Source organism: Streptomyces pallidus (ex Mingjun et al. 2026) (genome assembly GCF_051550185.1).
Taxonomy (GTDB): Bacteria; Actinomycetota; Actinomycetes; order Streptomycetales; family Streptomycetaceae; genus Streptomyces.
This window is the reverse complement of record NZ_CP196181.1, coordinates 4,075,953-4,187,601: the sequence shown is the minus strand read 5'-3', so window position 1 is coordinate 4,187,601 and position 111,649 is coordinate 4,075,953. Positions and strand designations below refer to the sequence as shown.

The 111,649-nt window shown below is 72.9% G+C and carries 104 protein-coding genes, 14 tRNA genes, 1 other RNA gene and 2 pseudogenes (2 of these 121 only partly in view); 56 read left to right on the top strand and 65 right to left on the bottom strand.

Going from position 1 to position 111,649, the window contains the following annotated elements; translation table 11 throughout:
• The 4 genes from ACSHWO_RS18495 to ACSHWO_RS18480 all read left to right on the top strand — a co-directional run.
• Positions 1–542, top strand: the final stretch of a protein-coding gene (locus tag ACSHWO_RS18495; protein ID WP_438313187.1) for a sporulation protein. 1,117 nt of this gene lie to the left of the window's left edge; only the last 542 of its 1,659 coding nucleotides appear in the window; the start codon falls outside the window, past its left edge; its stop codon occupies positions 540–542.
• A 19-nt stretch (positions 543–561) separates the two neighbouring features.
• A complete protein-coding gene (gene lhgO / locus ACSHWO_RS18490) occupies positions 562–1,794 on the top strand; it encodes an L-2-hydroxyglutarate oxidase (RefSeq protein WP_438313185.1) in 1,233 nt (410 codons plus the stop codon).
• 400 nt (positions 1,795–2,194) lie between these two features.
• Positions 2,195–3,007 carry a tRNA (guanosine(46)-N7)-methyltransferase TrmB gene (gene trmB, locus ACSHWO_RS18485; RefSeq protein WP_385849793.1) on the top strand — a complete coding sequence of 271 codons (813 nt, stop codon included), beginning with the start codon at positions 2,195–2,197 and terminating at the stop codon, positions 3,005–3,007.
• A gap of 50 nt (positions 3,008–3,057) precedes the next feature.
• A complete protein-coding gene (locus ACSHWO_RS18480) occupies positions 3,058–4,371 on the top strand; it encodes a PrsW family intramembrane metalloprotease (protein ID WP_438313183.1) in 1,314 nt (437 codons plus the stop codon).
• Here ACSHWO_RS18480 and ACSHWO_RS18475 read toward each other — a convergent pair.
• The 8 genes from ACSHWO_RS18475 to ACSHWO_RS18440 all read right to left on the bottom strand — a co-directional run bounded on the left by ACSHWO_RS18475 (position 4,280) and on the right by ACSHWO_RS18440 (position 10,981).
• Positions 4,280–5,275, bottom strand: coding sequence for a M23 family metallopeptidase (locus tag ACSHWO_RS18475; protein WP_385849795.1), 996 nt, complete (start codon positions 5,273–5,275; stop codon positions 4,280–4,282). The genes ACSHWO_RS18480 and ACSHWO_RS18475 overlap by 92 nt on opposite strands.
• A gap of 401 nt (positions 5,276–5,676) precedes the next feature.
• Positions 5,677–5,750 (bottom strand) — tRNA-Met (locus ACSHWO_RS18470).
• A 411-nt stretch (positions 5,751–6,161) separates the two neighbouring features.
• Positions 6,162–6,234, bottom strand: a tRNA-Lys gene (locus ACSHWO_RS18465).
• Between the two features lie 191 nt (positions 6,235–6,425).
• Complete coding sequence (locus ACSHWO_RS18460; RefSeq protein WP_438313181.1) at positions 6,426–8,711, bottom strand: DEAD/DEAH box helicase; 2,286 nt, start codon at positions 8,709–8,711, stop codon at positions 6,426–6,428.
• 297 nt (positions 8,712–9,008) lie between these two features.
• Positions 9,009–9,512 carry a hypothetical protein gene (locus tag ACSHWO_RS18455; RefSeq protein ID WP_385849135.1) on the bottom strand — a complete coding sequence of 168 codons (504 nt, stop codon included), beginning with the start codon at positions 9,510–9,512 and terminating at the stop codon, positions 9,009–9,011.
• A 178-nt stretch (positions 9,513–9,690) separates the two neighbouring features.
• The gene (crcB, locus tag ACSHWO_RS18450; RefSeq protein WP_361100245.1) at positions 9,691–10,065 is read right to left on the bottom strand and encodes a fluoride efflux transporter CrcB; all 375 of its coding nucleotides are present in this window, start codon (positions 10,063–10,065) and stop codon (positions 9,691–9,693) included.
• Positions 10,062–10,634 (bottom strand): fluoride efflux transporter FluC, encoded by a 573-nt coding sequence (locus ACSHWO_RS18445; protein WP_438313178.1) that lies wholly within the window; start codon positions 10,632–10,634, stop codon positions 10,062–10,064. Before ACSHWO_RS18445 ends, crcB begins: the two co-directional genes overlap by 4 nt.
• Entirely contained in the window at positions 10,631–10,981 is a 351-nt protein-coding gene (locus ACSHWO_RS18440) for a metallopeptidase family protein (protein WP_179176895.1), read from the bottom strand. The genes ACSHWO_RS18445 and ACSHWO_RS18440 overlap by 4 nt, the downstream gene beginning before the upstream one ends.
• Positions 10,982–11,108: 127 nt before the next feature.
• Between ACSHWO_RS18440 and ACSHWO_RS18435 the strand changes: the two genes are divergently transcribed.
• The 3 genes from ACSHWO_RS18435 (at position 11,109) to ACSHWO_RS18425 (ending at position 11,390) form a co-directional block, all read left to right on the top strand.
• A tRNA-Glu gene (locus ACSHWO_RS18435) sits at positions 11,109–11,181 on the top strand.
• Positions 11,182–11,220: 39 nt separating this feature from the next.
• Positions 11,221–11,294, top strand: a tRNA-Asp gene (locus tag ACSHWO_RS18430).
• Positions 11,295–11,316: 22 nt separating this feature from the next.
• Positions 11,317–11,390, top strand: a tRNA-Phe gene (locus ACSHWO_RS18425).
• Positions 11,391–11,429: 39 nt separating this feature from the next.
• Here the strand turns inward: ACSHWO_RS18425 and ACSHWO_RS18420 are convergent.
• The 3 genes from ACSHWO_RS18420 to ACSHWO_RS18410 form a co-directional block, all read right to left on the bottom strand.
• Complete coding sequence (locus ACSHWO_RS18420) at positions 11,430–12,269, bottom strand: cytochrome c biogenesis CcdA family protein (protein ID WP_438313176.1); 840 nt, start codon at positions 12,267–12,269, stop codon at positions 11,430–11,432.
• Positions 12,266–13,054 carry a DsbA family protein gene (locus ACSHWO_RS18415; protein WP_438313174.1) on the bottom strand — a complete coding sequence of 263 codons (789 nt, stop codon included), beginning with the start codon at positions 13,052–13,054 and terminating at the stop codon, positions 12,266–12,268. Before ACSHWO_RS18415 ends, ACSHWO_RS18420 begins: the two co-directional genes overlap by 4 nt.
• Before the next feature lie 71 nt (positions 13,055–13,125).
• Complete coding sequence (locus ACSHWO_RS18410) at positions 13,126–13,629, bottom strand: hypothetical protein (protein WP_438313172.1); 504 nt, start codon at positions 13,627–13,629, stop codon at positions 13,126–13,128.
• A gap of 112 nt (positions 13,630–13,741) precedes the next feature.
• On the opposite strand from ACSHWO_RS18410, the gene hrpA reads away from it, so the two are divergent.
• Entirely contained in the window at positions 13,742–17,665 is a 3,924-nt protein-coding gene (gene hrpA, locus ACSHWO_RS18405; protein ID WP_438313170.1) for an ATP-dependent RNA helicase HrpA, read from the top strand.
• Positions 17,666–17,800: 135 nt separating this feature from the next.
• A tRNA-Asp gene (locus tag ACSHWO_RS18400) sits at positions 17,801–17,874 on the top strand.
• A 600-nt stretch (positions 17,875–18,474) separates the two neighbouring features.
• Here the strand turns inward: ACSHWO_RS18400 and bldC are convergent.
• Together bldC and ACSHWO_RS18390 are read right to left on the bottom strand one after the other, a co-directional pair.
• The gene (gene bldC / locus ACSHWO_RS18395; protein WP_003949541.1) at positions 18,475–18,681 is read right to left on the bottom strand and encodes a developmental transcriptional regulator BldC; all 207 of its coding nucleotides are present in this window, start codon (positions 18,679–18,681) and stop codon (positions 18,475–18,477) included.
• A 503-nt stretch (positions 18,682–19,184) separates the two neighbouring features.
• Positions 19,185–20,039 (bottom strand): hypothetical protein, encoded by an 855-nt coding sequence (locus ACSHWO_RS18390; RefSeq protein ID WP_385849141.1) that lies wholly within the window; start codon positions 20,037–20,039, stop codon positions 19,185–19,187.
• Between the two features lie 204 nt (positions 20,040–20,243).
• Between ACSHWO_RS18390 and ACSHWO_RS18385 the strand changes: the two genes are divergently transcribed.
• A complete protein-coding gene (locus tag ACSHWO_RS18385) occupies positions 20,244–21,359 on the top strand; it encodes a Leu/Phe/Val dehydrogenase (protein WP_438313168.1) in 1,116 nt (371 codons plus the stop codon).
• A 232-nt stretch (positions 21,360–21,591) separates the two neighbouring features.
• Positions 21,592–21,909: a DUF3073 domain-containing protein gene (locus ACSHWO_RS18380; protein WP_361100222.1), complete on the top strand. Its 318-nt coding sequence runs from the start codon at positions 21,592–21,594 to the stop codon at positions 21,907–21,909.
• A gap of 138 nt (positions 21,910–22,047) precedes the next feature.
• Here the strand turns inward: ACSHWO_RS18380 and purM are convergent, their stop codons facing one another.
• From purM to purS, 8 genes are all read right to left on the bottom strand, one after another.
• Positions 22,048–23,133, bottom strand: a complete 1,086-nt coding sequence (purM, locus tag ACSHWO_RS18375) for a phosphoribosylformylglycinamidine cyclo-ligase (RefSeq protein ID WP_361100219.1) — start codon at positions 23,131–23,133, stop codon at positions 22,048–22,050.
• 143 nt (positions 23,134–23,276) lie between these two features.
• Complete coding sequence (gene purF / locus ACSHWO_RS18370; RefSeq protein ID WP_361100216.1) at positions 23,277–24,794, bottom strand: amidophosphoribosyltransferase; 1,518 nt, start codon at positions 24,792–24,794, stop codon at positions 23,277–23,279.
• A 277-nt stretch (positions 24,795–25,071) separates the two neighbouring features.
• A complete protein-coding gene (locus ACSHWO_RS18365) occupies positions 25,072–25,908 on the bottom strand; it encodes an META domain-containing protein (protein WP_438313165.1) in 837 nt (278 codons plus the stop codon).
• A 50-nt stretch (positions 25,909–25,958) separates the two neighbouring features.
• Positions 25,959–26,750: a maleylpyruvate isomerase family mycothiol-dependent enzyme gene (locus ACSHWO_RS18360; protein WP_385849143.1), complete on the bottom strand. Its 792-nt coding sequence runs from the start codon at positions 26,748–26,750 to the stop codon at positions 25,959–25,961.
• Positions 26,751–26,937: 187 nt separating this feature from the next.
• Positions 26,938–27,462 (bottom strand): ArsR/SmtB family transcription factor, encoded by a 525-nt coding sequence (locus ACSHWO_RS18355; protein WP_385849144.1) that lies wholly within the window; start codon positions 27,460–27,462, stop codon positions 26,938–26,940.
• A 134-nt stretch (positions 27,463–27,596) separates the two neighbouring features.
• Positions 27,597–29,846 (bottom strand): phosphoribosylformylglycinamidine synthase subunit PurL, encoded by a 2,250-nt coding sequence (gene purL, locus ACSHWO_RS18350; RefSeq protein WP_361100203.1) that lies wholly within the window; start codon positions 29,844–29,846, stop codon positions 27,597–27,599.
• Positions 29,843–30,523 (bottom strand): phosphoribosylformylglycinamidine synthase subunit PurQ, encoded by a 681-nt coding sequence (purQ, locus tag ACSHWO_RS18345; protein ID WP_385849145.1) that lies wholly within the window; start codon positions 30,521–30,523, stop codon positions 29,843–29,845. The genes purL and purQ overlap by 4 nt, the downstream gene beginning before the upstream one ends.
• Positions 30,520–30,765 carry a phosphoribosylformylglycinamidine synthase subunit PurS gene (gene purS, locus ACSHWO_RS18340; protein ID WP_179174904.1) on the bottom strand — a complete coding sequence of 82 codons (246 nt, stop codon included), beginning with the start codon at positions 30,763–30,765 and terminating at the stop codon, positions 30,520–30,522. The genes purQ and purS overlap by 4 nt, the downstream gene beginning before the upstream one ends.
• A 372-nt stretch (positions 30,766–31,137) precedes the next feature.
• On the opposite strand from purS, the gene ACSHWO_RS18335 reads away from it, so the two are divergent.
• From ACSHWO_RS18335 to ACSHWO_RS18310, 6 genes are all read left to right on the top strand, one after another.
• The gene (locus ACSHWO_RS18335) at positions 31,138–31,455 is read left to right on the top strand and encodes a histone-like nucleoid-structuring protein Lsr2 (protein ID WP_361100196.1); all 318 of its coding nucleotides are present in this window, start codon (positions 31,138–31,140) and stop codon (positions 31,453–31,455) included.
• Between the two features lie 99 nt (positions 31,456–31,554).
• Positions 31,555–31,626, top strand: a tRNA-Gly gene (locus ACSHWO_RS18330).
• Between the two features lie 79 nt (positions 31,627–31,705).
• Positions 31,706–31,778: transfer RNA gene (locus tag ACSHWO_RS18325), tRNA-Gly, on the top strand.
• Positions 31,779–31,988: 210 nt separating this feature from the next.
• A complete protein-coding gene (locus tag ACSHWO_RS18320) occupies positions 31,989–33,227 on the top strand; it encodes a sensor histidine kinase (RefSeq protein ID WP_438313161.1) in 1,239 nt (412 codons plus the stop codon).
• Entirely contained in the window at positions 33,224–33,835 is a 612-nt protein-coding gene (locus ACSHWO_RS18315; RefSeq protein ID WP_438313159.1) for a response regulator, read from the top strand. The genes ACSHWO_RS18320 and ACSHWO_RS18315 overlap by 4 nt, the downstream gene beginning before the upstream one ends.
• A 22-nt stretch (positions 33,836–33,857) precedes the next feature.
• A tRNA-Gly gene (locus ACSHWO_RS18310) sits at positions 33,858–33,933 on the top strand.
• Positions 33,934–33,977: 44 nt separating this feature from the next.
• Here ACSHWO_RS18310 and ACSHWO_RS18305 read toward each other — a convergent pair.
• From ACSHWO_RS18305 to ffs, 6 genes are all read right to left on the bottom strand, one after another.
• Positions 33,978–34,880 (bottom strand): phosphoribosylaminoimidazolesuccinocarboxamide synthase, encoded by a 903-nt coding sequence (locus tag ACSHWO_RS18305; protein ID WP_438313157.1) that lies wholly within the window; start codon positions 34,878–34,880, stop codon positions 33,978–33,980.
• An 87-nt stretch (positions 34,881–34,967) separates the two neighbouring features.
• Entirely contained in the window at positions 34,968–36,446 is a 1,479-nt protein-coding gene (locus ACSHWO_RS18300) for a N,N-dimethylformamidase beta subunit family domain-containing protein (RefSeq protein WP_438313155.1), read from the bottom strand.
• A 231-nt stretch (positions 36,447–36,677) separates the two neighbouring features.
• Entirely contained in the window at positions 36,678–38,276 is a 1,599-nt protein-coding gene (locus ACSHWO_RS18295; protein WP_438313153.1) for a hypothetical protein, read from the bottom strand.
• Positions 38,277–38,573: 297 nt separating this feature from the next.
• Positions 38,574–39,827: a phosphoribosylamine--glycine ligase gene (gene purD / locus ACSHWO_RS18290; protein ID WP_361100178.1), complete on the bottom strand. Its 1,254-nt coding sequence runs from the start codon at positions 39,825–39,827 to the stop codon at positions 38,574–38,576.
• Positions 39,828–39,887: 60 nt separating this feature from the next.
• Positions 39,888–42,089: a DNA polymerase III subunit gamma and tau gene (locus ACSHWO_RS18285; protein WP_438313151.1), complete on the bottom strand. Its 2,202-nt coding sequence runs from the start codon at positions 42,087–42,089 to the stop codon at positions 39,888–39,890.
• A gap of 66 nt (positions 42,090–42,155) precedes the next feature.
• An RNA gene (ffs, locus tag ACSHWO_RS18280) (signal recognition particle sRNA small type) lies at positions 42,156–42,254 on the bottom strand.
• Between the two features lie 72 nt (positions 42,255–42,326).
• On the opposite strand from ffs, the gene ACSHWO_RS18275 reads away from it, so the two are divergent.
• Positions 42,327–42,414, top strand: a tRNA-Ser gene (locus ACSHWO_RS18275).
• 99 nt (positions 42,415–42,513) lie between these two features.
• On the top strand, positions 42,514–43,179 hold the full coding sequence (locus ACSHWO_RS18270; protein WP_438313149.1) for a hypothetical protein: 666 nt from the start codon (positions 42,514–42,516) through the stop codon (positions 43,177–43,179).
• On the opposite strand, the pseudogene ACSHWO_RS18265 reads toward ACSHWO_RS18270, so the two are convergent.
• A pseudogene (locus tag ACSHWO_RS18265) lies at positions 43,176–43,364 on the bottom strand (integrase core domain-containing protein); the annotation flags it as partial. The gene ACSHWO_RS18270 and the pseudogene ACSHWO_RS18265 sit on opposite strands and share 4 nt — an antisense overlap.
• Between ACSHWO_RS18265 and ACSHWO_RS18260 the strand changes: the two are divergent.
• From ACSHWO_RS18260 to ACSHWO_RS18250, 3 genes and pseudogenes are all read left to right on the top strand, one after another.
• Positions 43,348–43,473 (top strand): hypothetical protein, encoded by a 126-nt coding sequence (locus tag ACSHWO_RS18260; RefSeq protein WP_438319348.1) that lies wholly within the window; start codon positions 43,348–43,350, stop codon positions 43,471–43,473. The pseudogene ACSHWO_RS18265 and the gene ACSHWO_RS18260 overlap by 17 nt on opposite strands.
• A pseudogene (locus ACSHWO_RS18255) lies at positions 43,443–43,703 on the top strand (PIN domain nuclease); the annotation flags it as partial. The gene ACSHWO_RS18260 and the pseudogene ACSHWO_RS18255, both read left to right, overlap by 31 nt.
• 95 nt (positions 43,704–43,798) lie before the next feature.
• Complete coding sequence (locus ACSHWO_RS18250; RefSeq protein WP_438313147.1) at positions 43,799–44,695, top strand: phosphorothioated DNA-binding restriction endonuclease; 897 nt, start codon at positions 43,799–43,801, stop codon at positions 44,693–44,695.
• On the opposite strand, the gene ACSHWO_RS18245 is transcribed toward ACSHWO_RS18250, so the two are convergent.
• Both ACSHWO_RS18245 and ACSHWO_RS18240 read right to left on the bottom strand, forming a co-directional pair.
• The gene (locus ACSHWO_RS18245; RefSeq protein ID WP_438313145.1) at positions 44,696–45,565 is read right to left on the bottom strand and encodes a class I SAM-dependent methyltransferase; all 870 of its coding nucleotides are present in this window, start codon (positions 45,563–45,565) and stop codon (positions 44,696–44,698) included.
• 18 nt (positions 45,566–45,583) lie between these two features.
• Positions 45,584–45,760 carry a hypothetical protein gene (locus tag ACSHWO_RS18240; RefSeq protein WP_438313143.1) on the bottom strand — a complete coding sequence of 59 codons (177 nt, stop codon included), beginning with the start codon at positions 45,758–45,760 and terminating at the stop codon, positions 45,584–45,586.
• Positions 45,761–46,107: 347 nt separating this feature from the next.
• Here ACSHWO_RS18240 and ACSHWO_RS18235 point away from each other — a divergent pair, with 347 nt between their 5' ends.
• Positions 46,108–46,743: a TetR/AcrR family transcriptional regulator gene (locus tag ACSHWO_RS18235; protein WP_385847094.1), complete on the top strand. Its 636-nt coding sequence runs from the start codon at positions 46,108–46,110 to the stop codon at positions 46,741–46,743.
• 71 nt (positions 46,744–46,814) lie between these two features.
• Here the strand turns inward: ACSHWO_RS18235 and ACSHWO_RS18230 are convergent, their stop codons facing one another.
• Complete coding sequence (locus ACSHWO_RS18230) at positions 46,815–47,234, bottom strand: TOBE domain-containing protein (RefSeq protein WP_361098858.1); 420 nt, start codon at positions 47,232–47,234, stop codon at positions 46,815–46,817.
• Between the two features lie 123 nt (positions 47,235–47,357).
• A complete protein-coding gene (locus ACSHWO_RS18225; RefSeq protein ID WP_438313141.1) occupies positions 47,358–48,176 on the bottom strand; it encodes a VOC family protein in 819 nt (272 codons plus the stop codon).
• A gap of 121 nt (positions 48,177–48,297) precedes the next feature.
• Here ACSHWO_RS18225 and ACSHWO_RS18220 point away from each other — a divergent pair, with 121 nt between their 5' ends.
• Complete coding sequence (locus ACSHWO_RS18220; protein ID WP_438313139.1) at positions 48,298–48,894, top strand: HhH-GPD-type base excision DNA repair protein; 597 nt, start codon at positions 48,298–48,300, stop codon at positions 48,892–48,894.
• 81 nt (positions 48,895–48,975) lie between these two features.
• Positions 48,976–49,488 (top strand): cupin domain-containing protein, encoded by a 513-nt coding sequence (locus tag ACSHWO_RS18215; protein ID WP_361098849.1) that lies wholly within the window; start codon positions 48,976–48,978, stop codon positions 49,486–49,488.
• Here ACSHWO_RS18215 and opcA read toward each other — a convergent pair.
• Both opcA and ACSHWO_RS18205 read right to left on the bottom strand, forming a co-directional pair.
• Positions 49,437–50,369, bottom strand: a complete 933-nt coding sequence (gene opcA / locus ACSHWO_RS18210; protein ID WP_361098846.1) for a glucose-6-phosphate dehydrogenase assembly protein OpcA — start codon at positions 50,367–50,369, stop codon at positions 49,437–49,439. The genes ACSHWO_RS18215 and opcA overlap by 52 nt on opposite strands.
• 56 nt (positions 50,370–50,425) lie before the next feature.
• Positions 50,426–52,039: a helicase HerA-like domain-containing protein gene (locus ACSHWO_RS18205; RefSeq protein ID WP_438313136.1), complete on the bottom strand. Its 1,614-nt coding sequence runs from the start codon at positions 52,037–52,039 to the stop codon at positions 50,426–50,428.
• Between the two features lie 92 nt (positions 52,040–52,131).
• Here ACSHWO_RS18205 and ACSHWO_RS18200 point away from each other — a divergent pair, with 92 nt between their 5' ends.
• Positions 52,132–52,428 (top strand): type II toxin-antitoxin system VapB family antitoxin, encoded by a 297-nt coding sequence (locus tag ACSHWO_RS18200; RefSeq protein ID WP_114058229.1) that lies wholly within the window; start codon positions 52,132–52,134, stop codon positions 52,426–52,428.
• A 184-nt stretch (positions 52,429–52,612) separates the two neighbouring features.
• Positions 52,613–53,278 carry a LytR C-terminal domain-containing protein gene (locus tag ACSHWO_RS18195; protein ID WP_438313134.1) on the top strand — a complete coding sequence of 222 codons (666 nt, stop codon included), beginning with the start codon at positions 52,613–52,615 and terminating at the stop codon, positions 53,276–53,278.
• 141 nt (positions 53,279–53,419) lie between these two features.
• On the opposite strand, the gene upp is transcribed toward ACSHWO_RS18195, so the two are convergent.
• Positions 53,420–54,055 carry a uracil phosphoribosyltransferase gene (upp, locus tag ACSHWO_RS18190; protein ID WP_114058231.1) on the bottom strand — a complete coding sequence of 212 codons (636 nt, stop codon included), beginning with the start codon at positions 54,053–54,055 and terminating at the stop codon, positions 53,420–53,422.
• Between the two features lie 296 nt (positions 54,056–54,351).
• Between upp and ACSHWO_RS18185 the strand changes: the two genes are divergently transcribed.
• The 10 genes from ACSHWO_RS18185 to ACSHWO_RS18140 all read left to right on the top strand — a co-directional run bounded on the left by ACSHWO_RS18185 (position 54,352) and on the right by ACSHWO_RS18140 (position 61,417).
• The gene (locus ACSHWO_RS18185) at positions 54,352–55,293 is read left to right on the top strand and encodes a universal stress protein (RefSeq protein WP_438313132.1); all 942 of its coding nucleotides are present in this window, start codon (positions 54,352–54,354) and stop codon (positions 55,291–55,293) included.
• A gap of 144 nt (positions 55,294–55,437) precedes the next feature.
• Positions 55,438–55,644 carry a hypothetical protein gene (locus ACSHWO_RS18180; RefSeq protein WP_361098833.1) on the top strand — a complete coding sequence of 69 codons (207 nt, stop codon included), beginning with the start codon at positions 55,438–55,440 and terminating at the stop codon, positions 55,642–55,644.
• A gap of 488 nt (positions 55,645–56,132) precedes the next feature.
• Complete coding sequence (locus ACSHWO_RS18175) at positions 56,133–56,678, top strand: tRNA adenosine deaminase-associated protein (RefSeq protein ID WP_438313130.1); 546 nt, start codon at positions 56,133–56,135, stop codon at positions 56,676–56,678.
• A gap of 62 nt (positions 56,679–56,740) precedes the next feature.
• Positions 56,741–57,169 (top strand): tRNA adenosine(34) deaminase TadA, encoded by a 429-nt coding sequence (gene tadA / locus ACSHWO_RS18170; RefSeq protein ID WP_438319147.1) that lies wholly within the window; start codon positions 56,741–56,743, stop codon positions 57,167–57,169.
• 91 nt (positions 57,170–57,260) lie between these two features.
• A tRNA-Ser gene (locus ACSHWO_RS18165) sits at positions 57,261–57,345 on the top strand.
• Positions 57,346–57,530: 185 nt separating this feature from the next.
• A complete protein-coding gene (locus ACSHWO_RS18160; protein WP_361098827.1) occupies positions 57,531–57,818 on the top strand; it encodes a hypothetical protein in 288 nt (95 codons plus the stop codon).
• Between the two features lie 372 nt (positions 57,819–58,190).
• Entirely contained in the window at positions 58,191–58,352 is a 162-nt protein-coding gene (locus ACSHWO_RS18155) for a hypothetical protein (RefSeq protein WP_361098824.1), read from the top strand.
• Positions 58,353–58,564: 212 nt separating this feature from the next.
• Complete coding sequence (locus ACSHWO_RS18150) at positions 58,565–59,413, top strand: RNA polymerase sigma factor SigF (protein WP_438313127.1); 849 nt, start codon at positions 58,565–58,567, stop codon at positions 59,411–59,413.
• Between the two features lie 220 nt (positions 59,414–59,633).
• Positions 59,634–60,473: an RNA polymerase sigma factor SigF gene (locus ACSHWO_RS18145; protein ID WP_361098818.1), complete on the top strand. Its 840-nt coding sequence runs from the start codon at positions 59,634–59,636 to the stop codon at positions 60,471–60,473.
• A 146-nt stretch (positions 60,474–60,619) separates the two neighbouring features.
• The gene (locus tag ACSHWO_RS18140) at positions 60,620–61,417 is read left to right on the top strand and encodes a hypothetical protein (RefSeq protein WP_438313125.1); all 798 of its coding nucleotides are present in this window, start codon (positions 60,620–60,622) and stop codon (positions 61,415–61,417) included.
• 76 nt (positions 61,418–61,493) lie between these two features.
• On the opposite strand, the gene ACSHWO_RS18135 is transcribed toward ACSHWO_RS18140, so the two are convergent.
• Positions 61,494–61,733 carry a hypothetical protein gene (locus ACSHWO_RS18135; RefSeq protein ID WP_438313123.1) on the bottom strand — a complete coding sequence of 80 codons (240 nt, stop codon included), beginning with the start codon at positions 61,731–61,733 and terminating at the stop codon, positions 61,494–61,496.
• A 118-nt stretch (positions 61,734–61,851) separates the two neighbouring features.
• On the opposite strand from ACSHWO_RS18135, the gene ACSHWO_RS18130 reads away from it, so the two are divergent.
• The gene (locus ACSHWO_RS18130; protein ID WP_385847129.1) at positions 61,852–62,322 is read left to right on the top strand and encodes a MarR family winged helix-turn-helix transcriptional regulator; all 471 of its coding nucleotides are present in this window, start codon (positions 61,852–61,854) and stop codon (positions 62,320–62,322) included.
• Entirely contained in the window at positions 62,319–63,959 is a 1,641-nt protein-coding gene (locus tag ACSHWO_RS18125) for an MDR family MFS transporter (RefSeq protein WP_438313121.1), read from the top strand. Before ACSHWO_RS18130 ends, ACSHWO_RS18125 begins: the two co-directional genes overlap by 4 nt.
• Here ACSHWO_RS18125 and ACSHWO_RS18120 read toward each other — a convergent pair.
• The 9 genes from ACSHWO_RS18120 to ACSHWO_RS18080 form a co-directional block, all read right to left on the bottom strand.
• Positions 63,956–64,642 carry a TetR/AcrR family transcriptional regulator gene (locus ACSHWO_RS18120; RefSeq protein WP_385847054.1) on the bottom strand — a complete coding sequence of 229 codons (687 nt, stop codon included), beginning with the start codon at positions 64,640–64,642 and terminating at the stop codon, positions 63,956–63,958. The genes ACSHWO_RS18125 and ACSHWO_RS18120 overlap by 4 nt on opposite strands.
• Before the next feature lie 90 nt (positions 64,643–64,732).
• The gene (locus tag ACSHWO_RS18115; protein ID WP_438313119.1) at positions 64,733–66,976 is read right to left on the bottom strand and encodes a glycosyltransferase family 39 protein; all 2,244 of its coding nucleotides are present in this window, start codon (positions 66,974–66,976) and stop codon (positions 64,733–64,735) included.
• Positions 66,973–68,241: a glycosyltransferase gene (locus tag ACSHWO_RS18110; RefSeq protein WP_385847048.1), complete on the bottom strand. Its 1,269-nt coding sequence runs from the start codon at positions 68,239–68,241 to the stop codon at positions 66,973–66,975. Before ACSHWO_RS18110 ends, ACSHWO_RS18115 begins: the two co-directional genes overlap by 4 nt.
• 25 nt (positions 68,242–68,266) lie before the next feature.
• Entirely contained in the window at positions 68,267–69,838 is a 1,572-nt protein-coding gene (locus ACSHWO_RS18105) for a sensor histidine kinase (protein WP_438313117.1), read from the bottom strand.
• Between the two features lie 68 nt (positions 69,839–69,906).
• Entirely contained in the window at positions 69,907–70,674 is a 768-nt protein-coding gene (locus tag ACSHWO_RS18100) for a response regulator transcription factor (protein ID WP_385847044.1), read from the bottom strand.
• A gap of 70 nt (positions 70,675–70,744) precedes the next feature.
• Entirely contained in the window at positions 70,745–71,629 is an 885-nt protein-coding gene (locus tag ACSHWO_RS18095) for an amidohydrolase family protein (RefSeq protein ID WP_438313114.1), read from the bottom strand.
• On the bottom strand, positions 71,607–71,945 hold the full coding sequence (locus ACSHWO_RS18090; RefSeq protein ID WP_361098785.1) for an antibiotic biosynthesis monooxygenase family protein: 339 nt from the start codon (positions 71,943–71,945) through the stop codon (positions 71,607–71,609). Before ACSHWO_RS18090 ends, ACSHWO_RS18095 begins: the two co-directional genes overlap by 23 nt.
• A gap of 148 nt (positions 71,946–72,093) precedes the next feature.
• Positions 72,094–72,978, bottom strand: coding sequence for a DUF2797 domain-containing protein (locus tag ACSHWO_RS18085; protein WP_438313112.1), 885 nt, complete (start codon positions 72,976–72,978; stop codon positions 72,094–72,096).
• The gene (locus ACSHWO_RS18080; RefSeq protein ID WP_385847028.1) at positions 72,975–73,409 is read right to left on the bottom strand and encodes an Lrp/AsnC family transcriptional regulator; all 435 of its coding nucleotides are present in this window, start codon (positions 73,407–73,409) and stop codon (positions 72,975–72,977) included. The genes ACSHWO_RS18085 and ACSHWO_RS18080 overlap by 4 nt, the downstream gene beginning before the upstream one ends.
• A gap of 108 nt (positions 73,410–73,517) precedes the next feature.
• Between ACSHWO_RS18080 and ACSHWO_RS18075 the strand changes: the two genes are divergently transcribed.
• On the top strand, positions 73,518–74,429 hold the full coding sequence (locus tag ACSHWO_RS18075) for an SMP-30/gluconolactonase/LRE family protein (RefSeq protein ID WP_438319145.1): 912 nt from the start codon (positions 73,518–73,520) through the stop codon (positions 74,427–74,429).
• Positions 74,430–74,502: 73 nt separating this feature from the next.
• Here ACSHWO_RS18075 and ACSHWO_RS18070 read toward each other — a convergent pair.
• Together ACSHWO_RS18070 and ACSHWO_RS18065 are read right to left on the bottom strand one after the other, a co-directional pair.
• Positions 74,503–74,575 (bottom strand) — tRNA-Arg (locus ACSHWO_RS18070).
• A 378-nt stretch (positions 74,576–74,953) separates the two neighbouring features.
• Positions 74,954–75,044, bottom strand: a tRNA-Ser gene (locus tag ACSHWO_RS18065).
• Positions 75,045–75,249: 205 nt separating this feature from the next.
• Between ACSHWO_RS18065 and ACSHWO_RS18060 the strand changes: the two genes are divergently transcribed.
• The 3 genes from ACSHWO_RS18060 (at position 75,250) to ACSHWO_RS18050 (ending at position 79,926) form a co-directional block, all read left to right on the top strand.
• Positions 75,250–75,684: an SSI family serine proteinase inhibitor gene (locus tag ACSHWO_RS18060; RefSeq protein WP_361098777.1), complete on the top strand. Its 435-nt coding sequence runs from the start codon at positions 75,250–75,252 to the stop codon at positions 75,682–75,684.
• Between the two features lie 119 nt (positions 75,685–75,803).
• Positions 75,804–79,337 carry a PAS domain-containing protein gene (locus ACSHWO_RS18055; protein ID WP_438313109.1) on the top strand — a complete coding sequence of 1,178 codons (3,534 nt, stop codon included), beginning with the start codon at positions 75,804–75,806 and terminating at the stop codon, positions 79,335–79,337.
• A 13-nt stretch (positions 79,338–79,350) separates the two neighbouring features.
• The gene (locus ACSHWO_RS18050; RefSeq protein WP_438313107.1) at positions 79,351–79,926 is read left to right on the top strand and encodes an antibiotic biosynthesis monooxygenase; all 576 of its coding nucleotides are present in this window, start codon (positions 79,351–79,353) and stop codon (positions 79,924–79,926) included.
• 7 nt (positions 79,927–79,933) lie between these two features.
• Here the strand turns inward: ACSHWO_RS18050 and ACSHWO_RS18045 are convergent, their stop codons facing one another.
• From ACSHWO_RS18045 to ACSHWO_RS17975, 15 genes are all read right to left on the bottom strand, one after another.
• Entirely contained in the window at positions 79,934–81,583 is a 1,650-nt protein-coding gene (locus ACSHWO_RS18045) for a long-chain fatty acid--CoA ligase (RefSeq protein ID WP_438313105.1), read from the bottom strand.
• A 293-nt stretch (positions 81,584–81,876) separates the two neighbouring features.
• Positions 81,877–82,410 carry a SigE family RNA polymerase sigma factor gene (locus ACSHWO_RS18040; protein ID WP_361098765.1) on the bottom strand — a complete coding sequence of 178 codons (534 nt, stop codon included), beginning with the start codon at positions 82,408–82,410 and terminating at the stop codon, positions 81,877–81,879.
• 146 nt (positions 82,411–82,556) lie between these two features.
• Positions 82,557–83,723, bottom strand: a complete 1,167-nt coding sequence (locus ACSHWO_RS18035) for a lipid-transfer protein (RefSeq protein WP_361098762.1) — start codon at positions 83,721–83,723, stop codon at positions 82,557–82,559.
• Positions 83,720–84,139, bottom strand: a complete 420-nt coding sequence (locus ACSHWO_RS18030; RefSeq protein ID WP_438313103.1) for a MaoC family dehydratase — start codon at positions 84,137–84,139, stop codon at positions 83,720–83,722. The genes ACSHWO_RS18035 and ACSHWO_RS18030 overlap by 4 nt, the downstream gene beginning before the upstream one ends.
• On the bottom strand, positions 84,136–85,203 hold the full coding sequence (locus tag ACSHWO_RS18025; RefSeq protein WP_438313101.1) for an acyl-CoA dehydrogenase family protein: 1,068 nt from the start codon (positions 85,201–85,203) through the stop codon (positions 84,136–84,138). The genes ACSHWO_RS18030 and ACSHWO_RS18025 overlap by 4 nt, the downstream gene beginning before the upstream one ends.
• Positions 85,203–86,180 carry a bifunctional MaoC family dehydratase N-terminal/OB-fold nucleic acid binding domain-containing protein gene (locus ACSHWO_RS18020; protein WP_438313099.1) on the bottom strand — a complete coding sequence of 326 codons (978 nt, stop codon included), beginning with the start codon at positions 86,178–86,180 and terminating at the stop codon, positions 85,203–85,205. Before ACSHWO_RS18020 ends, ACSHWO_RS18025 begins: the two co-directional genes overlap by 1 nt.
• Positions 86,177–87,334: an acyl-CoA dehydrogenase family protein gene (locus tag ACSHWO_RS18015; protein WP_438313097.1), complete on the bottom strand. Its 1,158-nt coding sequence runs from the start codon at positions 87,332–87,334 to the stop codon at positions 86,177–86,179. Before ACSHWO_RS18015 ends, ACSHWO_RS18020 begins: the two co-directional genes overlap by 4 nt.
• 181 nt (positions 87,335–87,515) lie before the next feature.
• Positions 87,516–87,827 (bottom strand): hypothetical protein, encoded by a 312-nt coding sequence (locus tag ACSHWO_RS18010; RefSeq protein WP_438313095.1) that lies wholly within the window; start codon positions 87,825–87,827, stop codon positions 87,516–87,518.
• A gap of 449 nt (positions 87,828–88,276) precedes the next feature.
• Complete coding sequence (locus ACSHWO_RS18005; protein WP_438313093.1) at positions 88,277–88,717, bottom strand: DUF6344 domain-containing protein; 441 nt, start codon at positions 88,715–88,717, stop codon at positions 88,277–88,279.
• Between the two features lie 186 nt (positions 88,718–88,903).
• Positions 88,904–88,991: transfer RNA gene (locus tag ACSHWO_RS18000), tRNA-Ser, on the bottom strand.
• Between the two features lie 39 nt (positions 88,992–89,030).
• Positions 89,031–90,017, bottom strand: coding sequence for a trypsin-like serine peptidase (locus ACSHWO_RS17995; protein WP_361098741.1), 987 nt, complete (start codon positions 90,015–90,017; stop codon positions 89,031–89,033).
• Between the two features lie 207 nt (positions 90,018–90,224).
• Positions 90,225–91,328, bottom strand: a complete 1,104-nt coding sequence (locus ACSHWO_RS17990) for a YeiH family protein (protein WP_438313091.1) — start codon at positions 91,326–91,328, stop codon at positions 90,225–90,227.
• Positions 91,328–91,882: a cysteine dioxygenase gene (locus tag ACSHWO_RS17985; protein ID WP_438313089.1), complete on the bottom strand. Its 555-nt coding sequence runs from the start codon at positions 91,880–91,882 to the stop codon at positions 91,328–91,330. The genes ACSHWO_RS17990 and ACSHWO_RS17985 overlap by 1 nt, the downstream gene beginning before the upstream one ends.
• 97 nt (positions 91,883–91,979) lie before the next feature.
• Positions 91,980–92,885, bottom strand: coding sequence for a LysR substrate-binding domain-containing protein (locus tag ACSHWO_RS17980; protein WP_361098732.1), 906 nt, complete (start codon positions 92,883–92,885; stop codon positions 91,980–91,982).
• Positions 92,886–92,993: 108 nt separating this feature from the next.
• On the bottom strand, positions 92,994–94,568 hold the full coding sequence (locus ACSHWO_RS17975) for a S1C family serine protease (RefSeq protein ID WP_438319143.1): 1,575 nt from the start codon (positions 94,566–94,568) through the stop codon (positions 92,994–92,996).
• A 255-nt stretch (positions 94,569–94,823) separates the two neighbouring features.
• Here ACSHWO_RS17975 and ACSHWO_RS17970 point away from each other — a divergent pair, with 255 nt between their 5' ends.
• The 3 genes from ACSHWO_RS17970 to ACSHWO_RS17960 all read left to right on the top strand — a co-directional run bounded on the left by ACSHWO_RS17970 (position 94,824) and on the right by ACSHWO_RS17960 (position 97,530).
• The gene (locus ACSHWO_RS17970; protein WP_438313087.1) at positions 94,824–95,624 is read left to right on the top strand and encodes a glycerophosphodiester phosphodiesterase; all 801 of its coding nucleotides are present in this window, start codon (positions 94,824–94,826) and stop codon (positions 95,622–95,624) included.
• 84 nt (positions 95,625–95,708) lie between these two features.
• The gene (locus ACSHWO_RS17965; protein WP_438319141.1) at positions 95,709–96,317 is read left to right on the top strand and encodes an ATP-binding protein; all 609 of its coding nucleotides are present in this window, start codon (positions 95,709–95,711) and stop codon (positions 96,315–96,317) included.
• A gap of 238 nt (positions 96,318–96,555) precedes the next feature.
• The gene (locus ACSHWO_RS17960; RefSeq protein ID WP_438313085.1) at positions 96,556–97,530 is read left to right on the top strand and encodes a DUF5926 family protein; all 975 of its coding nucleotides are present in this window, start codon (positions 96,556–96,558) and stop codon (positions 97,528–97,530) included.
• A gap of 180 nt (positions 97,531–97,710) precedes the next feature.
• Here the strand turns inward: ACSHWO_RS17960 and ACSHWO_RS17955 are convergent, their stop codons facing one another.
• Both ACSHWO_RS17955 and ACSHWO_RS17950 read right to left on the bottom strand, forming a co-directional pair.
• Positions 97,711–98,346: a hypothetical protein gene (locus tag ACSHWO_RS17955; protein WP_438313083.1), complete on the bottom strand. Its 636-nt coding sequence runs from the start codon at positions 98,344–98,346 to the stop codon at positions 97,711–97,713.
• A gap of 142 nt (positions 98,347–98,488) precedes the next feature.
• Positions 98,489–99,295 carry a bifunctional DNA primase/polymerase gene (locus ACSHWO_RS17950; RefSeq protein ID WP_438313081.1) on the bottom strand — a complete coding sequence of 269 codons (807 nt, stop codon included), beginning with the start codon at positions 99,293–99,295 and terminating at the stop codon, positions 98,489–98,491.
• Between the two features lie 405 nt (positions 99,296–99,700).
• Between ACSHWO_RS17950 and ACSHWO_RS17945 the strand changes: the two genes are divergently transcribed.
• Together ACSHWO_RS17945 and ACSHWO_RS17940 are read left to right on the top strand one after the other, a co-directional pair.
• The gene (locus tag ACSHWO_RS17945) at positions 99,701–101,245 is read left to right on the top strand and encodes a PP2C family protein-serine/threonine phosphatase (RefSeq protein WP_438313079.1); all 1,545 of its coding nucleotides are present in this window, start codon (positions 99,701–99,703) and stop codon (positions 101,243–101,245) included.
• 96 nt (positions 101,246–101,341) lie between these two features.
• Complete coding sequence (locus ACSHWO_RS17940) at positions 101,342–102,808, top strand: aminopeptidase P family protein (RefSeq protein ID WP_361098708.1); 1,467 nt, start codon at positions 101,342–101,344, stop codon at positions 102,806–102,808.
• Between the two features lie 75 nt (positions 102,809–102,883).
• Here ACSHWO_RS17940 and ACSHWO_RS17935 read toward each other — a convergent pair whose 3' ends face one another.
• The gene (locus tag ACSHWO_RS17935; protein ID WP_438313077.1) at positions 102,884–103,375 is read right to left on the bottom strand and encodes an ATP-binding protein; all 492 of its coding nucleotides are present in this window, start codon (positions 103,373–103,375) and stop codon (positions 102,884–102,886) included.
• Positions 103,376–103,576: 201 nt separating this feature from the next.
• Here ACSHWO_RS17935 and ACSHWO_RS17930 point away from each other — a divergent pair, with 201 nt between their 5' ends.
• From ACSHWO_RS17930 to serS, 8 genes are all read left to right on the top strand, one after another.
• Positions 103,577–104,386: a hypothetical protein gene (locus ACSHWO_RS17930; RefSeq protein WP_438313075.1), complete on the top strand. Its 810-nt coding sequence runs from the start codon at positions 103,577–103,579 to the stop codon at positions 104,384–104,386.
• Positions 104,387–104,493: 107 nt separating this feature from the next.
• The gene (locus tag ACSHWO_RS17925; RefSeq protein WP_438313073.1) at positions 104,494–105,210 is read left to right on the top strand and encodes a YcnI family copper-binding membrane protein; all 717 of its coding nucleotides are present in this window, start codon (positions 104,494–104,496) and stop codon (positions 105,208–105,210) included.
• 104 nt (positions 105,211–105,314) lie between these two features.
• Positions 105,315–105,968: an SCO family protein gene (locus tag ACSHWO_RS17920; RefSeq protein WP_438313071.1), complete on the top strand. Its 654-nt coding sequence runs from the start codon at positions 105,315–105,317 to the stop codon at positions 105,966–105,968.
• Positions 105,965–106,444: a copper chaperone PCu(A)C gene (locus ACSHWO_RS17915; protein ID WP_438313069.1), complete on the top strand. Its 480-nt coding sequence runs from the start codon at positions 105,965–105,967 to the stop codon at positions 106,442–106,444. The genes ACSHWO_RS17920 and ACSHWO_RS17915 overlap by 4 nt, the downstream gene beginning before the upstream one ends.
• 30 nt (positions 106,445–106,474) lie before the next feature.
• Complete coding sequence (locus ACSHWO_RS17910; RefSeq protein WP_438313067.1) at positions 106,475–108,517, top strand: copper resistance CopC/CopD family protein; 2,043 nt, start codon at positions 106,475–106,477, stop codon at positions 108,515–108,517.
• Positions 108,514–109,803 carry an iron uptake transporter deferrochelatase/peroxidase subunit gene (efeB, locus tag ACSHWO_RS17905; protein ID WP_438319139.1) on the top strand — a complete coding sequence of 430 codons (1,290 nt, stop codon included), beginning with the start codon at positions 108,514–108,516 and terminating at the stop codon, positions 109,801–109,803. Before ACSHWO_RS17910 ends, efeB begins: the two co-directional genes overlap by 4 nt.
• Before the next feature lie 42 nt (positions 109,804–109,845).
• The gene (gene pheA / locus ACSHWO_RS17900; RefSeq protein WP_361098678.1) at positions 109,846–110,781 is read left to right on the top strand and encodes a prephenate dehydratase; all 936 of its coding nucleotides are present in this window, start codon (positions 109,846–109,848) and stop codon (positions 110,779–110,781) included.
• 531 nt (positions 110,782–111,312) lie between these two features.
• Positions 111,313–111,649: the beginning of a serine--tRNA ligase gene (gene serS, locus ACSHWO_RS17895; protein WP_438313065.1), read on the top strand. 941 nt of this gene lie beyond the right edge of the window; only the first 337 of its 1,278 coding nucleotides appear in the window; the start codon lies at positions 111,313–111,315; the stop codon falls past the right edge of the window.

The window sequence follows — 111,649 nt, the reverse complement described above, 5'->3', positions numbered from 1 at the left end:
TGGCGCAGGCCGCCGTCGAGCGCAACCGGGGCCTGGCCACTGCCCGCACCATGAGCTTCTTCCGGCTGGTCGAGGCCCGGGCGCACGCGAAGGCCGGCGACTCGGCGGCCGCGGAGGCCGCTCTGAGGGCGTCGGAGGGCTGGCTGGAGCGGGCCCGGGACGTCGACCCCGACCCGACCTGGCTGGGTTTCTACTCGTACGACCGGTTCGCGGCGGACGCGGCGGAGTGCTACCGGGACCTCAAGCTGCCGCGGCAGGTGCGGCGGTTCACCGAGCAGGCGCTGTCCCGCCCGACGGAGGAGTACGTGCGCTCGCACGGACTGCGGCTGGTGGTGAGCGCGGTCGCCGAGCTGGAGTCGGGGAACCTCGACGCGGCGTGCGCGGCCGGCGCCCGGGCCGTGGAGGTCGCGGGCCGCATCTCCTCGGCGCGGACGACCGAATACGTACGGGACCTGCTGCACCGCCTGGAACCCTACGGGGACGAGCCGCGCGTCGCGGAGCTGCGGGAACGGGCCCGGCCGCTGCTGGTGGCCCCCGCGTAGCTGCGCTGTCGGTGGCGGGGTGCAGTATGCAGGGGTGGGAGGTGGCAGCTTGGGCAGGCTCGACTGCGATGTGCTGGTCGTCGGTGGTGGCATCGTCGGACTGTCGACGGCGTACGCCCTGTCGCGCCTGGCGCCAGGGACCCGGGTGGTGGTGCTGGAGAAGGAGCCCGGCCCGGCCCGGCACCAGACCGGCCGCAACAGCGGGGTGATCCACAGCGGCATCTACTACCGGCCCGGATCGCTGAAGGCGCGCTTCGCGGTGAGCGGTGCGGCCGAGATGGTGAAGTTCTGCGCGGAGCACGGGATCGCGCACGAGGTCACCGGCAAGCTGATCGTCGCCACCGGGCGGGAGGAACTGCCGCGGCTGCACGCGCTGGTGCAGCGCGGCCGGGAGAACGGCATTCCGGTGCGCGAGCTGGGCCCGGCGCAGATCACCGAGTACGAGCCGGAGGTGCGCGGGGTCGCCGCGATCCACGTCGGCACCACCGGCATCGCGGACTACGGGCAGGTGGCCCGGCAACTGGCCGAAGCCTCCGGGGCGGAGATCGTCTACGGCGGGGCGGTGGACCTCGTCTCGCGGCGCGCCTCGGCGGTGGCGGTGCGGACCTCCGCGGGCGTCGTGGTCCGGGCCAAGGTGCTCGTGAACTGCGCGGGGCTGCAGTGCGACCGGATCGCGCGGCTCGCCGGGGACGACCCGGGGATGCGGATCGTCCCCTTCCGGGGTGAGTACTACGACCTGCTGCGGCCCGAGCTGGTGCGCGGGCTGGTCTACCCGGTGCCGGATCCGGCGTTCCCCTTCCTCGGGGTGCACCTGACGCGGGGCATCGGCGGCGGGGTGCACGTCGGACCGAACGCGGTCCCCGCCCTCGCCCGCGAGGGATACGGATGGGGTGTGGTCCGGCCGCGGGACATCGCCGACGAGCTCGCCTGGCCGGGATCCTGGCGGATGGCCCTGCGGCACTGGCGGTACGGGGCCGGCGAGATCCACCGCTCGCTGTCGAAGGCGGCCTTCACGGAGGCGGTGCAGCGGCTGCTGCCGGGAGTCACGGCTGCGGACCTGCGGCGTTCGGAGGCGGGGGTGCGGGCGCAGGCCGTGCTGCGGGACGGGACGCTCGTCGACGACTTCCTGATCCGGGAGGCGGATCGGACCGTGCACGTGCTGAATGCGCCGTCGCCTGCGGCTACGGCTTCGCTGCCGATCGGGCGGGAGATCGGGCGGAGGGCGCTCGGCGCGATGCGGGACGCCGCCTGACGCCGTCGCCGCCTGGTGGGTCCCCCCTGGTGGGGCCGCCGCGCCGGGGCCGGGGCCGGACTCGCCCCGGGGGCTCCCGCCCTTCCGGGCCGGGAAGGAGCCGCCGGCCGGGTGGCGGGTGCCGCTGCGCGGAGTTGCTCCCCGCCCCGCCCTTTCACCGTTTCCCGGGGCTCCGCCCCGGTCCCGTCCGGGCGCTGCGCGCCCCGGTGCGCTCAAACGCCGCGCGGGCTGGATCTGCCCCGCGGACGGATGCGTCCGGCGCGCTCGAACGCCCCGCGAGCGGGACCCACCGCGCGGGATGGGCTCGGCGCGGGGGTCGGTCCGGGTGCGGGGTGACGGATTCGTTCGGAATGGGCGGGGCGGGCGGGGGGTGGGGCGGGGGTCGTAGAATGCGGGGATTGTGTCTGAGTCCCGTACCCCCCAGCCCAGCCTCCCGGAAGCCGCGCCGGAGGCGAACTCCTACGTGCCGCCCAAGTGGCGCACCGAGCCGCGGTTCCCGGACGGGCCCGCGCCCGACCCGGCCGGCTCCCACCACGAGCGGCGGATCCGCAGCTTCCAGCCGCGCCGCAGCCGGGTCACGGTCGGGCAGGGCGCTGCCCTGCAGCGGCTCTGGGGCACCTGGGGCCTGGACATCGACGGCCGCGAGGTGATCGACCTCGACCGGCTCTTCGACGGGCTGCCCGTCGTCCTGGAGATCGGCTTCGGCATGGGCGAGGCGACCGCCCAGATGGCCGCCGCCGACCCGGACACCGGCATCCTCGCCGTCGACGTGCACACCCCCGGCCAGGGCAACCTGCTCGCCCTCGCCGAGCGGGGCGGGCTCACCAACGTCCGCGTCGCGAACGGTGACGCGATCATCCTGCTCCGCGAGATGCTGACGCCGTCCTCCCTGCAGGGGATCCGCGTCTACTTCCCGGACCCGTGGCCCAAGGCGCGCCACCACAAGCGCCGTCTGATCCAGCCGGAGTTCCTCGACCTGGCCGCGACGCGCATGGCGCCCGGGGCGGTGCTCCACTGCGCGACCGACTGGGAGGACTACGCCGAGCAGATGCTCGAAGTGCTCACCGCGCACCCGGAGTTCGAGAACACCCGGGCGGACGGCGGCTACGCGCCCCGGCCCGACTTCCGGCCGCTCACCCGCTTCGAGGGCCAGGGCCTCGACAAGGGACACGTCGTACACGACCTGCTGTTCCGGCGGGTGGGGAACGCCTGACCTTCCCCAAGGTCACTCCCCGTGTCGGAGCGGGTCGTTAGAGTCATCACGTGTTCCGAGTCCGTGTCCGTGCGTGCGTGTTCGCCGTGCTGGGCGCATCGGGGCTGACGATCCTCGAACTCGTTCGGGAGCAGACCGGCACTCCCGGGTTCTTCGTCGGCCTCGGCCTGGCCGTGCTGCCGGTGCCGCTGCTCATGGCGGCCTTCAGGTGGCTCGGTCGGGCCGCGCCCCGACCCTGGGCGCAGCTGTTGTTCTGCTGCGGCTGGGGCGCCTGTACCGCGGCCCTGATCGCCATACTCGCCAACGACTTCGCCACCGAGTGGATCTCCGCGGCGACCGCGGATCCCGACGACGCCGACCGGCTCGGCTCGGTGGTGATCGCACCGGTGGTGGAGGAGAGTGCGAAGGCTGCGGCGCTGCTGCTGGTCTTCGCCTGCCGAAGAAGGCAGTTCACGGGCCCGGCGGACGGGTTCGTGGTCGCCGGGTTCACCGCCACCGGGTTCGCGTTCACGGAGAACGTCCTGTACCTCGGCAACGCGTTCACGGAGGACCTGCGCAGCGGGGTCGGGGCGCTCGACTCGGTGACGGCGGCGACGTTCTTCGTGCGGATCGTGCTCTCGCCGTTCGCGCACCCGCTGTTCACGGTGCTGACCGGCCTCGGGTTCGGTGCGGCCGCCGCCGTCGCCGCCGGCCGTCCGCGGGCCCGGCTGCTGCGGGCGGGGATGCCGCTGCTCGGCCTGGTGCTGGCGATGGGCGTGCACGCCCTGTGGAACTGTTCCTCACGGCTCGGCGAGAACGGCTTCTACTGGATCTACGGCTGCGTGATGGTGCCGGTGTTCGGGGGGCTGCTGGGCCTTGCGGTGCGGATAAGGCGCCGCCGGCTGCGCGCCGTCGCCGGGGAGCTCGCGGTGTACGCGGCCGCGGGCTGGCTGGCCCCGGCCGAAGTGCCGGCGCTGGTGTCGATGCCGGCCCGCTCGCTGGCCCGGGCGCTCGCGCGGCGCAGCGGGGGCCGGGCCGCGGGGCGGGCGGTTGCCCGGTACGAGGCGGACGCCGCCGCGCTCGCCCTGCTGCGGCACGGGGCGCGCAGCGGTCCCGCCGGGGATCCGGAGTTCGCGGGGCAGGAGCGGGAGCTGCTGCGCCGGCTGTGGCTGCGCCGGGCGACGGCGGGGCCGGCGCTGGCCCGGGCGGCGGTCCTGGAGGACCTGCTGCGGCCGGACCCGGGCGGGCGGGGGTTCGTACCGGCGGCCCGGAGCGGCACCGCCGACGCCCCGGTTACGGCGTCAGGCCCTTGGAGCGGAGCCACGACAGCGGGTCCACCGTGGAGCCGCCCTTGCGTACTTCCAGGTGGAGATGGGGCCCGGTGACGTTGCCGGTGGCGCCGACCCGGCCGATGGTGTCGCCGGCGCCGACCTGGCCGGAGGTGACGGACATCGAGGACAGGTGGCAGTACCAGATCTCGGTGCCGTCCTCCAGCTCCAGGACGATCCGGTAGCCGTACGCGCCCGACCAGCCGGCCGAGGTGATCTTGCCGGCGCCGACGGCCTTGACGGGCGTGCCGGTGGGGGCGGCGAAGTCGAGGCCGGTGTGGTAACCGGAGGACCACATCGAGCCGGCGGCGCCGTAGTACGAGGTGAGGGTGTACGAGGAGGTCGGCAGGGAGTAGCTGCCGGCGGACTGGGCGGCCCGCTCCTGCTCGGCCTTGGCCGCGGCGTCGGCGGCCTCCTTGGCCTGCTTCTCGGCGGCGGCGCGGGCTTCCTCGGCGGCCTTCTCGGCCTCCTCGCGCTTGGCCTTGGCCTCCGCGGCGGCCGCTTCGCGCGCCGCCTGCTCGGCCTGGAGCCGGGTCTGGACGTCGGTGGCTTCGTGCTGGGACTCGGCCTGCTGGAGGATGCGCGTGCGCAGGACCTCCCCGGCGTCGGCCTGGTCCTGGGACTGCGCGGCGGAGGCTTCCGCGCCCCGCGGGCCCGCGTCGGCGCGGCGGTCGTGCGCACCGGAGTCGTCGTCGCCGGTCAGATCGGGCAACGAGGGCATGGATATGGGGACTTGGGGGCGGTTCTGGGCGGTGGCGATACCGCCGGCGCCGACCGCGGCGATGATGCCGACCCCGAGGACGGTGGAGCTGCGGGCAAGTCCCCCGCCACCCTTGGCGTTCCGGTGCTTGCCGCGGATGGGGCGCACCGAGTCCTCGGTGGGGTTCCACTCGCCCCAGGCGCCGGCGGACGGCGGCTCCTGGTTCTCGACGCCTTCGCGGGCAGGCAAGTTGGAGGCCACCGGGGCACACTCCTCAGGGATACGCACGCGCAGGGCGCCGCCTCTTGCGACGGCTGGGACGACCGCGCTGCGTTATCGAACGGTAATAGACACCGGGGAATGATTCCAAGCCGCTGCGATTGATCGTTTCGGCCAACCCACGACACACTGGCCACAATTGGCCCAGATTAATCCCTATTAATCGTGCCAACTCGGGCATATCGCCCCAGAATTCCGCATCCATTCAGCCACACCAGCATCTTGACGCACCGTCACGGTACTTGCAGAGAGCGCCACTTCACTTACTCAGCGTAGTGGAGATGGAAGGGGTGACCGGGCGGTCGGGCGACCGAGCGATCGGGGGGACCGCAACGGCGAACGACGAAGGCCCGGCTCCAGAGGAGCCGGGCCTTCGTACTGAGTAGCGGGGACAGGATTTGAACCTGCGACCTCTGGGTTATGAGCCCAGCGAGCTACCGAGCTGCTCCACCCCGCGTCGGTGAACACAACCTTACGCCATCGGAAGGAGGGCTCGTGTCCATTTAAGGGGCGAACCCACACCTCGGCCGACATATTCGCAGGTCAGGGGCGCGCAAAGGGTTCGAAGTGAGCGCCTCGGGCAGGGATTCGCCCTGCCCGAGGCGCTCGTCGGCACAGGAGTCCCGGCTCCGCCGGGCACAGCAGCAGGGCGACCGCGGCCAGGAAGGGCGCGCAGGAGCCGGAGCGGAGGGGGCGGCCGCTCCCGGCTCCTGCCGACGCCCGCCGGCGACGACAGGCCGCCTGCGGGGCCATGGACGGGCCGTACGGCGGAACGTCCTCGTACGGCCCTCCTGCGGGAGCCCTGCCGGTCCTGAAAACGCCGGGGCGCCCCACCCGGTCGCAACCGGGTGGGGCGCCCCACGAGCCGTAGGCCATGTCGGACTCGAACCGACAACCAACGGATTAAAAGTCCGCTGCTCTGCCAATTGAGCTAATGGCCCTCGCGTGCTCACCCCAGAGCATAGCCGGACAGCACCGGCCAGCCGATCGAGTATCGACCGACCGGCCCCGTCATCCTCCGCGATCCGTACCCCAGTCGGCCGGAAGCGAGCCGTCCGGACGAGCGAAGGGCCCGCCCGACACGAGGTGTCGGGCGGGCCCTTCCGGACCGTCAGGTCACTGGCGGCGCAGGTCAGCCGTTGCGCTTCCAGCGGGGCTTGTCGTCGCGGCGGGCACCGAAGGAGCCGGACGGACGCTGGTCGTCGCGGCGGCCGTACGGGCGGTCGCCGGCGCCGGAGCGGAAGCCGCCGGAGGGGCGGTCGTCGCGGCGGAAGCCGCCACGGTCGCCGCGGTCGTCGCGGCGGTCACCGCGGTCGTCACGACGGAAGCCACCACGGTCACCACGGTCATCGCGGTTGAACGACGGACGCTCCTCGCGACGGAAGCCACCGCGGTCGTCACGGCGGTCACCGCGGTCGTCACGACGGAAGCCACCACGGTCACCACGGTCGTCACGGTTGAACGACGGACGCTCCTCGCGACGGAAGCCACCGCGGTCGTCACGACGGTCACCGCGGTCGTCACGACGGAAGCCACCACGGTCACCACGGTCGTCACGGTTGAACGACGGACGCTCCTCGCGACGGAAGCCACCGCGGTCGTCACGACGGTCACCGCGGTCGTCACGACGGAAGCCACCACGGTCACCACGGTCATCGCGGTTGAACGACGGACGGTCGTCACGGCGGAAGCCGCCACGCTCGCCGCGGTTGTCGTCACGGCGGTCGCCGCGGTCGTCACGGCGGAAGCCGCCACGGTCACCGCGGTCGTCACGACGGTCACCGCGGTCGTCGCGGCGCTCCTCGCGGCGGGCCTGACGCTCCTCGGCGGCCGCGGCAGCGGCGACGTGGGCGGCGACCTCGGCCGAGGCGGCCTCGGTGGCCTCGGCGACCGCGGTCTCCGGGTCCTCGCCGCGCTCGCGGGCGGAGCGGGCGACGAGGCGGTCGGCCTCCTCGCGGAGCTCGGCGGCGCGGCGGGTCGTGCGCTCCAGGCGGCGGGTCAGCTCGGCGACCTCGCGCTCGGCCTGCTTGGCGGCGTTGTTCGCGGAGTCGGCCTGGACCTCGGTCAGCGAGCGGGCACCGGTGATCTCGGCGACCTCCGGGTCGAAGGCGCCGGCGCCCTGGACGATGTGGCGCGAGGCCTCGACGCCCGCGTCCTCCATCAGGCGGAAGATCTGGCGGCGCTGGTGCGGGAGCGCCAGGGAGACCACGACACCGGACTTGCCGGCGCGGGCGGTGCGGCCCGAGCGGTGCAGGTAGTCCTTGTGGTCACCGGCCGGGTCCACGTTGAGGACCAGGTCGATGCCGTCGACGTGGATGCCGCGGGCGGCGACGTCGGTGGCGACGAGCGCGTTGACGTGGCCGTCCTTGAAGTCCGCGAGCACGCGGGTACGGGCGCCCTGGGTCATGCCGCCGTGCAGGGCGTCCGCCTTCACGCCGGCCTCGACGAGCTGCTCGGCGATGCGGTCGGCGCCCAGCTGGGTGCGGACGAAGATGATGGTGCGGCCCTTGCGGGCGGCGATGGCGGCGGTGACCGGCGCCTTGTCCTTCGGCTTCACGACCAGGACGTGGTGGGTCATGGTCGTGACGTTGCCCTGGGCGCTGTCGACCTCGTGGCTGACCGGGTTCGACAGGTAGCGCTTGACCAGGGTGCCGATCTCGTTCTCCATCGTGGCGGAGAAGAGCATGCGCTGGCCGCCGGCCGGGACCTGGTCGAGCAGCTCGGTGACCTCGGGCAGGAAGCCCAGGTCGGACATCTGGTCGGCCTCGTCGAGGACCGCGACCTCGACGCTCTCCAGGGAGCAGGCGCCGCGGTTGATGATGTCGCGCAGGCGGCCGGGGGTGGCGACGAGGATGTCGACACCGCGCTCCAGGGCGTAGATCTGGTTGCCCATGGAGGTACCGCCGCAGACCACCTTCATCTTCAGGCCGAGGACGTCGCCGTACGGCTGGAGGGCGTCCGCGACCTGCATCGCGAGCTCACGGGTCGGGGTGAGGATGACGGCGCGCGGCTTCTTCTTCTCCGTGTAGCCGTCGGCCAGGCGGGCCAGGGTCGGCAGGCCGAAGGAGAGGGTCTTGCCGGAGCCGGTGCGGCCGCGGCCGAGGATGTCCTTGCCGGCCAGGGCGTCCGGGATGGTGGCGGCCTGGATCGGGAACGGGATGGTGACACCGTTCTGCGCGAGCTTGCGGACGACGCCCTCGGGGAGGCCGAGGTCCGCGAAGGTGATCTCGGGCTCGGAGACGTCGTCGGCGTCGGCGTCGTCATCCACGTCGGCCACGTCAGCCTCAAGGGCCTCGATGATCTCGTCGGCCTCGGCGGCCTCCATGGCCTCGGTCACCACGAGCGCCTCAACGGCGTCGACGATCTCGTTCGAGTCGTTCTCGGGCATGACGGCACGGTCAGAACTGGAAATGGACATGCGAAATGCGAAACCTTCCGGAGTCTCGGCACGCGCCCAAACTCCGTGAATCGCAAATCGACCGCCTCGATGCGGTCAGCCACGGCTAGGGAGAGTACGCGCCACGCGGCGCGCTTCGGATCGGCGCCGGGCAATGGGATCAAACGATCTATAACCATACGCACCCTTCCGGGGGTATGGCAAGTCGTTCCTGCCCGATCCGTCCTGACCTGCGGCGATCCCGGACCTTCCACCCGCCGACCCTGGCCGCGGACCCCCTCACCGGCGCCCCTGCCCGGCCCTCGGCCCCACCCCGCGCTACACGGTGGCCGAAGTGCTGGGCTCCGGCTGCGGCGGGAGCGTCGGGGCGGGCGGGGTCGGGGAGGACACGGGCGGCTGCGGGGTCGGCGACTGGGCCGGAGGGCTGGCCGGCGAGCCTCCGGATCCCCCGGTCCCACCCCCGCCGGACGGCGGCTGCTGGGGCCCCTGGCCGCCGCCCCCGCCGCCCGGCCCCGCCGACGGCGAAGGGCCCGGCCGGCCGGCCGGTGCACCCGGGCTGGGGGAGGCTCCCGTCGCCCCGGAGGCCTTGCCGTCCTCGGAGGTCCTGCCGTCGGGGACCGCCGCGCCGGCCTTCGCCCCGTGCCCGGTGCCGTGCAGCCCGGCACCGCGCCCGGCAGCGGGTCCTCCGCCGGCCTCGGCCGCGGACTTGCGGTCCGCCGGGGAGGAGGGCCCGGGCTTGGCGGCGTCCGCGCCGACGCTCATGCAGCCTGCGCTGGCCGCGACCGCGAGCGCGGTGACGGCCAGTCGGAGGGAAGCGGACAACTGGCGCACGGGGCACCTCCGGATGGACTGTCAGGATCCGCGGATCAGCGGGTCAATATGCCCAACTCCCTTTGCCCCGTGAGAGACACGCCCTTGGGGACACCGGCTGTCCGCAATCCGTCACCCGCCCGGCGCACCCCGGCGCACCCCGGCGGCCGCGGCGCGCCCGGCCGCGTGCTCAGGCGAACAGCTGCCGCGCCACCTGCCAACCGAGCACCACCGCACCCAGCCCGGCCAGCACCGACGCCACCACGTTCGCCCCCGCCAGGAACCGCCGGCCCGTCTCGGCCAGCCGCAGCGTCTCGTACGAGAACGTCGAGTACGTGCTCAGCGCCCCGCACAGCCCGGTCCCCAGCAGCAGGCTCCACCGCGGGGACCCCGCACCGGCCAGCGTCGCCCCCGTCAGCGCCCCGAGGACGAGGCAGGCGCCCGTGTTCACCGCGAAGGTCCCCCACGGGAACACCGAGTCGTGCCGTGCCTGCACCGCACGGTCCGTCAGGTACCGCAGCGGCGCCCCGACCACCGCGCCGGCCACCACCAGCAGCCAGTTCACCCGCGCCCCCGTTCCTGCGCCCGCCTGCGCATCCGCTCCCGCGCCCGGGCCCGGGCCCGCCGTCCGGCGGCCCGGACCGCACACCGCGTCACCGCCGCCGCGGCCCAGACCGCGCCCAGCGCCGCCGCCACCGTGAGCCCGGCGTACGCCAGCGCGAGCTCCGCCTCGCCACCGTCCAACAGCCGGGCGAAGCCCGCCGCGTACGTGGAGAACGTGGTGAACCCGCCCAGCACCCCCACCCCGGCGAACGGCCGCAGCAGCGGGTGCGGGGAGGTCCGCCCGCCCTCGCCGATCAGCACCATCAGAACGCCGATCAGCAGGCAGCCGACCGAATTGGTCCAGAACGTCGCCCACGGGAAGCCCGCCGGCCCGGGCGGCCAGAGCAGCTCCAACCCGTAGCGCGCCGACGACCCGAGCGCCCCGCCCACCGCGATCGCCGCCAGCACCGGCCCCTGCGGCTCGGTGCGCTGTGCGGGGACGTGCAGGTCGACGTCCGGGTCGATCGCCGCGACTCCCTCGGCCCCCGCAGGCGCCGCGGCCTCCCCGGCTCCCGGGCCGGGACGGGTCACCCGTACCCCAGGGCGTGCAGCCGGGCGTCGTCGATCCCGAAGTGGTGCGCGATCTCGTGGACCACGGTGATCTCCGTTTCGGCGATCACGTCCTCCCGGTCCTCGCACATCCGCAGGGTGGGGTTCCGGTAGATGGTGATCCGGTCGGGCAGCACCCCGGCGTACCACTCGCCGCGGTCCGTCAGCGGTGTCCCCTCGTACAGCCCCAACAGCTCCGGGTCGTCCGCGGGAGGCTCGTCCTCGACGAAGACCGCCACGTTGTCCATGAGCCTGGTCAGCTCCGGCGGGATGCGGTCCAGCGCCTCGGAAACGAGCTCCTCGAACTCCTCGCGTGTCATCTCCAGCACCCGGTCATTGTCCCCCCGGCCGGGGCGCCCCCCACGCGCCGGGAGAAACCGTTTTGGCGATACCTCCCCGCATCCCATATGCTTCTCACGTCCCCGACGCGCTGGAAAGCGCCCCGGCGGGCCTTTAGCCCTCATCGTCTAGTGGCCCAGGACGCCGCCCTTTCAAGGCGGTAGCACGGGTTCGAATCCCGTTGGGGGTACGCATTACCGTGTGCAAGACTTGTTCTCGCACACTGCATGGTCCTGTGGAGCAGTTGGTTAGCTCGCCACCCTGTCAAGGTGGAGGTCGCGGGTTCAAGTCCCGTCAGGATCGCTGAGGCCGGAAACGGTCTCGTGGCTGGGTAGCTCAGTTGGTACGAGCGATCGCCTGAAAAGCGATAGGTCGCCGGTTCGACCCCGGCCCCAGCCACAGAAGGAAGGCCCCGTCCATCGGACGGGGCCTTCCGCGTTACCCCGCCACCCGCTCCTCCGCCCGGGCGCCGCGGCGCGTGCGCACCAGGCCGGCCACCGCCGCCCCGACGGCCACCAGCCCCAGCAGCGCCCAGTCCGGCACCGCGTCCGCGACCGCACGGACCCGCTGCTCCACCGCGTACGAGTCCTCCACGTCCAGCAGCCCGGGCAGCGCGCTCGCCCCGTCGAACGCGAGGAACAGCCCGCCCAGGACGATGAAGAACAGCCCGGACAGCAGCGAGGTCGTGTGCAGCTCCAGCCGGCCCGCCCGGACCGTACGCCCGCGCAGCCAGCGCCGCCGTCCCAGGTCGAACCGCTCCCACAGCAGCGCCAGCACGAACAGCGGCACGGCCATCCCCAGCGCGTACACGGCCAGCAGCAGGCCCCCGTACACCGGGTTCCCGCCGACCGCCGCCACCGTCAGGACGCTGCCCAGGATCGGGCCGGCGCAGAACCCGGCCAGCCCGTAGACCGCGCCCAGCGCGTACACGGACAGGGCCGTCGTCGGCCGGATCCGCCCGGACAGTTCCGAGATCCGCCGCGGGGCGAAGCCCAGGCCCAGGACCTGCGCCAGCCCCAGCACGATGATCAGCGAGCCGCCGGCCAGCACCAGCCCCTCGCGGTGGCCGTGGAAGAACCGCCCGGCGGTCGAGGAAGCCGCGCCCAGCGGGACCAGGGTGGTCGCCAGGCCCGCGTAGAAGATCCCGGTCCGTGCCAGCAACCGCGCCGGGGAAGCGATCGAGTACGCGAAGAAGGCCGGCAGCAGCAGCGCGCTGCACGGGCTGAGCAGCGCCAGCAGCCCGCCGAGCAGGGCCGCCAGGTAGCCGATGTCCGTCACCGGCCCGCCCCCGCGCCCGCCCCGGCCGTGGCCCGGGCCTTCGCCGCGGCCCGGTCGATGGCGGCGGCGAAGGTGCCGAACGGCTGGGCGCCCGCGACCGGCTGCCCGCCGACCAGGAAGGACGGGGTGGAGCTGACCCCGATGCGGTAGCCCTCCTCCCGGTCCTTCTCCAGGGCGGCCGCCGCGGCCTCCCCGTTCATGTCCTGCCGGAACCGTTCCAGGTCCGGCACGCCGGCCTCCCGGGCCAGCTCCAGCAGCCGCGGCTCGCCGAAGCCCTTCTCCTTGGCCCCGGGGGCGTACGCGGCCTCGTGGAACTGCCGGAACCGGTCCTGCTGTCCGGCGGCCCAGGCGGCCTTCGCCGCGGCCTCCGACTCGGCGCCGAAGATCGGGAAGTTGCGCCACTCGATGCGCAGGGTGCCGTCGTCGACGTACTTCCTGATCAGCTCGGGCTCGGTGTCACGGGCGAACTTCCCGCAGTAGCCGCACTTGAAGTCGGAGTACTCGATCAGCACGACGGGCGCGTCGGCCCGGCCGAGGGCCAGCTTGTCGCCCCCTTCGCGCCGGGCGAGCTTGGCCAGCTCGGCACCGGCGCCGGAACCGGAACCGGCGGCTTGCGGCTCGGCGGCCGCCGGGCTCCGTCCGGGCGCCTTGTCCGGGGCGGTGGCCTGCCAGGAGACCAGGCCCATGGTCACGGCGGCGACCGCGACCGCGGCGCAGGCCAGCAGGGTCTTGCGGGAGGACCCGTTCCGGGCCGAGGAACGGGAGGAGGAAGAGGAAGCGGGCATACGGCTGCTCCGGAGCTGTGTGGATCCGTGAAGGGGACGGGGGCGGCGGACCGGCGGTGCGGCCAGCCCTCCTACACCCGCATCACGGACAGCTCCACCGGCCCCGGCGCCGGCCGGTCGGGCCCCCGCGCACCGCACGGCGGACCGGCCGCGCAACGGGGGGCGGCGGCGCCGGGCAGGGCGGGACGCGCACAGGCGGCGAGGGCGTGGTCCAGGTGGGTGCCGGCCCGGGCCGGTACGGCCGGGGCCCGGTCGGGCGCGGCGGGTCCGGGTGCGCAGCGCGGCCCCCGCTCCCCACCGCCCGCGACGGCAACCGGGACGGAGACCCTCGGCAGGCCCACGGGCCGTTCCCGGACTTCCGGGGCGCCGGGGGCCGCCGGATCGCCCGAGACCCCCGCGGCACCCGAGCGGGCCGGGGCGGCGGAGGCACCCGCGGCACCCGGGGCACCCGCGAAGGCCACGACCCCGACGGCCGACCCCGCGCCGGACGACACCGCGCCCGCGACGGCGCAGAACACCGCCAGCACCGCAGCGAGCAGCACGGCGACCACCCGTCGGTGCGCGCTGCTCGGCATACGTGGGGCCTCTCACGGCGGGAGGGACGACGGACTCGTCCCGAAATGGTACGGGTCCACCCGACAAATGCGTTCGCCACCCGGCACCCGCGGGTGAGATCCTCAAGCAGGTATGTCTACTTCCTTCGCCGCCCTGCAGACGCTTCTCGGTGAGATCCCCCTCCGTGACGCGCACCGCCTCGGCCGCCGCCTCGAAGGCGCCCGCCGCATCCGCAAGCCCGAGGCCAAGCAGGCCGTGCTCGACGAGATCGCCGCGGAAGCCGAGAAGGCCGCCGCGCGGCTGGCCGCGCGCGCCTCGCGGATGCCCGAGGTCACGTACCCCGAGAACCTGCCCGTCAGTCAGAAGAAGGACGCGATCGCCGAGGCGATACGCGACCACCAGGTCGTGATCGTCGCCGGTGAGACCGGATCCGGCAAGACCACGCAGATCCCCAAGATCTGCATGGACCTGGGCCGCGGCGTCCGGGGCATGATCGGGCACACCCAGCCCCGCCGGATCGCCGCCCGCACCGTCGCGGAGCGCATCGCCGAGGAGCTGAAGACCGAGATCGGCCAGACGGTCGGCTGGAAGGTCCGCTTCACCGACCAGGTGGACCCGGGCTCGACCTTCGTGAAGCTGATGACGGACGGCATCCTGCTCGCCGAGATCCAGACGGACCGCGAGCTGCGCGCCTACGACACGATCATCATCGACGAGGCGCACGAGCGCTCGCTGAACATCGACTTCCTGTTGGGCTACCTGTCCCAGCTGCTGCCGAAGCGCCCCGACCTCAAGGTCGTGATCACCTCGGCGACCATCGACCCGGAGCGCTTCTCCCGCCACTTCGGCGACGCCCCGATCATCGAGGTCAGCGGGCGCACGTACCCCGTGGAGGTCCGCTACCGCCCGCTCCTGGAAGAGGAGTCCGAGGACAGCGACCGCGACCAGATCACCGCGATCTGCGACGCCGTGGACGAGCTCCAGGCCGAGGGACCCGGCGACATCCTGGTCTTCCTCTCCGGCGAGCGCGAGATCCGCGACACCGCCGACGCGCTCATCAAGAAGAAGCTCCGCTTCACGGAGGTGCTGCCGCTCTACGCCCGCCTCTCACACGCCGAGCAGCACCGCGTCTTCCAGCAGCACACCGGCCGCCGGATCGTGCTCGCCACCAACGTGGCCGAGACCTCGCTGACCGTCCCCGGCATCAAGTACGTGATCGACCCGGGCACCGCCCGGATCTCCCGCTACAGCCACCGCACCAAGGTCCAGCGGCTGCCCATCGAGCGGATCTCGCAGGCCAGCGCCAACCAGCGCAAGGGCCGCTGCGGCCGTACCAGCGACGGCATCTGCATCCGGCTGTACTCCGAGGACGACTTCAACGCCCGTCCCGAGTTCACCGACGCCGAGATCCTGCGCACCAACCTGGCCTCCGTCATCCTCCAGATGACCGCGGCCGGCCTCGGCGAGATCGAGAAGTTCCCCTTCATCGACCCGCCGGACCACCGCAACATCCGCGACGGCATCCAGCTCCTCCAGGAGCTCGGTGCCCTGGACCCGGCGGAGAAGGACCCGCGCAAGCGGCTCACCCCGATGGGCCGCCAGCTGTCCCAGCTGCCGGTGGACCCGCGGCTGGCCCGCATGGTCCTCGAAGCGGACAAGAACGGCTGCGTCCGTGAGGTCATGGTGATCGCGGCGGCCCTGTCCATCCAGGACCCCCGCGAGCGGCCCTCCGACAAGCAGACCCAGGCCGACCAGCAGCACGCCCGCTTCAAGGACGAGACCAGCGACTTCCTGTCGTACCTGAACCTGTGGCGGTACGTCCGCGAGCAGCAGAAGGAGCGCGGCTCGTCGTCCTTCCGCCGGATGTGCAAGCAGGAGTACCTGAACTTCCTGCGGATCCGCGAGTGGCAGGACATCTACTCGCAGCTGCGCACGGTCGCCCGGGGCATGGGCATCCACGTCAACGAGACGGACGCGGCGGAGCAGCACGTCCACGTCTCCCTGCTGGCCGGCCTGCTGTCGCACATCGGTCTGAAGGACACCGACAAGAACGAGTACCTCGGTGCGCGCGGCGCGAAGTTCGCGGTCTTCCCGGGCTCGGCGCTGTTCAAGAAGCAGCCGCGGTTCGTGATGTCGGCGGAGCTGGTGGAGACCTCGCGGCTGTGGGCCCGGGTCAACGCCAAGGTGGAGCCCGAGTGGGTCGAGCCGCTGGCCCAGCACCTGGTCAAGCGCACGTACAGCGAGCCGCACTGGGAGAAGGACCAGGCGGCCGTCATGGCGTACGAGCGGGTCACGCTGTACGGCGTCCCGATCGTCGCCCAGCGGAAGGTCAACTACGGGCGGATCGATCCCGAGGTCTCCCGCGAGCTGTTCATCCGCAACGCGCTCGTCGAGGGCGACTGGCGGACCCACCACAAGTTCTACGCGGACAACCGCAAGCTGCTCACCGAGGTCGAGGAGCTGGAGAACCGGGCCCGGCGCCGCGACATCGTCGTCGACGACGAGACCCTCTTCGACTTCTACGAGCAGCGGATCCCCGAGCACGTGGTGTCCGGGGCGCACTTCGACTCCTGGTGGAAGCACAAGCGGCGCGAGCAGCCCGAGCTGCTCGACTTCGAGCGCGAGATGCTGCTCACCGAGAAGGCGGCCGGTGTCACCAAGGCCGACTACCCGGACTCCTGGCGGCAGGGGCAGCTCAAGTTCCGGGTGACGTACCAGTTCGAGCCCGGTGCTGACGCGGACGGCGTGACCGTCCACATCCCGCTCCAGGTGCTGAACCAGGTCACCGACCAGGGCTTCGACTGGCAGATCCCGGGCCTGCGGGAGGAGGTGGTCACGGAGCTGATCCGGTCGCTGCCCAAGCCGATCCGCCGGCACTACGTGCCCGCGCCGAACTTCGCGGCCCGCTTCCTGGACACGGCCGTGCCCCTGCAGGAGCCGCTGACCGCCACCCTGGCGCGCGAGCTGCACCGGATGGGCGGAGTGCCCGTCACCGCCGAGGACTTCGACACCGGCCGGCTCCCCGAACACCTCAAGATCACTTTCCGGATCGTCGACGAGCGCCGCCGGAAGATCGCCGAGGACAAGGACCTGGAGGCACTGCGGCTGCAGCTGCGGCCGAAGGCCCGCCAGGCCCTGTCGAAGGCCGCCGCGGCCACCGCCGAACGGGCGGGCGGGGAGTCGGTGGAGCGCACCGGTCTGACCGACTGGACCATCGGCACCCTGACGAAGGTGTTCGAGACCCGGCGGGCGGGGCAGCCGGTGAAGGCGTACCCGGCGCTGGTCGACGAGGGTGCGACCGTGTCCGTACGGCTCTTCGACACGGAGGCCGAGCAGCAGCAGGCGATGTGGCTGGGCACGCGACGGCTGATCCTCCTCAACATCCCGGTGAACGCGGCCAAGTTCGCCTCGGACCGGCTGAGCAACCAGCAGAAGCTGGCCCTGTCGCGCACCCCGCACGGCTCCGTGCAGGCGCTGTTCGACGACTGCGCCACCGCGGCGGCCGACAGGCTGATCGCCGACCACGGCGGCCCGGCCTGGGACGAGGCGGGCTTCCGCAGGCTGTACGAGGCGGTGCGCGCCGACCTGGTGGACACGACCGTGCGCGCGGTCGAGCGGGTGCAGCAGGTGCTGGCGGCCTGGCAGGCCTGCGAACGGCGGCTGAAGGCCACGCAGAGCCTGGCTCTGGTCGCCAACCTCCAGGACGTCAAGGCGCAGCTGGCGGGGCTCATGCCGGCGGGCTTCGTGACCCTGACGGGCCTGCGCCGGCTGCCGGACCTGATGCGCTACCTGGTGGCGGTGGACCGGCGGCTGCAGCAGATGCCGACGGCCGTCCAGCGCGACACCACGCGCATGGAGAAGGTCCACGAGATGCAGGACGAGTACGCCTGGCTGCTGGAGCAGCTGCCCAAGGGGCGGCCGGTCCCGCCGGAGGTCACCGAGATCCGCTGGATGATCGAGGAGCTCCGGGTCAGCTACTTCGCGCACGCGCTCGGGACGGCGTACCCGATCTCGGACAAGCGGATCGTGAAGGCGGTGGACGCGGCCGCCCCGTGACGGCCGCCGCGACGGGTCGCCGCGACGGGCCACCGTGACGGCCTCCCGCCACCGCCGGGGCGCCCGGTTCGACGCACCCCCCGCGCTGATGTACAGTTCTGATGCGCAGCCACGGAAAACGCGGCCGCACATCGAGGTCCTGTGGAGCAGTTGGTTAGCTCGCCACCCTGTCAAGGTGGAGGTCGCGGGTTCAAGTCCCGTCAGGATCGCAACAAGAGCAGAGCCCGCATCCGATCGGATGCGGGCTCTGCTGCATGAGGGCGCCCGTCGTTCGCACGCCGCCCGGCGCAGCCCTCCCGGCCTCCCGGGGAGCCCGCCGGCCAGGACGGGCGCTCCCGGGCGGTTCAGGCGCCGTACAGGCCCGCCGGATGCCGCCGAAACGACCTCTGGGGACCCACCGGTCCCACGGGTCCCGCCGGCCCCGCGATTCACCCCGCCCGCCGCGCCGCGGAATGGCTCCATCCGCCAAAATCCCCCATCCGCATGAGGCGGTCGCACGCGAGACATCCCCTTACGGGTGCATTGGGGAATGCACAAGGGTGACAGCCTGTGACAGGAGTCACCACATGAGTTTTCGGGACCCGCACATTTATCACGCCCATACGCGCCCTCAATTTAATATGTGCAATGGCACCCACCCCGCCGGGGTGTCGTCGGGCATAAAAAAGATCGCGCTGGACCCGGCGGAGTCCAGCGCGATCGAACGGCCGGGAACCTGTTGGGGCAGGTCCGGCCGCATGAAGCCATGTGGGTTTCATCGGATTGGGGGATCCGATTCCTCCCCGTTAAAGCGGGGTGCTAGCGCGACCTCAGGCCTCGCTGCGCTGCTGCGGAATTCCCGCGAGCAGGGCACGGACCTCGGCCTCGCGGTAACGGCGGTGCCCACCCAGGGTGCGGATGGACGTGAGCTTGCCGGCCTTGGCCCAGCGGGTCACCGTCTTCGGGTCCACGCGGAACATCGTGGCGACCTCAGCCGGGGTCAGCAGCGGCTCGGCATCAGGGGTGCGAGCGGTCATGAGCGGCCTCCTCGGGAGAACCGAACCATCTCGGTTCTTTCCTCTAAATTCTGCACCTTGGCCCGCGTTGCCCGAAATGGACATACGCGGGCCGAGTCGGTTATAGGACGAACGGCTTGTCCTCGGCACTACAACTACACCATCCGTCCAGCCTCGACGGCCAAACCGACGGAATTGCCCTCCGAGGTGTTCATCAGCGGTCGGAAGCCGATGGACCGCCCCATAACGGACAGTCACCCCACTGTGACGATCAGTCACAGAGCGATCAGGAGCCCTCAGACCCCCCGTAGAGTGCAATGCCGAGCATTCCGCCCTTAGTTGGGCGGAAGGAACCCTCCCCGGACTCCTTGTCCTATTTTGGCACGAGGGTAGGGGAAGGGCGCAAGGGTGTGTTTAGTGCAGTCCGTCACGCTTGAGCCAATGGCCCGTATCGGGACGTAGGTCCCGGGCCTTCGACCCGATAAACCGGTTTCCCGGTTTGCCACGTCCCTGCGACGGGCGAACTAGTTGGCGAACAGTCTCTCCCGGACCTCGCGCCACTGGTCCCTCAGCTCCTCGTACACCTCCGCCGCCGCCACCTCGTCCCCCGACCTCAGCGCCGCGATGCCGGCCGCGACGTCCCGGGCCGAGCGGTCCTCCGCCAGCCGGTCCGCCGGCAGCGCATGGACCAGGCCGCCGTAGTCCAGCTCGACCATCGACCGCGGATGGAACTCCTCCAACCAGGTGCCGACCTCCACCAGTCCCTCGGCGAGCGCCTCGTAGCCGGGCGTCTCCCGCAGGGTGCGCAGCCCCCGCGCGAGCCGCCGCCGGGCCTGCACCATCGGAGTCCGGTAGCGCAGCCGCTCCCGCGGCAGGTACTCCCGCTCATCGTCGGACACGAGGACGAACCAGCGCAGTGGCACCTGCCACACTCCGGTGCGGATCCACGGCCGCGCATCGGGATTGCGCTCCCGCCAGCGCTCGTACTCCTCGGCCGCCCTCTGCCGCGCGGCGGGCGGCAGCGCCGCGTCCAGCACCGGCAGCGGGAACTGCTCCACGAGCTCCTGGAGCGCCAGCCAGCCGCGCAGCCTCGTCCGCCACGGGCACACCAGCAGCACCCCGTCCACCTCGGCCGTGAAGGCGTCCGCGCTCTCGTGCGCCGGCACGCCCACCAGCGGCACCCGCACCAACTCGGCGAGCGAGCGGCGCAGTTCGTCCTGGGCCGTGGGCGCCGCCGCACGCCGGGCGTACGCCGCCCAGTGCGTCCGCTCCGGCTCCGCGAAGGCCGCCAGCGGCTCGTAGACTCGCAGGTAGGAGGCGTACGGGACGGTCGGCGCCGAACGGGCCGACGGCAGCCCGGTCTCGGAGGATTCACTCACGCTCTCGTACTCCCCCGCACCACCCGGCGCTACTCCGCCGGACCAGCGGCGGACCACCGGTGCAGCGGGACCCGGAGCGCCCCGCACTACGGGAGCGTCCCGATCTACGGACAGCTCCCCTATAGGCGCGTTCCAGGTCTTACTCTGCTCCCAGCACGCCCTCCCCCACCCGCAGGGCGGGCGTCTTTCCGCCGCATCTCTTCCATGGGAGTCACCACCGTGACCGAAATGACCGACGGCGTCCTGCACACCCTGTTCCACTCGGAACAGGGCGGCCACGAGCAAGTCGTGCTGTGCCAGGACCGTGCCACGGGCCTGAAGGCCGTCATCGCCATCCACTCCACCGCCCTGGGCCCCGCCCTCGGCGGCACGCGCTTCCACGCGTACGCCTCCGACGAGGAGGCCGTCCTCGACGCGCTGAACCTCTCGCGCGGCATGTCCTACAAGAACGCCATGGCCGGCCTCGGCCTCGGCGGCGGCAAGGCCGTCATCATCGGCGAACCGGACCAGATCAAGACCGAGGACCTGCTGCTGGCCTACGGTCGCTTCGTCGAATCCCTCGGCGGCCGCTACGTCACCGCGTGCGACGTCGGCACGTACGTCGCGGACATGGACGTGGTCGCCCGCGAGACCCGCTGGGCCACCGGCCGCTCCCCCGAGAACGGAGGCGCCGGCGACTCCTCCGTCCTCACCGCCTTCGGCGTCTTCCAGGGCATGCGGGCCAGCGCCCAGCACCTGTGGGGCGACCCGACCCTGCGCGGCCGCAAGGTCGGCGTGGCCGGCGTCGGCAAGGTCGGCCACTACCTGGTCGAGCACCTCCTGGAGGACGGCGCCGAGGTCGTGATCACCGACGTCCGCGAGGAGTCGGTGCGGCGGATCCTCGACAAGCACCCGCAGGTGACGGCCGTGGTCGACACGGACGCGCTGATCCGCACCGAGGGCCTGGACATCTACGCCCCCTGCGCGCTCGGCGGCGCCCTCAACGACGAGACCGTGCCCGCCCTCACCGCCGCGATCGTCTGCGGTGCGGCGAACAACCAGCTCGCCCACCCGGGCATCGAGAAGGACCTCGCGGACCGCGGCATCCTCTACGCGCCGGACTACGTGGTCAACGCGGGCGGCGTGATCCAGGTCGCGGACGAGCTGCACGGCTTCGACTTCGACCGGTGCAAGGCCCAGGCCACGAAGATCTTCGACACCACGCTGGAGATCTTCGCTCGCGCAAAGGCTGACGGTATTCCTCCGGCTGCGGCGGCCGACCGGATCGCCGAGCAGCGGATGGCCGACGGCCGCGCGGCCAAGGCGGCGAAGGCCTCCTAGCCCCCTGCCGGTGCGCCCGCCGGGGTGCGGCGAGACGGAACTCACTGCACTTCGGCGGGTCGGCCGCCAGGAAAGAGTTAAAATCGCAGCTGACCAGCGAGGACGGGGCGCCTCGATGGTCCTGTTCCGAGGCGCGTCATGCGGGCGGCGTACCGTATGGCCGCGGAAACAGGTACCGTTAAACCCCTACGGACGGTCTCTCCGAGGAGAGCCCGCTCCGAACCATGAACGCGTGTCAGACTCTGGGGCCGTCGAGCCCCGTCACCGAGGGGGTCGAGCCATGGGGCGCGGCCGGGCCAAGGCCAAGCAGACGAAGGTCGCCCGCCAGCTGAAGTACAACAGCGGCGGCACTGACCTTGCGCGTCTGGCCAACGAGCTGGGCGCATCGCCGACGACGCCGCTGCTGCCTGTCAGCGAGCCGGTCGACGTCGATGACGAGCTGGACGACGACGACCCGTACGCGAAGTACGCGGAGCTGTACAACAGCGATGACGACGAGGACGAGGACGACGAGTCCGGCCCGTCGACTCAGCAGCGTCGCGGCGCTTGACGCCTCACGTTCGCATCACATCGGTGGCACCGCGTGATCGCGTGACCACCAGCGGCTGACCCGGATCCACGTCAGCGCTCAGAGCAATACACGAAACCCGGTCCAGGGCCCCGCCCCGGACCGGGTTTCCGTGCTGTCTCAGCTCGCGTACGACCCGGTCAGCTCCGCACCCTCGGTGTGCTCGCCGCGCTCGGTGATCTCGCCGGCGACCCAGGCGTCGACGCCCCGGTCGGCCAGCGCGGTCAGGGCCACGTCCACCGACTCCTGCGGGACGACGGCCATCATGCCGACGCCCATGTTCAGGGTCTTCTCCAGCTCCAGCTGCTCGACCTGCCCGGCCTTGCCGACGAGGTCGAAGACCGCGCCCGGGGTCCAGGTGGACCGGTCGACCGTGGCGTGCAGGTGGTCGGGGATGACCCGGGCGAGGTTCGCCGCGAGGCCGCCGCCCGTGATGTGCGAGTAGGCGTGCACCGCGGCCGTACGGGTGAGGGCCAGGCAGTCCAGGGAGTAGATCTTGGTCGGCTCCAGCAGCTCCTCACCGAGGGTCCGGCCGAGCTCCTCGACGTGCTGGTCGAGGGACATCCCGGCGCGGTCGAAGAGGACGTGCCGGACCAGCGAGTACCCGTTCGAGTGAAGGCCGGACGACGCCATCGCGATGACCGCGTCACCCGTACGGATGCGATCCGCGCCGAGCAGGTGGTCGTACTCCACGACGCCGGTGCCCGCGCCCGCCACGTCGAAGTCGTCCGGGCCGAGGAGGCCCGGGTGCTCGGCGGTCTCGCCGCCGACCAGGGCGCAGCCGGCGAGGACGCAGCCCTCGGCGATGCCCTTGACGATGGCGGCCACCCGCTCGGGGTGGACCTTGCCCACGCAGATGTAGTCGGTCATGAAGAGCGGCTCGGCACCGCAGACGACGATGTCGTCCATGACCATCGCGACCAGGTCGTGCCCGATGGTGTCGTACACGCCCATCTGACGGGCGATGTCCACCTTCGTGCCGACGCCGTCGGTGGCGGAGGCCAGCAGCGGGCGCTCGTAGCGCTTGAGGGCGGAGGCGTCGAAGAGGCCGGCGAAGCCGCCGAGGCCGCCGAGGACCTCGGGGCGCTGCGTCTTCTTCACCCACTCCTTCATCAGCTCGACGGCGCGGTCTCCCGCTTCGATGTCGACACCTGCTGTTTTGTAAGACGCCGCTGCGTAGCTGGCACCGGTGGTCTTCTCTGTCATGACAGGAGAGAGCTTTCGTGTCGTGTGCTGCGTGAGATGCCGGCCCCTGGGAAAAGCCTGAAAGACAGGGACCGGCGCAGGTCGAGCCGGGCGGCCGCCCCCGCCCGCCGGGGGCGGGGGCCCGCCCCGCCCCCGGCGCGCGACTAGGGGCGGCGGAGCGCGTCGGCGGCGTCCGCGCCGCCGGCCAGCTCGGTCTCCAGGAGCTGCTTGCCCAGCAGCTGCGGGTCGGGCAGCTCCATGGGGTACTCGCCGTCGAAACAGGCACGGCAGAGGTTCGGCTTCTGGATGGTCGTCGCCTCGATCATCGAGTCGAGCGAGATGTACGCGAGGGAGTCCGCACCCAGCGAGGTGCCGATCTCCTCGACGCTCATGCCGTTGGCGATGAGCTCCGCCCGGGTGGCGAAGTCGATGCCGAAGAAGCACGGCCACTTCACCGGCGGCGAGGAGATCCGGATGTGGACCTCGGCCGCACCGGCCTCGCGGAGCATGCGGACCAGCGCGCGCTGGGTGTTGCCGCGGACGATCGAGTCGTCGACGACCACCAGGCGCTTGCCCCGGATGACTTCCTTGAGGGGGTTGAGTTTGAGGCGGATGCCGAGCTGGCGGATCGTCTGCGAGGGCTGGATGAAGGTCCGGCCCACGTAGGCGTTCTTGACCAGGCCGGAGCCGTAGGGGATCCCACTGGCCTCGGCGTAGCCGACGGCGGCGGGCGTGCCGGATTCCGGCGTCGCTATCACCAGGTCGGCGTCGACCGGGGCCTCCTTGGCGAGGCGCCGGCCCATCTCGACACGCGAGAGGTAGACGTTCCGGCCGGCGATGTCCGTGTCCGGGCGCGCCAGGTAGACGTACTCGAAGACACAGCCCTTGGGCTTCGCTTCTGCGAAGCGGGAGGTGCGCAGGCCGTTCTCGTCGATCGCGATGAGCTCGCCGGGCTCGACCTCGCGGACGAAGCTGGCGCCCACGATGTCGAGGGCCGCGGTCTCGCTCGCGACCACCCAGCCGCGCTCCAGGCGGCCGAGGACCAGCGGGCGGATGCCCTGCGGGTCACGGGCGGTGTAGAGGGTTCCCTCGTCCATGAAGACGAGGGAGAAGGCGCCCTTGACCTGCGGGAGGACCTTGGCGGCCGACTCCTCGACGGTCAGGGGCTTGCCGTCGTCGTCCGTCTGGCCCGCCAGCAGGGCGGTGACCAGATCGGTGTCGTTGGTGGCGGCCACCTGGGTGGCGCGGCCGTCCTGACGGGGGAGGTCTGCGACCATCTCGGCAAGCTCGGCGGTGTTCACCAGGTTGCCGTTGTGGCCCAGGGCGATCGAGCCGTGGGCGGTCGCGCGGAAGGTGGGCTGAGCGTTCTCCCAGACGGACGCTCCGGTGGTCGAGTAGCGGGCGTGACCGACCGCGATATGACCCTGGAGCGAACCGAGGGAGGTTTCGTCGAAGACCTGGGACACGAGGCCCATGTCCTTGAAGACGAGGATCTGGGAACCGTTGCTCACAGCGATGCCCGCGGACTCCTGTCCACGGTGCTGCAGTGCATACAGTCCGAAGTAGGTGAGCTTGGCGACCTCTTCACCCGGAGCCCAGACACCGAAGACGCCGCAAGCGTCCTGGGGGCCCTTTTCGCCGGGGAGCAGGTCGTGGTTGAGTCGTCCATCACCACGAGGCACGCATCCGAGTGTAGGCGAGATCGACCACTGGTCCGAATTGGGGATGGCCGGGAAAAGTCACAGTGCGGACAGTCGGGTAACACCTGCGGAGGGTGACGGCCCCGATATCCGGAATGCCGTGATTGGCAAGGGGGGCCGGGGATTCGTACGGGCTTCCGGGCCGCCCTCTTCCGCCTCTGGAGACCCTGCCGTCACCCTTGTCGGGCCAGGTCCCGCACTGCGTTTCTTTTCCCTTTCTTTTCCTTTCCGCGCGGCGAGGGGTCCTCGGCCCCGGCGGTCATTCGGCGGCGGAGGCGGCCCGGGCGGTGAGGCCCTTGCCGTCGGCCGCCGTCAGGGTCAGGGTGCGGGCCTCGATCCGCCAGGCGAGCGGGCCGCTGCCGAGGAGTTCGGTCAGCGTCCGCTCCAGGTCGCCCTCAGGGCCCGTACAGGCCATCCGGGTCGTGGTGAGCTGGCCGAAAGTGATCCGTGGGCCGTCGATCCCGGCCTCGGCGCTGAAGCGGTTGCAGCCGAGGCTGCCGCTCGCGCTGCCGTCGGCGCCGAGGCTGAACACGGCCTTGCCGGCGGCCGGCTCGGGCACGGAGGCCGCCGTGTCACCGCTGGTCAACCCCGTCACCGTCCACTCGGTGACGGTGAGCGGGGCGTCCGGCACCGGCGGCTTCGAGGTCAGCTCGATGGTGCCGGCGCCGGGGGAGGTCAGCACCAGCCGGTCGGCGGACTCCCGCCGCACCTCCAGCCGGCCTTTCAGCAGCTCGGCGAAGGCCGTCTCGAACTCCATGTGCTCGCAGGCCATGGCCGTGGAGGAGCCGGGCGTGACGGTGACGGCGGACCGTGCGGACCCGTCCTCGTAGGTCACGGCGGCCGTGAACCCGTTGCAGCCGTAGTTCCCCTTCGCCTCGGCCTTACGGGCGCCGCTGGGCTCGACCACCAGGTGGGCGGCGGGCGGCGCGGTGAGGGTCCGACCGCCCGCGGTCAGCCGCTCGACGGACCAGGAGCCCGAGAACCCGGGGCCCGGCGTGGTGCCGGCGGGGCCGGAACCGTCGGCGCAGGCCGTGGTGGCGGCGGCCAGGGCGAGCACGGCGGCCAGGGCCGCGGGGAGGTGCCGGAGTGTGGGCATGCCCCTGGGACGGACGCCGGACCCGGACGGTTCCGCGCGCGGCGCTGCGGTCAGCTCATCACCGGCAGCAGCGCCGCGAGGTCGGCCCGCTCGCCGCTGGCCGAGACCCGGGCCTCGGCGACCGCGGAGGCCCAGTCCTGCCGGCCCGTGGCCAGCCTTATCCAGGTCAGCGGGTCGGTCTCCACGACGTTCGGCGGGGTGCCGCGGGTGTGCCGGGGGCCCTCGACGCACTGGACCACCGCGAAGGGCGGGATGCGCACCTCGACCGAGCCGCCGGGCGCCTTGAGCGCGAGGGCGTCGGCGAGCAGCCGGGTGCAGGCGGCGAGGGCCTGCCGTTCGATCGGGACGGCCAGCCCGGCGGCCCGGTTGAGGTCGTCGGTGTGCACGACGAGCTCCACGGTCCGGGTGACGAGGAAGTCGGCCAGCGTCATGTCCCCGACCCAGAGGGCGAGGACCCGGCTGCCCGGGTTCGCGTCCAGTGCCTCGGACAGCCGGGCGCCCGCGTGCGCGAACAGCTCGGCCGGCGGGGCGCCCTCCAGGGTCTCCTTGGCGGCCTCCGCGATCTTCCCGGCGAGGGAGGCGGTGGCGGAGGGCCATTCCACGGCCGTCAGCTCGGGGACGGCCGCCGGCGGACGGGCGAGCCCGGCGGCCAGCGAGTCGGCGATCCAGGCGATGTGGGCGGCCAGGTCGGCCACGGTCCAGTCGCCGAGCCCGCTGTCCCGGCCGAGCTGTTCGGGGGTCAGTTCCCGGACGGCGTCGGCGATGTGGGCGAACTGCGCGGTGACGGCCGCACGGATCTTCGCGGCGTCGTAGGTACGGGTACGACGGGTCCTGGATGCCATGCGGCGAGTCTGCCCGATCGGCCGCGGCCACCGCAGCCACCTCGGGTGCGGCGGCCGCGGGCCGGGCCGACGTCAGGGCCGTCCACCAGCGGGAAGTGCACCTGGAGCAGGGCGGCCCCGGTGGGCAGCCGAACAGGAACAGGAGCCGGAACCTCCGTGTCCGCCGGGCCCGAGGTCTGCGCCCGTGTCACGGTGTGGCCGCCGCGAAGGCGATGAGCAGCGGGACGACCCGGCCGCCGGGGACCTCGTACCGCCCGCGCCCGGTGGTGTGCAGCCAGCCGGCCGCGGTGAGCTGGCGCAGGTGGTGGTAGACCTGCCCGCTGGTGCCGACCCCGTCGAGCGCGGTCAGCTCGGCGGCGGTCCGCCGCCCGGCCAGGACCTCCCGCAGCAGCCGGATCCGTACGGGACTGCCGAGCGCGGCGAGGGCGTCGGCGGTGCGCTGCCCGTCCTCCGCGGGATCACCGAGGAGCTCCGCGGTGGGGAAGCCCTGCTGCCACTCGTACCGCTCGCCGGTGGGGAGCCCGACGGCACCCGTGAACAGCACGCCGCCGGTGTCGGCGCCGAGCTCGGCGAGCTGCGCCTTGAAGCCCTCCAGCGCCCAGAAGTCCCCGACCCAGTGGGCGGGTTGGGGCCGCCGGGCTTCCTGCGGTTCCTGTGCTTCGAGTGCTGCCATCCGGCGTTCCAGCTCGGCCACGCGCGCTTCGAGATCCATACTGCGAAATTACGTCATTACGTAATTCCGTACAAGAGTCTCCGGGTGGATGCGGCGCCGGTCCCGGAAACCGCCGGACCCCCGGCCCGCGGTGCGGGTCGGGGGTCCGGTCCGACGGATCGGACGGGCACGGATCAGGCCAGCAGGGCCGGGATCGTCGCCTCGTGGGCCTCGCGGAGCTCGGCCAGCGGGATCGTGAACTCGCCCTGGACCTCGATCTCCTCGCCGTCCACGACACCGATGCGGGTGGCGGGCAGGCCGCGCGCACCGCACATGTCGGTGAAGCGGAGCTCCTCGCTGCGCGGAACGGCCACGACGGCCCGGCCCGCGGACTCGGAGAACAGGAAGGTGAAGGCGTCCAGGCCCTCGGGCACCACGAGCCGGGCACCGTTGCCGCCGCGCAGGCAGGACTCGGTGAGCGCCTGGATCACGCCGCCGTCGGAGAGGTCGTGCGCCGCGTCGACCATGCCGTCGCGGGACGCCGAGATCAGGATCTCGGCGAGCAGCTTCTCGCGGCCCAGGTCCACCTTGGGCGGCAGGCCGCCGAGGTGGTCGTGGACCACCTGCGACCAGGCCGAACCGCCGAACTCCTCGGCGGTGTCGCCGAGCAGGTAGAGCAGCTGGCCGGCCTCGGCGAACGCCATCGGCGTACGGCGGTTGACGTCGTCGATGACGCCGAGGACCGCCACGACCGGGGTCGGGTGGATCGCGGTCTCGCCGGTCTGGTTGTACAGCGAGACGTTGCCGCCGGTGACCGGGGTGCCCAGCTCCAGGCAGCCGTCCGCGAGACCGCGGCAGGCCTCGGCGAACTGCCACATGACGCCCGGGTCCTCGGGCGAGCCGAAGTTCAGGCAGTCGGAGACGGCCAGCGGCTTGGCGCCGGTCGCGGCGACGTTGCGGTACGCCTCGGCCAGCGCCAGCTGCGCGCCCGCGTACGGGTCGAGCTTGGCGTAGCGGCCGTTGCCGTCGGTCGCGATGGCCACGCCGAGGTCGGTCTCCTCGTCGATGCGGACCATGCCGGCGTCCTCGGGCTGCGCGAGGACGGTGTTGCCCTGCACGAAGCGGTCGTACTGGTCGGTGACCCAGGACTTCGAGGCCTGGTTCGGGGAGGAGACCAGGGCCAGGACCTGCGCGCGGAGCTCCTCGGAGGTCTGCGGGCGGGGCAGCTTCGCCGCGTCGTCCGCCTGGAGGGCGTCCTGCCACTCGGGGCGGGCGTACGGGCGCTGGTAGACCGGTCCCTCGTGGGCGACGGTACCCGGCGGGACGTCGACGATCTGCTCGCCGTGCCAGAAGATCTCCAGGCGCTCGCCGTCGGTCACCTCACCGATGACGGTGGCGATGACGTCCCACTTCTCGCAGATCTCCATGAAGCGGTCGACGTGCTGCGGCTCGACGATCGCGCACATGCGCTCCTGCGACTCGCTCATGAGGATCTCCTCGGGCGAGAGCGTCGCGTCGCGCAGCGGCACGGTGTCGAGCTCGACGCGCATGCCGCCGGAACCGGCCGAGGCCAGCTCGGAGGTGGCGCAGGACAGGCCGGCGCCGCCGAGGTCCTGGATGCCCGCGACCAGCTTCTCCTTGAAGATCTCCAGGGTGCACTCGATGAGGAGCTTCTCCTGGAAGGGGTCGCCGACCTGGACCGCCGGGCGCTTGGTGGGCTTGGTGTCGTCGAAGGTCTCGGACGCGAGGACCGAGACGCCGCCGATGCCGTCGCCGCCCGTGCGGGCGCCGTAGAGGATGACCTTGTTGCCGGGGCCGGAGGCCTTGGCGAGGTGGATGTCCTCGTGCTTCATCACGCCGATGCAGCCGGCGTTGACCAGCGGGTTGCCCTGGTAGCAGGAGTCGAAGACGACCTCGCCGCCGATGTTGGGCAGGCCCAGGCAGTTGCCGTAGCCGCCGATGCCCGCGACGACGCCCGGCAGGACGCGCTTGGTGTCGGGGTGGTCGGCCGCGCCGAAGCGCAGCGGGTCGACGACGGCGACCGGGCGGGCGCCCATGGCGAGGATGTCGCGGACGATGCCGCCGACGCCGGTCGCCGCACCCTGGTAGGGCTCGATGTACGAGGGGTGGTTGTGCGACTCGACCTTGAAGGTGACCGCGTAGCCCTGGCCGACGTCGACGACGCCGGCGTTCTCGCCGATCCCGACGAGCATCGCGTCGTTCTCGGGGGCCTTCTCGCCGAACTGGCGCAGGTGCACCTTGCTGCTCTTGTACGAGCAGTGCTCGGACCACATGACCGAGTACATGGCGAGCTCGGCACCGGTGGGGCGGCGGCCGAGGATCTCCCGGATCCGCTGGTACTCGTCCTCCTTGAGGCCGAGTTCCTTCCAGGGCTGCGCCGAGTCCGGGGTCTCGGCGGCGTGCTTGACGGTGTCCAGAGTCATGCGGAGACCAGCTTCTTCAGGATCGAGGTGAAGAATCCGAGGCCGTCGGTGCGGCCGGTACCGATCAGCGGCTCCACCGCGTGCTCGGGGTGCGGCATGAGGCCGACGACGTTGCCCGCGGCGTTGGTGATGCCGGCGATGTCGTTCAGCGAACCGTTCGGATTGAAGTCGAGGTAGCGGAAGGCCACGCGGCCCTCGCCCTCCAGTTCGTCCAGGGTGCGCTGGTCGGCGACGTAGCGGCCGTCCATGTTCTTGAGCGGGACGGAGATCTCCTGGCCCTGCTCGTAGTCGCCGGTCCAGGAGGTTCCGGCGTTCTCGACGCGGAGCTTCTGGTCGCGGCAGATGAAGTGCAGGTGGTTGTTGCGGAGCATCGCGCCCGGCAGCAGGTGGGCCTCGGTGAGGACCTGGAAGCCGTTGCAGATGCCCAGGACCGGCATGCCGGCCCTGGCCTGCTCGATGATGGTCTCCATCACCGGCGAGAACCGGGAGATGGCTCCGGCGCGCAGGTAGTCGCCGTACGAGAAGCCGCCCGCGAGGACGACCGCGTCGACCTGGTGCAGGTCCTTGTCGCGGTGCCACAGCGGGACCGGCTCGGCTCCTGCCAGGCGGACGGCGCGCAGCGAGTCACGGTCGTCGAGCGTTCCGGGGAACGTGACGACACCGATGCGAGCGGTCACGACTCCACCTTGACGACGAAGTCTTCGATGACGGTGTTGGCGAGGAACGTTTCGGCCATCTTGTGGATGCGGTCGAGGGCGGCCTGGTCGACCGGACCCTCCACTTCCAGCTCGAAGCGCTTCCCCTGGCGGACGTCGGCGATGCCCTCGAAGCCCAGGCGCGGCAGTGCACGCTGCACCGCCTGGCCCTGGGGGTCGAGGATCTCCGGCTTGAGCATGACGTCGACTACGACGCGTGCCACTGGCACTCCCGATGGGTGGTTGGTGCGAAGGCGGTTCCTTCAGCGTACCCGCCCGAAATTTCTACGCGGGTAGATTTCCGAAGGAGGCCCGCGGGCCCCTCTCCGCGCCCTCCGACGCGGGCTCCTTTCGGCTTCACCAACGCTTCGCAAAATCCACCGGAAAACCACATGCCCGGGATTGCGGCGGGACACGCGGAGACAATTAACTGGGCTTCGCAATGCAATGGGAATCGAGGTACAAAGGAATCCTCCGCAGCGCGGCATTTGCCGCTCCGCACCCGGTAGCGAAAGACGCATTGCTCCGAAACATCCACACAGGCGACATCACCGCACGTCAGCGGCGGCGGCTGTCGCGCGAAGGGACCGATATCCGTGGCGCAGCGCGTAGTGGTCACACTCTCCGACGACATCGACGGCGGAGAAGCGGCGGAAACGGTCACGTTCGGCCTGGACGGTAAGTCCTACGAGATCGACCTGAATCTGACCAACGCCGAGAAACTGCGGGACGCCCTCGCCCCGTACATGGCCGCCGGACGCCGACAGGCCCGCTCCGGGAAGGCCTTCAAGCACACCTCCCTCGCCCCCGACCCGGCGGTCGTCCGGGCCTGGGCCCGGTCGCACGACTTCGACGTGCCCCCGCGGGGCCGCATCCCGAAGCGCGTCTACGAGGCCTACCACCAGGCCCACTGAGGCGGACCCCGAGGCCGATTTGGCATCCACCCCCTCCCGTCCGCTAGTGTGTGGATCACGCCGAGGGGCGAGACCGCAGGTCAGAGCCTCGAAGGTCGTGCGGGTGTAGTTCAGTAGCAGAACATCCCCCTTCCAGGGGGAAGGCGCAGTGTGCGATTCCTGTCACCCGCTCGCAAGGCTTTACCGACCACTCCGGTGGATCAGGTAGAGTGATGCACGCATCGCCCGGCCGAACCGCCGGAGCGGGCATGCGGACGTAGCTCAGTTGGTAGAGCACCACCTTGCCAAGGTGGATGTCGCGAGTTCGAGTCTCGTCGTCCGCTCAGAGTGCAAAGGCCCTGATCATCGATCAGGGCCTTTGTCGTATGCGCACGCAGAACGACCTGCCGACGACCTGGCGACGACCTGCCGCGTACTGACAAATGTCATCGGGGGCGATGACCACGCCCACTGGTGCGACGAAGGGCCCGCCGCGAGGCTGGAGCCATGGGGAACAGCACCCGCCGCAGGGTGATCGGGGAAATCGGGGAACCGTGTCGAAACTCACCGGATGGTGGAAGAACCGCAGCACCGCGGCAAAGGTGGAGCTGTACACACGGTGGTCGTTCCACTTCTTCGTGGTCATCGAGGTCTTCTCCTTCGGGTTGGCCCCGATGGCCGTCGCCGCCGAGAAGGGCATCCAGCGGCACGTAGCCCTCGGGACACTGCTGGTCGTCCTCGTACACGGCGTGGCCACGGCGTTCCTCTCCTCCCGGGCCCTGGACTGGCTGGTGGGCCGCCGGGAGCGGCCGGTGCGGCTCGCGGTGGCGACGACGGCCGTGACGGCCGCCGTCTGCCTCGCCTTCCTGGTGCTCCGCAAGACCGAGCACCTCCCCGAGGCGGTGGCACCGTCGATGGTGACCGGCATGGTCGGCTTCACCTGCGGATCGCTCGTGCTCTGCGCGAAGCGGGTCCGCCAGATGTGGTGCGTCGCACCGGCCGGGGCGCTCACCACGGGCATCGTGGTGCTGGCCGTCGGACTGCCCTGGGGCGAGGCCGCCGGGTACACGTTCGCGGTGCTGCTGACCAGCCTGTTCATGTGTCTGGCCTGCGGTTTCTCGGGCTGGCTGCTGAAGATGGTCTACGAGCTGGACCGCGCCCGGGAGCTCCAGGCCCAGCTGGCCGTCGCCGAGGAGCGACTGCGCTTCGGCCGCGACCTGCACGACGTGATGGGCCGCAACCTCGCTGTCATCGCCCTCAAGAGCGAACTCGCGGTCCAGCTGGCCCGGCGCGAACGCCCCGAGGCCGTCACCCAGATGATCGAGGTGCAGCGGATCGCCCGCGAGTCGCAGCGCGAGGTGCGCGACGTCGTCCGCGGCTACCGGGAGGCCGACCTCGCGGCGGAGCTGGAGGGTGCACGGGGCGTGCTGACCGCGGCCGGGATGGACTGCCGGGTCGAGGCCGAACCGGGGCGGAAGCTGCGCCCCGAGGTGCAGTCGGCGCTCGGCTGGGTCGTGCGGGAGGCCACCACGAACGTCCTGCGGCACGGCGACGCACGCACCTGCGTGATACGCCTCACAGCGCCCGAGGGCGGCGAACTGACCCTGGTCGTGGAGAACGACGGGGCACCCGAAGCGCCGGCCGGGCCGCCCGGCTCCGGGCTCGCCGGGCTGCGCGAGCGCCTCGCCGTGCTCGACGGCACGCTCGACGCCGGCCCGGTGGGCGACGGCCGATTCCGGCTCCGGGCCCGCATCCCGGGCCGCCAACTGCGAGGATTGGAGGTGCGGGCGTGAGCCCCGTACGCGTACTGCTGGCCGACGACGAGCACCTGATCCGCGGGGCGCTCGCCGCCCTGCTCGCCCTGGAGGACGACCTGCTGGTCGTCGCCGAGGCGGCCTCGGGGCCGGAGGCCCTGGCGATGGCGCGGGCCCACCGGCCGGACGTGGCCGTGCTGGACCTGCAGATGCCCGGGTTGGACGGTGTGAGCGTGGCCACATCGCTGAAGGCCGAACTCCCCGAGTGCAGAACCATGATCGTGACCAGTCACGGGCGGCCCGGCCACCTCAAGCGGGCCCTGGCGTCCGGAGTGCGGGCCTTCGCGCCGAAGACGGTGTCGGCGCAGCGGCTCGCCGAGCTGATCCGGACGGTGCACGCCGGAGGTCGTTACGTGGACCCCGAGTTGGCGGCCGACGCCATCAGCGCGGGGGACTCGCCGCTGACCGCCCGCGAGGCCGAGGTGCTGGAACTGGCCGGGGACGGGGCACCGGTGGCGGAGATCGCGGAACGCGCGGGCCTGTCGCAGGGGACCGTTCGCAACTACCTGTCGTCGGCGGCATCGAAGATCGGTGCGGAGAACCGGCACGCCGCGGTGCGTCTCGCGCGCGAGCGCGGTTGGGTATAGTGGTTCCCGCGCCACGGCGCATGCGGACATAGCTCAGTTGGTAGAGCACCACCTTGCCAAGGTGGATGTCGCGAGTTCGAGTCTCGTTGTCCGCTCCAGAAGGAAGAAGCCCCCGGTCCCGGACCGGGGGCTTCTTCGTGTCTCAGGACCAGTTCTGGCCGGTGAGCCGCTCGTACGCCTCGATGTACTTGGCGCGGGTCTGCTCGACGACCTCCTGCGGGAGGACCGGCGGCGGGAGTTCGCCCTTCGGGTCCCAGCCGGAAGCCGGGGAGGACAGCCAGTCGCGGACGAACTGCTTGTCGAAGGAGGGCTGGGCGCGGCCCGGCTCCCACAGGTCGGCCGGCCAGAAGCGGGAGGAGTCCGGGGTCAGCACCTCGTCGGCGGCGACCAGGGTGCCGTCCGCGTCGAAACCGAACTCGAACTTGGTGTCCGCAAGGATGATCCCCCGCTCGCGGGCGATGTCCCGGGCCCGGCCGTACACGGCCAGGGTGGTCTGGCGCAGCAGCGCGGCGGTCTCGGCGCCGGTGGTGCGCGCGACCTCCTCGTAGGAGACGTTCTCGTCGTGCTCGCCGACCTCGGCCTTGGCCGCCGGCGTGAAGATCGGCGCGGGCAGCTCGGAGCCGTCGACGAGACCCTCGGGCAGGGCGAGCCCGCATACCGTACGGGTCTGGTCGTACTCGGCGAGGCCGGAGCCGGTGAGGTAGCCGCGGGCCACGCACTCCACCGGAACCATGGTCAGGTTCTTGCAGATCAGCGTGCGGCCCGCCCAGTCCGCGGGGGCGCCCGCGGGGAGGTCCGTGCCGATCACGTGGTTCGGGACGAGGTCCGCGAGCTGCTCGAACCACCACAGCGAGAGCTGAGTGAGGACCCGGCCCTTGTCGGGGATCTCGGTCGGCAGCACCCAGTCGAAGGCGGACATCCGGTCGCTGGCGACCATGACGAGGTTGCCGTCCCCGTCGCGGTAGAGGTCGCGCACCTTGCCGGTGTGGAGGTGGACGAGGCCTGGAACCTGAACCGGCTCGGGCTTTTCGACGAATCCGGACACGGGGTCTCCCTGTGGTTCTGTACGAAGCGCAGCCCCATTCTCCCGCACCCGCCCGCGCGGGCGGACGACGGGTCCGGCCCGGGCGGGTCAGCCCCGCTTGCAGATCCGGTCCAGGAGGTTGGCCGTGGCCCGCTGGATCCGCTCGTCCACGTGGCCCGGGCGGTCGAGGGCGGGGGACCAGGCGAAGGTGCCCGACGCGAAGACGAGGGCGCCGCTGGGGGCCCGGTACAGGGAGGTCTCCTGGTGGCGCTTGGCCCCGTCGCCGTCCCGGTACGGGGAGTGCGCCAGCAGGATCCGGTCCCGGTGCTCGGGCAGCTGGGTGCGGGGGAAGTACCGGTCGGCCTCGCCCGCGACCAGGCCGGGCAGCTCGTCGTTCTCGCCGGCGCCGGTGGACTCCCACAGCCAGTGCGAGGCGTTGCGCACGATCAGCGGCGCGGGCTCGGGGACCCGCCCCGCGTACTGGATGCCGAGCAGCTGCTGTTCGGGGCGGTCGACCTCGCGCCACAGGCTGGGGCGGCCGGGGCCGCGGCGCTTGCGGCAGGTCAGGAGCCGGTCGGCGACCCCCCACGGGGAGGGCGCCAGCTCGACCTGCCAGTACATGGTGTTGGCGGAGAGGAAGACCAGCGAGGTGCCCTGGTCGCGGGCGCGCTCGGCGGCCCGGCGCATGGCGGCCGACCAGTACTCGTCGTGGCCGGGGAAGACGAGGCCGCGGTAGCGGGAGGCGTCGACGCGGCCGGCGTGCAGGTCGCGGGCGTCGGCGTAGGCGAGGTCGTAGCCGTAGCGCTCGGCCCAGCGGATGAAGTCGTAGGCGTGGCCCACGTGCAGGGGCAGTCCCGTGCCGGCGTACGGGCGGTCGAAGGAGACCGTGACGGCGGCGTCCTGCGCGCCGAGGAGCCGGCCCTCGTCGTCCCAGGCGTGGTAGAGGCTCGCGCCGGTGCGGCCGTCCTCGGGGTAGAGGTTGTACGCCTGCCAGGTGATGTCGGGCAGCAGGAGCAGCAGGTCGGCGGGGCGGCCGTCGCGCACGGTGAAGGGGATGTGGGAGCGGTAGCCGTCGGCGGTGGTGAGCACGGCCACGTACGCCCCGGTGTTCCAGTGGTCCGGGATCCGCAGCCGCCAGGACATCCACCAGTGGTGGCAGGAGACCGTGCGGTCGGCGGTGAGGGGCGGCGGCTGGACGATGCCGGACAGGCGCGGGCTGGTGGTGATCCTTGCGGTGCCGGCGCCGCCGTAGTGGCCGATGCGGTGGACGTCGACGGAGAACTGCTGGGGCGGGTCCACGGTGATGTGGAAGTCGATGCTCTCGCCGGGGGCCACGGCGCCGGCGGAGGTGAACCCCTTGATCTGCCGGTGCACGTCGTCGGCGGTACGGGGTCCGGTGGCGGGGACGGTGGCGGGGGACCGGCCGGGGGCCGCCGCCGGGTCCACGTACCAGGGCACGACGCGGCCGGCGGCGTCGACGTGCGGCTCGCTGGTGCGGAGCCACGGCAGCGGGCCCTGCCCGAAGGGGTCGTTCACCGCGTGGGCGAGCGCCCCTGACTCCCATCGCCGGATCCGGTCCGCACCCATTCCGCTCCCCTCCCTCGCTCCCCCGAACGGCTTCAGCACACGGCGGCGCGGCACGGTCCAGGAGGTCCGGCCGCGACCGGTCCCAGCACATCACATGACGCGCTCGTTCCGTCACCGTTCGCCACAACCGGGGCCAGGGATACGACCGGGGGATCCGGCCGGGGAGGAGCACTCGGCGTGCGCCCGGGGTGAGCGGAGTGCGCTGGGGGCGGTGCGGGGATGGCGGGCCGGTCAGACCAGGCGGACCGGTTTCTCGGGGCGGATGCCCAGCTCGGCCAGCCAGTCTCGCAGCGGCTCCGGATCGCCGTCCTCGACCAGGCTCAGCACGCGGGGGGCCAGGTCCGAGCGGCGCTCGCCGCCCGCCAGCAGGACCGGCCCGTCCAGCCAGTCCAGGCCCGGGGCGGCGCCGACGCAGTCCACCGCCGCGCAGCACACCAGGGCCGTCACGTGGTCGGCGAGCAGGTCCCGGCCGCTCCTCGGCGGCTGCAGCGGGAAGAGGGGAACGGTGTCCGCACCGCGGGCCACCACGCAGCGGCGGCCTCCGGAGCGTTCCTCCCTGGCCAGGTCGCCGCTGAGCCGCCCGGCCAGGGCCTCCCCGGCCCCGCCGTCGCCGCCCGCCTCCGCCAGGTAGCCGATGAGCCGGTCCAGTGTGGGGCCCGCTCCCGGAGGCACGGCCAGGGCGTCCAACGCCCCCTGCAACCGGGCCGCCTCCGCCCGCCAGGTGCGGTCCACGACCTCCTCCGGGTACGCCGCCCAGTCCACCGGCGCCCAGTCCGGCCCGGCCTCGGCCGGGCCGCCGTGGAAGAGCCGCGCGGCGAGCAGGGAGGCCGCCTCGTCGACGGCGCCGGGCCGCTCCAGCAGGTCGCACGCGGGCCGCTCGCCCAGCCGGGAGGCGAAGCCGTCGGCCATCCGGTCCCGCCGGGACAGCTCGGTCAGCGCGGACACCACCCCGGCGTCGAGGTGCGAGGGCCAGCGGCCCATCCGCCACGCCGGCAGCGCCACCCGGGTCAGCAGCCGGTCCCACCCCGCGTACGCGAGGCCGACCTGCTCCTGGGCGGCGATCCGCAGCCCGTAGTCCACCCGCTGCGCCCGGTCCGAGGCGGCGGCGGCGACCCCGCGCTCCATCTCGGCGGCGTCCTCCCGGCACAGCCGCAGCAGCAGTCGCGCCGGTCCGCCGATCCAGCCGAGGCCGGGCCGGCCGGCCACGTCCACTGCGGCGTCCAGCCCGCGCACGAAGCCGCGGGCGTCGGCTATGTCGGGGTGCGCCGAAGGTCCCGTACCGGCGACGACCGGGGCGAGCGCCGCCCGCAGCTCGGCGACCCGCATCCACCACAGGAACGGCGAGCCGATCACCAGCACGGGCGCCGCGCCCGGCTCCGCCCCCGGGCCGGCGGCCGGGCCGCGGCGCCGGTGGGCGGCATGCGTGCGGTCCTCCAGCCAGCTGTCGCAGTCCGGCGTCAGGGCTATCGCGGAGGGTGCCGGCACCTCCATGCGGTCGGCCAGATCGCGCACCAGCCTGTACAGGTCGGGCGCCTCGGCCTCGGTCAGCGGCACGGTCGGTGTCACGGCGGGCCCGGCCCGCACCACCACCGCGGTGAAGATCCCGCCCACCAGCAGCACCAGCACGGCGACCGCACACACGACGAGCGTCACCAGCGGCCAGGGGTCCCCGGCCAGCCATCCCGTCATCCGGGCGGAGACCAGCACCGCCGCGAGGGCGGCGGGCAGCAGGCCGACGGCCAGCGCCCTGCTGCGCACGCGCAGCACGGCCAGCGCCCGGGAGCGCGCGGACGGCGGGCTCCCTTCCCGATACGAACCGGTTCCGGACACGACCGGACCTCACCCCCTCTGCCCTGCGGCGGCTTTGCTCACTCCCCCACTGTGACACCCGCCACTGACATCGCAATGCCGGTGGGCCAAGTGCCGGAATGCTTGCGCCGCACCCTAGTTGGGGAGCGCCCGGCAGTCAGCCAGACGCCAGGACGATCACCCGATGGAATGGCTTTGGCTAAAGCTGCTGCGTTCGAACGCGGCTGGATGCACTCGCACACGGACATGCGTGCGGGCCCGGCTCGCACCTGTGTGCGTACCGGGCCCGCGCCGCGGCTGCGCTGCCGCCCGGCGGCCTCAGGCCGTGCCGGCCGCCTTGGCGGCGATGTCCGTGCGGTGGTGCGAGCCGTCGAGGCGGATCCGCGCGACGGCCCTGTACGCCTTCTCGCGGGCCTGCGCCAGGTCGGAGCCGGTCGCCGTCACCGACAGGACGCGACCGCCCGCGCTGACGACCGCGTCGCCCTCGCGCCGGGTCCCGGCGTGCAGCACGTACGCGTCGGGACCGTCCTCGGCGGCCACCTCGGCCAGGCCCTCGATCGGGTCCCCGGTGCGCGGGGTGCCGGGGTAGTTGTGGGAGGCGATGACGACGGTGACGGCCGCGTCCTCCCGCCAGGTGAGCGGGGGCTCGGCCTCCAGGGTGCCCTTGGCCGCGCTCAGCAGCAGGCCCGCGAGCGGGGTCCGCAGCCGGGCGAGGACCACCTGCGTCTCGGGGTCGCCGAAGCGGGCGTTGAACTCGATGACGCGCACGCCGCGCGAGGTGATCGCGAGACCGGCGTAGAGCAGACCGGAGAACGGGGTCCCGCGGTGGCGCAGTTCGTCCACGGTCGGCTGGAGCACCGTCTCCAGGACCTCGTCGACGAGCTTCGGGTCGGCCCACGGCAGCGGCGAGTAGGCCCCCATGCCACCGGTGTTGGGCCCCTCGTCGCCGTCGAGCGCCCGCTTGAAGTCCTGTGCGGGCTGCAGCGGGAGGACGGTGGTGCCGTCGGTGACCGCGAACAGCGAGACCTCGGGGCCGTCGAGGTACTCCTCGATGACGACGCGGTCGCAGGCCAGGGCGTGCTCGCGGGCGGCGTCCAGGTCATCGGTGACCACGACGCCCTTGCCGGCGGCGAGGCCGTCGTCCTTGACCACGTAGGGCGCGCCGAAGGCGTCGAGGGCCGCGTCCACCTCCTCGGGCGTGGTGCACACGTAGCTGCGCGCGGTCGGGACGCCGGCCGCGGCCATCACGTCCTTCGCGAACGCCTTCGAGCCCTCCAGCTGCGCCGCCTCGGCGGACGGGCCGAAGACGGGGATGCCGGCGGCGCGGACGGCGTCGGCGACACCGGCGACCAGCGGCGCCTCCGGGCCGATGACGACCAGGTCGGCACCGAGCTCGGTGGCCAGGCCGGCCACGGCCGCGCCGTCGAGGGCGTCGACCGGGCGCAGCTCCGCCACCTCGGCGATGCCGGCGTTGCCGGGGGCGCAGTAGAGCGCGTTGACGTCGGGGTCGAGGGACAGAGAGCGGCACAGGGCGTGTTCGCGGGCGCCGCCGCCGATGACGAGGACCTTCACGCCATGCAGCCTAGCCCGCCGGGCGACCGCCCCTTCGTGCGGCCACCCAAACGCGGCCCCCTAGTCGTTCGTGTATTCCTCCAGAACGGTGGCCCCGAGCTCCCGCACGATGAGCTCGTGCCCCGTGAGGGCGCTGTCGACGAGGTCCGGGTCGTCCTCCTCCGGCACGTCGTCCTCCGGGGCCACCGGCGGGGGCGCCTGGGGTACGGACGGCTGCGGCGCGGCGGCGGCCTGCGGGGGCTGCTGCGGCCGGGGCTGCTGCGGGGCGGCCGGGGCCGGCTGCACCGGGGCCGGGGCGGGCGCGGGTGCGGGCGGCGGGCTGTAGGCGGGCGCGGCCGGGGCGCCGTAGGCCGGGGCGCCGTAGGCCGGGGCGCCGTACGCGGAGGCCGCGGCCTGGCCGGGGTTCCCGCCCTGACCCAGCACGGCGTCGATCTTCCAGTTGACCTGGAACTGCTCGGCCAGGACGGCCTTGAGCACCTCCTCGCTGCCGCTGCTGGCGAAGTTGTCGCGAGCGCCGGCGTTCGGGAAGCCGAGCTGCAGGGTCGTCCCGTCGAAGCCGGTGACCTGGGCGTTCTGGCTGAGCAGGATCCAGGTGAAGCGGCGGCGGTTCTTGACGGCCTCCAGGATCTGCGGCCACATCGCCTGGACCTGCCCGGCGCCGGCGGCCATGCCGGGCGACGGCGCGGCAGCGGCGGCGGGCGCCGGGGCCGCGGCCTGCGCGACGGGGGCGGGGGCCGCGGCGGCGGGCGCCGGGACGCCCTGGCCGGGCGCGGCCGCGGTGGGCCAGGCCCCGCGGGCCCCGGAACCGGGCTGCGCGGCCCCGGGCCAGGCCCCGGGCTGGGCGGCGGGAACGGGCGCGGCCGCAGCGGGCGGAGCGGCGGCGGACACCGGGCCGGCAGCGGCCGGGGCCGGGGGCGCGACCGGAGCCGCGGGGGCCGCGGGGGCAGGCGCAGCCGGCGCGACCGGAGCCGCGGGGGCCGCGACCGGGGCCATGGCGTGCGCCTCGGGCCCGGGCACGTACCCCATGGGCGGGACGGCGGCCGCAGCGGCGACGGGAACCCCCGCACCGGGAAGCCCCGCACCGGCGGCCGCGGCCAGGGCGGCGCCCCCGCGCTCCAGCCGCTCCAGCCGGGCCTGGAAGGACCGCTCGTCGTCGAAGGCGGCGGGCAGCAGCACCCGGGCGCAGATCAGCTCCAGCTGCAGCCGGGGCGAGGTCGCGCCCCGCATCTCGGTGAGCCCGGTGTTGACCAGGTCGGCGGCGCGGCTCAGCTCGGCGGACCCGAACACCGAGGCCTGGGCCTGCATCCGCTCGACCACGTCGGCGGGGGCGTCGATGAGGCCCTTCTCCCCGGCGTCGGGCACGGCTGCCAGGATCACCAGGTCGCGCAGCCGCTCCAGCAGGTCGGCGACGAACCGGCGCGGGTCGTTGCCGCCCTCGATCACCCGGTCGACGACCTCGAACGCGGCGGCCCCGTCCCCGGCGGCGAAGGCGTCCACGACGGAGTCCAGCAGCGACCCGTCGGTGTAGCCGAGCAGGGACGTGGCCATGGCGTACGTCACGCCCTCGTCGCCCGCGCCCGCCAGCAGCTGGTCCATGACGGACATGGAGTCACGGACCGACCCGGCGCCGGCGCGCACGACGAGCGGCAGCACGCCGTCCTCGACCTTGGCCCCCTCGCGCCCGCAGACCTCGCCCAGGTACTCCCGCAGGGTCCCGGGCGGCACGAGCCGGAAGGGGTAGTGGTGCGTCCGGGACCGGATGGTGCCGATGACCTTCTCGGGCTCGGTGGTGGCGAAGATGAACTTGAGGTGCTCCGGGGGCTCCTCGACCACCTTCAGCAGGGCGTTGAAGCCCGCCGAGGTGACCATGTGGGCCTCGTCGATGATGTAGATCTTGTACCGGCTGGAAGCCGGCCCGAAGAAGGCCTTCTCACGCAGGTCGCGGGCGTCGTCCACACCACCGTGCGAGGCGGCGTCGATCTCGATGACATCGATCGAGCCCGGCCCGTTGCGCGCCAGGTCCCGGCAGGACTGGCACTCGCCGCAGGGATCGGGCGTGGGGCCCTGCTCACAGTTCAGGCACCGGGCGAGGATGCGCGCGCTGGTGGTCTTGCCACAGCCGCGGGGCCCGCTGAACAGGTACGCGTGATTGACCCGGTTGTTCCGCAGGGCCTGCATCAGCGGGGCAGTGACATGCTCCTGCCCGATGACCTCGGCGAACGACTCGGGGCGGTAGCGGCGGTACAGCGCAAGGGACGACACGTCTACGAGGTTATCGGGGCCCGCCGACAAAGCGGGCCCGCCCGACCTCCCGGAGCCCGCCCCGGAACGCAAAGCGCCCCTCACGCACCCGCCAGAGCCCACTTACCCTTGCTGCCTTCCGGCCCTGGGGGAGTTGGGTGAGATAGCGCCACGTGAGGGGCTGACCCCACCCTAGCGGATGGAGCCCCCCGGGATCGAGTTCGCTAGCACCCCTCATCGTCTTGTATTGTTCGTCGCGGAGGATTCGCCTAGAGGCCTAGGGCGCACGCTTGGAAAGCGTGTTGGGGGCAACCCCTCACGAGTTCGAATCTCGTATCCTCCGCCAGCTCAGAGGGCCGGACCGCGCAAGCGGACCGGCCCTCTGGCGTTTTCCCGTCTCAGTTTCCGTCTCACTTGGGTCTGCGGGGCCCTAGCCTGGTGACCGATGGGTGCCCAGGAGCGTGAGCGCAAGGTGTACCGGCCCCTGCGGCGGGCCGGTCTGGAGGTGATCCCGGACGCCGTGCCGGATGGCGTGATGCCGTTCGTCGGCGCGTACGGGCGCGAGGACGTCGCCGGGTACTTCTCCCACCCGTACGAGACCCCGCGGCTCGTGGAACGGCTCAACGAGGACTGGTACGAGCTCGCCGTCTCCACGGGCCTCTTCGACCACCGGCGCGAGTTCCTCGTCATGCTCCCGCAGGGCACCCGGGCGCACGCGGCCTCCCTGCGGCACATGCACGAGGGCTGCCGCACGATGCCGCCCGCGCTCTGGACCCGGGTCCGGCTGCTGGAGCGCTGGGACATCATGGGCCGGGGAGCCGGTTCCGCCTTCCTCGGCGTGCGCGCGGGCCACCCGGGCTTCGGCATGATGGCGCTCGACAGCAGCGTGTACGTCATTTGCTCGACGGGCGAGAGGGGCGTCGACGTGGTCGCGGTGGCCCACCCGTACCGCTCGGCGGAGGTCCTGCGGCACCTGGAGTGGCTCGCGGGCTGGGACTCCGCGTACGAACATCCGGAGTTCGGGCGGCGGATCGCCGCCTGGCTCGCGGGCCGCCGCGAGCCGGCCACGGCGGACACGGGCGCACCCGCCGTGGCGCCGGGGGCGGGCTAGGTGTAGTGCCCTGTGAGGTTGGGGACGCGGCTGGCGGGTGGTTTGCCTTCGAGCGTGGTGTGTCCGCGGTGGTGATCGTAGGAGTGCAGCCAGCCGGGGAAGGCGTCGCGTCGTTCCTGTTCTGAGCGGTAGGGGCGGGCGTAGGCCCACTCGTCCAGCAGGGTTCGGTTGAGGCGTTCGACCTTCATACGCCGCTACGAACGGGACAAGCCCGGCGAGCTGGTCCACGTCGACATCAAGAAGCTCGGCAACATCCCCGACGGCGGGCACGCGGCATCGAGGACGTCCGTCTGATCTTCGGCTGGGTCCCGGTCGACGACCGCGCCTACGACCGGGCCTGGCAGGTCCAGGAGGCCCTCACCAAACAAGGCAAGCACCGCAGCGCCGGTGCAGTGGATCTCGTCGTCGCCGCGACTGCCGAGCTGCAGGGACTCACTCCCCTGCACCGTGACCACGACTTCGAGTGCATCGCCGCAGTAACCGGTCAACCCCTCCAGTGGTACGGCCCCGAGGGACGCAAGTAGTCGAGCGGTGGTCGCAGTCCTGGTCGACCGCGAAAGCGGACCGGCCCTTCGGCGTCCTCCCGTCCCGGTTCCGACTCGCCCTACGATCACTGCTCGTGGACTGGGTCGAGAGCACGGCGAAGCTGCGGCAGTGGACCAGGGGCGGCGCGCGGGCCCCGCACAAGCCGCTGCTGTTCCTGTACGCGCTCGGCCGGTACCAGCAGGACGCCGACGCCGAGCTGAAGTACGGCGCCGTGGAAGAGGACCTGAAGCAGCTGCTGGCCGAGTACGGTCCGACCCACCGGACGACGCCCGCCTACCCCTTCCACCACCTGGTGAGCGACGGGGTGTGGGAGGTGCGGACCGATCGCGGACCGGGCAGCCCCGGCAGCGGGGTCCGGGAACTGCGGGCCGCGGGAGCCGCGGGGCGGCTCGCGCCGGGACTGCGGGCGGCGCTGCGGCGGGAGCCCTCGCTGCTCGGGCGGATGGTGCGGGTCCTGCTCGACCTGAACTTCCCGCCCTCGCTCCACGGCGACCTGTGCGCGGCGGTCGGCCTGGAGCCGGAGCCGGAACAGACGCAGCGGCTCTCCCCCGCCCGGAGGCAGCGGGACCGCCGGATGCGGGAGCTCGTGCTGACGGCGTACGAGTACCGGTGCGCCTTCTGCGGCTACGACGGGCGGATCGGGGCGGTCCCGGTCGGACTGGAGGCCGCGCACGTCCACTGGTGGGCGTTCGGCGGCCCGGACGAGGTCGACAACGGGCTGTGCCTGTGCTCCCTGCACCACAAGCTCTTCGACAAGGGCGTCCTCGGCCTCGGCGACGGCCACCGCATCCTGGTCTCCCAGCGCTTCGTCGGCCACAGCCCCGCCGCCCGCGAGCACGTCACCGCCCTCGCGGGCCGCCCGCTCCTCGGCCCCCGGCCGGGCGCCCTGCCCATAGCGGCGGCCCACCGGTCCTGGCACACCGGCCAGGTCTTCCACGGCGCCCCGCGCCCCGCCGCCGCCGAGGCCTGATCAGGCGGGCCGTCGGCCGCCGCTCCTACGGGCGGGGCGGGTGCGGGGTGGTCTGCGGCCGCTGACCGCCCAGGCGCGGGCGGTGAGCGCGACGGAGCCGTCCGGGCCACGGGGGACGGCGGCCCCGAGCGCGTCGCGCAGCCGGGTCCGGGCCGCCGGGGACAGGGCTGCTGTGTACGTGGGGGCGGGGCCCTGTCCCGCGAGGAAGGGCGCCCACAGGTCGGCGAAGTCGGCGAAGACGGTCGGCACCTCGATCGCGGCCACGCGGACGTCGGCGAGCCCGGCGCCGGCCCAAGCGGCGCGGAGCGGCTCCGGTTGGCAGAGCGGGAACCGCCGGCCCTCGTCCAGCGCGGCGGCGGACGGGTCCACCCGCCGGGCGGCGTCCCAGAACCGGCGCAGCAGGCCCATGCCCTCGGCGTAGTCCCACACGTACGCCGCGACGAGGCCGCCCGGCCGGACCACCCGGGCCATCTCGGCGACCGCCGCGGCGGGGTCGGGGAGGAAGTTGAGGGCCAGGCCGCTGACGGCCGCGTCGAACGCCTCGTCGGTGGCCGGCAGGCACATCGCGTCCGCCACGACGAAGTGCTGCGGGGCGGAGGGCCGCGCGGACGCGCGGGCCGTGGCCGCGAAGCCGGGGGACCGGTCGACTCCCACGACGAGCCGGGGGCGCCGCCGGGCGGCGACCGCCGCGGACAGCGCCCCCGTTCCGCATCCCACGTCGAGCCAGCGCAGCCCGTCGGCGGTGTCCGCCGACCGCGGTACGAACTCCTCCGCCACGAGCCTGCTCCACCGGCCCATGTACCGCTCGTAGGCGGCACCCGTCGCCCACACGTCACGCCGCGGTCCGTCCGGCTCGTCCCGCTCGTCCATGCGCTGGGACCGCCGGCCTCAGGAGGCCCAGGGCAGGGTGCGGGCGCCCTCGGTACCGGGCACGGAGACCGCCCCGTCGGCGCGCATCGCGACGTGCGCCTCGGCCGCCTGCGGGGCGTGGACCCGGCGCAGCAGGTGCGGCGGCAGGACGACGGTCCGGCCGGCCGGCCGCGATCCGCTCGGTGCGGCCGTCACAGGTGACCTCCAGGGCACCGGCGGTCACCGTCCAGACCTGTTCGCGGCTGACGGAGTGCTCGGGGCCGCTGCGACCGGCCTCCATGGCAACGGTCCAGGTGCTGATCTCGGCACTGCCCCGGCTGGGCGCGGCCAGGCCGGTCATACGGGCGTTCGGGGTCTCGATGACGTTCGCGGCGGTGGGGGTGATCACGTGCACGGCGGCTCCCTCGACTGGACTGGTCCCGATCTCGGCGATCGGGTCGCAGGGTTTGGGTCACGAGGCAATGTTTACCTTGGATATAAATTTACGTCAAGGCTACACGGGTCGGCAAGGGGAATTTTGCTACGGGGGTAAGATTCTGCTCATGGGTACCGAGCTGGGGCTCCGTGAGTCCAAGAAGCAGGAGACCAGGCAGCTGATCTCCGACTGCGCCACCCGGCTCTTCATCGAGCAGGGCTTCGAACAGACGACCATCGCCGAGATCGCCGCCGCCGCGCGCGTCGCGAAGAAGACGGTCACCAACTACTTCCCGCGCAAGGAGGACCTGGCCCTCGACCACCACGAGGTGTTCACGGCGCAGCTCGCACGGGCCGTCGCCGAGCGCTCCCCGGGCGAGGCCCCGCTGACCGCCCTCGGCCGGGCCTTCCGCGCCACCCTGGTCGAGCACAGCCCGGTCGCCGGGTTCACCGGGCCCGCCTTCGCCCGCATGGTCGCCGACAGTCCCACGCTCGGCGCGCGCCTGCGCGAGCTGCACGAGCTGCGCGAGGAGGCGCTCGCCGGCGCCCTCGCCGCCGCCACGGCGCAGACGGCTCCGGCGATCACCGCGCGGATCGCCGCCGCCCTGATCGCCGCCGCGGACCGGCTGCTGTTCCGGCGCGTGCAGGAACTCACCCTGGCCGGGCGCACCGACGACGAGATCGAGGCCGAGCTGACACCGGAGGCGGACCACGCGTACGCGCTCCTCCTCGCGGCTCTGGGCGACTACCCCGCAACCGCCTGACCGGTCCGCTCCGCCCGGCCGGCCCCGTCGGCCCCGTCGGCCCCGTCGGCGCGGTCGGCACGGTCCGCCGGTCAGTCGGCGGCCAGGGCGACTTCCGTCGCCTTGATCAGTGCGACCACCGGCGACCCGGCGGCCAGGCCGAGCGCCTCCACGGCGTCCCTGGTGACCGCGGCGGTGAGCACGCTGTCGTTGACGACCACCGTGACCGTGGCCATCGCGGCGCCGGTGGAGATGCCGGCGACGGTACCGGCCAACTGGTTGCGGATGCTGATGTTGTCGAGGGCGACGGTGGCCAGGGCCACTTCGGTGGCCTTCACCAGGGCCCGGACGGACGAACCGGCCGCGAGGCCGAGTTCCCGGGCGGCATCGCTGGTGATGGCGGCGACGATGTCCTGGCCGCCCTCCAGCCGGACCTTCACCGTCGTCATGGCCTCGCCGGCGGTCACGTCGGTGACGGTGCCGGCCAGCCGGTTGCGGATGCTCAGGCTCATGGAAAAGGGGTCCCCACTCGTGCGGGCGGCGCCGTACGGACGTCGTACGGCAGATGGCGGAGGGGCGGCCGGGCACGCGCTGCGGATGCCCGGCCGATCGTGCGCCGCGGTCCGGACGGCCGGTCAGACGTCCGTCATCTGCGGCATCTCACCGGACGTCGTCGACATGTCGATGACGGCGAACGCGGCGCCCTGCTGGTCCGTCAGCGCGGCGAACCGGCCGAACGGGCTGTCCATCGGGCCGAAGTGGAGGGCGCCGCCCAGCTTCTGCGCCTTCGCCACGGCCTCGTCGCAGTCCGGGACCCCGAAGTAGACCTGGATGTACGAGGGGATCTCGGGCGGGAACTCCTCGCCCATCAGCATCCGGCCGAGCACCGGCTTGTCGGGGCCGCCGGCGCTGAAGACCCGGAAGTCCATTCCGGCCGCCTCGGGGCCGTCGCCCGCTTCCATCTGCCGGGCGCCGTACGGGAAGACCCGGGGGAGGAAACCGTCCACCTTGCCCACGTCGCGGGTGAAGACCTCCGCCCACGCGTAGGCCCCCGGTTCCCCCGTCTTCTCGAAGCCCTTGTGGTCGCCGGGCTGCCAGATGCCGAAGACGGCGCCGCTCGGCTCCTGCGCGATCACCATCGTGCCGAAGCTGCCGACCTGCATCGGGCCCATCATGACCTGGCCGCCGGCCGCCTTGATCTTCTCGGCGGTGGCCGCCGCGTCGGGCGAGGCGAAGTACAGGCACCACTGCGAGGGGGCGTCCGCGCCCGGCATCGGCGGGACGACGGCCGCGACCGCCTTGCCGTCCGAGTAGGCCTGCGTGTAGTTGCCGTACTCCCCCGACGCCTCGCCGAAGGTCCACCCCAGCACCTCGCCGTAGAAGGCCTTCGCGCCCTCCACGTCCTTGAACATCGCGTCCACCCAGCAGGGGACACCTTCCGAGAACTCAGCCATGATCGATCGACTCCCGTGTGTCGTCGCGTTCGTTCGTGGTCGTGACCGTTTCCGGTTACACACGCTAGGCGCGCGGTGCGCCGACCGCGCGGGGAACACGGCCGCGCGAGAGGCTGGACCCATGGACATCACGATGCGGCTCGCCCAACAGCCGGAGGCCGACGAGCTGCTCGGCCGCAGTCCCCTCGCCGCGCTGGTCGGCATGCTGCTGGACCAGCAGGTGCCGATGGAGTGGGCGTTCTCCGGCCCGTACACCATCGCCCGGCGGATGGGGGCGGACGACCTGGACGCCCACGCGATCGCCGCCCACGACCCGGAGGCGTTCGCCGCGCTGCTCTCCGAGAAGCCGGCCGTGCACCGCTACCCGGGCGCCATGGCCAAGCGGGTCCAGCAGCTGTGCGCGTACCTGGTGGAGCACTACGACGGGGACGCGGCCGCCCTGTGGGCCGACGCGGAGACCGGCACGGAGCTGCTGAAGCGGCTCAAGGACCTGCCGGGCTTCGGCGAGCAGAAGGCCCAGATCTTCCTCGCGCTGCTCGGCAAGCAGCTCGGCGTGCGCCCCGCGGGGTGGCGCGAGGCGGCCGGGGGCTACGGGGAGGCGGACGTCTACCGGTCGGCGGCAGACATCACGGGCCCGGAGTCGCTGGCCAGGGTACGGGCGTACAAGCAGGAGATGAAGGCGGCCGCGAAGGCGAAGACGGGCAAGGCCGGGAGCTGAGGGCCGAGGTGGAATTGACCGGGGAGAGCACCCCCCGATTGACCCCTGCCGCCGGTCAACCGGGTCCGTAGATTAGTCGTCATGAACAGCGAGACGATGCAGACGACGCAGACGACCGCAGGACACGGGGTCCTCACCCGCGCCGCCACCGCCGAGACCATCACCGACGGCCCCGGCAGCACCATCACCCTGCTCACCGACACCGCCGAACTCACCTGCAACACGGCCGCCTTCGAAGAGGGCGCGGCCGGCGCCCCGGTGCACTTCCACACCAAGGCGACCGAGTTCTTCCACGTCCTGTCCGGGCGCCTGGACGTCCTCGTCGGCGACGAGGTCAAGACCCTCACCGCCGGCGACTTCCTCTCCGTCCCGCCCGGCGTGAAGCACGCCTTCGCCCCCCACCGGGGCCACACCGCCGAGGTCTTCGTCGGCTTCACGCCCGGCATGGGCCGCTTCGACTACTACCGGCTGCTCGGCCGGGTCCGCGCCGGCGAGGCCACCGTCCAGGACATCCTGGACAGCCAGCCGGTGTACGACAACCACTACGCGGAGAGCGACGCCTGGGCCGGCCGCCTGCGCAGCGCCGAGGCGTAGACCTCGTCCGGGGCCAGCCTCCGCAGTTCCTCCGAGATCAGTTCGGCGGTGCTGCGGATCTTGAGGGCAACCGTGCGGTCCGGGCTGCCCGGCAGGATCAGGGCGGCCAGCACCCCGTCGGGTCGGTTCACGCGTATCGGGCCCTCGGCGGTGTCCAGCCGGACCCCGGTGATCACCGGCCCGTCGGTGACGACCCGCTCCACCGGCGCCCCGAGCCGGTCCTCCAGCCAGCGCGCCAGCAGCTCGGCGCTCGGGTTGTCGGCCTCGCTCTCCACCGCGCCCCCGGTCACCGGGAGCGGCTTCTGGTCCAGCGCCGCCGCCAGCAGCGCCCGCCAGGGCGTCAGCCGGGTCCAGGCGAGGTCGGTGTCGCCGGGTGCGTACGAGGCCCCGCGCTCGGCCAGCGCGGCCAGCGGGTCCGCGGTCGCGTCGGCGTCCGTGATCCGGCGCTGCGCGAGCGCGCCCAGCGGATCCCGGGCCGGGTCGGCAGGGGCGTCGACCGGCCACCACGCCACCACGGGGGCGTCCGGCACCAGCAGGGGCAGGACCACGGAACCCGCCTGGCCGGTGAGCGCCCCGTGCAGGCGCAGCACCACGATCTCCCCGCTGCCGGCGTCGGAGCCGACGCGCAGCTCGGCGTCCAGGCGGGTCTGGGGCAGCTTGTACGGGCCGCGCGAGGTGCGCTTGATCACCGCGATGATGCGGCACGGGTGCTCGCGCGAGGCCTCCGAGGCCGCCCGGAGGGCGTCGTAGGCGTTCTCCTCGTCGGTGACGATGACGAGCGTCAGCACCAGGCCCAGGGCGGGGCTTCCGATGGCCCGGCGGGCGTCGAGCAGGGCCCGGTCGACCTTGCCGGACGTGGTGTCGATGAGTTCGGTCCGCATGGTCGAAGTCTGTCAGCGGCCGGGGCCCCGGTGTCACCCGACCGTGTGGCCATCCGTCACCTGCGGCGCCTCGCCGTACCGAAGAGGGACCGGGAGATCTCCCGCCCCAGCTGGGTCCCGATCGAGCGGGCCAACGAGCGGAACAGTCCGCTCCCCACGACCTGTTCGGCCAGGGACGGCTCCTGCCCCGCCTTCGCGGACCTCTCGGCCTTCGCGGGCGTCTCCGCCCGTTGCCTCCGCGCCGACTCCTGCGCCGCCGCCTCGGACTCCGCCGCTGCCGCCGCTGCCGCCTCCGCCGCCGCCTCGGCGGCAGCCTGCTCGGCGCCGATCCGCTCGTACGCCGACTCCCGGTCGACCCGCTGCGCGTACCGCCCGTACAGCGGCGAGGACGTGACCGCCCGCTCCAGGGCCGCCGCCCCGACCGGGCCCATCAGGGACTGCGGGGCCCGCAGCCGGGTCGCCGCCACCGGGGTCGGGGCGCCGCTCTCGCTGAGGACGGTGACCACCGCCTCGCCGGTCCCCAGGCCCGTCAGCAGCTCCTCCAGGTCGTACTCCGAGCGGGGGAACGTCCGCACCGTGGCCTTGAGGGCCTTGGCGTCGTCGGGGGTGAAGGCGCGCTGCGCGTGCTGCACCCGGTTGCCGAGCTGGGCGAGCACGTCGCCCGGCACGTCCTTGGCGGACTGGGTCACGAAGAAGATGCCGATCCCCTTGGAGCGGATCAGCCGCACGGTCTGGGTCACGGCCTCCAGGAAGGCCTCCGACGCCCCGTTGAACAGCAGGTGGGCCTCGTCGAAGAAGAAGACGAGCTTGGGCCGGTCCAGGTCGCCGGCCTCCGGCAGGCCGCCGTGGAGGTCGGCGAGCAGCCACATCAGGAAGGTCGAGAAGAGCTGCGGCCGGTCCTGCACGGCGGGGAGCTCCAGTACGGAGACCAGCCCCCGCCCGTCCGGGGCGGTCCGCAGGAACTCGGCGGTGTCGAAGTCGGGTTCGCCGAAGAACGCGTCGGCGCCCTGCTGCTCGAACGCGCTCAGCGCGCGCAGGATCACCCCGGCCGTCGCCGCGGACAGTCCGCCGATCCCCTTGAGCTCGGCCTTCCCCCGGTCGGAGACGAGGAAGGCGACGACCGCCCGCAGGTCCTTGAGGTCGACCAGCTCCAGCCCCTTGGCGTCGGCGTAGTGGAAGACCAGGCCCAACGACTGCTCCTGCGTCCGGTTGAGGCGGAGCACCTTCGCCATCAGGACGGGCCCGAAGCCGGTCACCGTGGCCCGCAGCGGAATGCCCGTCCCGATCCCGCCCAACGCGTAGAACTCGGTGGGGCACCCGGCGGCCCGCCAGTCCTGGCCGACCTCCCCGGCGCGCTGCGCCGTCCGGTCGCTCGGGGCGCCCGGCGCCGAGATCCCCGACACGTCGCCCTTGACGTCGGCGAGGAAGACCGGCACTCCGGCCGCCGACAGCTGCTCTGCGACGAGCTGCAGCGTCTTGGTCTTCCCGGTGCCGGTGGCGCCGGCGACCAGGCCGTGCCGGTTCAGCATCGCGAGGGGGACGCGGATCTGCCGGTCCGGCAGGCAGGTTCCGTCCCAGAGCAGGGCACCCAGGTCGAGCGCCGGTCCGGTGAAGGCGTATCCGGCGGCGATCCGGTCCGCCGGCGACGCGGGGTCGGTGCTCTCGCTCATACGACACTCACTCCCGGTATAGCCCTGTACGCCACCTTTGCACCGCCGGTGCGAGGCTGCGCCCGCAGCCGCCGGACCGGTAGGCTTTCCGTGTGATCTTCAAGCGCATCGGAAACGGGCGGCCGTACCCCGACCACGGCAGGGAAACCACCCGGCAGTGGGCGGACGTCGCCCCGCGCCCGGTCCGGCTCGACCAGTTGGTGACGACCAAGGGGCAGCTGGACCTCGAAACGCTGCTCGCCGAGGACTCGACCTTCTACGGGGACCTCTTCGCGCACGTCGTGAAGTGGCAGGGCGACCTGTACCTGGAGGACGGTCTGCACCGCGCCGTCCGCGCGGCCCTGCAGCAGCGTCAGGTGCTGCACGCGCGCGTCCTCGAGATGGACTGACGCCGCCGGCCCGCTCCCGGCTTACCCGGCGGCACCAGGCGGCATCCGGCTCCATCCGGCCGCACCGGGTGGTGCACTGCCGCGCGCCGGCGTCTTTTGCGCGAATTGCGCCTTTTGGGTCGGTCTTGCCCTATCAACAGATCATTTGGTGGGCATCGACCGCGGCCGGTATTACGCTGCGCCCATGAGCATGCTCACTCCCCCCGGCATGGGCGGAAAGTACCGCGTCACGGGGACGGCGTACCCCCGTCTGAGCCGACCTCGGCGCCGCCGACGGATCGTCTTCACCATGCTCGGCGCGGTCCTCGGCCTCGCCCTGCTGGCCTACGGATCACTGCAGCTCATCCACGTGTTCCGCGGCGACGGCGCGGGCCAGGGCAAGCGCGGCACCGCCGCCGGGAACTGCCCCGGCGGCAAGCCCAAGGGAGGTGCGGCGCCCGCCGTCGCGGCCTCCCCCGGCGCGGCTGCGGCGATCGTGCTCCCGAAGCCCGGCGACATCACGGTCAACGTGTACAACGCCACGCAGCGCGCGGGGCTCGCCAAGGCCGTCGGCGACGAGCTGAAGAAGCGCGGCTTCGCCATCGGCCAGGTCGGCAACGCCCCCGCCGACTTCGACAAGAAGGTCCCCGGGACCGGGATACTGCTCGGCTCCGCGAAGACCGACAAGGCGGTCTACTCGGTCCTGGGCACCCAGATCGAGGGCGACACCCTGCAGAACGACGCCCGCGAGGGCTCGGACGTCGACCTGATCCTCGGCGACGCCTTCACGCAGCTCAGCCCGCAGGAGACCGCGGACAAGGAGCTGGCCCTGCTGGCCAACCCGCAGCCCGCGCCAGCCGCCACCTGCTGACGCGTTCGGGGCGCGGGGCCGTCCCCGCGCCCCGAACGCGTGCCGTGCGGACTCCGGTCCGCGGTGCGGTCCGTACTGCCGCCCGCCCGTGCTGCGGTCCGTACTGGTCCGCGTACCGTCTACTCGACTGGTCCGTACCGTCTACTCGGCCGAGCCGTACATACGGTCGCCCGCGTCGCCCAGCCCCGGCACGATGTAGCCGTGCTCGTTGAGCCGCTCGTCCACCGCGGCCGTCACCACCGTCACCGGGGTGCCCGCGAGCTCGCGCTCCATGACCTCGACGCCCTCCGGCGCGGCCAGCAGCACCACGGCCGTCACGTCGTCGGCGCCGCGCTTGATCAGCTCCTGGATCGCCGCGACCAGCGTGCCGCCCGTGGCCAGCATCGGGTCGACCACGTAGACCTGGCGCCCGGAGAGGTCCTCCGGCATGCGCGTCGCGTACGTGGAGGCCTCCAGGGTCTCCTCGTTGCGGACCATGCCCAGGAAGCCCACCTCGGCGGTCGGCAGCAGCCGCACCATGCCGTCCAGCATGCCCAGGCCGGCGCGCAGGATCGGCACGACGAGCGGGCGGGGGTGCGAGAGCTTCACACCGGTGGTCGGGGCGACCGGCGTCTCGATGTCCGACTGCTCGGTGCGCACGTCGCGGGTGGCCTCGTACGCGAGGAGCGTCACCAGCTCGTCGGCGAGACGGCGGAAGGTGGGGGAGTCGGTGCGCTTGTCGCGCAGAGTGGTCAGCTTGTGCGCCACCAACGGGTGATCGACGACCTGCAAACGCACTACATCCTCCAAGGCTCAAGAGTCGGGTTTCCACCTGCGACCTGCAAAAAAACGGCCGCAACGTTCGCGCGACCCACATCCGAAAGGCTACGCGGTGTGCGCACCCCCGTGCGCCCGGACGGCGCGCCGTGCCCGGCCGTCCTCCCCCGTGGTTTCCCCGCCGCGCCCGGCGCCAGTCCGGCGGGACGTTCCCGGGGCGTTCCGGAGCGTTCCCGGGGCGTCCCCGGGGCGTCCCCGGGGCGTCCCCGGGGCGCCCTTGGGATGCGGCCCGGTCCCGCGCCCAGCACGCTGGACGGGTGAGCAGCAGCGCACCGGTGATCGCGGCCGTCGACGGATCCGACCACAGCCTGCGGGCGCTGGAGTGGGCCCGGCAGGCCGCCCTCCGGCACGGCGCGGGCCTGCTCGTCGCCCACGTGCTGCCCGACGCCTCCCAGCTGTACACGGCCCGCCGCGAGGCCCTGTCCCACGCCGCCGCCCCGAAGGCGTACGACGACCCGGTGGCCGAGCGGATCCGGAACCTGCTCGCCGAGGCCCCCGAGCTGCCCGCCGAGGTGCGCTACGAGGCCCTCACCGGCTCCGTGCCCGAGGCGCTGCGGGTGATCGGCTCCGAGGCCCGGACGCTGGTCATGGGGTCCCGCGGGCGCGGCGGCTTCGCCGCCCTGCTGCTCGGCTCGAACAGCCGCGCCGTGGCCGCGACCGCCCGCTGCCCGGTGGTGGTCGTCCCGCACGAGACGCGAACGGCGGAGGCCGGCCCGGACGCCTCCGCCGACCGGGTGGTACTCGGTCTGCACACCGCCGAGACGCCGGACGACGTCCTGGTCTTCGCCTTCACCGAGGCCGCCGCGCGGGGGACCACCGTCCAGGTGGTCTCCGCTTACGCCATCCCGCCGACGCCCCTCGTGATGGTCGACACGCCGTTCGCCGTGCTCACCCCGGAGGGGCTCGCGGACGGCGCCGACGCCGTCCCGGCCGAGCGGGAGATGCTGCGCGCCCAAACGGAACGGCTGGGCCCGTTCCGGGAGCGCTGGCCCGGGGTACCCGTCGTCCAGGCCGCCGTCCCCGGGGACGCGGCGGGCCGCCTCGTCGAGGCCTCGCGCGGCGCGGCCCTCGTCGTGGTGGGCCGGCACCACCCGCGGCGCACCATCCGGAACGTGACGATCGGCTCGGTGGCGCACGCCGTCCTGCACCACGCACACGGTCCGGTGGCCGTCGTCCCCACCCTCACGGACGATGCCTGACCGGCACCTGCACTGCATCTGACCTGCACCTGACCTGCATGGGGGTGGCATCAATCGGCCCGACCGGGGGAAGGTGGGGGTGCGGGGGGTCTGCTTCGCGCCGGCGGAGGAGGACGACCGGACCAGCCAGGTGGGTGGTGGCCGATGCCCGACACGCAGCCGAGAAGAAACGACCGCGTTGGTGGCGGCGAGGACGGGGTGCCGGAAACGGCGGCGCAGCGCAGGGCGCGCCGCGCGCAGTTCCTGCGCGACCTGATGGAGGCGCGCGCCCTGCGCGACCGCGTCCAGCCGCGCCGCGCCCGCGCGGCCCGGATGCGCCAGCAGATGCGCATGCGCACCTTCCGCTGGTGACGACGGGACGGTGCCGGGCGGCGGTCGCCGCCCGGCGGCAGCAGCCGTACAACCGGCCGCTGCACGCGCCATTGCACGGGCCGTTGCACGGGCCGCGCCTGTGGCCGTACCACCGGCACCGCACGCACCGCCCGCACCTCTGGCACCGCCCGTACCGCCCGGCCCCCGCGGGAACCGCGCCCGCAGCCGGGCCGGAGCCACGCGCACGGGCGACCGCCGGTCGGCCGTACCGCGTGCCCGCCCTGGAAACCGCCCCGCCCTGCCGTACACCCGGGAGCCACGGGTGGCCTGCGGGCCGTGCGGTACGCGCCACGGCACACGGCGCGGCACGACGCAAGCGCGGAAGACCTCTCGCAAAGCCGCTGTTTCTGCCACGATGCCGATTGGGCGGGGCACGAAGCGGCGAGCAGGACGGCCGTTCCAACCCTTCCCACCTCCGGCCGGGGGGACCTCCAACCGGCACGCCTATGACCAGTGGGAGAGTCACGGTGTATTTCGCCGCACTGCTCGCGCGCACCGAAGACGGGTGGGAAGCGAGCGACATGGAACTCGACGACGTCGAGTCCCTCAGTGATCTGATCGATCTCGCCCGTGCCGCCGCTGTCGACGACGACACGGTGGTCGCCCTCATCGAGCAGGAGGACGCCTGGTTCGGCGTCGTCCGCGTGGACGGCGAGGAGGACCCGCGGTACTTCGTCTCGAACGCCGCCCTGGCCTCGCGCAGCTCCTACGGCTCGATGCTGACCGACGAGCTGCTGGGCAGCGACGAGGAGGACGACGAACTCGACGAACTGGACCTGGACGGCACCGAGGACGGCGAGGAGGAGAGGATCGCCGCGTTCGCCGACGCGGACGACGCGGACGGGGGAACCGGAACGGGCGCCGAACCCGTGCCGGCCGGCCCGCTCGGCGACCCCCGGCTGCTGGACGACCTCGGGGTGAGCCACAAGGAACTGATGGCCCTGGACGGGGAAGCCCTCTCGGAGATCGCCGACTCGCTCGGCGCGACCGAGGTACTGGAGGCCGTCCGCTAGTGATCACCGAGCACCACCCCACGCACGGCCCCGATCCCGTACGGGACCCGTGGCGGGACTCCATGCGCCTGGCGCTGGAGGAGGCCGCCCGGGCGGTGCCGGCCGGCGACGTGCCGGTCGGCGCCGTCGTGCTGGGCCCGGCCGGGGAGGTCATCGCCACCGGGCACAACGAGCGCGAGGCCACCGGCGACCCGACGGCGCACGCCGAGGTCCTGGCGCTGCGCCGGGCCGCCGCCCGGCTCGGGGAATGGCGGCTTCCGGGGTGCACCCTCGTGGTCACCCTGGAGCCGTGCGTGATGTGCGCCGGGGCGCTCGTCCAGGCGCGGGTGGCCCGCGTCGTCTACGGAGCGGGGGACGAGAAGGCGGGTGCCGCGGGGTCGCTGTGGGACCTCGTACGGGACCGCAGGCTCAACCACCGTCCGGAGGTGATCCGCGGGGTGCTCGCCGAGGAGTGCGCGCGACAGCTGACGGACTTCTTCCGGGAGCTGTGAAGACTGCTGCACGGGCCCCGCACGGCCGCTCGGCGCGGCGGCCGGGACACCGATTTCAGAACTGGGGCGTCCTTGGGCTAGGATCTCTCTCGGTAGCGTGTCCGAGTGGCCGAAGGAGCTCGCCTCGAAAGCGAGTATGGGGCAACCCATCGGGGGTTCAAATCCCTCCGCTACCGCTCCGATCGAGAGCCTCGTCCCGCAAGGGTCGGGGCTCTCGGCGGTTTCCGGACCCGAACGGCGGACCGCCCGAACTGTCGGCGATCTGAACCCGGAGTACGCGCGGCCGCGCCCGCGCGTACTCCGACCGGTGGCGCGCCCCGGGCCCCACGTGACCGGCCGCCCGCTCGGCCGTTGACACGGCATGACCAAGACCCAGCGCATGCTCGCCGCCATCGCCCTCGCGGGGGCCGCCGCGGGCCTCGCCGCACCCGCCGCCTCCGCCGCGCCCGCGGCCCCGCTCACCCTGCCCGACCTGCCGCAGGCGGCCCCGGGCATGCCGGAGGGGGCCATGCCCGGTTCCGTCCAGGAGATCGGCGCCAAGCTCAACGACCTGAACCAGCTCAACCAGCTGGGCGCGCTGCCGGACCAGCTCGCGCCGGTCGTCGCCCCGGTGGAGCCCGTCCTCGGCATCCTCGGCGGCATCGAGTAGCCCGGCCGGGCGAGCGGGCCCGCACGTGCGGCAGGCCCCGGCCGGAGCCGGGGCCTGCCGCACACGGGACGGGGGAAGCTCCGTCGGGGGACGGGCGGCTTCCCCCGACGCCGACGGGGCCTGATTGCCCGGGCCGCCGTCAGGGGGAAGCGCACGACCCGGGCCCCGAAGTGAGGCCCTGTCCCTCACCCCCCGGTTTCCTGCCAGAACCGGTGGGCTCGTCCCCATCCTGCGCCGCCCGCGCCCGCGCGGACAGTGGCAAACGGCCCGGAACGGAGGGTCATTGGTCCATAAAGTCCGGGTGAGTGCCCTCATGCGACCGGTTAGACTCACCCGACTTCGCAGGACCGGTTGGGGAGGCCGACACCGCTCATGGAGACCAAGAAGATGATCACCGGAGGGCTCATGGTGTTCGTGCTCTTCGTGATCATCACCCAGCCGGTGAAGGCGGCCGACATCGTCAAAATAGGCTTCCAGGGCATCTCCGACGCCGCTCACGGCATAGGCGCGTTCATGACCGAACTGGTGAGCTGAACCCGTACGCTGATGCGGTTTCCGGATTAACCGGCCCCCCACTCCGACGGGTGGGGGGTTTTGCGTTCTCCGCCCTCGTGGCACTTACACCCAGAACACCCCATTATGCCCAACTTGCCCTCAACACGGTGATATACGGTGCTTGCACACGGTGCACATGTCTTGTGATGCTATGACCGCTTTTGACGGATGAGTTGACTTGAAGGGGTGGCGTGACCGTGTCGGCCAGTACGGCGCCTCAGGTGCCACCCCAGCAGGACGCCCCGGAGGAGCCGCCTGCGCCCGCGAGACCGCAGAGCCGGGGCGCGGACACCCGGGCCCTCACCCAGGTCCTGTTCGGGCAGCTGAAGGGCCTGCAGCCGGGCAGCAACGAGTACAACCGGGTGCGCGGGGCGCTCATCGAGGCGAACCTCCCGCTCGTGCGGTACGCGGCCGCCCGCTTCCGCAGCCGCAACGAGCCCATGGAGGACGTCGTCCAGGTGGGCACCATCGGCCTGATCAACGCCATCGACCGGTTCGACCCGGACCGGGGCGTGCAGTTCCCCACCTTCGCCATGCCGACCGTGGTCGGCGAGATCAAACGATACTTCCGCGACAACGTGCGCACCGTCCACGTCCCGCGCCGGCTCCACGAGCTGTGGGTCCAGGTGAACGCGGCCACCGAGGACCTGACCACCCTGCACGGGCGCACCCCGACCACGCACGAGATCGCCGCGCGGCTGCGGATCAGCGAGGAGGAGGTGCTGTCCTGCATCGAGGCCGGGCGCAGCTACCACGCGACCTCGCTGGAAGCCGCCCAGGAGGGTGACGGCCTGCCCGGGCTGCTGGACCGGCTCGGCTACGAGGACCCCGAGCTGGCCGGGGTCGAGCACCGCGACCTCGTACGCCACCTCCTCGTACAGCTGCCGGAGCGCGAACAGCGGATCCTCCTCCTTCGGTACTACAGCAATCTGACGCAGTCGCAGATCAGTGCCGAGCTCGGCGTCTCCCAGATGCACGTGTCACGGCTGCTCGCCCGGAGTTTCGCTCGACTCCGATCCGCAAACAGGATCGAGGCGTAACCGGATCGGGTGGAGAACGCGGTCCGGTTTCCCGACAGAACCGGCTCATTCCGCTCTATCGCTGGAGTTATATGTCGACTTGGCGCTACAGCGCGTTGCCGACATGTGACATTCTGCTGGAACCGCGTTTGCCGCAGCCCCGGCTCCGGTATTCAGGTGGAGGCTGCGTTCCTCCGACGGGCGCGCCGTACGCGACCGTCCGCGACCTCAAGGGGGTGGCATGTCCGCAGAACAGGGCAGCTCCAAGGTGCTCACGCTCGTCAAGAGCGAGGCACCGGCCGTGTCCGAACACTCGGAAGCCATCGACACCCGCACCCTCTCCCGCTCCCTCTTCCAGCGCCTCGCCGGCCTGGACGCGGACAGCCCCGAACGGGCGTACGTACGCGACACCCTGATCGAGCTGAACCTCCCCCTCGTGCGGTACGCGGCCGCCCGCTTCCGCAGCCGCAACGAGCCCATGGAGGACATCGTCCAGGTCGGCACCATCGGCCTGATCAAGGCGATCGACCGGTTCGACTGCGACCGCGGCGTGGAGTTCCCGACCTTCGCGATGCCGACGGTCGTGGGCGAGATCAAGCGGTTCTTCCGGGACACGTCCTGGTCCGTGCGCGTCCCGCGCCGCCTCCAGGAGCTGCGCCTCGCGCTCACCAAGGCCAGCGACGAGCTCGCGCAGAAGCTCGACCGCTCGCCGACCGTGCCCGAACTCGCCGCCGTACTGGGGGTGTCGGAGGAGGACGTGGTCGACGGCCTCGCCGTCGGCAACGCCTACACCGCCTCCTCGCTCGACTCGCCCTCGCCCGAGGACGAGGGCGGCGACGGCTCCCTCGCCGACCGCCTCGGATACGAGGACACCGCGCTCGAAGGCGTCGAGTACCGCGAGTCGTTGAAGCCGCTGCTCGCCAAACTCCCCGCCCGGGAGCGGCAGATCATCATGCTGCGCTTCTTCGCCAACATGACGCAGTCGCAGATCGGCGAGGAGGTCGGCATTTCGCAGATGCACGTCTCCCGCCTGCTGACCCGCACCCTCGCGCAGCTGCGCGTCGGTCTGATCGGCGACTAGTCCCGCAGTCCCGTAGTCCGTAGTCCGTAGTCCGTAGTCCGTAGTCCGTAGTCCCGCGGCGTCCGCGGTCCGGCCGGAGGCCGGAACAGCACACCGGCCCTGTAGCAGGGGTTCCGATCTGATGCTTCGTCAGCAACACTGCGGCGATGCGACCGGGACACCGCCTCAGGGCCGCGCTGTTCGCCGCCCTGTCCTTCTGCACGGCCGCCGCGACCCTGACCGGCTGCGGCGGTACGGCACGCGACGGCCACACCGCCGCGGGAGCCGTGGCCCCGGGCCCCGAGCGGCGCCCCGGCGACAACGTGGCCCCGCAGGGACCGGTGGAGTTCCAGCAGCTCGGCGGCCCGGCCGCGGCGGGCGGCCCCCCTTCCTCCGCCGGTACGCCGCCCGGTTCCCCGGATGCGCGGACCCCGGCCGGCTCCGGCCGGGGCGAAGGCACGGCCGGCCCGGGCGGCATCCCGGCCGCGGACCCCGGCACCCCACAGGGCGGCGGGACCACCACCGCGCCCGGCACCCCCGGCACCCCGGCCCCGCCCGCATCCCCCGGGCCCGCGCCGGGCACCACGCCGGGAGGCCCGGGCGCGCCGGGGACGCCGGGAGGCCCGGGAACGACGCCCGGGACACCGCCCGCGTCCACGCCGGCCGCGCTGGTGCTCACCGGCCCGCTGCGGGCACCGGCGGCGGACCGCTGGTGCGAGCGCGTCACCGTGGGGATCACCAACACCGGGAGCACGGCGGCCCGTTCGGGCACGGTCGGGTTCGAGACGCACGTCATCGGCGCCCTGGGCATCGACTGGGCCACCGTCACCACCACCCAGCCGCTCCCGGCACCCCTGGCCGGCGGAACGACGCGTACGCAGACCTACACGGTGTGCGTCGAGTCCTGGCGGGTCCCGCTGGGCATGCACGTGGAGACCCGCAGGGTCACGGCCACCTGGAGCTGACCCGACCGCCACCGCCGGCGGCAGCGGCGGCCCGGCGACCGTTCGACCCGGCAGCCGTTCGGCGCGGCGACGCCCGTCAGCGCACGGTGAGCCACACCGCGATGCCGAACACCGCGGCCAGGGAAACGGCGACGGCGATCCACGCGCCCGCCTTCCCGGAGCCCGCGGCCTGCTCGCGCCGGCGCCGGCCGGACGCCGGCACGCCGGCGGCCTCGCGGGACGGGGCCCCTTCCTCGACGAACGCGCGGAACATCTGGGTGCTGCCCGCGGGGTCGTGGTGGGCGCCCGGGGCCGGTGCGTTGTGGTTCGAAGCCATGGCCCTGGACCCTAGCGGGTTTTCCGATTCCTTTACCGCCTTCTTCCCAGATTCATTTGCCTGTAGCAACCAACCTCTCCTACGGTTGCCTGAAGCAACGAGATGGAGGGGGATCCCGGTGACCACCCAGGCGACCGCCGACCAGAGCACCCGCTACGAGGAACTGGCCCGCCGGCTCACCGGCGTCGGCGCCGTCAAACGGGAGCTCGCCCGCCATCTGCCCGCGGAGTGCCCGCCGGGCTCCGCGGCCGTGCTCACCCTGATCGACCGGTACGGCGACATGCGGCTCAGCCGGCTCGCCGACCTCATGGCCATCGACATCTCGGTCACCAGCCGCCACGTCGCCCAGGTCGCCGACCGCGGGTGGATCACCCGGGACGCCGACCCGGGCGACGGCCGGTGCCGCATCCTGCGGCTCACCCCGGCCGGCTCCGCACTCCTGGCCGAGGCCTCCGCCCGGTACACCGAGGCGCTGGAACGGGCCCTGTCCGACTGGTCCGCGCACGACATCGACGTACTCAACAGCCTGCTGGCCCGGCTCCGGTCGAGCTTCCGGACGACCGAGCTCCCAGACGAAGGAACCCCATGACGACCACCACACCCTCCGGTGTGCGGGGAGGCGACCAGTCGCAGACCTCCGCCGGCGACGCGCCCGTAACCGCGTCCGCCCCAGCCTCCTCCCCCGCGCCCATGACCCACCCGCAGATCATGAAGGCGCTGTCCGGGCTGATGCTCGGCATGTTCGTGGCGATCCTGTCGTCCACGATCGTCTCCAACGCCCTGCCCCAGATCATCAGCGACCTCGGCGGCACCCAGTCCTCGTACACCTGGGTGGTCACCGCGGCCCTGCTGTCGATGACGGCGGCCACCCCGCTGTGGGGCAAGCTGTCCGACCTCTTCAGCAAGAAGCTGCTGGTCCAGGCCTCCCTGGTCATCTACGTGCTCGGCTCCGTCGTGGCCGGCATGTCACAGAACACCGGCACGCTCATCGCCTGCCGCGTGGTCCAGGGCATCGGCGTCGGCGGCCTGTCCGCCCTCGCCCAGATCGTGATGGCCGCGATGATCTCCCCTCGCGAGCGCGGCCGCTACAGCGGCTACCTCGGCGCGGTCTTCGCCGTCGCCACGGTCGGCGGCCCGCTGCTCGGCGGCGTCATCACCGACACCGAGTGGCTGGGCTGGCGCTGGTGCTTCTACGTGGGCGTGCCCTTCGCCGTCATCGCGCTGGTCGTCCTGCAGAAGACGCTCCGCCTACCGGTGGTCCGCCGCGACGTCAAGGTCGACTGGCTCGGCGCCTTCCTGATCAGCGGCGCCGTCTCGCTGCTGCTGATCTGGGTCACGCAGGCCGGCGACTCCTACGCCTGGGCCTCCTGGACCACGCTGGCCATGACCGGCGGCGCCGTCGTGCTCGGCCTGCTCTTCCTGCTCGTCGAGTCCCGGGCGAGCGAGCCGATCATCCCGCTGCGCCTGTTCCGCAACAAGACCATCAGCCTCGCCTCCGCGGCCTCGCTGTTCGTCGGCATCGCGATGTTCTCGGGGACCGTGTTCTTCAGCCAGTTCTTCCAGCTGGCCCGTGGCGAGTCCCCCACGATGTCCGGGATCCTCACCATTCCGATGATCGGCGGTCTCTTCGTCTCCTCCACCGTCTCCGGTCAGGTGATCACCAAGACCGGCAGGTGGAAGGCCTGGCTCGTCTCCGGCGGCGTGCTCCTGACCGCCGGCCTGGGGCTGCTGGGCACCCTGCGGTACGACACCCCGTACTGGCAGATCGCCGTCTACATGGCGCTGACCGGTCTCGGCCTCGGCATGATGATGCAGAACCTGGTCCTCGCCACCCAGAACCAGGTGGCCCCCGGGGACCTCGGCGCGGCCAGCTCCGTCGTCACGTTCTTCCGCTCGCTCGGCGGCGCCGTGGGCGTCTCGGCGCTCGGCGCGGTGATGGCCCACCGCGTCACCACCTACGTCAAGGACGGCCTGACGGCCCTCGGCCCCAAGGCTGCCGCACTGGGCCACGGCGGCACCGCCGGGGGCGGGATCCCCGACCTCGACCGGCTGCCCGCGCCGCTGCGCGAGGTCATCGAGTCCGCGTACGGGCACGGCGTCGGCGACGTCTTCCTCTACGCCGCGCCCGCCGCGCTCCTCGCGCTGGTGCTGGTGGTCTTCATCAAGGAGGTCGCTCTGAAGTCGAAGCCGTCGGTGCAGACCCCGGCCGCCTCCTCGGAGGCCTAGCCGGGGCCGCCCGGGCCGAGGCCGAAGCCGAAGCGGAAGCCCGGGCCGGAGCCGGGGCCCGGGCCGGCCTTCGCCTCGATCCCGGCGATCAGCACGTCGAGGGCGAGGCCGAAGTCCCCGTCGGGCACCCGCCGGGCCGTGCCCCCGCAGCCGTGCAGGAACTGCCACACCGCCAGGTGGGCGCCGGTCCGGCCGGAATCCGCCAGGCCGGTGGCGTCGAGCAGGCGTTGCAGGGCCGCGTCGAAGGCGCGGGCGTGCGGCCCGATGTTCGGGTACGCGGCCGCCAGCGGCCCCACCCAGGGGTGGTCCGCCAGCAGCCGGCGGTATCCGCAGGCCAGCAGCCGCAGCCGGCCGGGCCACCCCTCGCGCGCCGCGTCCGCGGGCCCCCCGGGTGGGAGCGGGAGTTCGCCCAGGGCCCGGTCCAGGGCGAGTTCGAGCAGGTCGTGCTTGGTGTCGACGTACCAGTAGAGGGACATCGCGGTGACCCCGAGCGCGGCCGCGAGCCGCCGCATGGAGAACCGGGCCAGCCCCTCGGTGTCGAGCAGCCGCACCGTGGCCCCGGTGATCCGCTCCCGGTCGAGCCCGAAGGCGCCCTCCCCGCTGCGGCGTCTGGCGGGTGCGGTGGGACGGACGGACAGCCACACGCTGGTCCGGGTGTTGCCGGGAACGGCCGCGGTCGCCATGGAGGCACCCTCCTCACAACAGCTGGATCAGCCCGGAATGCCCGGTCCGCCCCCTTGATGCTAGAGGGTGCCACTCGCGTTCGGGCGCGTTCAGGACGGGGCGGACGTGGCGCTCGGGGGAGCGGTCAGGTCGTAGAAGGCGGCCCCGCCGATGGTGACGGACCGGAAGTTCGCCTTCACCCAGCTCTCGATCGCGGTGCTGGTGGAGCCGCCCGGACCGCCGCGCATGACCGGGCCCTCCCCGCCGGCGCCACCGCCCCGGCCGCCGTCCGCGGTGCCGCCCGAGGCGATGAAGTAGTGGATCCTGCCGGCCTTCACGTACGCCTGGAAGGCGGCGAGCGTCGGCGACGGGTCGCTGCCGTTGAACCCGCCGATCGGCATCACCGGCTCACCCGAGGCGAGTTGGTAGCTCGCCGCGTTCTGCGCGCCGACGGCGGCCGCCGCCCACGTGTACCGGTCCGCGTCCTCGCGCAGGGCGGCCGTGGCCTCCTTGCCCACCTTGGTGCCGCCCAGCAGGCCTCCCATGCCGCCGCCGCCCGCCCTGCCCGGAGCACCCGGGACGGCCGGCGCGCCGCCGGCACCCTGTCCGCCGCGGCCGCCGGGGAAGGCCTGGCCGCCGCCCGGCACGCCCTGCGGAGCCCCCTGGGGACCGCCCTGGGGCGCGTTCCCGGGCCCGCCCGGCACGCCCTGCGGTACGGCGCCCTGCGGGCCGCCGCGGAAGCCGCCCATCGGGCCCGCTCCCGGCGGGAGTTCACCGCGGCCGAAGCGCATGCCCATCCCGCCGCGGCCGCCCTGCACCGCGGGCCCGGCCGTCACGATCGAGCCGCTGTGCCCGGCATCCACCGTGGTCAGGCAGTAGGCGAGGGGTCCGGCCAGGGCGGCGCCCAGGCCCAGCGCGGCCGCACCGAGCGCCGCCCGACGGCCGATCCGCGCCCCGAGGAGCAGCCCGACGGCCGAGGCCGCCCCGGCCGCGAGGACGGCCCAGCGCAGCCACGGCAGGTAGTCGGGGGAGCGCCCGAGCAGGACGTACGACCACCAGGCGGTCAGCGCCAGGGTGCCGGACAGGGTGAGCGCGGCGGCCTTGCTGCCCCGCTCCTCCCACAGCACGGCCACGCCCATGCCGACCAGCGCGGCCACGAAGGGGGCCAGCGCCACGGTGTAGTACTCGTGGAAGATGCCCTGCATCCAGCTGAACACCGCGGCGGTGATCAGCAGGGCGCCGCCCCAGCTCAGGAACGCCGCCCGGGCCATGCCCTCGACCGTGTCGGCGGCCCGGCCGGCCCGCCAGGTGATCACCAGGCCGGCGACCAACATGACCAGGGCGGCCGGGATCAGCCAGGAGATCTGTCCCCCGACGTTCGCGGAGAACAGCCGGTCGATGCCGGTCTCCCCCCAGCCGCCCCCGCCTCCGCCGCCGGGGCGTCCGCCACCGCCGACGCTGCCGGTCTCGTTGCCGTTGATCCGGCCGAGGCCGTTGTAGCCGAGGGTCAGCTCCAGGAAGGAGTTGGTCTGCGAGCCGCCGATGTACGGGCGCGAGGACGCGGGCCACAGCTCCACGACCGCCACCCACCAGCCTCCGGCCACGACCATCGCGACCCCCGCGAGCAGCAGTTGGCCCAGCCGGCGGCGCAGCCGGGTCGGCGCGCAGACGGCGTACACGAGGGCGAGCGGCGGCAGGATCACGAAGGCCTGCAGCGTCTTGGTCAGGAAGGCGAAGCCGATCGCCGTGCCCGCCCCGACCAGCCAGGCGGTGCGGGCGCCGTCGAGGGCGCGCAGGACGCAGTGGACCGTGACGGTCAGCAGCAGGGTCAGCAGCGCGTCCGGGTTGTTGAAGCGGAACATCAGCGCGGCGACCGGGGTGAGGGCGAAGACGGCGCCGCTGAGGAGGCCCGCCGCAGGACCGAAGTACCGGCGCACGGCGGCGTACAGCACGGCGGTGGTGGCGACGCCCATCAGCGCCTGGGGTACGAGGATCTGCCAGCTGCCCAGCCCGAACAGCCGGACGGACAGGGCCATCGGCCACAGGGCGGCCGGGGGCTTGTCCACGGTGATGGAGTTCCCGGCGTCGGAGGAACCGAAGAAGAAGGCCTTCCAGCTCTCGCTGCCCGCCTGGACGGCGGCGGAGTAGAAGGAGTTGGCGTAGCCGGAGGCGCTGAGGTTCCACAGCAGCAGGGCGGCGGTGGCCAGCAGCAGGGCGGCGAGCGCCGGGAGCTCCCAGCGGGGGCGGGTCACGGCACCGGCACGGACGCCGACGCCGGTCGCCCGGGCGGCGCGGGAGGGGGCGGCGGCCCCCTCCGGGAACGGCGAGTCCATGGGTGGTACGGCGGTGGTCATCGGATGTCGTCCTTGGCAGCAGGGGTGCGCCGGTCGGGGAAGACCCAGGCGCGGAAGAGCAGGAACCGCAGTACGGTCGCGGCGAGGTTGGCCGTGATCAGGACGGCCAGTTCGGTGCTGTGGGCGGGATCGGCCGTCGCCGCCCCGAGCGCGGCCAGCGAGCCGCCGGTCAGGGCGAGGCCCACGGCGAACACGACCAGGCCCTGGGCCTGGTGGCGCACGGCCCGCGCCCGCCCACGGACGCCGAAGGTGAGGCGGCGGTTGGCGGCCGTGTTGGCGACGGCGGACAGCAGGAGGGCGGCCGCGTTGGCGAGCTGCGGCCCGGCGCCGAGCCGGAACAGGGAGTACAGCGCGAGGTAGCAGAGGGTGGACAGCACCCCGATGGTGCAGAAGCCCAGCAGCTGGCGGGCCAGCCCGCGGGGCACCCCCGGCAGGGCGCTGCGGTCGCGCGGGTCGTCACCGAAGGGGCGGGCGAGCCGGTCGAGCGGCAGCGCACCGAGGGCCAGGGCCCGACCCACCCGCCAGACGCCCTTGAGGTCGTCCACCGCGGTCCGGACGATGTGGACCGTGGAGTCCGGGTCGTCCACCCAGTCGACCGGCACCTCGTGGATCCGCAGCCCGGCCCGCTCGGCGAGGACCAGCATCTCGGTGTCGAAGAACCAGCCCGTGTCCTGCACGAGCGGCAGCAGCCGCTCGGCGACCTCCCGACGGATGGCCTTGAACCCGCACTGGGCGTCGCTGAACCGGGCCGCGAGCGAGGAGCGCAGCAGCAGGTTGTAGGCGCGGGAGACGAACTCCCGCTTGGCGCCGCGCACCACGCGCGAGGAGCGGGCCAGCCGGGTACCGATGGCGAGGTCGGAGTGGCCCGAGATCAGCGGGGCGACCAGGGGCAGCACCGCGTTCAGGTCGGTGGACAGGTCGACGTCCATGTACGCGAGGACGGGGGCCTCTGAGCGCGACCACACGGTGCGCAGTGCGCGGCCGCGGCCCTTCTCCTCCAGCCGGGTGCTCCGCACCCCTTCGAGGCCGGCGGCCAGACCGGCCGCCACCTCGGGGGTGCCGTCGGTGCTCGCGTTGTCGGCGATCGTGATGCGGAAGGGGTACGGGAACGTGCGGGTGAGGTGGTCGTGGAGCCGGCGCACGCACGGACCCAGGTCCTTCTCCTCGTTGAAGACCGGGATCACCACGTCGAGTACGGGCTCGCCGGGCACGGGCGCGAGGTGCGCCCGTGCCGGGAGGGCGCCGATGGAGGTGTCGGTTGGCATGGTCCGAGCCTCTCGGCCCGGGCTGTCACCGCTGTGTGGTGAGCCTGTGCCCCGTCTGTGAGTCCGCCGGGCGGTCCGCGGCGCCCACCGGGATGACCGCCGGGATGACCGCCTGAATGCCCGCCGGGACGCCTGTCCGGCTGCCCGCCCAGATGCCCGCCGGGGGCGTCTCCGGGGCGAGCGGGAGCAGGACCTCGAAGCAGGTCCGCCCCGGCTCGCTCTGCACGTCGACGCGGCCGCCGTGCGCGGCGACCACGGCCTCGACGATGGCGAGCCCCAGACCGGTGGAGCCTGCCGCCCGCGAGCGGGAGGCGTCGCCACGGGCGAACCGCTCGAAGACGTGCGGGAGCAGGGCCGGCGGGATGCCGGGCCCGTCGTCCGTGATGCTCAGCCGGACGGTCGTTGTTTCACGTGAAACACGGGCGGTGACGGTGGTGCCGGGCGGGGTGTGGGTGCGGGCGTTGGCGAGCAGGTTGACCAGCACCTGCTGGAGCCGGGCCGCGTCGGCGCGGACGGGCGCGGGCTCGTCGGGGAGGTCGAGCCGCCAGTGGTGGCCGGGGCCGGCCGCCCGAGCATCGCTGACCGCGTCGACGACGAGCGGGGCCAGGTCGGTGTCGGCCAGGGAGAGGGGCCGGCCGGCGTCGAGCCGGGCGAGCAGCAGCAGGTCCTCGACGAGGCCGGTCATGCGCGTCGCCTCGGACTCGATCCTGCCCAGGGCGTGCCTCGTGTCGGGGCCGGGCTCCTCGCGTCCGCGACGGGTGAGTTCGGCGTACCCGCGGATGGAGGCGAGGGGGGTGCGCAGTTCGTGGCTGGCATCGGCGACGAACTGCCGGACCCGCATCTCGCTCTGCTGGCGGGCGGTGAGGGCGGAGGAGACGTGCCCCAGCATCCGGTTGAGGGCGGCGCCGACCTGGCCGACCTCGGTCCTCTCGTCGGCTTCGGCTTCGGGGACGCGCTCGTGCAGGACGGGTTCGCCGCTGTGCAGGGGGAGCTCGGAGACCCGGGTGGCGGTGGCCGCGACCCGGCGCAGCGGCCGCAGGGCGACCCCGACGAGGGCCTGCCCGGCGAGGGAGGCGGCGATCAGCCCGGCCAGAGTGACGCAGACCTCGACCGCGACCAGGGTGCTCACGGTGGATTCGACCTCGGTGAGCGGGAAGCCGAGGGCCAGGGTCCCGTCGCGGGAGACGTGGACCCGGTAGGTGCCGAGGCCGGGCAGCTCCAGGTCGGCGGGCTCGGTCGGGCCGCGGCGTGCCGCGGCCTTGCGGGCGGCTCCGGCGAGGGCGTCGGACTGGGCCTGGGTGAGCTGCTGGCGCTGGTCGTACCCGGGCCCGCCGAGCGCGGCGAGGCGGCAGCCGGTGACCGTGCCGTCGTTCGCGATCCGGATACCGGCGGCTCCTACCGGGGTGCCGGGGGCGACGACGAAGCCGAGGTTGTTCTCGGCGGGGGGCTTCCCGCCCGGGGACCACCGGTTGGCCATGTCGACGGAGATGCGCAGCTGCTGGTCGACCTTTTTGACGAGGTACTCGCGCAGCGCGAGGGTGGTGACGGTGCCGATGGCCGCGCCGACGACGGCGATCAGCAGCACGGCGGAGGCCACGAGGCGGGCCCGCAGGGACCAGGAGCGGGGGCGCCGGGTCCGCCGCGGGCGGGGGGAGGACGGCGGCACTAGTCGGCCGGCTTGATCAGGTATCCGGCTCCGCGCCGGGTGTGGATCATCGACGGCAGGCCGGGGCCGCTCTCCAGCTTCCGCCGCAGGTAGGAGATGTACAGCTCGACCACGTTGGCCTGGCCGCCGAAGTCGTAGGACCACACCCGGTCCAGGATCTGGGCCTTGCTGAGCACCCGCCGCGGATTGCGCATCAGGTAGCGCAGCAGCTCGAACTCGGTGGCGGTCAGGTGGATCTCCTGGCCCGACCGGGACACCTCGTGGCTGTCCTCGTCGAGCACCAGGTCGCCGACGACGAGGACCGAGCCGCCGCGCGCGGCCTGGGCCGCCCCCGAGCGGCGGACCAGGCCGCGGAGTCGGGCCACGACCTCCTCCAGGCTGAACGGCTTGGTGACGTAGTCGTCGCCGCCCGCGGTCAGCCCGGCGATCCGGTCCTCGACCGAGTCCTTGGCGGTCAGGAACAGCACCGGGATCTGCGGGATGGCGCGGCGCAGCTGCCCGAGGACGGCGAGGCCGTCCATGTCGGGCAGCATGACGTCGAGGATCACCACGTCGGGCCGGAACTCCCGGGCGGCCCGCACCGCACCCGCGCCGTCGCCCGCGGTCCGTACCTCGCAGCCTTCGTAGCGCAGGGCCATGGAGAGCAGTTCGGAGAGCGCGGCCTCGTCGTCGACGACGAGCACCCTGCAGGGCCCGCCGTCGGGGCGGACGAGGGCGGTCGGGCTGCCGGTGGACGTGGACGCGGGGGAGGCGGTCGTCGCAGTCATGTGACCACGTTGGGGGCCGCCCCTGAGAGCGTTCTTGCGCCTGTCTGTGAATTTCCTGAGAAACGGCTGATCAGTCCAGGCCGAACAGCCGGGCCCCGTTGTCGTGGCAGACGGCGCGCAGCCAGTCGTCGCCCAGGCCGAGCCGTTCCAGGGCGGCGAGCTGGTGCTCGTACGGGTAGGGGATGTTCGGGAAGTCGGTGCCGAGCAGGATCCGGTCTCCGAGGTCCGCGAGCCGTCCGAGCTCGGCGGCGGGGAAGGGGCCGAACCGCTCCGCGAAGTCGGTGAAGGCCATGGTGGTGTCGAGGCGGACCCGCTCGTACCGCTCGGCGAGGTCGAGGAACTCCCCGTACTCGGGCATCCCCATGTGGGCGACGACCAGCGCCAGCCCGGGGTGGCGGGCGAGCACGGCGGAGATGGGCCCGGGGCCGGTGTGCTTGCCGGGGACGGGGCCCGAGCCGCAGTGAACCACGATCGGGATGCCGGCCTCGGCGAGCGTCCCCCAGACCGGGTCGAGCAGTTCGTCGCCGGGGTCGTAGCCGCCGACCTGGAGGTGCGCCTTGAAGATCCGGGCTCCGGCCTCGACGGCCTGGCGGACGTACGCGGCGGCCGATTCCTCGGGGAAGAAGGTCGCGGTGTGCAGGCAGTCGGGGGTGCGGGCGGCGAACCCGGCGGACCAGGAGTTGAGCCAGGCCGCCATCTGCGGCTTGTGCGGGTACAGCATGGCGGTGAACGCCCGGACACCGAACTCCCGCAGCAGCGCGACCCGCCGCTCCTCCTCGTGCCGGTACGCGATGGGCCAGGCGACACCGGTCAGCGGGCCGACCGCGTCGAAGTAGTCCCACACCTTGCCCAGGACCCGCTCGGGCATGAAGTGCGTGTGGACGTCGACCAGTCCGGGCAGGCCGAGCCGCTCCCGGAAGGCGCGGACCGCCTCAGCCGTTGCGTTCAAAGCCATGGCTCCGCTCCACGGTCGCGACGTGCAGGGTGTAGCTCTCGTACCACTCGTCGCGGCCCCGCTTCATGGCCGCCCGGTGTTCGAGGTCCTGCCGCCACCGGGCGAGGGCGTCGTGGTCGCGGAAGTAGCCGACGGTGATGCCGAGTCCGCCGGGGGTGCGGGCTGACTCGTAGCCGAGGAAGCCGGGGATCTCGCGGACGAGCTCCTCCATGCGGGTGGAGGTCTCCGGGTAGCCGCTGTCCTCGGCGGTGCGGACGGAGCTGAAGACCGCCATCAGGTAGGGCGGTTCGAAGGCGGGCACGGGCTTGATGGTCATGAACACACCCTCGGCGGCGGCACGGCGCACTGTCCACCGCAAAGCGGCCCGAACGGCCAAGGGGATCCAAGATTTGACCTTGGGGCACGGCAGACGGCTGCCGGGACCTGGCGGGGGCCGGGACTCAGAAGGGGCCGGGGCGCGGGGCTCAGAAGAGCCCGTCCTGCCCGTCCGCGGTGCCGGACGGGAGGACGAGGGCGGCCGTCGGCACCTCGGTGGTCCGGCCGGCGGCGGGGGCGACGAGCTCCCAGCCGGCCAGCAGGCGGGTGTCGACGACGAGCCCGTCGGCCAGGTGCAGGTCGGGGCCGGCCGCTGCGGCGAGCCGGCCGACGACGGCCCCGTCGGGCACCATCTCGGTGGCCACCCGCACCGGGGCGGGCAGTGCGGTCAGTCCGAAGGGCCCGGCGTGGTCGTTGACTTCGCAGGCCAGTGGCTCCAGGGACGAGGGCCACCCCGGCAGGGCGAGGGCCCGGCCGTGCAGGGCGGCGACCTCCCGGGCCCGGTCGGCCGGGCCCGGGAGGACGGCCCGGGCGGCGCGCTTGCGGGCGTACGGGATCCGGTCGGGCACCCCGAGGGCCGCGCGCAGCAGTTCCTCGGTGCGCCGGCCGGCCATCAGCGGGCCGCGGCCGAGCCAGGACCAGGTGACCGCCCCCTGCTCCAGGAGCCGGGCGGGGCCCCGCTCCTCGGCGGTGATGCCGACCTTGACCAAGCCGGGTCCGAACCAGGCCAGGTAGACGCGGTAGGGGCGCGGGTCGGCGGCGTTGGTGTCGGCGGCCACCGAGAACGACCGGTCCAGGCGGGCGCATTCGGGGCACTGGGCGCTCGTGGCGCGACCAGGGACCCGGGCGGCGGTGGGGCACGGGGTCCGTTTCCCGGCGCGGCGCACGCCGAGGCAGCTCCTCTCCCCCCGGGCGGCGAAGGCGAGGGGCCGGCCGTACCCGAGCGGACTGCTCCGTTCACCGCGCCCCTCGGCGTACCAGCCGATGGCCGGGTGGCCGCTGCTCCACCGGATCCCGGTGCACCGCCAGGTCACAGCGGGAGGGGCCGCTCGAAGAAGGTCTCCAGGACGACGGTGGCGTGCGTGCCGCTGACCCCGTCGATGGCGTAGAGCCGGCGCAGCACGTCCTGCAGCTGCTCTGTGGTGGCGGTGCGCACCTTCACGAGGACCGAGGCGCTGCCGGCGATGACGTGGGCCTCCTGGATCTCGGCGATCGCCTCGAAGGCGCCGGCCGAGTCCCCCATCCAGGCGTTGGCGTCGACCATCACGTAGGCGAGTACCCCGCTGCCGACGGCGGCCGGGTCCACGTCGACGGTGGTCCGTCGGATGACCCCGCGTTCGCGGAGTTTGCGCACCCGTTCGTGGGCGGCCCCGGCGGAGAGCCCGACGGCCGCGCCGAGGGCGGCGTACGGCTGGCCCGCGTCCTGTTGGAGGCGCCGGACGAGTGCCCGGTCCATGTCGTCCACGCGATCTTCCTCCCCGCTTCGGGCAATCCCTTGCACCGACGGTACATGATCCGGCAATCTACCCACGAAACCGAACACAATTCGGTAGTTCAGTCATCAGGGGGAATGATGTCACCCATTGCCGACCTCAATCTGTACGAGGTTCTGGACGAACGCTTCCGCACCGGCCGCTGCGCCAACGGCGACGCCCGCCTCGAACGGCTCCACGACGACTGCCGCTGGGCGGAGGGCCCGCTGTACCTCCCGGCCTGGCGGCAGCTGGTGTGGAGCGACATCCCCAACGACCGGATGCTCCGGTGGGACGAGGTGACGGGCGCGGTCTCGGTCTTCCGATCCCCGGCCGGACACCCGAACGGCAACACGCTGGACCGCGAGGGCCGCCTGATCACCTGCGAGCAGGGCAACCGGCGCGTCACCCGGACCGAACCGGACGGCCGTGTCACCGTCATCGCCGACCGTTTCGAGGGCAGGAGGCTCAACAGCCCGAACGACGCCGTGGTGCGCTCGGACGGCTCGATCTGGTTCTCGGACCCGGACTTCGGCATCACCAGCGACTACGAGGGCGTGCGCGCGCCGTCCGAGATCGGCGCCTGCAACCTGTACCGCGCGGACCCGGTGACCGGCGCGGTACGGATCGTCGCGGACGGGTTCCGCGGCCCGAACGGCGTGGTCTTCTCGCCCGACGAGAGCGAGCTGTACGCGGCGGACACGGTGGCGGGGCACATCCGCGTGTTCGAGGTCGGCGAGGACGGCACGCTCGGCGGCGACCGCGTCTTCGCCGAATGCCGCCACGTGGACAACATCCGCTTCGACGACGAGGGCCGGCTGTGGGTGGCGGCCATGGAGGGGGGCGTGCGCTGCTACGCGCCGGACGGCACCCTGATCGGCCGGATCCGCGTCCCCGAGCCCGTCTCGAACATCGCCTTCGGCGGCCCGAAGAACAACCGCCTCTTCATCACCGCCACGACCTCGCTCTACTCCCTGGTCCTGTCGGTGACGGGCCTCCCCCGCGTCCGGTAGCCCACCGGCCCCGGCGGGACCGCCCGACCCAACGCAAGAGGCCCCCCGGTGAACCGGGGGGCCTCTTGGGCTGTGCACTCGGCAGGATTCGAACCTGCAACCTTCTGATCCGTAGTCAGATGCTCTATCCGTTAAGCTACGAGTGCTTGGGCTTCCCGGGGTTTTTCGCCCCGTTGGCCTTGCGAGAACAACAATACATGGACCTTGCCGGGACGCGAAATCCGTTAACCAAACCGGCTCTGACCTGCAAAAACGCCCCGGAGGGCGATCGTCCGGACGGATGCTCGCCCCTGCCGGGCGCCTACGGACCTCGAACGCGGCCGCGTTCCCGGCGGCGTGGACGACGCATTCGGCATGCGCAGGAGGGGCTGGATACGCCTCGGCGGTGCGTGGGATGCGTACGGGATTGCGAGGGGTGTGCGCGGTGCAAGGTGTGCGCCGTGTGAAGGGGAGTGCGCGGGATGCGGAACGCGCCGGAGAAGCAGCGAAGCCCCGGTCCGTGAGGACCGGGGCTTCGGTGGCTGCGGAGGCGGAGGGATTTGAACCCTCGATGGGGGGTAAGCCCCAAACCGCATTAGCAGTGCGGCGCCATAGACCGGACTAGGCGACGCCTCCAGCACACCCCCGCGTACGAAGGTGCGTGCAGATGATGACACAGCCGCAGGGCCGCTCACCAATCCGCTCCCCACGGTACTAGGCGAGCTGGCCACAGAGCAAAGGCTTAATCACTCCGGGCACACGCGTCCGCGGCAGCCGTCACGCACCGCGTGCGCGCGTCGTTGGTCCCGGCGTACGTCGTACGGATGACCTGGAGTGCCCCATGCTGCGACTCGCCGCCTTCGCCGTCACCTCCGTCCTGGCCACCGCCGCCGGGGGCCCGCTGCCCCCGCTGGCCCCACCGCCCCTCGAGCGGCTGCTGTCCGCCCCCGACCGCCTCACCATCTCCGTCTCGCACACCGGCAACCCGCGGGCGGACGGGGAGTACCGGCTCGAGTGCAATCCCGTGGGCGGGGACCACCCCCGGGCGGAGCAGGCGTGCGCCCGGCTCGACCGGTTCGCCAGGACGGGGGAGAACCCCTTCGCCGCCGAGCCCAACCGGCAGATGTGCACCCAGCAGGACGGTGGACCGGCCCGGGCGCACATCACCGGCACCTGGCAGGGCCACAAGGTGAACGCCTCATTCCGGCGAACCGACGGGTGCGAGATCGCGCGGTGGCGCAACCTGGAACCTGTGCTTCCGGCCGGGCGCTCCTGACCTGGGAGGATGCGGCGGATGCCCGGAGTACCCGGAACATCCGCCACCTCGGGCCGGGGCCGTGCCCTTAGACTCCTCCCGTGACATGCCGGTAGTCGTGGTCAGGGAGGAAGCTCGTCGTGAGCAGCAGGCCATCCCGAGGCGCTGCTCGCCTCGCAGCAATACTCGACGCGCTTCCGGACGCGCTGCTTCTCGTCAACGCCAACGGCACGGTCGTCAACGCGAATTCGATCGCCCTCGAGGTCATGGAGAGCCCCGGCACCGGCCTGGTCGGCCGCGGCGTGCTGGACCTGTTCCCCGAATTCGACTCCAAGCTGATCCCCGGCTCGATGCGCCGTCCCGGCGACGACGACGGCAACCGGGCCAAACCCAAGCGGATGGTCGCGCGGCGCACCGACGGCAGCGAGTTCCCGGTCGAGGTCACCCACGCCCACCTGGACGGCCGGGACGCCTACCGCGAGCCGCAGCCCGCCTACACCGGGGACGAGCTGCTGATGCTCGTCGTACGCGACCTGTCCGAGACCGTGGACACCGAGGCCGAGCTGGCCCGCTCGCAGCGGCAGACCGAGATGATCCTGCGCGCCGCCGCCGAGGGCGTCGTCGGCACGGACACCGACGGCCGCGTCGTCCTCGTCAACCCGGCGGCCGCACAGATCCTCGGCTACCGGGCCACCGACCTCGGCAACCGCGAGCTGCACGCACTGATCCAGCACTCCCGCGCCGACGGCTCCCCGTTCCCCTTCGAGGAGTCCCCGCTCGCCGACACCCTGCGCAGCGGCCGCAAGCACCGGGTGCGCGGCCAGGTGCTGTGGAACAAGGCCGGCCAGCCGGTCTCCGTGGACCTGACCACCTCTCCCGTGCGCGATGGCGACGTCCTCGTGGGCGCCGTCATGACCTTCACCGACCGGCGGCCCTTCGACGCGCTGGCCGCTCGGCACGCCCAGCTCGTCGCGGTCCTCGGCGACTCCCTGCGGGGCCCGTTGGAGGAGCTGCGGGGCGAGCTGGCCACCCTGGCCGCCGACGACGGCGGCCAGCTGTGGCCCGAGGCCAACCAGCTGCTGCACCACCTCGCCGCCGGGTACTCCCGGATGACCACGCTCGTCGACAACGTGCTCGCCTACCAGCGACTGGACGCCGGCAGCGAGAAGCTGAAGAAGAAGAACGTCCTCATGGACGGGGTCGTCAAGGCCGGCGTCGACGGCGCCGTCGAACTGATCGGCCCGGGCCGCGCGCAGTTCGCCGTGCACGCGCCGACCATCGAGGCCGAGGTCGATGCGGAACGCATCGCCACCGCCCTCGCCCACCTCGTCGCGGATGTCGCCGGGGTGGACGCCACCGGCAAGACCCCCCAGGGGAGCGGGTACGCCGACTCCACGATCGTGGTGGCCGCCGCGCAGCGCGGCAAGGTCGTACGCATCGAGGTGCGCGGGCCCTACCAGGGCGGAGACCCGGTGCACGAGCCGATCGTGCGCGGCATCGTGACCGCGCACGGAGGCATGCTGCAGACGGTGGAGGTGCCCGGCGCACCCGGCGGCGCGTACGTGCTGGAACTCCCGCTGGGCTCGGGCGCCGGCACGGTGACCCTGCCCGATCCGGAACCGGAACCCGAGCCGGAGGCCGCGGCTGACGCGAAGGGCGAGCCGGGTGCACAGGGCGGCGGGGCCTCGGCGCCGACCGCCGGATCCGGGGGCGCGGCCCCGAAGGGCACCGGGCGGCGCGGCCGGCGCGGTGTGGACGCCTTCCTGGAGGACTCCGCCGACGAGGCGGGCGCACCCGACTCCGCTGCGGCCGGGGGCGCACTGGCGCTGCCGTCCGGGCGGCGGCGGGCCGGCGATGCCCCCGCGGAGGCCGCGGCCCCTGCGCTCGCCCAGTCCCCCGTGAACCCGGCCGGCCTCGGCACCGGCCGTCGGCGCGGCCGTGACGGCGACGGCGACGGCCCGGGCTCGGGTTCCGGCGCCGAGGGTGGTACCGGTCGGCCCGTGCCCCCGCAGGGCACCGCCATGCCCGCACTGCCGCCCGTGCCCTCCGTGCCGCCGGTTCCGGTGAGCGAGCACCCCGCCGGTCGGCGGCGTGCACTGGGCCAGGCCGGTCCGGCGCGGCCCGGCGGGCCGGTGCCCGCGACCGGGCTCGCTCCGGCCGCACCCGCCGGCGGGCCGGCTCCCGCCCGGCCGATCGCCCCGGAAGGCGGCTTCGCGCTGCCTGCCGGCCCGACGCCGGGTCCGGTCCCCGTACCGGCTTCGGCCGCCGTCCCGGCCGCCGCTCCCCTTCCGCCCGGGGCCGCCGCTGGACCGTTCCCGGCCGCGCCCGGCTCGACCGGGCCTGCTCCGGCCGGTGCCCCGGCTCCCGCCTCCGCTCCGACCCCGGTTCCGGGGTCGGCTCCCGGTGCCGCGCCCGGTGGCTCCGCCGAGGGCGAGGCCCCGGTCGGGCGGCGCGCCCGGCGCACGCTGGGTACGCCCGGCGCCGAGTCCGCGGCTTCCGCCGCGCCGGCGGCCGCGGCCGCGGGCGACGGGGAGTCCGTACCGCCGACCGGGCGGCGCCGTGCCCTGCCGCCCACTCCCGCCTGGCCGGTTCCGGCGGCCCGGACCGCCCCCGAGGACGACGAGGCCGCCGCGGCCGGCCGTGCCGCCGTGCCCGGAGCGCGGCAGCCGCAGGACGGCGCGGGCGAGCCGGGCCAGCCGATCAGCGTCCGCGCCCTCGGCACCCTCGGCCAGGGCATCTCGGTCGACCCGGCCGCAGCGTCCGGCAACGGCGCCGCCACCAGTGGGTCCGGTCGCCGCCGCCGGCTCGCCGAGCCCGCGCCGCAGGGCCGTGCCTTCGTGATAGGCGCCCCCGAAGCGGGCGCGGCCGAGGGGCCGGAGCCGCTCGACGGGCCCGGCGGGGCCGTCGAGGTGGTCAGCCGGCCCGTTCCGCCGCCGGTCGACGACGAGCTGCCGCCGGAGCCGCTGGACAATCCGCGCCGGCTCCTGGTGTGGCCGGCGCCCGACGTGCAGACGCAGCAGGCGCTCAGCGACAACGGCTACCGCCCGGTGGTCGTTCACTCCCGCGAGGAAGTGGACGCGCAGATCGCCGCGTTCCCCGCGGCCCTGTTCGTGGACCCCCTGACCGGCCCGATCACCCGGACCGCCCTGCAGTCGCTGCGCGCGGCCGCGGTCGCCGCGGAGGTGCCCGTACTGGTCACCGCCGGGCTCGGCCACGCCTCGCGCGAGGCGGCGTACGGCGCGGACCCGGCCGTGCTCCTGAAGGCGCTCGCGCCGCGCGACAGCGAACAGCATCCGTCGCGGGTCCTGCTGATCGAGGAGCGTGACGGGATCGCGACGGCGCTCACGGCCGCACTCGAACGGCGCGGGCTCCAGGTCGCCCGGGCGGGTGCCGACACCGACGCGGCGGAGCTGGCGTCCCGTATGCGGCCCAACCTGGTGGTCATGGACCTCATGCAGGTACGCCGCCGGCGAGCGGGCATCGTCGACTGGCTGCGCGCCAACGGCCAGTTGAACCGGACCCCACTGGTGGTCTACACGGCCACCGGCATCGACGAGGCCGCGCTGCCGCGGCTCGCATCAGGGGAGAGCGTGCTCTTCCTCGCCGAGCGGGCCACCACCGCGGACGTCCAGGGCCGCATCGTGGACCTCCTCGCGAAGATCGGCACCAACTAGCCATCCTGGCCCGATGGCCATCACCGACACGTCCGAACACGCCGTCCCCGCCGACAACGGGGAGGTGAGCCTGCTCATCGCCCGTCAGGTCGAGCCGGGGTACGAGGAGGCGTTCGAGACCTGGGCGCACGGGATCCTGGAGGCCGCCACGTCCTTCCCGGACCACCTCGGCTACGGGCTGTTCCGCCCGGCGCGGGCGGGAGGGCCCTGGTTCCTCGTGCACCGCTTCCGCGACCAGGCCGCGCTGCAGCGGTGGCAGGACTCCCCGGAACGGGCCGCCTTCTTCGCGAACTGCGAGGGCCACCACCACACCGAGATAGCCCGGCGCGAGCTGCACGGCATGGAGACCTGGTTCGCCAAGCCTGGTACGGCCCAGCCCGCGCCGCCGCGGTGGAAGATGGCGATCAGCTCGGGGCTGGCCATCTTCCCCATCTCGCTGGTGGGCAACGCGGTGCTCGGGCCGTACCTGGTGGACGCGCACTTCGTGCTGCGGACCGCGGTCTTCGCCGCCGTCTTCAGCACCCTGATGACCTATGTGGCCATGCCCGCCGTCAGCAGGCTGCTGCGGCCCTGGCTCACGCGCGGCTGACGACGGATCAGTCGAGCACGGTCACGTCGAGCTCGCCGTCGGCGTACTGCCGGCGGATCACCTTCTTGTCGAACTTGCCGACGCTGGTCTTGGGGACCGCCTCGATGAACGTCCAGCGCTCGGGCAGCTGCCACTTGGCGATGGACTGGCCGAGGAAGGCCCGCAGCGCCGCGTGGTCCACACTCCCGCCCGCCTTGAGGACGACGGTGGCCAGGGGGCGCTCGCCCCACTTCTCGTCCGGGACGGCGACGACCGCGGCCTCGGCGACCTCGGGGTGTGCCATCAGCGCGTTCTCCAGCTCCACGCTGGAGATCCACTCGCCACCGGACTTGATCACGTCCTTGGCCCGGTCGGTGAGCGTGAGGAAGCCGTCCGGGCTGATCACGCCGACGTCACCGGTCTTAAGCCAGCCGTCGGCGCTGAACTTGTCCTCGGGACGCAGGGGTTCACCGAGACCGCCGCCGTAGTAGGCGCCGGCGATCCAGGGACCGCGCACCTCCAGCTCACCCGCCGACTTCCCGTCCCAGGGCAGGACGTCGCCGCCGGGGCCGACCAGGCGGGGCTCGACGCCCGCCGGGAAGCGGCCCTGGGTGATCCGGTACGGCCACTCCTCGTCGGCGCTCAGGCCGGCCGGCGGGTGCGCCATGGTGCCCAGCGGCGAGGTCTCGGTCATGCCCCAGGCGTGGCAGAGGCGGACGCCGAGCCTGTCGTACGCCTCCATCAGGGCGGGCGGGCAGGCCGCGCCGCCGATGGTGACCTGCCGCATGGAGCTCAGGTCGCGCGGGTTCGCGGTGACCTCGGCGAGCAGCCCCTGCCAGATGGTGGGGACCGCCGCGGCGTGCGTGGGCCGCTCCCGCTCGATCATCTCGGCGAGCGGGGCCGGCTGCAGGAACCGGTCCGGCATCAGCATGTTGATGCCGGTCATGAAGGTGGCGTGGGGCAGGCCCCAGGCGTTCACGTGGAACTGCGGGACGACGATGAGGCTGGTGTCCTGGTCGTCCAGCCCCATCGACTCGGCCATGTTGACCTGCATCGAGTGCAGGTAGACGGAGCGGTGCGAGTAGACGACGCCCTTCGGGTCGCCGGTGGTGCCCGAGGTGTAGCACATGGCGGCGGCCTGGCGCTCGTCCAGCTCCGGCCAGTCGTAGTGGTCCGGGCGGCCCGCGAGGAGCTCCTCGTACTCGTGGACGCGGACGCCGAGTCCGTCGAGCGCGGAGCGGTCCCCGATGCCGGAGACGACCACGTGCTCGACCGTGGGCAGGTGCGGCAGCAGTGGGGCGAGCAGCGGCAGCAGCGTCCCGTTGACCAGCACGACGCGGTCGGCGGCGTGGTTGGCGATGAAGACGAGCTGCTCGGGGGGCAGCCGAAGGTTGAGGGTGTGCAGGACGGCGCCCATCGAGGGGATCGCGAAGTACGCCTCGACGTGCTCCGCGTTGTTCCACATCAGGGTGGCCACTCGGTCGTCCTGCTGGACGCCGAGCTCGTCGCGCAGGGCGTGGGCCAGACGCCCGGCCCGGGCTCCGACCTCGGCGAAGCTGCGCCGGTCCGGCTCCGCCTCCCCGGTCCAGGTCGTGACCTGGGATTTCCCGTGGATCGTCATGCCGTGACGGAGTATCCGGCTGACGAGGAGCGGTACGTCCTGCATCGTGCTCAGCAAAGCGTCCTCCCGTGGGCGCTGCGGCGCTGCGGCGGCTTGGAATGCTGCCGATTCTGCGCACGTACCGGTCGGCGTGTCACTACCCGGAGGTACAAACACGGCGCGCAATCGCTGTCGGGGGGCCCGGAGTGGCGCCAGGCACAAGCCCGGGTGGCGCCTACGGTGCACGGCGCACACGCAGCTGCGCGGGCGGGCGGTGTTTCACGTGAAACGGCGGCCCCGGTTTCACGTGGAACAACGGCAGGGTTTCATGTGAAACAGCCCTGGTCGCAGCGGGGCGGGCGGGGCCCGGGTCAGCAGACCGGGGTGAGCTCCGGGTCCTCTCGGAGCTTGACCAGCGCGCGGGAGACGGCGCTCTTGACCGTGCCGATGGAGACCCCCATCAGCTCGGCGGTCTGGGCTTCGGTCAGGTCCTCGTAGTAGCGCAGGACGACCATGGCACGCTGCCGGTCGGGCAGTCGGGTCACGGCGCGCCACATCGCGTCGCGCAGGGCCTGCGCCTCGGCGGGGTCGGTGCCCGGCGGCACCTCGGTCTCCGGCAGCTCGTCGCAGGCGAACTCGTCGACCTTGCGCTTGCGCCACTGGGAGGTGCGGGTGTTGACCAGCGCGCGCCGGACGTAGCCGTCCAGGGCCCTGTGGTCCTCGATGCGGTCCCAGGCGGCGTAGGTCTTGGCCAGTGCCGTCTGGAGCAGGTCCTCTGCGTCGCACGGGTTGGGCGTGAGCGAGCGCGCGGTGCGCAGCAGGCCCGCGCCCCGGGTCCGGACGTACGCCGAGAACGACGGGTACGGCGTCGGCTGCGAAGCGAGCGTGCACACGGGCGTGGTCATGGCTCCACGCTAGAAGCGCGGGGCCTTGCGGGGATCGGCCGCAAGTGCCGAAGCCGGGTCCGCCTCAGGTTGTAGGGGTGGGGTGCGCCCCACCTCCTGAAGGTGGAGGGGGCGGGGGCGGCGTGCGGGCGCCGGGGCACGGGGCGTCAGCCGTCCGCCCCGAGGATCAGCCCGGAGGTCGGCACCCCGGTCCCGGCCGTGACCAGGGCGTGTGCGGCTCCACGGACCTGGTTGACGGAGGTGCCGCGCAGCTGGCGCACCGCTTCGGCAATGCCGTTCATCCCGTGGAGGTACGCCTCCCCGAGCTGGCCGCCGTGCGTGTTGAGGGGCAGCGCGTCCGCGGCCACGAAGTCGGCGGCCTCGCCGGGCTTGCAGAAGCCGAACTCCTCCAGCTGCATCAGCACGAACGGCGTGAAGTGGTCGTAGAGGATGCCGACGTCGATGTCCGAGGGGCGCAGCCCGCTGGTCCGCCACAGCTGCCGAGCGACCACGTCCATCTCGGGCAGGCCGGTGAGGTCGTCGCGGTAGAACGAGGTCATGCCCTCCTGACGGCGGCCCGCCCCCTGCGCCGCCGCGGTGATGACGGCGGGCGGGTGGCGCAGGTCGCGGGCCCGCCGGGTGCTGGTGACGAGGATCGCCTGGCCGCCGTCCGTCTCCTGGCAGCAGTCCAGCAGCCGCAGCGGTTCGACGATCCAGCGCGAGGCGGCGTGCTCGGCAAGCGTGATGGGCCTGCCGTGGAACCAGGCGGCGGGGTTGTTCGCAGCGTACCGGCGGCTGGCGACGGCGACATGACCGAACGCCTCGGGGGTGAGGCGGTGGGCGTGCAGGTAGCGCTGGGCGGCCATGGCCACCCAGGAGGCCGGGGTGAGCAGCCCCCACGGCAACGACCAGCCCAGGGCGGCGCCCTCCGCCGAAGGTTCGCGCTGCTGCACCCCAGAGCCGAAGCGGCGGCCGGAGCGCTCGTTGAAAGCGCGGTAGCAGACGACGACCTCCGCGACGCCGGTGGCGACGGCGAGGGCAGCCTGCTGGACGGTGGCGCAGGCGGCGCCGCCGCCGTAGTGGATGCGAGAGAAGAAGGAGAGGTCCCCGATCCCGGCGGCCTGGGCGACCGTGATCTCTGGGCTGGTGTCCATGGTGAAGGTGACCATGCCGTCGACATCGGCGGGGGTGAGCCCGGCGTCGTCGAGGGCGGCGTGCACGGCTTCGACGGCGAGCCTGAGCTCGCTGCGGCCGGAGTCCTTGGAGAACTCGGTCGCGCCGATGCCTGCGATGGCGGCGCGACCGCCGAGCCCGTCCCGGCTGCGCACGCTCATGCCGTGGCTCCCTGGGCGCATGCCGTGGCTCCCGGCGCGGGCAGGGTCACGGTGACGGTCCCCGTGACGTGGTGGCCGATGCCGTTGGCACCGACCACGCGGATCTCGGCGGTGTCCCCGTCCAGGGCCGTGACGGTGCCGGTGAGGGTCATCGTGTCGCCCGGGTGGTTGGGGGCGCCCAGCCGGATGGTCACCTTGCGCAGGACGGCCCTGGGGCCCAGGTGGTCGGTGATGTACCGGCCGACCAGGCCGTTCGTGGTCAGGATGTTCATGAAGATGTCCGGGGAGCCCTTCTCGCGGGCGAGCTCGGCGTCGTGGTGCACGTCCTGGTAGTCCCGGGAGGCGATCGCGCCCGCGACGATGAGCGTGCGGGTGATCGGGATCTCCAGCGGCGGCAGTGTGTCGCCCACGTTCATGCGTGCTCCCCCTCGGATGCCGTGTGCGGCCGGGACAGGAGGGCGCCGAGCTCGGCGAGCAGCTCGCTGCCGCAGCCGAGGTAGGGGTCGAGCTGGCGCCCCCACAGGAAGTGCCGGTGGACGGGATGGTCCAGGTCGGCGCCCGTCCCGCCGTGCAGGTGCTGGGCGGCGTGGACGACCCGCTTGCCCGCCTCCGAGGCCCACCAGGCGGCCGTCAGGGCGTGCTCGTGCGCCGGGAGCCCCTGGTCGATGCGCCAGGCCGCCTCGTAGGCGGTGACCCGGATCGCCTCGGTGTCCATGTGCGCGTCGGCCGCGCGCAGCATCACCCCCTGGTTCGTGGAGAGCGGCCGGCCGAACTGCTCGCGGGTGGAGGTGTACTCGGCCGCACGGGCCACGGCGCCCGCGCAGACGCCCGCCTGGAGCCCCGCGAAGGCGGTGCGGGCGGCGGCGAGGACCGCCTCGTAGGGCTGCCCGCCCGGAGCGGCGGCCCGGCCCAGCGGTTCGGCCTCGGCCCCGGTCAACACGAGCCGTCCGGCGGCCCAGGGGGCGGTGGTCTCCACGGGTGCGGTCTCCACACCGGGCGCGTCCGTCCGGACGAGCCACAGGGCCCGGTCGGTATCCGGGACCAGGACGTGGGTGGCGTCGCGCAGCCACGGAACGGCGGGGGCGGTGCCGGTCAGCCGGCCGTCCGCCGACGCGGTGAAGCGTCCGCGGGCCGGGAACGCTCCGGTTGCCACCGCCTCGCCCGTCCCCAGGGCGGGCAGCAGCCGGGCGCGCTGCTCGGCGCTGCCGTGCGCGGCGACGGGGAGGACCCCGTAGGCGCAGGTGGCGGCGTACGGGACCTGCGCGGTGGTGCGACCCTGCTCCTCCAGCAGCAGCACCAGCCCCAGCAGGCCGGTGTCCTCCACCGCGCCGATCAGCCCGGATCCGGTGAGGGCCTTCCAGAGTTCGGCGTCGGTGCCGGTGCCCGCCGCGGTGAGGCGTTCGTGGGTGGCGAGGTCGCGGAAGATGCGGGCGGCAAGGGCGACCGCGGCGGTCTGCTCGTCGGTGGGGTGGAAGTCCATCAGCCCTCCGCCCCGCCGCGGAAGACGGGCAGCTCCAGGTCCTCGTCCACCCGCAGGAACTCCAGCCGGACGGGCATCCCGATGCGCACCGCGTCGTACGGCACGCCGGTGATGTCGGTGATCATGCGGACTCCCTCGGCGAGTTCGACGAGCGCGACCGCGTACGGCGGGTCGAAGGCCGGGAACGGCGGGTGGTGCATCACGACGTAGCTGAAGACCGTGGCCTCGCCGCAGGCCTCGACGGTGTCCCAGTCCAGGCCCGCGCAGGCGTTGCAGCCGGGCAGCCAGGGGAAGCGGAGGGTCGCGCAGGACGTGCACCGCTGGATCAGCAGCTTGTGCTCCCGGACGCCGTCCCAGAAGCCCTGGTTGTCGCGGTTGATCACGGGGCGGGGGCGGCGGGGCCGTTGCGGCCGCGGGGGCGGTGCGGCGGCCTGCAGGTGGCCGGCCGGGCGGGGCGGCCGGGCGGCGGGGGCGTACTTGAGGATCCGGAAGCGGTGGGTGCCGACGGGTTCGTCGCCGACGCGGAGGTCCATGCGGGTGGTCACGAAGTGGCCGGAGCCCAGCCTGGTCGTCTTGCGCGGCGACACGGACTCGATGACGGCGTCGAAGGTGACGGCGTCGCCGGGGCGCAGCGGGCGCAGGTACTCCTGTTCGCAGTCGGTGGCGACGACGGAGGTGCAGCCGGCGCCGTCGAGGAGGGCGAGGAGTTCGTCGTAGGCGCCGGAGCGGGCGGTGTGCCCCGACAGTCCGCCCATCGTCCAGGCCTGGAGCATGGTGGGCGGGGCGATGGCGTCGGGGCCCGTGTAAGCGGGGTTGGCGTCGCCCATCGCCTCGCACCAGTGCCGGATCATGGCCTCGTTGACGGGGTCCTTGCCCTGCCCGGTGGTGGCGGCGGGCCGGCCCTCGTAGGCCAGGAGCTGCGCGAGGAACCGCCGGGCTGCCGGGTCCTCCGTCTCCCCGGGCGCCGTGGCGGTCATCGCTTCCTCCCCTTCATGCCGAGCCGCATCATGGCGACGATCTCCCGCTGGACCTCGCTGACCCCGCCCCCGAAGGTGTTGATCTGGGCGGCCCGGTTCATCCGCTCCAGCTCGCCGTCCGCGAAGGTGCCCGGTCCGTCTCCCCGTACGAGGGCCTGCTCGCCCACCACCTCCTGGCACGTCCGGTACACCTCGACGGCGTTCTCGGTGCCGAAGAACTTCACGCCGCTGGCGTCGCCCGGGGCCAGGGTGCCGGCGCCCACGTCCTGGACGAGACGCCAGTTGAGGAGGCGGACGGCGGCCAGACGGGCGTGGGCCTCGGCGAGTCGGGACTGCACCCAGGTCCGGTCCGCGGGGCGTTCTCCGGTCACCGGATCGGGGGTGCGGGCGTGCCGGAGCGCGGCGTCGTGGAAGTCCTCGGCCTGCATGCCGATGGCGGCCAGGGCCACCCGCTCGTGGTTGAGCTGGTTGGTGATCAGGCTCCAGCCGCCGTGCTCGGGGCCGACGAGGTTGCCCGCGGGCACGCGGACCGCGTCGTAGTAGGTGGAGGTCGTGGTCAAGCCCCCCACCGTCTCGATCGGGGTCCACGAGAAGCCGGGTGCGGTGGTCGGCACGAGGATGATCGAGATGCCCTTGTGCTGGGGGGCCGTGGGGTCGGTGCGGCAGGCCAGCCAGATCCAGTCGGCGTTCTGGGCGTTGGAGGTGAAGACCTTCTGGCCGTCGATGATCCAGTCGGCTCCGTCGCGTACGGCGCGGGTGCGCAGGGAGGCCAGGTCCGTGCCGGCCGCGGGTTCGGAGTAGCCGATGGCGAAGACGGTCTCGCCGCGCAGGATCCGGGGCAGGAGGTGCTCCTTCTGCTGCGGGGTCCCGTACTTCATCAGGGTCGGGCCCACCGTGTTGAGGGTGACCATCGAGACGGGGGCGCCGGCCCGGTAGGCCTCGTCGAAGAAGACGAACTGCTCGTCGGCGCCGCGCCCCTGGCCGCCGTACTCGACGGGCCAGCCGAGGCCGAGCAGGCCGTCGGCTCCGATACGGCGCAGCAGGGCGCGTCGGGCGGCCGGGTCCGCGGGGGCGCCGTCCGGCATGAGGGCACGGAAGTACGCGCGCAGCTCGGCTCGGAGCCGCAACTGGCCTTCGGTCGGGGCGAGGTGCACGGCGCAGGCCTCCCGGCGTCACATCGTCGCTGTGATCTGACTGTCCGTCAGCTCTGCGCGGGATGTCAAGGTCGGCGACGGGACCACGGGCACGCACGGCAAAAGGGCGCCCGCACGGGTGGACCCCAGCCGGTCCGGTCGTGCGGGCGCCCCCGGTGCACGGAACGGGGCTCCGCGGCGGCTACCACATGGGGAGGAAGTGGACCGCCACGTTCGGGTTGGCCTGCTGGATTCCGGCCAGGGCCGAACCGTTGACCTGCGCGGAGTTGCTCTGGTTGGAGGCGCCGGAGCCGCTGGCGACCTGCTGGGCCGTGGACGAGTTGCCGAGGTTGCTCCCGCCCACACCGCTGCCGACGATGCTCGCGACGCTCGCGTTCGATCCGTCGTTCGCGAAGGAGCCGTTGTCGGCCGACGCCACCCCGCCACAGAGCGCGGCGGCCAGCGGCAGCGAGGCGACGGCGGCGAGGACGCGGACGGTACGGATGCTTGCCATGTTCGTGATTCCCCCTGGAACCGAAGTCGGACGTGCACCGGGGCAGTTGGCCGACCGCCGCGGACGTGGTGCGTGGTGATGACGTCGCGGGACCAGAGTTGCCCACGGGATCCGCGGTGAACCACTCCCTGCCGCACGATTCCCCCGCAGGCATGAGCACCAGCGGATAAACCTCGTTCGCGCCACGGCGTCCCAGGTCAGCGGCGCGAACGCGGGCACACCCCGGACCGCGGCAGAGCAGAATCGTTCCCTCGACGCCGGGCGTCCCGGGCATGCCGAAAGGGGCCGCTCCGTCCGGGAACCCCCACCGTTTCCCGGCCCTGCGGCCCTGCACTCCCAAGCCTCACGCCCCCTGCGCGCCCTCCCGTGCTCCCTCGCGCTCACCACGGCCGCCCCCTGCCCGTGCAGCGCACGACGCGACGCGCCCGGAGCACTCTCGGGGCCGTGCGCTAGGCGGCGAGTGCGAAACGGAGCCGGGCGTCGTCCTCGGCAACGGAATCCCGCAGGGAGCGGGACGCGCTGGAACCGACCCGAACGGCAGTCCTGGCGGAGACACCCGCACCCGAACCGGCTCCCGCAACGGGGACGGCAGTGGCGGTGACCGAACCACGGGCGGACGGGTTCTTTCCGTGGGCCTCGGCACGGATCCGCTGCTTGATGGTCGGCGGCAGTGCCCCACCCCGCAGCACCGCCCGCCGGCCGCCCGGCGCTGCGGCCGGCTGCCGGCACCCCTCGACGGAGCCGCGAGCGGGCGCGCACCGCGAGGGCGCCTCCGCGACGGCGACGGCCGGTGCGGCGTCCCGGCGACGCAGCCCGAGGACGGCGAACAGCGCCGCGAGCACGCCGAGGACGGCGGTCCGGACCGAGCTGAGGGTGATGCGCTGAGCCATGACGAGGTGCCTCGCTTCGCACTGTTCCGACGGGCCGATCTGCATACATTCGTCATGATGCGTCCGCAACCGCACGGCCCCCACCACCCGCGCCGATCGTCCGACAAACACCACCCGGAGGGCCCAACGGAAAAGGGGTGCCCCGGATCCGGGGCACCCCTTCTGATCAGCGCGTCGTCTGACCTGTGGCGGTGGGTGTGGGATTTGAACCCACGGTGACTCGCGCCACGACGGTTTTCAAGACCGTTCCCTTAGGCCGCTCGGGCAACCCACCTGGCCGGTACAGAGTACCGGGAGGTGGGAGGCGGTGGCGTCAGGAATTCTGGGCCTTGTCGTAGGCGGCCTTCGCTTCGTTGCCGAAGTACGGGCCGAACATCCAGTTCGGCAGGAAGGTGTAGCCGAAGCTGTTCACCGAGACCTGGGTGCCCAGCCCCGTGGTCTCGTTGAAGTCCTGGAACCAGGGGCCGCCGCTGGAGCCGCCGGTCATGTTGCAGGCCAGGCTGTGGTCCTTGGTCAGCAGGAAGTCCTTGCTGCTGTTGCCGCTGCAGTAGACCAGCTTGGTGCCGTCGTACGGGGACGCGGCGGGGAAGCCGAAGGAGTACATCCGCTTGTTGTAGGCGCCGTTGAAGAGGATGCCCTGGGCCCCGACGACCTGGCTGAGCTTCTGGCCGTTCTGCGGGGCGACGACCGCGAGGCCGACGTCCATGTTCATGTCCTCGCTGGCGGCCCACTGGTCGGTCGCGAAGGTCTTGGTTGCCGGCCACTGGCCGTAGGGCGCGTTGCCGTTGTCGTACGCCGGGACGAAGACCCAGTTGGTGTGCCAGGCGCCCTGGTACTTCACGCAGTGGCCAGCGGTGATCACGGTGCTGCCGTTGGCGCTGGTGATGGAGTCACCGGAGCAGGAGGCAGTCCGACCGCCGAAGGTGAAGAAGACGCGGCCGGAGGTCTTCACGACCGCCCCGGCGCCCGTCCACGCACCGCCGGCCTGCGGGAAGGCCGTCGGGGACACCGCGGCGGAAGCGGGCGCGTCGGCGGGGGTGGAGGCGGAGGCGGGGGTCGGAGCGATCAGCGTGGGCCGGTCGGCGCTCGTGACCGGCGCCCGGCCGGTCACCGGTGCCTCCGCCACGTCCAGCGGGACGGCGCTGCGCATCCGCTCGGCGGTCCAGAAACCCGGGGTGTGCTGCTGGCGGAACGAGGCCGGGGACTCCGTGGCGGCCGAGGGGGTGGCCGCCGTCAGCGCGCCCGCTATCAGGGCGCCCGCCGCGAGGAGGACCGATGCAGCCGTGCGATGACGATTCACGCATGACTCCTTCTGCCGTGCCCGGTCCCGTCGAACCGGACAGGGTGGGGGTGAAGAGCTGTCGGTGCGGATCGGCCGCAGGGTCGCACGTGCGGCACGAGATGTCAGGAGACGGCCGGAACGTTCGTTCGGTTCAGGCCACGAAATGGCCAACTACCGCCCGTGGGGCCGTTCGTCCGCTCCTCCCGCCCCTCACCATTCCTTCCCTCATCCGGTCACCAGCACGCCCGCGTACGAGACGCCGGCCACCACCACCCACGCACCGAGCCCCAACAGGGCGGCCCGGCCGCCGGTCCGGGCCATGGAGCGGAGGTCCACCGCACTGCCGAGCCCGAACAGGGCGGCGGCCAAGAGCAGTTCCTGCACGGTGTGCGCCCACTCCAGGGCCGTCGCGGGCAGCACACCGGTGGCGCGCAGGGCGGCCGCCGCGAGGAAACCGGCCACGAACAGCGGCACGGGAGCCGGGCGGCGCCCTGAGGACGTCCGCTCACCCCGGCGCCGGGCCCGCAGCGTGAAGGCCACGGCTGCCACCAGCGGAGCCAGCAGCGCGACGCGCATCAGCTTCACCACGACCGCTTCCCCGAGCGCGCCGGGGCCGGCGGTCTGGGCGGTGGCCACCACCTGACCGACATCGTGGACGCTTGCGCCGACCCACCGTCCGAAGGCCACGTCGGAGAGCCCGAGCGGGTCCTGGAGCAGCGGGAGCACGGCGATGGCCAGCGTGCCGCACAGGGTCACCAGTGCGGCCGAAGCGGCCGCATCCTCCTCGTCGCTGCCGGACACCTGGCTCACCGCGCCGATCGCCGAGGCCCCGCAGATCGAATAGCCGGTGGCGATCAGCAGCGGCTGGTCGCCCGGCAACCCGAGCCGTCGGCCCAGCCAGAGCGTGCCGAAGAAGGTGGCCACCACCACGCCCGCCACCATGGCCACGGTCGCCCAGCCCAGACCGAGCACCTGGTCCAGCCCCAGACCGAGGCCGAGCAGGACGATGCCGATCCGCATCAGCCGCCGGCCGGCCAGTGACAGGCCGGGGCGGGCGACTCCGCGTACGACACCCCGCAGCCCGGGAAGGTGGGCCGCGGCGATGCCGAGTACCACCGACGCCGTCAGCATCGGGATCCCCGGCACCAGCCGGTGCACACCCCACGCCACGGCGACGCCGGCGGCCGCCAGCCCCAAGCCCGGCCAGGACGAGAATGTTTCACGTGAAACCCGGCCGGCCGGCGCGCGGCCGCTGGCGTCACCGCCACCGCCACTGCCGTTGCCGCTGCCGCTGCCCGCCGCGCGTACCGGGCGGTTGAGCAGCGCCATCAGTCGGAGGGAAGCGTGTAGACGCGGCGCACGCTGCTGCCCAGGCGGACGACATCGGCTCCGTAGATGTGGATCGATACCGCCTTGCTGGCACAGGAGTTGCGCACCTTGTGGATGTCGCCGGGCGGGGCGAAACCGCAGACGTCGCCGACGCCGTTGACCACGGCCTCGGTGGCCACCAGCCGGGCGCCCGAGGTCGTCGTGGCGGGCGCGAGCCGGTAACGGAGCTCGCTCTCCTCGCCCTGGTGCACCCCCGCCACGCACCATGAGACGTGGTCGTGGATGGCGGTCTCCTGACCGGGCAGCCACACCAGCGCCACCACCGAGAAGCTGCCGTCCGGCTCGGCGTGCAGGACATGCTGCCGGTACCGCTCGGAGCTGCCCTCGCACTGCTCGGGCATCAGCAGGTCGGACGCGCCCAGGTGCGGGGCGAGTCGCTCGCCGACGAGGTAGGCGGTCAGGTCCGGGGCCAGTCCCCGGTCCACGACCGTGCGGATCTCCTGGACGAGGGCGGCCATCCTCGTGGTGGTGCGGGCCGGCGTCGTGGTGGTCATAGGGGCAGCGTCGAGCAGCTCACCCATCACGTCCAACGACAGTTTCCACCTGAAATCGCAAGCACAGCTTATGGATTGCTCGGAGAGAGCGAAGGGGTCAGCACCCGACGCGGTTCGAGGCCACCTGCTTGAGCGCGTCCAGAACCACGGCCGTCGCCGGTATCCGCAGATGGTCGCGGTACACGTACGCGGAGATGTGCCGGCGGGCGTCCGGCTGGAGCGGCCGCCCGCAGACCCGGCTCAGGGAGAGCGACGGCAGAACCAGCGCGGGCATCATCGCCACGCCGAGCCCCTGCCCCACCATGCTCTGCACCACCAGGTTGTCGTCCGAGGCGAACCGGATGTCGGGGACGAAGCCCAGCTCGGCGCACTCGTGCAGCAGGTTGGCCCGACAGCGCGGGCAGCCCGCGATCCACCGCTCCTCCGCGAGGTCGGCCAGGTGCACGGCCCGCCGCCGCGCCAGCTGGTGCCCGGTCGGGAGCAGGACGGTGAGCTGGTCCTCCAGCAGCCTGACCTCGACGACCTCCTCGGGAACCTCCTCGTGCAGCCCGGGGTAGGTGAAAGCCAGGGTGATGTCACACTCCCCGCGCTCCAGCCGGAGCAGCGACTCCGGCGGCTCCCCGTCCAGCAGCTCGACCTGGATGCCGGGATGGTCCTTGGCGAGGTTGCTGAGGGCCTCGGGAACGAGGGTGGCGTTGGCGCTGGGGAAGCCACACAGGCGTACCCGGCCGGTGCGCAGGCGGGCGTGCGCCTTCATCTGGGCCTCGGCGGCGCAGAGGCTGCCGAGGATGGACTCCGCGTGCCGGGCCAGGGACTTCCCCGCCTCGGTGAGCTGCATCCGGCGGCCGACGCGGGTGAACAGCGGGGTGCCGACGGAGCGTTCGAGCGCCTTCATCTGCTGGGTGATCGCGGGCTGCGTGTACCCGAGGGCGCGCGCGGCCGCCGAGTAGGAACCAGAGGCCACGACTTCGTGGAACGTACGTATGTGCCGCGAATCGAACACACCGGAAGCATAAGCGGACGTTGGGAGGGGCCGTAGGCGTAATTCCGCCCACGGCCCCTCGCCATCCGGCCACGGGTTCCGGCCGCTGCCGGCCGTGGCCGCCGGTCGCTACTTGTCGCCGACGCGCGAACCGAGCGTGATGTCCACGGTGGTCGGCTTGCCGTCGCGCAGGTACGTCAGCTTCACCACGTCGCCCGGCTTGTGCGTCCAGATCTCGCTGATGAGCGTCGGGCCGCTGTCGATCGGCCGGTCGCCGAAGCGGGTGATGACGTCACCCGGCTTGAGGCCGGCCTTGCCCGCGGGGCCGTTGGGGTCGACCAGCTCGTCGGCGGGCGCGCCCTGCTCGGAGATCTTGGCGCCGTCGGTCTTGGACTGGAGGTCCACGGAGACGGAGATGACCGGGTAGACCGGCTTGCCGGTCTTGATCAGCGACTCGGCGACGTTCTTGGCCTGGTTGACCGGAATGGCGAAGCCGAGGCCGATCGAACCGGCCTGGCCGCCGCTGAAGCCGCCACCGCCGGCGGACTGGATGGCGGAGTTGATGCCGATGACCGCGCCGCGGCCGTCGAGCAGCGGACCGCCGGAGTTGCCCGGGTTGATCGAGGCGTCCGTCTGCAGGGCGCTCATGTACGAGTTCTTGCTGCCGGAGCCGTCGCCGGAGGCCACCGGGCGGTCCTTGGCGCTGACGATGCCGGTGGTGACCGTGTTGGACAGGCCGAAGGGGGCGCCGATCGCGATGGTCGGGTCTCCGACGGCGACCTTGTCGGAGTCGCCGAGCGGGAGCGGCTTGAGACCGGACGGCGGGTTCTTCAGCTTGATCACTGCCACGTCGTAGCCCTGGGCCCGGCCCACGACCTCGGCGTCGTACTTCCTGCCGTCGGAGAAGGTCGCGGAGAGCTTGCCGCCGTTCGCCGCAGAGGCCACCACGTGGTTGTTGGTGAGGATGTGGCCCTGCTGGTCGTAGACGAAGCCGGTGCCGGTGCCGCCCTCGCCGTCGCCGGCGGAGGCCTGGATGGTCACGACGCTGGGCAGCGCTCCTGCGGCCAGGCCCGCGACGGAGCCGGGCTCGCGCTTGAGGTCCTTCGGGGTGTTGCCGGCGGTGATCGTCGTCGAGCCGAAGCCGTCGCCCTTGCGCTCGGCAGCCCAGTAGCCCAGCCCACCGCCGACGCCGCCCGCGAGCAGGGCCGCCACGAGGACCGCGGCGATCAGGCCGCCCCGCCCCTTCGGCTTGGCCGGGGGGACGCCGTCGGCCAGGGGGGCGCCCCAGCCGGTGCCGGGGCCGTGGCCGCCGCCGCCGCCCGCGTAGACCGGGACCGCAGGCGGCGCGGGAGGCCAGCCCTCGGCACCGTACGCGGTGTGCGGAGCGGCGGGCTGCGCGTACGCCGGGACCGGAGCCTGGTGCGGGGCGGGCGGCATCTGCTGGGTGGGCTCGGTGCCGGGCGCGGGCGCCGGCGGGAGCTGCTGGGTCACGGGCTCGGCGGGGGCGGCGCCGGGCACCGCGGCCGGAGGGGCCTGCTCCGCAGCGGCCGGGGCGGACGCCGGGACCGGAGGGACGACGGCCATCGGAGCCTCGCCGGCGGATGTCCCGGTCGGAGCCGGAGCGGGGGCCGGAGCGGGCGCGGCCGCAGGCTGCTCCGGAGCGGGAGCGGCCGGCGGGCGTGCCGAAGGGGCCGCGGAGGGCATCGGGGCCGCGGTTCCCTCGTTATCGGTGCTCACAGCGCTCTCTCCTCGTCACACACGGCTTCACACATTTGACGTTTCGGCCCGACTGAACGTTCGACGTGCCGTACAAGTTCCTGGGAAAAGCGTTCCCTATCACCTGTCAGAGCACTGTAAGCCGGACCTGTGCGTCTCCCCCATCCTTTATATCTGGCATTTCGGTCACACCTAGGGGTCGAAGGCCCCCATCCGGAGCCCTCTCGGTGGCACCATGACCCGGTGACGCACGTAACGCCGCCCCTCATCCAGGTCGTCGCCCACCGCGGCGCCTCGGAGGACGCCCCCGAGCACACGCTGGCCGCCTACCGCAGGGCCATCGAGGACGGCGCGGACGCCCTGGAGTGCGACGTCCGGCTCACCGCCGACGGGCACCTCGTGCTGGTCCACGACCGCCGGGTCAACCGCACCTCCAACGGCCGCGGCGCCGTATCCGCCCTGGAACTGGCCGATCTCGCCGCCCTCGACTTCGGCTCGTGGAAGGACCGCGAGGAATCCCCCGACTGGGACGCCGATCCCGAGCGGACCTCGGTCCTCACCCTGGAGCGACTGCTGGAACTGGTCTCCGACGCCGGACGCCACATACCGCTCGCGATCGAGACGAAGCACCCGACCCGTTGGGCCGGACAGGTGGAGGAGCGCCTCCTCTTCCTCCTCAAGCGGTTCGGCCTGGACACCCCGCCCGCCGGGGGCCCGCACCCGGTCCGCGTCATGAGCTTCTCCGCCCGTTCCCTGCACCGGGTGCACGCCGCGGCGCCGACGATCCCGACCGTCTACCTGATGCAGTTCGTCTCGCCCCGGATGCGGGACGGACGGCTCCCCGCCGGCGTGCAGATCGCCGGCCCGGGCATGCGGATCGCTCGCAACAACCCCGGCTACATCCGCAGGCTGCAGGACGTGGGCCACTCCGTACACGTGTGGACCGTGAACGAGCCCGACGACGTTCAGCTCTGCGCTGATCTGGGCGTGGAAGCGATCATCACGAACAGACCGCGACAGGTTCTGTCACAACTGGGCCGCTGACGTCCCGTTTTGCCCACCCACCCCGACCGCCCCTTCGGTGACAGGGTGTGCCCCGGCGCATCCGCTCCGCGACTGGTGGTCATGATGCGTCAGAGGGCCCCGCCCTGTCGGTTTCCGGTCCAGGCCATTGGGGCATTCAGACCATGGCGTGGGACTAAGGAGGTTCCGGGGGTGGCGTTGGTGGTGGCACAAGAAGTGCCCACGTCGTCGTGCATGGACGTACGCCATGGTCCTGCGGGCGTAGGCGAGGCGAGACACCGGATGCGCGAACAGCTGCGCCTCAGCGGGGTGTCCGAATCGGTCGTGGACGACGCCGTACTGATCCTTTCCGAACTGCTCAGCAACGCCTGCCGGCACGGCAGACCGCTGGGCGCGGGGGACGGGGAGATCGGCGACGGGGAGATACGCGCCGCGTGGCGCATCGACAGCACGGGGCGGCTGACGGTCGAGGTCACGGACGGGGGCGGTCCCACGCGTCCGCTTCCGGCCACGCCTTCGGTCACCGCGCACGGCGGCCGGGGGCTGAACATCATCAGCGCCCTCGCACAGGACTGGGGAGTCCGGGACGGAGCGGCAGGTGAGGTCACCGTCTGGGTGATCGTCGCGTGCGGACCCCGTCACGCCGATTTCGCTACGCGCGTTGCGCCCCCCGTCCTCGACTTCAGCGCCGCCTTCGACGATCTGGCCCCCTGACCGGCTCACCGAACGGATCACCGAACGGCCTCCTGACCGGATCCGCGACCGGATCCCCGACAGCGTCACCCGCATCAACGGCCATCAGCACAGCGGCCGTACGAGCGGCAGACCAGCGGCCGACCGGGAGCGCACGCCGACCGTGCTCCCGGCCGCACCCCACCGGTTGCGGCGGTCGGAACGGCTAGGCTCACGCCGAACGCAACAGCCGCACCGCCGCAACCGGGAGACACCCACGATGGCCAAGAAGCGCCCCGCAGCCAAGACTGCAAAGCCGCAGCTCCAGAACGGGGAGATCCCGGTGGTGGGCGCGCGCGAGCCGTGCCCCTGCGGGTCCGGGCGCCGCTACAAGGCCTGCCACGGGGCGGCCGCCGCTCACGCCGCCACCGCGCACGTGCAGCGCCCCTTCGAGGGCCTGCCCGGCGAATGCGACTGGGTGGCGCTGCGCGAGCTCGTGCCCGCCGCCACCATCCCGCTGTCACTCAAGGGCGGCCTGCCCAAGGGCGTTCCCTCCGTCACCCTGGTGACCGTGCTCCCCATGGCCTGGCCGGCCCTGCGCCGCGAGGACGGCTCGGTCCTGCTCGCCCTGCAGAACGACTCGACCACCGGCGACCTCGCCCGGGACATGGCCGACACCCTGGAGCGCGCTCTCGCCACGGAGCCGGGCAACCCGGTGCCGGGCCGCCGGGTTCCCGCCGAGGGCCCCCGACTTCAGGATCTCCTGGACACCGACGGCGTTTTCGAGCCTGTTGTGCACAGGGGCTTCGAATTCTGGATTCCGGATGCGGAGACCGCCCAGAACGCCTCCCCGGAGATCGCTGCCTCGCTGGAGCGCGCCAACGCCGCCGCCATCCCGACGGTCAAGCTGGCGAGCGTCGAAGCGGCCTACTGGTGCGAGACCCCGGACAAGAACCACCTGCGCTGGGTCATGCCGCACCCCGAGGAGAAGCTGCTCGACGCCCTGGCCCGGCTGCACGCGGCCGGCACCTCCTCGCTCGGCGAGGGCACCCGGCTCGTCGGCTCCTTCCGGGCGCACGGCCTGATGGTCCCGGTCTGGGACCTGCCCACCGGCATGACCGCGGACGACGTGGAGAAGCCTGCCGCCGAGTTCGCAGAGCGCCTGGCCACGGCGCTGGCCTCGGACGCGCCGCTGACCGCGGAGGAGCGCCGGGCACGCGGCGGGCTCACCAACCGCCAGATCACGCTCAGCTGATCGCCCCGGCGCCCGCAGGAGCGGTGACCGCGGTCACAACTCCCGCTAATCGTCGGCAAATCGGTGTCTGAATATCAGAGATCGAATTTGCGAACAGGCGATCTCTTGTTACCGTTCTTGTAGCCCGGTCGCTGGTGCATCCCCCGTCGCCAGCGACCGGGCCCTTCCATTTCTGGGGACTCAACCCCCGTCCGCTGCCGCCGAGTTGCTCCCGGACCGCAGCAGCAGCCGCCCTTCATCACCCGGAACTGCAAACTCCGCAACGGCCGAGTAGTCGTCCCGCGCGCCGGCGGAGGCCTCCCGCGGCGTCTCGCACAGCCCGGGCTCGTCCCCCGCCCCGACCGTGCAGCGGATCTGCACCGTCCGCCCGGCGGGTCCCATCATCGTCAGTACGGCGTCCAGTGCGCGGCCACCGGTGTTGTGGAAGTAGCTCCGGCCCCAGGTCTGCCCCTCGGCGGTCATGACGCAGGTCTGCGCCTCCAGCCCCCGGGGCGAGGAGAGTTCGGGACCGCACCGGGAGTCCGTGCGGGGCTGCTCGGACGGACCGGGCCGAGCCGAGCCGCTCCGAGCGGGCACCGTGCCCGCCGCGCCGCCCGGCGCTCCCGCCCCTGCGGCACCCTTCTGCTGTCCGGGCGCAGCCGGCGGTACCGGCGCGCGGGAGGGGTCCGACGGATCGGCAAAGCCGAGGGCGGAGAGCAACCCGCCGCCTTTTTCGTCGTCCGGACCGGCAAAATCCGGTCCGGCGATCGCTCCGGCCAGCGGGAGCGACAAGATGACCAGCACACCGGCGCCGATACCGGCCAAGCGGAGATTCATTCGGCGAACATAGCGACGCCGGAATGGGCCGCGGAGATCCCCGCGCCCAATTCCCTGGGAAACTCGTCGCACGGGCACCCGTACGAGTGAAGGCGTACGGGTGAAGGGCAGGCACCCAGATGCCGACGCCTGCCCTGGATCGTCAGTACGCGAGCCGGCTCCCGCCCCCGGAGGCCCCGCTGCTCGCCTCGACCAGCGCGTCCACCACGGTCTCGACCTCCGGCAGCCACGGGCTCCCCGCGTCCGCGGGCTCCCGCTCCCACCTCACCTGCCCGCCGCTGCAGGCGGGGGAAGGCGGGAGCAGCAGGTATCCGCCCTCGCCGTGGAAGCGCAGTGCGGAGGGGACGTGGTCCTTGGCGTAGAGGAGTTCGCCGAGCCGTTCCAGCGAGTACGGCGCCACCAGCAGTGACCAGCGCGTGGGGCTGGCCACGATCGGGCCGAGCCGCATGCCCTGCGCCTCCAGCCGTACGACCGCCCGCGCGGCAGCGGCTGCGGGCAGGCTCACGGCGCACGGCGCGGAGCCCCCCGTGGCGAGGAGGACGGGGGCGGCGGGCCGGCGGGTCCACCACCAGGCCACCATCCGGGGGTCGGTCGTGGCCGCGAGCAGTCCGGGGTCGAAGGGGTGCGCGCCGGGGACGGGGCAGTCGGGGTCGGGGCAGGCGCAGCCGTCGGCGACGCCGGTTCCGCAGCGGCCGATGCCGGGCAGGACGGGCCACCGACGCCCGGCGGCGCAGGCCAGCGCCGCATCGCGCAGCGCCGTACCGGGCAGCGCCGTCTCGGGGAGGGTCGCGTCAGGGGTCACCGCGCCGAGGAGCACCGTTTCAGGGGTCGCCGTTTCGGGGGCCGTCGTGTCGGGAAATGCCTGGTCGCCGCTCTGGGCCGGGGCGGGCCGGAGGGTTTTCAGACGGTTGCGGAGCCGCTGGAGACGCCTTCCGAGGATCTCGCGCATGAGCGCTCGTTCCTTTCCTTGAACGTCGAGGGCCACATCACACCATGTAAGCGGTGCCTCACCACACGTACACGTTTCGCGTCACTGTCCGCCAGAAGCAGGTTCACACGGTTCGTGCAGTTTTCTTACGGGGCCATGAAACGTCCGGCGGGGCGGAACGCGACCCGCGCCGGTACCGAGACCGGCTGCCGCCGCTAAGGACGACGGCCCCTGCCGGGCGGTTCCCGGCGGATGCCGGGCTGCGCCAACCACCCCCGGGCATCACTGACTACGTACCCGAGGCCACTCCGGCGCCCGCTCAGTCGATCGCAAAAACCGTCCGCTTCCCACTTTTTCCAGCCAAGTTCTAGCCTTGACTGGACCGTGAGTTGCCGCCTCACGGACACCAGGATTCCCAGCAGGACAATGCTGGACATCGATCCTCGTGTGCGTGTAGATGTGGATTCATTGATGGCGGCGCAGCACGATCTGGGGGTTTGCGATGCTATATGGCGAATCGCACCAGGTGGAAAGGCGGACGCCATGAGCGCGTCGCATCTGCCGAAAGTGGCTGGAATCGATCCAGCAGTTGCGGCGGTCCCGCACACTTCAGCGCCCACACCCGTCCTGGCCGCCTCCGTACCTGCCGCGGCCCCCGCCCCGAACACGCTGGTCCAGGACCGCCTCGCCGGCATGGTCTCCGATCTGACCACCCTCCACGAACTCACCGAACGCCTCGCGCGCGCCAGCGATCTGGACTCCTCCCTCCAGGAGTTCCTGCGCGCCGGAGCCGCCCTCGTCGGCGCCCGCCGCGGCCTGATCGTCCTGGAGCCCTCCGACGGACTCGGCCCCGCGAGCACCACCGGCCTCGGCCTCGGCCGTGCCGACCTCGGGCACATCGAGACCGTCCCGCGCGCCGCGACCTCGTACGGCCGCATCCTCGACGGACTCCCCGGCGCGCACGGCGGCTCAGAGGTGCTCCCGGAACCCGACGCCGCCCCCGGCATCGGCGGATACGGGACCCCGGTCGACCCCCGGCACCGCGAGGTCGCCGCCCGGCTCGGCTACGCCGCCAGCTACACCCTGCCGCTGACCGCCGAGGCGACCGGCCGGCTCGGCGCAGCCGTCTGGCTGTACGACGAGCAGGCCGAGCCAAGCGACCGCCAGCGAGACATCGTCGGCCTCTACGTCCGCCACGCCGCCGAGCACCTGGCCCGGATGCTCGAAGTGGAACGGTCCCGCAGCCGCCTCGCCACGATCGCCGAGGAGCTGCTGCCCAGCCGGCTCCCGCGGATCCCCGGCGTCCAACTCGCCGCCCGCCACCACACCGGGCCGTACGGCGGTGGCGACTGGTACGACGCGCTCCCACTGCCGGAGGGCGCCCTCGGACTGGCCGTCGGCTCCGTCACCGGGGGCGGTCCCAGCGCCGTCGCCGCCATGGGGCGGCTACGGGCCTCGCTGCGGGCGTACGCCGTGATGGAGGGCGAGGACCCGGTCGCTGTCCTGTCCGACCTCGAACTGCTGCTCCGGCTCACCGAGCCGGCGCGCTGCGCGACCGCTCTCTTCGCCTACTGCGAGCCCGCCCGCCGCAAGATCGTCCTGGCGGGTGCGGGGCACACCCCGCCGCTGCTCGTCGGGGAGCGGCGCACGGAGTACGTGGAGACCTCGCTCTCCGCGCCGCTCGGGATGCTCTCCTGCTGGGAGGCGCCCAGCGTGGAGGTCGAACCCGCACGAGGAGAAACGGTGCTGCTGTACACGGACGGGCTCCTGCGGCGCACCGGCGACCCGATGGACCGGGCCTACGCCAGGCTGCACGCCGCCGCGGCCGCCGCCCCGCGCGGGGTCCGCGAGGACCCGGCGGCACTCTGCGACCACGTGCTGCACGCGGTGCTGCCCGAGGGGGACCCGGCGCTGGGCGGCCCGGCCGCCGCTCCGGAGGACCTGATCCTGCTCGCTGCCCGTTTTGACTGATTTATCACAGCTGTCCCCCGGCGTCTTCCCCTCGCACATACGATGGACGAGGTCCCTACCCGGTCCTGTCGTAGCTGTCGTAGCTGAGGAGAAGACGTGGCTGACGAGCTCACCCCGGAGACCCCGGAAGAAGAGCAGCCCAAGAAGACGCACAAGCAGCGCAAGAACGGTCTGTACCCGGGCGTCAGCGACGAACTCGCCGAGAACATGCGCACCGGCTGGGCCGACACCGAGCTCCACGGCCTGGAGCCCATCGCGCAGGCCGCGCACACCGCGGCCCGCCGCGAGGCGCTGTCCGCGCGCTTCCCGGGCGAGCGCCTCGTCGTGCCCGCCGGCCGTCTGAAGACCCGCTCGAACGACACCGAGTACCCCTTCCGCGCCGCAACCGAGTACGCGTACCTCACCGGCGACCAGACCGAGAACGGCGTCCTCGTCCTGGAGCCGGTGGGCGAGAACGGCCACACGGCCACCATGTACCTGCTGCCCCGCTCCAACCGTGAGAACGGCGAGTTCTGGCTCTCCGGCCAGGGCGAGCTGTGGGTCGGCCGCCGCCACTCCCTCGCCGAGGCCGAGCAGCTCCTGGGCGTCCCGGTCAAGGACGTCCGCGAGCTCCCCGACGCCCTCGCCGAGGCCGCCGGCCCGGTGCGCGTCGTGCGCGGTCACGACTCCGTCATCGAGAAGGCCCTGACCGACAAGGTCACCGCCGAGCGCGACGAGGAACTGCGGGTCTACCTGTCCGAGGCCCGCGTGGTGAAGGACGCGTTCGAGATCGGCGAGCTGCAGAAGGCCGTCGACTCCACCGTCCGCGGGTTCGAGGACGTCGTGAAGGTCCTCGACAAGGCCGAGGCCACCTCCGAGCGCTACATCGAGGGCACCTTCTTCCTGCGCGCCCGGGTCGAGGGCAACGACGTCGGCTACGGCTCCATCTGCGCCGCCGGCCCGCACGCCTGCACCCTGCACTGGGTCCGCAACGACGGCCCCGTCCGCTCCGGTGACCTGCTCCTGCTCGACGCCGGCGTGGAGACCCACTCCCTCTACACCGCCGACGTCACCCGCACACTGCCGATCAGCGGTACGTACACCGACATCCAGCGCAAGGTCTACGACGCGGTGTACGAGGCCCAGGAAGCCGGCATCGCCGCGGTCAAGCCGGGCGCGAAGTTCCGCGACTTCCACGACGCCGCCCAGCACGTGCTGGCCGAGAAGCTCGTCGAGTGGGGCCTGCTGGAAGGCCCGGTCGAGCGCGTCCTGGAGCTGGGCCTGCAGCGCCGCTGGACCCTGCACGGCACCGGCCACATGCTCGGCATGGACGTCCACGACTGCGCCGCCGCGCGCACCGAGGCGTACGTCGACGGCACGCTGGAGCCGGGCGTGTGCCTGACCGTCGAGCCCGGTCTGTACTTCCAGGCCGACGACCTGACCGTACCCGAGGAGTACCGCGGCATCGGTGTGCGCATCGAGGACGACATCCTGGTCACCGAGGACGGCAACCGGAACCTGTCGGCCGGCCTGCCCCGCGCCTCGGCCGACGTCGAGGCCTGGATGGCCGGCCTGAAGGGCTGACGACCGGCGCACCCCACGCCCTGGACGGGCGGGAGCCCCTCGCGCACCAGCGCGGGGATCCCGCCCGTCGGCACATCACGACGCCTGGAGCAGGGCCGCGCCCTCGCGCCACTTCAGGATCTTGTCGAAGCTCACCACCGCGCCGCTGCCCGGCCGATTGCGGAACCGGACGTGGTCGGCGAGCTCCTCGATCAGCCACAGGCCGCGGCCGCTCTCGCACTCCGCCGGCGCCGGCCCCGGATCCCCCGGGAATGCCACGGGCCCCGGGGCCTCGGGGAATCCCGGGCCCGAATCCGTCACCTCGATGCGGCAGCAGTCCCCGTCCAGGTACGCCGTGATGCGGTAGGCCCCGCACGCCTCCGCCGCCGGTCCCCCGTCGCGGCCGACGGCCGGCACGGGCCCGCCGTGCTCCACCGCGTTCGCGCACGCCTCGCTCAGGGCCACCGACAGGTCGAAGGAGATGTCCGGATCCACCCCCGCGGTCTCCATCGTCCTCAGCAGCAATCGCCTGGCGAGCGGCACGCTCGCGGCTTCGCGCCTCAACTGGAGAGACCACCAGATGCTCATACGGTTACCTATTGCCGCCACCGGTGCACCGTAAGCACCCGGCAGCCCGTACAGCCCTCATTCGGCCGATGCGGCACGCCGGGACCGACGTGTATGGCGGTGCGATGGACGCATGAGATGAACGGGTCGCAGAGCGGGCACTCGCGACCTTCCGGACCTGCCGTATGCGCGGTACGGGCGCAGTGCGATGATGACCCGGCCATGACTGATCCCCAAGCGACGCCTGCCGGAGTCGGCCTCCGGCTGACCCGGGCCGTGGTGTTCACCGCGCTCTGCGTCGTGCTGTCCGCCGCCGGGCACGCGCTGGGGTCCTGCGCCACCGTGCCCTGGTGGGCTCTGGTCATCGCCTTCGTGGCCGTGTTCGCCGTCGCTGCCCCGCTCGCGGGACGACGCCGTTCGCTGCCCGGCCTGGCCGCCGGGCTCGCCGCCGGCCAGCTGGGGCTGCACGAGGTGTTCGGCATCGCCCAGCACCGTGCCGCCGTCGCCGAGGCGCGCAGCGCCTCCGACACCTCGCTCTCGGAACTCGCCGCTCAGCTGGTGTGCGGCGGCAGCTCCGTCCCGCCCGGGCCGGCGGACGCCCGGCGGATCCTGGAGGCCGCCGGGCTGGACCCGGACGCCCTCGCGGTCCAGGCCGAGGCACAGGCCCACGCCGGCCACGCCCACCTGGCCGGGGCCGCCGCCGAGCCGGCCACCGGCCTGCTCAGTCCCGGCATGTTCGCCGGCCACCTGCTGGCCGCCTTCGCCGCGGCCTGGCTGCTCGGGCGCGGCGACGCCGCCCTGTTCCGGCTCGCCGAGCTGTCCCGCAGCTCCGCCGAGGCCGGCCCGGTGCGCCCGCTGCGCGCCGCGCTGTCCTTCGTACGGGCGCTCCGCGTCGGTCTCGCACTCACCCCCGCGGGCGGGCCGCGGCTCCGGCGTACCGCCTCCGAGCCCGCGGCGCCCACGGGCCGGGAAGCACTCCAGCACACGGTGATCAGGCGCGGGCCGCCCATGGCACTCGCCCTCGCAGCCTGACGCGACACCCTCCCCCGGAGCTCGAGCACCTGGGCGACGGTGCCGCGGAACCGCGCGCACCCGCGCGCGCAGCCACCGTCCCCCTGCCCCTGTGGAGTGTTTCCGTCATGAAGACCTCGCGCGTCTCCCTCGTCGCCGCCCTCGCCGCCGGCGCCGTCCTCGCCCTGTCCGGTACGGCCTTCGCGCACGTCAGCGTCCAGCCCGGCGAAGCGGCGAAGGGCGGCTACGCCACCCTCGACTTCAAGGTGCCGAACGAGCGCGACAACGCCTCGACCACGCAGCTGGAGGTCAACTTCCCGGCCGACCAGCCGCTGACGTCCGTCATGCCGCAGGACGTCCCGGGCTGGACCGTGACGGTCGAGAAGACCAAGCTCGACAAGCCGCTCACCGTGCACGGCAGGCAGATCAACGAGGCCGTCACCAAGGTCACCTGGACCGGCGGCAAGATCGAGCCCGGCAAGTTCCAGCAGTTCCCCGTCTCCGTCGGCAAGCTGCCGGAGAACGCCGACCGGATGGTCTTCAAGGCGATCCAGACGTACGACAACAACGAGGTCGTCCGCTGGATCGAGGAGCCCAAGGAGGGCGCGGCCGAGCCGCAGACCCCGGCTCCCGTCCTGAAGCTGACCGCGGCCAAGGCCGCCGACGCCCACCACGACGACGCCAAGAAGCCCGCCGACGCCGCGCACTCCGGCGAGGACGGCCACACGGAGGCGGCCGGCGGAAGCGGCTCGGACACGACCGCGCGCGCCCTCGGCGTCGCCGGCATCGTCGTCGGCCTCGCCGGTGTCGCGTTCGGCATCTCCTCGCGCCGCCGCGCCTCCTGACCCGACGCCCTCCAGGGGCGTATCCACACCTCACCGCATCCGCGCGGCCGGACCCTCGTCCGGCGGCGCGTCAGCGACCCACCCGATTCCAGGGACAACACGCCATGCGCACCACACGTGTGACGGTCGCCGCCCTCGTGGCGGCGGCCGCCCTCGCCCTCACCGCCTGCGGCGGTGGGACCCCCGCGAAGACCGACGGGGTCACGCAGATCACCGGCCAGTCCAAGGCCGGGGCCGCAACGGTCCTCGACCGCCCCTTCGACAAGCCGGAGCTCGTCCTCACGGACACCGGCGGCAAGCCGTGGAACCTGCGCGAGCAGACCCAGGGCAAGCCGACCCTCATCTACTTCGGCTACACCAACTGCCCCGACGTGTGCCCGCTGACGATGAGCAACATCGCCGTCGCCAAGAAGGCGCTTCCGAAGGCCGACCAGGAGAACCTCCGGGTCGTCTTCGTGACCACCGACCCCGAACGGGACACTCCCGAATCCCTCGGCGCGTGGCTCAGGGCCCAGGACCCGTCCTTCACCGGACTGACCGGGGACTTCGCCACCATCCAGGCCGCCGCGCGCCAGCTCGGCATCGGCATCGACCCCGCCAAGAAGGAGGCCGACGGCAGCGTCGTCTCCATGCACGGCGCCCAGGTCATCGCGTTCTCCCCCAAGTCGAACGAGGGCTACCTCCTCTACGGCGAGAACACGACCGTCGACACCTACACCAAGGACCTGCCGAAGATCATCAAGGGAGAGAACCCGTGACCGCCCGCACCACCACCCGCGTCCTCGCCGCCGCCCTCTCCCTGGCCGCGGCGCTGGCCATATCCGGGTGCTCCTCCGACCCGGACGCCGCCGGCAAGCCGAAGATGACGGTCAGCGGCGCGTTCATGCCCGAACCGGTCAACGACAAGATGGCCGGCGCCTTCATGGTCATCAAGAACGACTCCGAGACCGCCGACAAGCTCACGGCCGTCACCGGTCCGCTCTCGGACGACATGCAGATCCACGAGACCAAGGACCAGAAGATGCAGCAGGTCCCGGCCATGGAGGTGCCTGCGAACGGCGAGCTCAAGCTGGAGCGCGGCGGCAACCACATCATGCTCATGGGGCTCAAGGACAAGCCGAAGGTCGGTGACAAGGTCACCATCGAGCTGCGTTTCGAGAAGGCCGACCCGGTCAAGGTCGAACTGGACGTGAAGGAACGGACGTACCAGGCCCAGCACACCGCCTCCCACTGACGCACTGACGGACCGAGGGACTGACACGCCATGACGGCCACCGCCCCCGCCCCCTCCACGGCCCGCGACCGGGCCGCAGCACTGCTGCCCCGGCTCGCCCTGGTCCTCGCAGCCCTGCTGGCGACCCTGTTCACCGCGGCCGCTCCGGCCACGGCACACGCCGCACTCACCGCGAGCGACCCCAAGGACGGGGCGGTGGTCGCCACGGCTCCCGCCCAGGTCACCCTCTCCTTCTCGGAGCAGGTCGCCATGGGCGACGACTCGATCCGCGTCCTGGACCCGCAGGGCAAGCGCGTGGACACCGGCGAACTGCGCGACATGTGCAGCGGATCCACCGTCCGCTACGGCACCGCCCTGCACTCCGGCCTGCCCGACGGCACCTACACCGTCGCCTGGCAGGCCGTCTCCGCCGACAGCCACCCCATCTCGGGAGCCTTCACCTTTTCCGTCGGCGCCCCGTCGGCCACCAGCGTCATCCTGCCCGACCGGCAGGCGGGCGGCGGTCCCGTCGGCGTCGCGTACGGCATCGCCCGGTACGCCGCCTACGCGGGCTTCACGCTGCTGGTGGGCGGCTGCGCCTTCGTCCTGACCTGCTGGCGGCGGGGGTCCGCGCAGCGACCGCTCCAGAAGCTCGTCCTGCGGTCCTGGGTGACGCTCACCGCGGCCACTCTGGTGATGCTGGTGCTCCGCAACCCGTACACCGGATCCGGGGAGTTCGCCGAGGCCTTCGACCTGGGCGGTCTCAAGGCCGTGCTGGAGACCAAGACCGGCGCCGCACTCGTGTCACGGCTGCTGCTGCTCGGTGCCGCCGCGCTCTTCATCGCCGTGCTCTTCGGTGCGTACGCGCGACGGCAGACCGGGACTCACGGGGCCACGGGGGCCGACGGCGCCAAGGGCACTGACCGGGACGGCGGCACTGACGGGGGCGACGGCGCCGCCGAGAAGGACACCGCCGACCTCTTCTTCGGCCTCTGCCTCGGCGGCGGCGTGGTCGCCGCCGGCATCGCCGCGACGTGGGCCCTGGCCGAGCACGCGTCCACCGGCATCCAGCCCGGCATCGCCATGCCCGTCGACATCCTGCACCTGCTGGCCGCAGCGGCCTGGCTCGGCGGACTGGCGGCCCTGCTCGTCGCGCTCCACACGGTTCCCGGCATCGAGCGCGACGCCGTCCGGCGCTTCTCGCGGTTGGCGTTCGCCGCGGTCCTGGTCCTCACCGTCACGGGCGTCTACCAGTCCTGGCGCCAGCTCGGCAGCTGGTCGGCCCTCACCGGGACCGCGTACGGACGGCTGTTGCTGCTGAAGGTCGGGCTCGTCGCCGCCCTCGTCGGCATCGCCTACGTCTCCCGGGGCTGGACCGCGCGGCTGGCGGAGGAACCCACCGGAGAGCCGACCGAGGCCGGTAGGGCGAGCGGTGTTTCACGTGAAACGTCGAAGGCCGTCGCCGAGCAACCGGCGGATCCCGGGGCTTCTGCCAAGACCACTGAGGCCGCCGAGGACCCGCGGCGCGCCGTGCAGCTCGCCCGGCAGCGTGCGGCCGTGCAGAACGCCCGCGCGCGGCAGGCGCGCGACGCGGACCCGAACCGGGCCGGCCTGCGCCGCTCGGTGCTCGCCGAGGCGAGCGTGGCCGTGGTGCTCCTCGCCGTGACCACCCTGTTGACCAGCACCGAGCCCGGACGGGCCGCCGCTCAGGAGACGGGTCGTGGGGCGGGCGCCGCCACGGCGGTACCCGACCGGGCCGTCAAGATCACCCTGCCGTTCGACACGGGCGGCTCCCACGGCAAGGGCTCCGCCCGGCTCCAGCTCGACCCGGGCCGGGTCGGCGCCAATACCCTCCACCTCTGGGTCGAGTCCCCCGACGGCGCCCCTCTCGACATCCCCGAGATCAAGGTCGCCTTCACCCTGCCCGTCAAGGACATCGGCCCCCTCCCGCTCGTTCCCGAGCGCGCGGCCGCCGGACACTGGAGTGCCTCCGGCGTCCAGCTGCCGCTCGCCGGGGACTGGCGCATCGACGTGACCGTCCGCACCTCCGAGATCGACCAGACCACCGTGCAGAAGACCGTGAAGATCGGCTGACCAGCGTGACCGAGAGCAACCCCGACATCGCAATCTCCCGCCGCAAGCTGCTGGGCACCGTCGGTGCCGCGGGCGCCGCCGGACTGGCCCTCGGCGGCGCCAGCGGGGCGCTCGTCCAGTCCGCCCTGGCCGACGGGCCCTCCGGAGCGGCCGGCGCACCCGGCGGCGCCGGACTGTCCTCGGTGGGCGCCACCCAGGTCGCGTTCCAGGGCGAACACCAGGCCGGCATCACGACGCCGCTCCAGGCCAAGGGCCACGTGCTCGCCTTCGACCTGGCTCCCGGCGCCGGCCGCAAGGAGGCCGCCGCCCTGATGCGCCGCTGGTCGGACACCGCCCGCCGGCTCATGGCGGGGGAGACCGCGCCGACGGCGGACACAGGCATCGCCCTCGACGCCGGGCCGTCCTCCCTGACGGTGACCTTCGGCTTCGGCCACTCCTTCTTCGAGCGCACCGGGCTGGCCGACCGCCGCCCCACCGCCCTGGACCCGCTGCCCGAGTTCTCCTCCGACCGGCTCGATCCGCAGCGCAGCAACGGTGACCTGTGGGTGCAGATCGGCGCCGACGACGGCCTCGTCGCCTTCCACGCGCTGCGCTCCCTCCAGAAGGACGCCGGTGAGGCGGCCCGCGTGCGCTGGCAGATGAACGGCTTCAACCGCTCTCCCGGCGCCACGGCCACCCCGATGACCGCCCGCAACCTGATGGGCCAGGTCGACGGCACCAACAACCCGAAGCCCTCGCAGCCCGACTTCGACAAGCGGATCTTCGTGCCCGCCGCCGGACCCGGGCCCGCCGAGCACGCATGGATGGGCGGGGGCTCTTACGCCGTCGTCCGGCGCATCCGGATGCTCCTGGACGAGTGGGACAAGCGGTCCCTCTCCCAGCAGGAGCAGGTCATAGGCCGGACCAAGGCCACGGGCGCGCCGCTCACGGGCGGCACGGAGACCAGCCGGATGGAGCTCGACAAACTCGGCGCGGACGGCAAGCCCGTCATCCCCGCCAACGCCCACGCCCGGATCTCCGCCCCCGAGCAGAACGGCGGGGCCGCAATGCTGCGGCGCCCGTTCTCCTTCCACGACGGGATCTCCGCCGACGGCGCGCCGGACGCCGGACTGCTGTTCATCTGCTGGCAGGCCGATCCGCTGCGCGGTTTCGTGCCCGTACAGCGCAAGCTCGACCGGGGGGACGCGCTGTCGGAGTTCCTCCGGCACGAGTCCAGCGGCCTGTACGCCGTGCCGCCGGGGCCGCGCGACGGGGAGTACGTGGGGCAGCGTCTGCTCGAAGGGTGAACAGCCCCCCTCCCGGCGGGTGCCCGGCATTAGGCTGATCGCATGTCGGCCACCCGCTTCACCTATCTCGGTCCCGAGGGCACCTTCACCGAAGCCGCCCTCCGCACTCTGCCGGAAGCCGCTACCCGGGAGCTGGTCCCGATGGTGTCGGTGCCGGCCGCCCTGGACGCCGTGCGCAACGGGGAGGCGGCGGCGGCGCTGGTGCCGATCGAGAACTCGGTGGAGGGCGGTGTCACGGCCACCCTGGACGAGCTGGCCTCCGGCGAGCCGCTGATGATCTACCGCGAGGTGCTGCTGCCGATCGCCTTCGCGCTGCTCGTGCGGCCCGGTACCCAGCTGTCGGACATCAAGACCGTGACCGGGCACCCCGTCGCCCAGCCGCAGGTGCGCAACTGGCTACGGGCAAACCTGCCCGACGCGGTGTGGGAGTCGGCCGCGTCGAACGCGGACGGGGCCCGCCTGGTCCAGGAGGGCCGCTTCGACGCGGCCTTCGCGGGCGAGTTCGCGGCCGCCACCTACGGGCTCGTCCCGCTGGTCACCGAGATCCACGACGCGCAGAACGCCGAGACGCGGTTCGTCCTGGTCGGCCGGCCGGCCCGGCCCGCCGCGCCGACCGGCGCCGACAAGACCTCGGTCGTGCTGTGGCTCGGCGACGACCACCCCGGCGCGCTGCTGGAGCTGCTCCAGGAGTTCGCCGTGCGGGGGGTCAACCTGATGCTGATCCAGTCCCGGCCGACCGGCCAGGGCATCGGCAACTACTGCTTCGCGGTCGACGCCGAGGGCCACATTTCCGACCGGCGGGTGAGCGAGGCGCTGATGGGCCTCAAGCGGACCTGTCCCCAGGTGCGGTTCCTCGGCTCCTATCCCCGCGCGGGGGTCACCCGCAGTGACGTGCGGGCTCCGCGGCCGGGGACCTCGGACGGCGACTTCACGGCTGCTTCCGACTGGCTGGCGCGCTGCCTCGACGGCCGGCCGTAAGCGCCGTCCGCCTTAACCACCGTCCACAGAGTTATCCACAGGACGAGAAGAGGACCTGTGGACTAGTCGACAGTCAGGGCCCGCAAGGTCGACAAATCGGCCTGCGGCCCAGGTTTCGCGCGGGAGAGCAGGGGATGAACGTCGTCACCCGTGGATCGGCGACCAACTCTTTGGAGCGAGTCATTCCCACCCGAATGAGCGCGTGCGGGCGGTTTGAACCTTGAATCGCGATGACCACCCAGTGGACGGGATTGATCTAATTCCGTGTCCACAGATGCCACACACAGCCTGTGGACAACTCTGCAGGCTGGGCAATTCCTGTGGACAAGACGGGACACCCACCGACCCCGAGGGTGTCCGAATGCTGGGATTGCACCCCTTCCGGGGAATCGGCGACTTTTAGGGGCCGACCGGACATCGGTCGCTTCCGGCCAGCCGAAGAGAGTTTTGCATTCACGGCAATTGGGACATAGCGACACGCAGCGTGATATCGATGTGAGCCCGGGAAGTCCAGACCGGTAGCCTGGAGAGGTGATTGACCTTCGGCTGCTCCGTGAAGACCCTGACCGTGTCCGCGCCTCGCAGCGCGCCCGTGGAGAGGACGTCGATCTTGTCGACGCCGTCCTCTCCGCCGACGAGCGCCGCAGGTCCTCCGGGATGCGCTTCGACGAACTGCGCAACGAGCAGAAGTCGCTCGGCAAGCTCATCCCCAAGGCCTCCCCGGAGGAGCGTGCGGAGCTTCTGAAGAAGGCCGAGCAGCTCAAGACCGACGTCAAGGCGGCCGAGGCCGAGCAGAACGAGGCCGACGAGTCCGCCCGCAACCTGCTCCTCAAGCTCGGCAACGTCGTTCACCCGGACGTCCCGGTCG

Coding starts and splice junctions, on each gene's coding strand:
- ACSHWO_RS18460 (WP_438313181.1), bottom strand. CDS start 8,711: ATGTCCATTTCCAGTTCTGACCGTGCCGTCATGCCCGAGAACGACTCG.
- ACSHWO_RS18415 (WP_438313174.1), bottom strand. CDS start 13,054: ATGCCCGCTTCCTCTTCCTCCTCCCGTTCCTCGGCCCGGAACGGGTCC.
- ACSHWO_RS18410 (WP_438313172.1), bottom strand. CDS start 13,629: ATGCCGAGCAGCGCGCACCGACGGGTGGTCGCCGTGCTGCTCGCTGCG.
- hrpA (WP_438313170.1), top strand. CDS start 13,742: ATGTCTACTTCCTTCGCCGCCCTGCAGACGCTTCTCGGTGAGATCCCC.
- bldC (WP_003949541.1), bottom strand. CDS start 18,681: ATGACCGCTCGCACCCCTGATGCCGAGCCGCTGCTGACCCCGGCTGAG.
- ACSHWO_RS18385 (WP_438313168.1), top strand. CDS start 20,244: ATGGGAGTCACCACCGTGACCGAAATGACCGACGGCGTCCTGCACACC.
- purM (WP_361100219.1), bottom strand. CDS start 23,133: ATGACAGAGAAGACCACCGGTGCCAGCTACGCAGCGGCGTCTTACAAA.
- ACSHWO_RS18365 (WP_438313165.1), bottom strand. CDS start 25,908: ATGCCCACACTCCGGCACCTCCCCGCGGCCCTGGCCGCCGTGCTCGCC.
- ACSHWO_RS18360 (WP_385849143.1), bottom strand. CDS start 26,750: ATGGCATCCAGGACCCGTCGTACCCGTACCTACGACGCCGCGAAGATC.
- ACSHWO_RS18355 (WP_385849144.1), bottom strand. CDS start 27,462: ATGGATCTCGAAGCGCGCGTGGCCGAGCTGGAACGCCGGATGGCAGCA.
- purL (WP_361100203.1), bottom strand. CDS start 29,846: ATGACTCTGGACACCGTCAAGCACGCCGCCGAGACCCCGGACTCGGCG.
- ACSHWO_RS18300 (WP_438313155.1), bottom strand. CDS start 36,446: ATGGGTGCGGACCGGATCCGGCGATGGGAGTCAGGGGCGCTCGCCCAC.
- ACSHWO_RS18270 (WP_438313149.1), top strand. CDS start 42,514: ATGGGTGCCCAGGAGCGTGAGCGCAAGGTGTACCGGCCCCTGCGGCGG.
- ACSHWO_RS18245 (WP_438313145.1), bottom strand. CDS start 45,565: ATGGACGAGCGGGACGAGCCGGACGGACCGCGGCGTGACGTGTGGGCG.
- ACSHWO_RS18235 (WP_385847094.1), top strand. CDS start 46,108: ATGGGTACCGAGCTGGGGCTCCGTGAGTCCAAGAAGCAGGAGACCAGG.
- ACSHWO_RS18230 (WP_361098858.1), bottom strand. CDS start 47,234: ATGAGCCTGAGCATCCGCAACCGGCTGGCCGGCACCGTCACCGACGTG.
- ACSHWO_RS18225 (WP_438313141.1), bottom strand. CDS start 48,176: ATGGCTGAGTTCTCGGAAGGTGTCCCCTGCTGGGTGGACGCGATGTTC.
- ACSHWO_RS18220 (WP_438313139.1), top strand. CDS start 48,298: ATGGACATCACGATGCGGCTCGCCCAACAGCCGGAGGCCGACGAGCTG.
- ACSHWO_RS18215 (WP_361098849.1), top strand. CDS start 48,976: ATGAACAGCGAGACGATGCAGACGACGCAGACGACCGCAGGACACGGG.
- opcA (WP_361098846.1), bottom strand. CDS start 50,369: ATGCGGACCGAACTCATCGACACCACGTCCGGCAAGGTCGACCGGGCC.
- ACSHWO_RS18205 (WP_438313136.1), bottom strand. CDS start 52,039: ATGAGCGAGAGCACCGACCCCGCGTCGCCGGCGGACCGGATCGCCGCC.
- ACSHWO_RS18195 (WP_438313134.1), top strand. CDS start 52,613: ATGAGCATGCTCACTCCCCCCGGCATGGGCGGAAAGTACCGCGTCACG.
- ACSHWO_RS18180 (WP_361098833.1), top strand. CDS start 55,438: ATGCCCGACACGCAGCCGAGAAGAAACGACCGCGTTGGTGGCGGCGAG.
- tadA (WP_438319147.1), top strand. CDS start 56,741: ATGCGCCTGGCGCTGGAGGAGGCCGCCCGGGCGGTGCCGGCCGGCGAC.
- ACSHWO_RS18160 (WP_361098827.1), top strand. CDS start 57,531: ATGACCAAGACCCAGCGCATGCTCGCCGCCATCGCCCTCGCGGGGGCC.
- ACSHWO_RS18155 (WP_361098824.1), top strand. CDS start 58,191: ATGGAGACCAAGAAGATGATCACCGGAGGGCTCATGGTGTTCGTGCTC.
- ACSHWO_RS18145 (WP_361098818.1), top strand. CDS start 59,634: ATGTCCGCAGAACAGGGCAGCTCCAAGGTGCTCACGCTCGTCAAGAGC.
- ACSHWO_RS18140 (WP_438313125.1), top strand. CDS start 60,620: ATGCGACCGGGACACCGCCTCAGGGCCGCGCTGTTCGCCGCCCTGTCC.
- ACSHWO_RS18135 (WP_438313123.1), bottom strand. CDS start 61,733: ATGGCTTCGAACCACAACGCACCGGCCCCGGGCGCCCACCACGACCCC.
- ACSHWO_RS18125 (WP_438313121.1), top strand. CDS start 62,319: ATGACGACCACCACACCCTCCGGTGTGCGGGGAGGCGACCAGTCGCAG.
- ACSHWO_RS18120 (WP_385847054.1), bottom strand. CDS start 64,642: ATGGCGACCGCGGCCGTTCCCGGCAACACCCGGACCAGCGTGTGGCTG.
- ACSHWO_RS18115 (WP_438313119.1), bottom strand. CDS start 66,976: ATGACCACCGCCGTACCACCCATGGACTCGCCGTTCCCGGAGGGGGCC.
- ACSHWO_RS18110 (WP_385847048.1), bottom strand. CDS start 68,241: ATGCCAACCGACACCTCCATCGGCGCCCTCCCGGCACGGGCGCACCTC.
- ACSHWO_RS18100 (WP_385847044.1), bottom strand. CDS start 70,674: ATGACTGCGACGACCGCCTCCCCCGCGTCCACGTCCACCGGCAGCCCG.
- ACSHWO_RS18095 (WP_438313114.1), bottom strand. CDS start 71,629: ATGGCTTTGAACGCAACGGCTGAGGCGGTCCGCGCCTTCCGGGAGCGG.
- ACSHWO_RS18090 (WP_361098785.1), bottom strand. CDS start 71,945: ATGACCATCAAGCCCGTGCCCGCCTTCGAACCGCCCTACCTGATGGCG.
- ACSHWO_RS18075 (WP_438319145.1), top strand. CDS start 73,518: ATGTCACCCATTGCCGACCTCAATCTGTACGAGGTTCTGGACGAACGC.
- ACSHWO_RS18060 (WP_361098777.1), top strand. CDS start 75,250: ATGCTGCGACTCGCCGCCTTCGCCGTCACCTCCGTCCTGGCCACCGCC.
- ACSHWO_RS18050 (WP_438313107.1), top strand. CDS start 79,351: ATGGCCATCACCGACACGTCCGAACACGCCGTCCCCGCCGACAACGGG.
- ACSHWO_RS18040 (WP_361098765.1), bottom strand. CDS start 82,410: ATGACCACGCCCGTGTGCACGCTCGCTTCGCAGCCGACGCCGTACCCG.
- ACSHWO_RS18035 (WP_361098762.1), bottom strand. CDS start 83,723: ATGAGCGTGCGCAGCCGGGACGGGCTCGGCGGTCGCGCCGCCATCGCA.
- ACSHWO_RS18030 (WP_438313103.1), bottom strand. CDS start 84,139: ATGAACGTGGGCGACACACTGCCGCCGCTGGAGATCCCGATCACCCGC.
- ACSHWO_RS18025 (WP_438313101.1), bottom strand. CDS start 85,203: ATGGACTTCCACCCCACCGACGAGCAGACCGCCGCGGTCGCCCTTGCC.
- ACSHWO_RS18020 (WP_438313099.1), bottom strand. CDS start 86,180: ATGACCGCCACGGCGCCCGGGGAGACGGAGGACCCGGCAGCCCGGCGG.
- ACSHWO_RS18010 (WP_438313095.1), bottom strand. CDS start 87,827: ATGGCAAGCATCCGTACCGTCCGCGTCCTCGCCGCCGTCGCCTCGCTG.
- ACSHWO_RS18005 (WP_438313093.1), bottom strand. CDS start 88,717: ATGGCTCAGCGCATCACCCTCAGCTCGGTCCGGACCGCCGTCCTCGGC.
- ACSHWO_RS17990 (WP_438313091.1), bottom strand. CDS start 91,328: ATGGCGCTGCTCAACCGCCCGGTACGCGCGGCGGGCAGCGGCAGCGGC.
- ACSHWO_RS17985 (WP_438313089.1), bottom strand. CDS start 91,882: ATGACCACCACGACGCCGGCCCGCACCACCACGAGGATGGCCGCCCTC.
- ACSHWO_RS17975 (WP_438319143.1), bottom strand. CDS start 94,568: ATGCCCTCCGCGGCCCCTTCGGCACGCCCGCCGGCCGCTCCCGCTCCG.
- ACSHWO_RS17965 (WP_438319141.1), top strand. CDS start 95,709: ATGCGTCAGAGGGCCCCGCCCTGTCGGTTTCCGGTCCAGGCCATTGGG.
- ACSHWO_RS17960 (WP_438313085.1), top strand. CDS start 96,556: ATGGCCAAGAAGCGCCCCGCAGCCAAGACTGCAAAGCCGCAGCTCCAG.
- ACSHWO_RS17955 (WP_438313083.1), bottom strand. CDS start 98,346: ATGAATCTCCGCTTGGCCGGTATCGGCGCCGGTGTGCTGGTCATCTTG.
- ACSHWO_RS17950 (WP_438313081.1), bottom strand. CDS start 99,295: ATGCGCGAGATCCTCGGAAGGCGTCTCCAGCGGCTCCGCAACCGTCTG.
- ACSHWO_RS17945 (WP_438313079.1), top strand. CDS start 99,701: ATGCTGGACATCGATCCTCGTGTGCGTGTAGATGTGGATTCATTGATG.
- ACSHWO_RS17935 (WP_438313077.1), bottom strand. CDS start 103,375: ATGAGCATCTGGTGGTCTCTCCAGTTGAGGCGCGAAGCCGCGAGCGTG.
- ACSHWO_RS17930 (WP_438313075.1), top strand. CDS start 103,577: ATGACTGATCCCCAAGCGACGCCTGCCGGAGTCGGCCTCCGGCTGACC.
- ACSHWO_RS17925 (WP_438313073.1), top strand. CDS start 104,494: ATGAAGACCTCGCGCGTCTCCCTCGTCGCCGCCCTCGCCGCCGGCGCC.
- ACSHWO_RS17920 (WP_438313071.1), top strand. CDS start 105,315: ATGCGCACCACACGTGTGACGGTCGCCGCCCTCGTGGCGGCGGCCGCC.
- ACSHWO_RS17910 (WP_438313067.1), top strand. CDS start 106,475: ATGACGGCCACCGCCCCCGCCCCCTCCACGGCCCGCGACCGGGCCGCA.
- pheA (WP_361098678.1), top strand. CDS start 109,846: ATGTCGGCCACCCGCTTCACCTATCTCGGTCCCGAGGGCACCTTCACC.